Origin of the sequence: Microbacterium sp. oral taxon 186 str. F0373, assembly GCF_000411455.1 — a bacterium.
Taxonomy (GTDB): Bacteria; Actinomycetota; Actinomycetes; order Actinomycetales; family Microbacteriaceae; genus Microbacterium.
Genome location: NZ_KE150458.1, coordinates 836,938 through 948,071 on the forward strand (window position 1 = coordinate 836,938; position 111,134 = coordinate 948,071).

General features: G+C 68.4%; 111 protein-coding genes (2 of these 111 only partly in view). 35 read left to right on the forward strand and 76 right to left on the reverse strand.

What is annotated here, in order from left to right:
• The 3 genes in view from HMPREF1529_RS14145 to HMPREF1529_RS14155 are tightly spaced (each overlapping or abutting the next) and all read right to left on the reverse strand, a layout consistent with a single transcriptional unit that may run on beyond the window.
• Nucleotides 1–295, reverse strand: partial view of a dihydrolipoamide acetyltransferase family protein gene (locus HMPREF1529_RS14145; RefSeq protein WP_016465302.1) — the start only. 1,100 nt of this gene lie to the left of the window's left edge; the window shows 295 of its 1,395 coding nt (coding positions 1–295); it begins with the start codon at nt 293–295; the stop codon falls past the left edge of the window.
• A complete protein-coding gene (locus tag HMPREF1529_RS14150) occupies nt 292–1,311 on the reverse strand; it encodes an alpha-ketoacid dehydrogenase subunit beta (RefSeq protein ID WP_016465303.1) in 1,020 nt (339 codons plus the stop codon). The genes HMPREF1529_RS14145 and HMPREF1529_RS14150 overlap by 4 nt, the downstream gene beginning before the upstream one ends.
• Entirely contained in the window at nt 1,308–2,429 is a 1,122-nt protein-coding gene (locus HMPREF1529_RS14155) for a thiamine pyrophosphate-dependent dehydrogenase E1 component subunit alpha (protein ID WP_016465304.1), read from the reverse strand. Before HMPREF1529_RS14155 ends, HMPREF1529_RS14150 begins: the two co-directional genes overlap by 4 nt.
• A 177-nt stretch (nt 2,430–2,606) precedes the next feature.
• Between HMPREF1529_RS14155 and HMPREF1529_RS14160 the strand changes: the two genes are divergently transcribed.
• Nucleotides 2,607–3,086: an Lrp/AsnC family transcriptional regulator gene (locus tag HMPREF1529_RS14160; protein ID WP_036283806.1), complete on the forward strand. Its 480-nt coding sequence runs from the start codon at nt 2,607–2,609 to the stop codon at nt 3,084–3,086.
• On the opposite strand, the gene HMPREF1529_RS14165 is transcribed toward HMPREF1529_RS14160, so the two are convergent.
• Entirely contained in the window at nt 3,016–4,023 is a 1,008-nt protein-coding gene (locus HMPREF1529_RS14165) for a DMT family transporter (protein ID WP_016465306.1), read from the reverse strand. The genes HMPREF1529_RS14160 and HMPREF1529_RS14165 overlap by 71 nt on opposite strands.
• A gap of 130 nt (nt 4,024–4,153) precedes the next feature.
• Between HMPREF1529_RS14165 and HMPREF1529_RS14170 the strand changes: the two genes are divergently transcribed.
• On the forward strand, nt 4,154–4,714 hold the full coding sequence (locus HMPREF1529_RS14170; RefSeq protein ID WP_016465307.1) for a CGNR zinc finger domain-containing protein: 561 nt from the start codon (nt 4,154–4,156) through the stop codon (nt 4,712–4,714).
• On the opposite strand, the gene HMPREF1529_RS14175 is transcribed toward HMPREF1529_RS14170, so the two are convergent.
• Nucleotides 4,674–5,573 carry an alpha/beta fold hydrolase gene (locus HMPREF1529_RS14175; RefSeq protein ID WP_016465308.1) on the reverse strand — a complete coding sequence of 300 codons (900 nt, stop codon included), beginning with the start codon at nt 5,571–5,573 and terminating at the stop codon, nt 4,674–4,676. The genes HMPREF1529_RS14170 and HMPREF1529_RS14175 overlap by 41 nt on opposite strands.
• A gap of 63 nt (nt 5,574–5,636) precedes the next feature.
• On the opposite strand from HMPREF1529_RS14175, the gene HMPREF1529_RS14180 reads away from it, so the two are divergent.
• Nucleotides 5,637–6,425 carry an exonuclease domain-containing protein gene (locus HMPREF1529_RS14180; protein WP_016465309.1) on the forward strand — a complete coding sequence of 263 codons (789 nt, stop codon included), beginning with the start codon at nt 5,637–5,639 and terminating at the stop codon, nt 6,423–6,425.
• Nucleotides 6,426–6,506: 81 nt separating this feature from the next.
• Here the strand turns inward: HMPREF1529_RS14180 and HMPREF1529_RS14185 are convergent, their stop codons facing one another.
• From HMPREF1529_RS14185 to glgA, 3 genes are all read right to left on the reverse strand, one after another.
• Entirely contained in the window at nt 6,507–6,764 is a 258-nt protein-coding gene (locus HMPREF1529_RS14185) for a type B 50S ribosomal protein L31 (protein WP_005049315.1), read from the reverse strand.
• Between the two features lie 122 nt (nt 6,765–6,886).
• Nucleotides 6,887–7,678 carry an ABC transporter ATP-binding protein gene (locus HMPREF1529_RS14190; RefSeq protein ID WP_016465310.1) on the reverse strand — a complete coding sequence of 264 codons (792 nt, stop codon included), beginning with the start codon at nt 7,676–7,678 and terminating at the stop codon, nt 6,887–6,889.
• Nucleotides 7,679–7,735: 57 nt separating this feature from the next.
• The gene (gene glgA, locus HMPREF1529_RS14195) at nt 7,736–8,929 is read right to left on the reverse strand and encodes a glycogen synthase (protein ID WP_016465311.1); all 1,194 of its coding nucleotides are present in this window, start codon (nt 8,927–8,929) and stop codon (nt 7,736–7,738) included.
• Between the two features lie 46 nt (nt 8,930–8,975).
• Between glgA and glgC the strand changes: the two genes are divergently transcribed.
• From glgC to HMPREF1529_RS14210, 3 genes are all read left to right on the forward strand, one after another.
• Complete coding sequence (gene glgC / locus HMPREF1529_RS14200) at nt 8,976–10,220, forward strand: glucose-1-phosphate adenylyltransferase (protein WP_005049311.1); 1,245 nt, start codon at nt 8,976–8,978, stop codon at nt 10,218–10,220.
• A 19-nt stretch (nt 10,221–10,239) separates the two neighbouring features.
• Complete coding sequence (gene serB, locus HMPREF1529_RS14205; protein WP_016465312.1) at nt 10,240–10,875, forward strand: phosphoserine phosphatase SerB; 636 nt, start codon at nt 10,240–10,242, stop codon at nt 10,873–10,875.
• A 65-nt stretch (nt 10,876–10,940) separates the two neighbouring features.
• A complete protein-coding gene (locus HMPREF1529_RS14210) occupies nt 10,941–11,660 on the forward strand; it encodes an alpha/beta fold hydrolase (protein WP_036283582.1) in 720 nt (239 codons plus the stop codon).
• Between the two features lie 38 nt (nt 11,661–11,698).
• On the opposite strand, the gene HMPREF1529_RS14215 is transcribed toward HMPREF1529_RS14210, so the two are convergent.
• Nucleotides 11,699–12,409, reverse strand: a complete 711-nt coding sequence (locus HMPREF1529_RS14215; protein WP_005049307.1) for a beta-ketoacyl-ACP reductase — start codon at nt 12,407–12,409, stop codon at nt 11,699–11,701.
• A 110-nt stretch (nt 12,410–12,519) separates the two neighbouring features.
• Between HMPREF1529_RS14215 and HMPREF1529_RS14220 the strand changes: the two genes are divergently transcribed.
• Genes HMPREF1529_RS14220 through HMPREF1529_RS14235 form a run of 4 tightly spaced genes read left to right on the forward strand, consistent with a single transcriptional unit; the run spans nt 12,520 to nt 14,599 of the window.
• On the forward strand, nt 12,520–13,044 hold the full coding sequence (locus HMPREF1529_RS14220; protein ID WP_016465314.1) for a DUF4190 domain-containing protein: 525 nt from the start codon (nt 12,520–12,522) through the stop codon (nt 13,042–13,044).
• Nucleotides 13,045–13,095: 51 nt separating this feature from the next.
• Complete coding sequence (locus HMPREF1529_RS14225) at nt 13,096–13,485, forward strand: DUF3099 domain-containing protein (RefSeq protein ID WP_016465315.1); 390 nt, start codon at nt 13,096–13,098, stop codon at nt 13,483–13,485.
• Nucleotides 13,482–13,685 (forward strand): hypothetical protein, encoded by a 204-nt coding sequence (locus HMPREF1529_RS14230; RefSeq protein ID WP_005049304.1) that lies wholly within the window; start codon nt 13,482–13,484, stop codon nt 13,683–13,685. The genes HMPREF1529_RS14225 and HMPREF1529_RS14230 overlap by 4 nt, the downstream gene beginning before the upstream one ends.
• On the forward strand, nt 13,682–14,599 hold the full coding sequence (locus HMPREF1529_RS14235) for an SURF1 family cytochrome oxidase biogenesis protein (RefSeq protein WP_016465316.1): 918 nt from the start codon (nt 13,682–13,684) through the stop codon (nt 14,597–14,599). The genes HMPREF1529_RS14230 and HMPREF1529_RS14235 overlap by 4 nt, the downstream gene beginning before the upstream one ends.
• 24 nt (nt 14,600–14,623) lie before the next feature.
• On the opposite strand, the gene HMPREF1529_RS14240 is transcribed toward HMPREF1529_RS14235, so the two are convergent.
• Together HMPREF1529_RS14240 and HMPREF1529_RS14245 are read right to left on the reverse strand one after the other, a co-directional pair.
• Nucleotides 14,624–16,222: an ABC-F family ATP-binding cassette domain-containing protein gene (locus HMPREF1529_RS14240; protein ID WP_036283584.1), complete on the reverse strand. Its 1,599-nt coding sequence runs from the start codon at nt 16,220–16,222 to the stop codon at nt 14,624–14,626.
• A 141-nt stretch (nt 16,223–16,363) separates the two neighbouring features.
• On the reverse strand, nt 16,364–16,873 hold the full coding sequence (locus HMPREF1529_RS14245; protein ID WP_016465318.1) for a GNAT family N-acetyltransferase: 510 nt from the start codon (nt 16,871–16,873) through the stop codon (nt 16,364–16,366).
• A 273-nt stretch (nt 16,874–17,146) separates the two neighbouring features.
• On the opposite strand from HMPREF1529_RS14245, the gene HMPREF1529_RS14250 reads away from it, so the two are divergent.
• Nucleotides 17,147–17,779, forward strand: a complete 633-nt coding sequence (locus HMPREF1529_RS14250) for a biotin transporter BioY (RefSeq protein WP_016465319.1) — start codon at nt 17,147–17,149, stop codon at nt 17,777–17,779.
• A 67-nt stretch (nt 17,780–17,846) separates the two neighbouring features.
• Here the strand turns inward: HMPREF1529_RS14250 and HMPREF1529_RS14255 are convergent, their stop codons facing one another.
• The 11 genes from HMPREF1529_RS14255 to sufB form a co-directional block, all read right to left on the reverse strand.
• Nucleotides 17,847–18,872, reverse strand: coding sequence for an iron-siderophore ABC transporter substrate-binding protein (locus tag HMPREF1529_RS14255; protein ID WP_016465320.1), 1,026 nt, complete (start codon nt 18,870–18,872; stop codon nt 17,847–17,849).
• Between the two features lie 13 nt (nt 18,873–18,885).
• Nucleotides 18,886–19,728 (reverse strand): ABC transporter ATP-binding protein, encoded by an 843-nt coding sequence (locus HMPREF1529_RS14260; RefSeq protein WP_005049298.1) that lies wholly within the window; start codon nt 19,726–19,728, stop codon nt 18,886–18,888.
• Nucleotides 19,725–20,741, reverse strand: a complete 1,017-nt coding sequence (locus tag HMPREF1529_RS14265; protein WP_016465321.1) for a FecCD family ABC transporter permease — start codon at nt 20,739–20,741, stop codon at nt 19,725–19,727. The genes HMPREF1529_RS14260 and HMPREF1529_RS14265 overlap by 4 nt, the downstream gene beginning before the upstream one ends.
• Complete coding sequence (locus tag HMPREF1529_RS14270; protein ID WP_016465322.1) at nt 20,738–21,748, reverse strand: FecCD family ABC transporter permease; 1,011 nt, start codon at nt 21,746–21,748, stop codon at nt 20,738–20,740. The genes HMPREF1529_RS14265 and HMPREF1529_RS14270 overlap by 4 nt, the downstream gene beginning before the upstream one ends.
• Complete coding sequence (locus HMPREF1529_RS14275) at nt 21,745–22,686, reverse strand: siderophore-interacting protein (protein ID WP_005049294.1); 942 nt, start codon at nt 22,684–22,686, stop codon at nt 21,745–21,747. Before HMPREF1529_RS14275 ends, HMPREF1529_RS14270 begins: the two co-directional genes overlap by 4 nt.
• A gap of 48 nt (nt 22,687–22,734) precedes the next feature.
• A complete protein-coding gene (locus HMPREF1529_RS14280; RefSeq protein ID WP_005049293.1) occupies nt 22,735–23,895 on the reverse strand; it encodes a MalY/PatB family protein in 1,161 nt (386 codons plus the stop codon).
• A 65-nt stretch (nt 23,896–23,960) separates the two neighbouring features.
• Complete coding sequence (locus tag HMPREF1529_RS14285) at nt 23,961–24,290, reverse strand: metal-sulfur cluster assembly factor (protein WP_005049292.1); 330 nt, start codon at nt 24,288–24,290, stop codon at nt 23,961–23,963.
• 10 nt (nt 24,291–24,300) lie between these two features.
• Complete coding sequence (sufC, locus tag HMPREF1529_RS14290) at nt 24,301–25,071, reverse strand: Fe-S cluster assembly ATPase SufC (RefSeq protein WP_005049291.1); 771 nt, start codon at nt 25,069–25,071, stop codon at nt 24,301–24,303.
• Nucleotides 25,072–25,085: 14 nt separating this feature from the next.
• Nucleotides 25,086–25,415 (reverse strand): non-heme iron oxygenase ferredoxin subunit, encoded by a 330-nt coding sequence (locus HMPREF1529_RS14295; protein ID WP_005049289.1) that lies wholly within the window; start codon nt 25,413–25,415, stop codon nt 25,086–25,088.
• Nucleotides 25,412–26,632 carry a Fe-S cluster assembly protein SufD gene (gene sufD / locus HMPREF1529_RS14300; protein ID WP_016465323.1) on the reverse strand — a complete coding sequence of 407 codons (1,221 nt, stop codon included), beginning with the start codon at nt 26,630–26,632 and terminating at the stop codon, nt 25,412–25,414. The genes HMPREF1529_RS14295 and sufD overlap by 4 nt, the downstream gene beginning before the upstream one ends.
• Complete coding sequence (sufB, locus tag HMPREF1529_RS14305) at nt 26,632–28,050, reverse strand: Fe-S cluster assembly protein SufB (protein WP_005049286.1); 1,419 nt, start codon at nt 28,048–28,050, stop codon at nt 26,632–26,634. The genes sufD and sufB overlap by 1 nt, the downstream gene beginning before the upstream one ends.
• Before the next feature lie 292 nt (nt 28,051–28,342).
• Here sufB and HMPREF1529_RS14310 point away from each other — a divergent pair, with 292 nt between their 5' ends.
• Both HMPREF1529_RS14310 and HMPREF1529_RS14315 read left to right on the forward strand, forming a co-directional pair.
• On the forward strand, nt 28,343–29,338 hold the full coding sequence (locus tag HMPREF1529_RS14310; protein ID WP_016465324.1) for a COX15/CtaA family protein: 996 nt from the start codon (nt 28,343–28,345) through the stop codon (nt 29,336–29,338).
• A gap of 84 nt (nt 29,339–29,422) precedes the next feature.
• The gene (locus tag HMPREF1529_RS14315) at nt 29,423–29,836 is read left to right on the forward strand and encodes a hypothetical protein (protein WP_016465325.1); all 414 of its coding nucleotides are present in this window, start codon (nt 29,423–29,425) and stop codon (nt 29,834–29,836) included.
• Nucleotides 29,837–29,897: 61 nt separating this feature from the next.
• Here HMPREF1529_RS14315 and HMPREF1529_RS14320 read toward each other — a convergent pair whose 3' ends face one another.
• Nucleotides 29,898–30,824 (reverse strand): heme o synthase, encoded by a 927-nt coding sequence (locus HMPREF1529_RS14320; RefSeq protein ID WP_016465326.1) that lies wholly within the window; start codon nt 30,822–30,824, stop codon nt 29,898–29,900.
• A gap of 269 nt (nt 30,825–31,093) precedes the next feature.
• On the opposite strand from HMPREF1529_RS14320, the gene tkt reads away from it, so the two are divergent.
• Genes tkt through pgl form a run of 6 tightly spaced genes read left to right on the forward strand, consistent with a single transcriptional unit; the run spans nt 31,094 to nt 39,228 of the window.
• Complete coding sequence (gene tkt, locus HMPREF1529_RS14325) at nt 31,094–33,172, forward strand: transketolase (protein WP_005049277.1); 2,079 nt, start codon at nt 31,094–31,096, stop codon at nt 33,170–33,172.
• Nucleotides 33,169–34,311 carry a transaldolase gene (tal, locus tag HMPREF1529_RS14330; RefSeq protein WP_005049275.1) on the forward strand — a complete coding sequence of 381 codons (1,143 nt, stop codon included), beginning with the start codon at nt 33,169–33,171 and terminating at the stop codon, nt 34,309–34,311. Before tkt ends, tal begins: the two co-directional genes overlap by 4 nt.
• The gene (locus tag HMPREF1529_RS14335; protein WP_016465327.1) at nt 34,308–35,927 is read left to right on the forward strand and encodes a glucose-6-phosphate isomerase; all 1,620 of its coding nucleotides are present in this window, start codon (nt 34,308–34,310) and stop codon (nt 35,925–35,927) included. The genes tal and HMPREF1529_RS14335 overlap by 4 nt, the downstream gene beginning before the upstream one ends.
• A 24-nt stretch (nt 35,928–35,951) precedes the next feature.
• Entirely contained in the window at nt 35,952–37,502 is a 1,551-nt protein-coding gene (gene zwf / locus HMPREF1529_RS14340; protein ID WP_016465328.1) for a glucose-6-phosphate dehydrogenase, read from the forward strand.
• Nucleotides 37,499–38,440: a glucose-6-phosphate dehydrogenase assembly protein OpcA gene (locus tag HMPREF1529_RS14345; RefSeq protein WP_016465329.1), complete on the forward strand. Its 942-nt coding sequence runs from the start codon at nt 37,499–37,501 to the stop codon at nt 38,438–38,440. Before zwf ends, HMPREF1529_RS14345 begins: the two co-directional genes overlap by 4 nt.
• Nucleotides 38,441–38,448: 8 nt before the next feature.
• Entirely contained in the window at nt 38,449–39,228 is a 780-nt protein-coding gene (gene pgl / locus HMPREF1529_RS14350) for a 6-phosphogluconolactonase (RefSeq protein WP_016465330.1), read from the forward strand.
• An 88-nt stretch (nt 39,229–39,316) separates the two neighbouring features.
• Here the strand turns inward: pgl and HMPREF1529_RS14355 are convergent, their stop codons facing one another.
• The 11 genes from HMPREF1529_RS14355 to HMPREF1529_RS14405 all read right to left on the reverse strand — a co-directional run bounded on the left by HMPREF1529_RS14355 (nt 39,317) and on the right by HMPREF1529_RS14405 (nt 51,282).
• A complete protein-coding gene (locus HMPREF1529_RS14355) occupies nt 39,317–39,673 on the reverse strand; it encodes an RNA polymerase-binding protein RbpA (RefSeq protein ID WP_005049266.1) in 357 nt (118 codons plus the stop codon).
• The gene (gene secG, locus HMPREF1529_RS14360) at nt 39,673–39,921 is read right to left on the reverse strand and encodes a preprotein translocase subunit SecG (protein WP_036283588.1); all 249 of its coding nucleotides are present in this window, start codon (nt 39,919–39,921) and stop codon (nt 39,673–39,675) included. Before secG ends, HMPREF1529_RS14355 begins: the two co-directional genes overlap by 1 nt.
• A gap of 171 nt (nt 39,922–40,092) precedes the next feature.
• A complete protein-coding gene (tpiA, locus tag HMPREF1529_RS14365; RefSeq protein ID WP_016465331.1) occupies nt 40,093–40,875 on the reverse strand; it encodes a triose-phosphate isomerase in 783 nt (260 codons plus the stop codon).
• Nucleotides 40,875–42,092, reverse strand: a complete 1,218-nt coding sequence (locus HMPREF1529_RS14370) for a phosphoglycerate kinase (RefSeq protein ID WP_016465332.1) — start codon at nt 42,090–42,092, stop codon at nt 40,875–40,877. Before HMPREF1529_RS14370 ends, tpiA begins: the two co-directional genes overlap by 1 nt.
• Nucleotides 42,093–42,101: 9 nt before the next feature.
• Nucleotides 42,102–43,112 carry a type I glyceraldehyde-3-phosphate dehydrogenase gene (gene gap / locus HMPREF1529_RS14375; RefSeq protein ID WP_005049259.1) on the reverse strand — a complete coding sequence of 337 codons (1,011 nt, stop codon included), beginning with the start codon at nt 43,110–43,112 and terminating at the stop codon, nt 42,102–42,104.
• A 138-nt stretch (nt 43,113–43,250) separates the two neighbouring features.
• Nucleotides 43,251–43,880 carry a superoxide dismutase gene (locus HMPREF1529_RS14380; RefSeq protein WP_005049257.1) on the reverse strand — a complete coding sequence of 210 codons (630 nt, stop codon included), beginning with the start codon at nt 43,878–43,880 and terminating at the stop codon, nt 43,251–43,253.
• 130 nt (nt 43,881–44,010) lie between these two features.
• Nucleotides 44,011–44,988: a DNA-binding protein WhiA gene (gene whiA, locus HMPREF1529_RS14385; RefSeq protein WP_005049255.1), complete on the reverse strand. Its 978-nt coding sequence runs from the start codon at nt 44,986–44,988 to the stop codon at nt 44,011–44,013.
• A gap of 40 nt (nt 44,989–45,028) precedes the next feature.
• The gene (gene rapZ / locus HMPREF1529_RS14390) at nt 45,029–45,904 is read right to left on the reverse strand and encodes an RNase adapter RapZ (protein ID WP_005049253.1); all 876 of its coding nucleotides are present in this window, start codon (nt 45,902–45,904) and stop codon (nt 45,029–45,031) included.
• A 44-nt stretch (nt 45,905–45,948) separates the two neighbouring features.
• Nucleotides 45,949–47,871: an excinuclease ABC subunit UvrC gene (uvrC, locus tag HMPREF1529_RS14395; protein WP_016465333.1), complete on the reverse strand. Its 1,923-nt coding sequence runs from the start codon at nt 47,869–47,871 to the stop codon at nt 45,949–45,951.
• A gap of 2 nt (nt 47,872–47,873) precedes the next feature.
• On the reverse strand, nt 47,874–50,786 hold the full coding sequence (gene uvrA, locus HMPREF1529_RS14400) for an excinuclease ABC subunit UvrA (RefSeq protein ID WP_005049249.1): 2,913 nt from the start codon (nt 50,784–50,786) through the stop codon (nt 47,874–47,876).
• 58 nt (nt 50,787–50,844) lie between these two features.
• Nucleotides 50,845–51,282, reverse strand: coding sequence for a MarR family winged helix-turn-helix transcriptional regulator (locus HMPREF1529_RS14405; protein WP_005049246.1), 438 nt, complete (start codon nt 51,280–51,282; stop codon nt 50,845–50,847).
• Between the two features lie 32 nt (nt 51,283–51,314).
• Here HMPREF1529_RS14405 and HMPREF1529_RS14410 point away from each other — a divergent pair, with 32 nt between their 5' ends.
• Nucleotides 51,315–51,557 carry a hypothetical protein gene (locus HMPREF1529_RS14410; protein ID WP_005049243.1) on the forward strand — a complete coding sequence of 81 codons (243 nt, stop codon included), beginning with the start codon at nt 51,315–51,317 and terminating at the stop codon, nt 51,555–51,557.
• 29 nt (nt 51,558–51,586) lie between these two features.
• Here HMPREF1529_RS14410 and HMPREF1529_RS14415 read toward each other — a convergent pair whose 3' ends face one another.
• Together HMPREF1529_RS14415 and uvrB are read right to left on the reverse strand one after the other, a co-directional pair.
• Entirely contained in the window at nt 51,587–53,161 is a 1,575-nt protein-coding gene (locus tag HMPREF1529_RS14415) for a UDP-N-acetylmuramoyl-L-alanyl-D-glutamate--2,6-diaminopimelate ligase (RefSeq protein WP_232212136.1), read from the reverse strand.
• A gap of 123 nt (nt 53,162–53,284) precedes the next feature.
• Nucleotides 53,285–55,354, reverse strand: coding sequence for an excinuclease ABC subunit UvrB (uvrB, locus tag HMPREF1529_RS14420; protein WP_016465335.1), 2,070 nt, complete (start codon nt 55,352–55,354; stop codon nt 53,285–53,287).
• A gap of 113 nt (nt 55,355–55,467) precedes the next feature.
• Here uvrB and HMPREF1529_RS14425 point away from each other — a divergent pair, with 113 nt between their 5' ends.
• On the forward strand, nt 55,468–56,076 hold the full coding sequence (locus tag HMPREF1529_RS14425; protein WP_016465336.1) for a DUF4126 domain-containing protein: 609 nt from the start codon (nt 55,468–55,470) through the stop codon (nt 56,074–56,076).
• A gap of 9 nt (nt 56,077–56,085) precedes the next feature.
• On the opposite strand, the gene coaE is transcribed toward HMPREF1529_RS14425, so the two are convergent.
• The 6 genes from coaE to HMPREF1529_RS14455 all read right to left on the reverse strand — a co-directional run bounded on the left by coaE (nt 56,086) and on the right by HMPREF1529_RS14455 (nt 62,803).
• The gene (coaE, locus tag HMPREF1529_RS14430; protein WP_016465337.1) at nt 56,086–56,688 is read right to left on the reverse strand and encodes a dephospho-CoA kinase; all 603 of its coding nucleotides are present in this window, start codon (nt 56,686–56,688) and stop codon (nt 56,086–56,088) included.
• 2 nt (nt 56,689–56,690) lie between these two features.
• A complete protein-coding gene (locus HMPREF1529_RS14435) occupies nt 56,691–57,890 on the reverse strand; it encodes a hypothetical protein (protein WP_016465338.1) in 1,200 nt (399 codons plus the stop codon).
• Nucleotides 57,887–59,581, reverse strand: coding sequence for an ATP-binding protein (locus HMPREF1529_RS14440; RefSeq protein WP_016465339.1), 1,695 nt, complete (start codon nt 59,579–59,581; stop codon nt 57,887–57,889). Before HMPREF1529_RS14440 ends, HMPREF1529_RS14435 begins: the two co-directional genes overlap by 4 nt.
• A 104-nt stretch (nt 59,582–59,685) precedes the next feature.
• Nucleotides 59,686–61,137, reverse strand: a complete 1,452-nt coding sequence (gene rpsA, locus HMPREF1529_RS14445) for a 30S ribosomal protein S1 (RefSeq protein WP_005049227.1) — start codon at nt 61,135–61,137, stop codon at nt 59,686–59,688.
• A gap of 217 nt (nt 61,138–61,354) precedes the next feature.
• The gene (locus tag HMPREF1529_RS14450) at nt 61,355–62,365 is read right to left on the reverse strand and encodes a cation diffusion facilitator family transporter (RefSeq protein WP_016465340.1); all 1,011 of its coding nucleotides are present in this window, start codon (nt 62,363–62,365) and stop codon (nt 61,355–61,357) included.
• Nucleotides 62,366–62,374: 9 nt separating this feature from the next.
• The gene (locus HMPREF1529_RS14455; protein ID WP_232212137.1) at nt 62,375–62,803 is read right to left on the reverse strand and encodes a YchJ family protein; all 429 of its coding nucleotides are present in this window, start codon (nt 62,801–62,803) and stop codon (nt 62,375–62,377) included.
• 96 nt (nt 62,804–62,899) lie between these two features.
• On the opposite strand from HMPREF1529_RS14455, the gene HMPREF1529_RS14460 reads away from it, so the two are divergent.
• From HMPREF1529_RS14460 to HMPREF1529_RS14470, 3 genes are read left to right on the forward strand one after another with little or no spacing between them, the layout of a single operon-like run.
• Nucleotides 62,900–63,439, forward strand: a complete 540-nt coding sequence (locus HMPREF1529_RS14460; RefSeq protein ID WP_036283815.1) for a hypothetical protein — start codon at nt 62,900–62,902, stop codon at nt 63,437–63,439.
• Nucleotides 63,430–64,179, forward strand: a complete 750-nt coding sequence (locus HMPREF1529_RS14465) for a hypothetical protein (protein ID WP_016465343.1) — start codon at nt 63,430–63,432, stop codon at nt 64,177–64,179. The genes HMPREF1529_RS14460 and HMPREF1529_RS14465 overlap by 10 nt, the downstream gene beginning before the upstream one ends.
• Before the next feature lie 36 nt (nt 64,180–64,215).
• Complete coding sequence (locus HMPREF1529_RS14470; protein WP_016465344.1) at nt 64,216–65,130, forward strand: 5'-3' exonuclease; 915 nt, start codon at nt 64,216–64,218, stop codon at nt 65,128–65,130.
• Between the two features lie 3 nt (nt 65,131–65,133).
• Here the strand turns inward: HMPREF1529_RS14470 and HMPREF1529_RS14475 are convergent, their stop codons facing one another.
• The 3 genes from HMPREF1529_RS14475 to trpD form a co-directional block, all read right to left on the reverse strand.
• The gene (locus HMPREF1529_RS14475) at nt 65,134–66,120 is read right to left on the reverse strand and encodes a PHP domain-containing protein (protein ID WP_016465345.1); all 987 of its coding nucleotides are present in this window, start codon (nt 66,118–66,120) and stop codon (nt 65,134–65,136) included.
• A gap of 74 nt (nt 66,121–66,194) precedes the next feature.
• Nucleotides 66,195–66,686, reverse strand: coding sequence for a hypothetical protein (locus HMPREF1529_RS14480; RefSeq protein WP_005049210.1), 492 nt, complete (start codon nt 66,684–66,686; stop codon nt 66,195–66,197).
• A gap of 95 nt (nt 66,687–66,781) precedes the next feature.
• Complete coding sequence (gene trpD / locus HMPREF1529_RS14485) at nt 66,782–67,843, reverse strand: anthranilate phosphoribosyltransferase (RefSeq protein WP_005049207.1); 1,062 nt, start codon at nt 67,841–67,843, stop codon at nt 66,782–66,784.
• Nucleotides 67,844–67,964: 121 nt separating this feature from the next.
• Here trpD and ctaE point away from each other — a divergent pair, with 121 nt between their 5' ends.
• From ctaE to HMPREF1529_RS14510, 5 genes are all read left to right on the forward strand, one after another.
• Nucleotides 67,965–68,609 carry an aa3-type cytochrome oxidase subunit III gene (ctaE, locus tag HMPREF1529_RS14490; RefSeq protein WP_005049205.1) on the forward strand — a complete coding sequence of 215 codons (645 nt, stop codon included), beginning with the start codon at nt 67,965–67,967 and terminating at the stop codon, nt 68,607–68,609.
• A gap of 21 nt (nt 68,610–68,630) precedes the next feature.
• Nucleotides 68,631–69,434, forward strand: a complete 804-nt coding sequence (gene qcrC, locus HMPREF1529_RS14495) for a cytochrome bc1 complex diheme cytochrome c subunit (protein WP_005049203.1) — start codon at nt 68,631–68,633, stop codon at nt 69,432–69,434.
• Nucleotides 69,435–69,480: 46 nt separating this feature from the next.
• Entirely contained in the window at nt 69,481–70,560 is a 1,080-nt protein-coding gene (gene qcrA, locus HMPREF1529_RS14500; protein ID WP_005049200.1) for a cytochrome bc1 complex Rieske iron-sulfur subunit, read from the forward strand.
• On the forward strand, nt 70,557–72,383 hold the full coding sequence (gene qcrB, locus HMPREF1529_RS14505) for a cytochrome bc1 complex cytochrome b subunit (protein ID WP_005049198.1): 1,827 nt from the start codon (nt 70,557–70,559) through the stop codon (nt 72,381–72,383). Before qcrA ends, qcrB begins: the two co-directional genes overlap by 4 nt.
• 84 nt (nt 72,384–72,467) lie before the next feature.
• Nucleotides 72,468–72,875 (forward strand): rhodanese-like domain-containing protein, encoded by a 408-nt coding sequence (locus HMPREF1529_RS14510; protein WP_005049195.1) that lies wholly within the window; start codon nt 72,468–72,470, stop codon nt 72,873–72,875.
• Nucleotides 72,876–72,910: 35 nt separating this feature from the next.
• Here the strand turns inward: HMPREF1529_RS14510 and HMPREF1529_RS14515 are convergent, their stop codons facing one another.
• From HMPREF1529_RS14515 to HMPREF1529_RS14540, 6 genes are all read right to left on the reverse strand, one after another.
• Nucleotides 72,911–73,705 carry a PP2C family protein-serine/threonine phosphatase gene (locus HMPREF1529_RS14515; protein ID WP_005049194.1) on the reverse strand — a complete coding sequence of 265 codons (795 nt, stop codon included), beginning with the start codon at nt 73,703–73,705 and terminating at the stop codon, nt 72,911–72,913.
• A 20-nt stretch (nt 73,706–73,725) separates the two neighbouring features.
• Nucleotides 73,726–74,160: a cytochrome c oxidase subunit 4 gene (locus HMPREF1529_RS14520; RefSeq protein WP_005049192.1), complete on the reverse strand. Its 435-nt coding sequence runs from the start codon at nt 74,158–74,160 to the stop codon at nt 73,726–73,728.
• A complete protein-coding gene (ctaD, locus tag HMPREF1529_RS14525; RefSeq protein WP_005049190.1) occupies nt 74,161–75,924 on the reverse strand; it encodes an aa3-type cytochrome oxidase subunit I in 1,764 nt (587 codons plus the stop codon). It abuts the gene before it with no gap.
• A complete protein-coding gene (gene ctaC / locus HMPREF1529_RS14530; RefSeq protein WP_016465346.1) occupies nt 75,924–76,829 on the reverse strand; it encodes an aa3-type cytochrome oxidase subunit II in 906 nt (301 codons plus the stop codon). The genes ctaD and ctaC overlap by 1 nt, the downstream gene beginning before the upstream one ends.
• Nucleotides 76,830–76,961: 132 nt before the next feature.
• A complete protein-coding gene (gene erpA, locus HMPREF1529_RS14535; protein WP_005049185.1) occupies nt 76,962–77,333 on the reverse strand; it encodes an iron-sulfur cluster insertion protein ErpA in 372 nt (123 codons plus the stop codon).
• Nucleotides 77,334–77,456: 123 nt separating this feature from the next.
• Entirely contained in the window at nt 77,457–78,845 is a 1,389-nt protein-coding gene (locus HMPREF1529_RS14540) for a dipeptidase (RefSeq protein WP_005049183.1), read from the reverse strand.
• Between the two features lie 77 nt (nt 78,846–78,922).
• Between HMPREF1529_RS14540 and HMPREF1529_RS14545 the strand changes: the two genes are divergently transcribed.
• The gene (locus tag HMPREF1529_RS14545; protein WP_005049182.1) at nt 78,923–79,483 is read left to right on the forward strand and encodes a DUF3043 domain-containing protein; all 561 of its coding nucleotides are present in this window, start codon (nt 78,923–78,925) and stop codon (nt 79,481–79,483) included.
• Between the two features lie 52 nt (nt 79,484–79,535).
• Nucleotides 79,536–80,351 (forward strand): hypothetical protein, encoded by an 816-nt coding sequence (locus HMPREF1529_RS14550; RefSeq protein ID WP_232212138.1) that lies wholly within the window; start codon nt 79,536–79,538, stop codon nt 80,349–80,351.
• Nucleotides 80,352–80,413: 62 nt separating this feature from the next.
• On the opposite strand, the gene HMPREF1529_RS14555 is transcribed toward HMPREF1529_RS14550, so the two are convergent.
• The 5 genes from HMPREF1529_RS14555 to dnaE are packed head-to-tail and all read right to left on the reverse strand — an operon-like array spanning nt 80,414 to nt 87,918.
• Nucleotides 80,414–81,445, reverse strand: coding sequence for a quinone-dependent dihydroorotate dehydrogenase (locus HMPREF1529_RS14555; protein WP_016465348.1), 1,032 nt, complete (start codon nt 81,443–81,445; stop codon nt 80,414–80,416).
• Between the two features lie 52 nt (nt 81,446–81,497).
• Nucleotides 81,498–81,962 carry a transcriptional regulator NrdR gene (gene nrdR / locus HMPREF1529_RS14560; protein WP_005049174.1) on the reverse strand — a complete coding sequence of 155 codons (465 nt, stop codon included), beginning with the start codon at nt 81,960–81,962 and terminating at the stop codon, nt 81,498–81,500.
• 3 nt (nt 81,963–81,965) lie between these two features.
• Nucleotides 81,966–83,282, reverse strand: a complete 1,317-nt coding sequence (gene hisD, locus HMPREF1529_RS14565; protein WP_005049171.1) for a histidinol dehydrogenase — start codon at nt 83,280–83,282, stop codon at nt 81,966–81,968.
• 9 nt (nt 83,283–83,291) lie between these two features.
• The gene (locus HMPREF1529_RS14570) at nt 83,292–84,389 is read right to left on the reverse strand and encodes a hypothetical protein (protein ID WP_016465349.1); all 1,098 of its coding nucleotides are present in this window, start codon (nt 84,387–84,389) and stop codon (nt 83,292–83,294) included.
• A gap of 58 nt (nt 84,390–84,447) precedes the next feature.
• Nucleotides 84,448–87,918: a DNA polymerase III subunit alpha gene (gene dnaE, locus HMPREF1529_RS14575; protein WP_016465350.1), complete on the reverse strand. Its 3,471-nt coding sequence runs from the start codon at nt 87,916–87,918 to the stop codon at nt 84,448–84,450.
• A 153-nt stretch (nt 87,919–88,071) separates the two neighbouring features.
• Between dnaE and HMPREF1529_RS14580 the strand changes: the two genes are divergently transcribed.
• Entirely contained in the window at nt 88,072–88,545 is a 474-nt protein-coding gene (locus HMPREF1529_RS14580; RefSeq protein ID WP_016465351.1) for an NUDIX hydrolase, read from the forward strand.
• Between the two features lie 4 nt (nt 88,546–88,549).
• On the opposite strand, the gene HMPREF1529_RS14585 is transcribed toward HMPREF1529_RS14580, so the two are convergent.
• The 10 genes from HMPREF1529_RS14585 to murC form a co-directional block, all read right to left on the reverse strand.
• Nucleotides 88,550–90,247, reverse strand: a complete 1,698-nt coding sequence (locus HMPREF1529_RS14585; protein ID WP_016465352.1) for a long-chain-fatty-acid--CoA ligase — start codon at nt 90,245–90,247, stop codon at nt 88,550–88,552.
• Between the two features lie 49 nt (nt 90,248–90,296).
• Nucleotides 90,297–91,214, reverse strand: a complete 918-nt coding sequence (locus tag HMPREF1529_RS14590) for an RluA family pseudouridine synthase (protein ID WP_016465353.1) — start codon at nt 91,212–91,214, stop codon at nt 90,297–90,299.
• Nucleotides 91,214–91,843: a signal peptidase II gene (locus HMPREF1529_RS14595; protein ID WP_016465354.1), complete on the reverse strand. Its 630-nt coding sequence runs from the start codon at nt 91,841–91,843 to the stop codon at nt 91,214–91,216. The genes HMPREF1529_RS14590 and HMPREF1529_RS14595 overlap by 1 nt, the downstream gene beginning before the upstream one ends.
• Nucleotides 91,844–91,848: 5 nt before the next feature.
• A complete protein-coding gene (locus HMPREF1529_RS14600) occupies nt 91,849–92,451 on the reverse strand; it encodes a DivIVA domain-containing protein (RefSeq protein ID WP_005049155.1) in 603 nt (200 codons plus the stop codon).
• Between the two features lie 108 nt (nt 92,452–92,559).
• Nucleotides 92,560–92,862 (reverse strand): YggT family protein, encoded by a 303-nt coding sequence (locus tag HMPREF1529_RS14605; protein ID WP_005049152.1) that lies wholly within the window; start codon nt 92,860–92,862, stop codon nt 92,560–92,562.
• Nucleotides 92,863–92,864: 2 nt separating this feature from the next.
• The gene (locus HMPREF1529_RS14610) at nt 92,865–93,332 is read right to left on the reverse strand and encodes a cell division protein SepF (protein ID WP_005049149.1); all 468 of its coding nucleotides are present in this window, start codon (nt 93,330–93,332) and stop codon (nt 92,865–92,867) included.
• Nucleotides 93,333–93,364: 32 nt separating this feature from the next.
• Nucleotides 93,365–94,054, reverse strand: coding sequence for a YggS family pyridoxal phosphate-dependent enzyme (locus HMPREF1529_RS14615; RefSeq protein ID WP_016465355.1), 690 nt, complete (start codon nt 94,052–94,054; stop codon nt 93,365–93,367).
• Nucleotides 94,051–95,196, reverse strand: a complete 1,146-nt coding sequence (ftsZ, locus tag HMPREF1529_RS14620) for a cell division protein FtsZ (protein WP_016465356.1) — start codon at nt 95,194–95,196, stop codon at nt 94,051–94,053. Before ftsZ ends, HMPREF1529_RS14615 begins: the two co-directional genes overlap by 4 nt.
• A 162-nt stretch (nt 95,197–95,358) precedes the next feature.
• Entirely contained in the window at nt 95,359–96,360 is a 1,002-nt protein-coding gene (locus tag HMPREF1529_RS14625) for an FtsQ-type POTRA domain-containing protein (RefSeq protein ID WP_016465357.1), read from the reverse strand.
• Between the two features lie 3 nt (nt 96,361–96,363).
• Nucleotides 96,364–97,770: a UDP-N-acetylmuramate--L-alanine ligase gene (gene murC, locus HMPREF1529_RS14630; RefSeq protein WP_016465358.1), complete on the reverse strand. Its 1,407-nt coding sequence runs from the start codon at nt 97,768–97,770 to the stop codon at nt 96,364–96,366.
• Nucleotides 97,771–97,893: 123 nt separating this feature from the next.
• Here murC and HMPREF1529_RS14635 point away from each other — a divergent pair, with 123 nt between their 5' ends.
• On the forward strand, nt 97,894–98,799 hold the full coding sequence (locus HMPREF1529_RS14635; protein ID WP_016465359.1) for a hypothetical protein: 906 nt from the start codon (nt 97,894–97,896) through the stop codon (nt 98,797–98,799).
• Nucleotides 98,796–99,164 (forward strand): GntR family transcriptional regulator, encoded by a 369-nt coding sequence (locus HMPREF1529_RS14640; RefSeq protein WP_016465360.1) that lies wholly within the window; start codon nt 98,796–98,798, stop codon nt 99,162–99,164. The genes HMPREF1529_RS14635 and HMPREF1529_RS14640 overlap by 4 nt, the downstream gene beginning before the upstream one ends.
• A gap of 88 nt (nt 99,165–99,252) precedes the next feature.
• Here the strand turns inward: HMPREF1529_RS14640 and HMPREF1529_RS14645 are convergent, their stop codons facing one another.
• The 10 genes from HMPREF1529_RS14645 to HMPREF1529_RS14690 form a co-directional block, all read right to left on the reverse strand.
• Nucleotides 99,253–100,350 (reverse strand): UDP-N-acetylglucosamine--N-acetylmuramyl-(pentapeptide) pyrophosphoryl-undecaprenol N-acetylglucosamine transferase, encoded by a 1,098-nt coding sequence (locus HMPREF1529_RS14645; protein WP_016465361.1) that lies wholly within the window; start codon nt 100,348–100,350, stop codon nt 99,253–99,255.
• Between the two features lie 10 nt (nt 100,351–100,360).
• Entirely contained in the window at nt 100,361–101,623 is a 1,263-nt protein-coding gene (gene ftsW / locus HMPREF1529_RS14650) for a putative lipid II flippase FtsW (RefSeq protein ID WP_016465362.1), read from the reverse strand.
• Complete coding sequence (gene murD / locus HMPREF1529_RS14655) at nt 101,586–103,187, reverse strand: UDP-N-acetylmuramoyl-L-alanine--D-glutamate ligase (RefSeq protein WP_016465363.1); 1,602 nt, start codon at nt 103,185–103,187, stop codon at nt 101,586–101,588. The genes ftsW and murD overlap by 38 nt, the downstream gene beginning before the upstream one ends.
• Nucleotides 103,169–104,278, reverse strand: a complete 1,110-nt coding sequence (gene mraY / locus HMPREF1529_RS14660; protein WP_016465364.1) for a phospho-N-acetylmuramoyl-pentapeptide-transferase — start codon at nt 104,276–104,278, stop codon at nt 103,169–103,171. Before mraY ends, murD begins: the two co-directional genes overlap by 19 nt.
• On the reverse strand, nt 104,275–105,687 hold the full coding sequence (locus HMPREF1529_RS14665; RefSeq protein WP_016465365.1) for a UDP-N-acetylmuramoyl-tripeptide--D-alanyl-D-alanine ligase: 1,413 nt from the start codon (nt 105,685–105,687) through the stop codon (nt 104,275–104,277). The genes mraY and HMPREF1529_RS14665 overlap by 4 nt, the downstream gene beginning before the upstream one ends.
• Nucleotides 105,688–105,727: 40 nt before the next feature.
• The gene (locus HMPREF1529_RS14670; RefSeq protein WP_005049121.1) at nt 105,728–107,539 is read right to left on the reverse strand and encodes a peptidoglycan D,D-transpeptidase FtsI family protein; all 1,812 of its coding nucleotides are present in this window, start codon (nt 107,537–107,539) and stop codon (nt 105,728–105,730) included.
• Nucleotides 107,540–107,543: 4 nt separating this feature from the next.
• Nucleotides 107,544–108,149: a hypothetical protein gene (locus tag HMPREF1529_RS14675; RefSeq protein ID WP_016465366.1), complete on the reverse strand. Its 606-nt coding sequence runs from the start codon at nt 108,147–108,149 to the stop codon at nt 107,544–107,546.
• Nucleotides 108,146–109,105 carry a 16S rRNA (cytosine(1402)-N(4))-methyltransferase RsmH gene (gene rsmH / locus HMPREF1529_RS14680; RefSeq protein ID WP_198013074.1) on the reverse strand — a complete coding sequence of 320 codons (960 nt, stop codon included), beginning with the start codon at nt 109,103–109,105 and terminating at the stop codon, nt 108,146–108,148. Before rsmH ends, HMPREF1529_RS14675 begins: the two co-directional genes overlap by 4 nt.
• Nucleotides 109,106–109,202: 97 nt before the next feature.
• Complete coding sequence (gene mraZ / locus HMPREF1529_RS14685; protein ID WP_005049113.1) at nt 109,203–109,634, reverse strand: division/cell wall cluster transcriptional repressor MraZ; 432 nt, start codon at nt 109,632–109,634, stop codon at nt 109,203–109,205.
• A 211-nt stretch (nt 109,635–109,845) separates the two neighbouring features.
• Nucleotides 109,846–110,223: a DUF3040 domain-containing protein gene (locus tag HMPREF1529_RS14690; RefSeq protein WP_016465368.1), complete on the reverse strand. Its 378-nt coding sequence runs from the start codon at nt 110,221–110,223 to the stop codon at nt 109,846–109,848.
• 79 nt (nt 110,224–110,302) lie between these two features.
• Here HMPREF1529_RS14690 and HMPREF1529_RS14695 point away from each other — a divergent pair, with 79 nt between their 5' ends.
• On the forward strand, nt 110,303–111,134 hold the 5' portion of the coding sequence (locus HMPREF1529_RS14695; RefSeq protein WP_016465369.1) for a polyprenyl synthetase family protein. Its footprint extends 257 nt past the window's final position; 832 of the gene's 1,089 nt are visible here — the first part of the coding sequence; it begins with the start codon at nt 110,303–110,305; its stop codon lies beyond the right edge, outside the window.

Sequence of the window (111,134 nt, forward strand, 5' to 3'; positions counted from 1 at the left end):
CTCGCCCGGCGCCCGCGGGCCCCGGCTCGGGCGCGGCACCGGGTGTCGACGCGGGAGCCTCGACCTCGAACGCGATCAGAGGAGAGCCCACCTCCACGACGTCGCCGGCGGCGGCGTGGAGCGCGCTCACGGTGCCGGCGAAGGGCGAGGGCAGCTCGACGATCGCCTTGGCGGTCTCGACTTCGGCGATGGGCTGATTCAGACGCACGTCATCGCCCTGGGCGACGAGCCACTGCACGATCTCCGCTTCGGGCAGCCCCTCGCCGAGGTCGGGAAGGAGGAACTCCGCGATCATCGCTCCGCCCCTGCCGTCGGCGTGAGGCTGTTCGGCCGGTCGAGAACGCGATCGACGGCGTCGAGGATCCGGTCGAGATCGGGCAGGTGGTGCTTCTCGAGCTTGGCCGGCGGATACGGGATGTCGTGTCCCGTGACGCGCAGCGGAGGCGCTTCGAGATAGTGGAAGCACTGCTCGGTGATACTGGCGATGACCTCGGCGCCCACGCCGGCCTCGCCACCGGCCTCATGTGTGACCACCACGCGACCCGTCTTGCGGACGGATGCCGCGATGGTGCGGTAGTCGACGGGTGAGAGCGAGCGCAGGTCGATGACCTCGATGGAGATGCCGTCGTCTTCGGCGGCGATCGCGGCATCCAGCGCCGTCGCCACCTGCGCGCCGTAGGCGAGCAGTGTGACGTGGGAACCTTCTCGCTCGACGCGCGCGAGACCCATCGGAGCCGCATCGGCCACGTTGCCGTCGAGATCGACCTCGCCCTTGGTGTGGTAAAGCCGTTTGGGCTCGAAGAAGACCACGGGGTCATCGCTGGCGATCGCCTGCTGCAGCATGGTGTAGGCATCCTGCGGGTTCGACACGGCCGCCACGCGCAGCCCCGCCGTGTGCACGAAGTACGCCTCGGGCGACTCCGAGTGGTGCTCGACGGCGCCGACGCCTCCCGCCCAGGGGATGCGGATGGTCAGCGGCATGCGAACGCGCCCGCGCGTGCGGTAGTGCAGCTTGGCCACCTGACAGACGATCTGGTCGAAGGCCGGGTACACGAACCCGTCGAACTGGATCTCCACGACGGGGCGGAACCCGCGCATCGCGAGTCCGACCGCCGTGCCGACGATGCCGGACTCTGCGAGCGGGGTGTCGATGACGCGCGTGGGGCCGAACTCATCGAGGAGGCCGTCGGTGATGCGGAACACGCCGCCGAGGCGGCCGATGTCCTCGCCCATGACGATCACGCGCTCATCGGCCGCCATGGCCCGGTGCAGGCCCACCGTCAGCGCCGCGCCCATCGTCAGCGACGTCATCGCGCACTCCCCGCGTCGGCGGCGAACGAGTCCAGATACGCCGCAAAACGCGCGCGCTGATGCTCGACGCCGGTGTGCGGTTCGCAGTACACGTCATCGAACACCTCGATCGCTGGGCGCGTGCGCGCCGCGAGCACCGCCTCACGCATCTGGGCGGCGAGCCCGTCGGCCTCCCGACCGATCACGGCGATCGTGTCGTCGTCGAGGTCGCCGCCGGCGCGCAGGAACGCCTCCAGGCGCGTCAGCGGGTCACGCGCCCGCCACGCCTCGAGTTCGTCGCGGTCCCGGTAGCGTGTCGGGTCGTCCGAGGTGGTGTGGGGGCCCATGCGATACGTCACCGCTTCGAGGAACACGGGCCCCTCCCCGCGACGCGCGTGGTCCAGCGCCCACCGCATCGCCGCTGTGCACGCCAGCACGTCGTTGCCGTCCACCCGCATGCTGGGGATGCCGAACCCGGGGGCGCGACCGGCGATCGGGAAGCGCGACTGGACCGTGACCGGTTCGGAGATCGCCCACTGGTTGTTGGAGCAGACGAAGACGACAGGGGCGGTGAACGACGAGGCGAACACCATCGCCTCGTTGACATCGCCCTGGCTGGACGCCCCGTCGCCGAAGTAGGCCACCGCCACCTGATCCCCGCCGCCGCGCTGGATGCCCATCGCATATCCGACGGCATGGAGCGTCTGGGCACCGATGATGATCTGGGGAGGTGCGAGGCGGAGCTCGAAGGGGTCGTACGTGGAGTGCACCTCGCCGCGCCAGGCGAGAACGAGGTCGGCGGGCACTCCGCCGCGAAGGATCGCGATGCTCAGCTCGCGGTAGCTCGGAAAGAGGAAGTCGTCGGCGCGGCAGGCGCGCGCCGTCCCGACGGCGATCGCCTCCTGCCCCTGAGCAGGCGCCCACAGTCCGAGGTGACCCTGGCGCTGGAGCGCCACACCCTCGGCATCCATCCGGCGCGCGATCGCCATGTCGCGGTACAGACCGCGCACCGCGGCGCCGTCCAGGTCCTCGACCCAGGGGTCCAGCCGCGCGTCCGCGATGCGGCACCCGTCGGGGGTCAGCAGTCGCGCCGTGTCGTCGAGCGCGGTCATCGCTTCGTCTGTCGTCAGGGTGTACATCGTCGTCATCCCTCTCTGGCTCAGCCGCTGTCTTGTGGACCGCGGCGGCCGCCCGGGCCGGCCTCGTCGCCGGTTGCGTGGAAGATTACGTCGAACTGGCACCTAGCTCAAGCATCTTTGCTCGCGCTGATCATGTTGCCCATGCGGCACCGGCTGCTGCTGGTACAGTTGGGCAGTATGGGATCTCTTGACCGCGTCGACCTCGACTTGTTGAACGCGCTCGCCGACGATCACCGCGCCACGGTCGTGGCGCTCGCCGAACGGCTCGGGCTGTCCCGCAACACCGTCCAGGCGCGGCTGGCGCGCCTGGAGCGCGGCGGCGTCTTCCAGTCGTTCGAACGGGCCATCCCCCCGCTCGCACTGGGCCTGCCGATCGAAGCGATGGTGAGCGTCACCGTGCGCCAGGCGGAGTTGCCCCGCATCACGCAGGCGATCGCGACGCTCCCCGAGGTGGTGCAGGCCTACGGCATGAGCGGGCAGGTCGACCTGCTGGTGCGCGTCGCTGCGCGCGACACCCAGCACCTGTTCGACGTCGACGCGCGGATCCTCGCGATCGACGGGGTCGAACGCACCGAAACGTCGTTGGTCATGGGCGAAGTGATCGGATATCGGATCCGCCCACTCCTGGAGTCGGCACGGGAGGACGCGATCCGCTGACCTCGCCGGGCGAGAACTCGGGCGTCGGCGGCAGCACGGCATCCGCCGCAAGCGGGGCGAGAGGTGCGGCGCCGGCATCCATTCGCACGAGCACGACCCCCGCCAACAGCACCGCACCGCCGATGATCTGGACCGGCGATGGGGCCTCGCCGAGGAGGAGCCAGGCGAAGCCGAGCGCGAAGAGCACTTCGCTGAGGCCGATGAACGACGCCAATCGAGCGCCTACGCGAGGCACGGCCATGACCCCGAAGGCATAGCCGAGGGTCGTTCCGACGGCTCCGACCCACCCGAGGGCGAGGATGCCGGGAACATCGATCCCTCGGAACGTGAGCGTGACGGCCGGCGCGGACAGGGGCATCGCACCGACGACCGCCAGCAGGAGCATGAGACCGGCCCCGACCATCAGCCCGCCGGCGGCCAGCGCGAGCGGAGGCAGGTCGTCGCCGGTGCGCTCGCTCATCACGAAATAGACACAGACGCAGAGTGCCGCGCCCAGGGCCAGCAGCGTGCCCAGCAGGTCGAATCGGGCGCCGGTGACGTCGACGACGAGCACGAGTCCCACGATCGCGACGACAGATCCGATGATCACGAGTCGCGACGGGGCGCGTCGCGTACGGATCCAGACGAATCCGACGAGCATCACCGGCGCGAGGTACTGGATGAGAAGCGCGACGGCGACGGGCATGCGCTGCATCGCGGAGAAGAACAGCAGCTGACACCCCAGCACCGGGATGAGCCCGAACGCGACGAGCGAGAGGGCGTGCCGGCGGAGGAATCCGCGCTCACGCCGCGCCGCACGCACGAGAGCGGGCGACAGGATCAGCGCGGCGAGTCCCATGCGCACGACCAGCGCCGCCGAGAGCGACCACCCGGCCTCGAGCAGCGGCTTGACCAGCGGTCCGCTCGAAGAGAAGGCGAGGGCCGAGACGACGGCCATGACGATCCCCGTCGTGCGGGCGGATGAAGCGGTGCGAGACACCGGCGGTCCTCGGGTTCGAGTGCGGGCTGTCATGACTGAACAGCGAATACACTGGTGACACTATCGCCCGGCGAGGTCAGGATTCAACGTGGTCTTCATCCATGACACCGAAGTGTCTCTGCGTGCCGCCGCAGCCCTGGTCAACACCCTGCCGGACACCGACACATCCGGCGTCGACCGCCTCCAGACGCAGGCGGATCTGGCAGCCTACCTCGCCGAGTTCTCCTACACCGGAGCCTTCCGCCGAGATGCCGCCGAGCTCACCGCCGTCCGCGCGAACCGCTCGCGCCTTCGGGCGCTGTGGGACGTCGATCGCGACCGCGCCGTGCCGCTCGTCAACGCGATGCTGCGCGATGGTCGGGCACTGCCCCAACTCGTCATCCACGATCAGTTCGATTGGCACATCCATGCCACGGCGCCCGACGCCCCCCTGGCGATGCGGATGCTCGTGGAATCGGCGATGGCGTTCGTCGACGTCATCCGCTCCGATGCGTGGGATCGCGTCCGCGTCTGCGCGGCGGACGACTGCGAGTCGGTCTATGTCGACTTCTCGAAGAACGGTTCGAAGCGCTACTGCGACACCGGAAACTGCGGCAACCGCATGAACGTCAACGCGTACCGTCGCCGGAAGGCGCGAGAAAGCGCCTGATGGCATCCGCGGCCACCTGCGGGGTCTCGTAGTGGATGAGGTGACCGACGGAGGGGATCTCGACCAGCTCGGCGTCGGGGAACATCCCGCGCAGCCGCCGCTCGGCCTCGATCGGCGTGATGTCGTCCTTCTCCGCGGCGATCAGCAGCGTGGGCTGCGCGATCGCGGGTGCGAAGCGGCGGATGTCGTTCGAGACGGAGGTGACGAATCCTTCGTACAGCACGTCGCGATCGTGGAAGAGGGAGAAGTAGGTGTCGTGCTGGTCGTGGATGAAGCGGCGCAGTAGCGGGTCACGGGTCTTGGCCATCGACACGCTCATGACGCGGACGATCATGCGGTTTCGCAGCAGCGCGTCGCCGAGACGCTGCGGCAGCCTCGCGCCGAGGCGGTAGTAGAGCACCGCGAGTCGCGCGAGGACGCCGCGCGGGCCCTCCAGCGCCGGCGCGCCGATCGGGTTGACGAGGATCACGCGCGGCGTGTGCAGTCCGGCGGCCGTAGCCGCGGCGACGACGATCGACCCGAAGGAGTGCCCCAGCACGACGGCTCCCGGCGCCACGGCATCCACGAAGGAGCGCAGCCACTGAGCGTACGCCTCGAGCGTGTGCTCGACCCCCGGAAGGGGCGGTGTCTGACCGAAGCCCGGCAGATCGGGAGAGATGACCCGGATGCCGTCGAGGAAAGCGACGACCGGTTCCAGTCCGTGATGGTCGCCGCGATACCCGTGCACCGCGATCAGCGTGATCGGCGCACCCGCATCTCCATACACCCAGTAGGCCGTGCGCGTCCCGGAGATCTCGACCTCCTCGCGCCGCACGGCGATGGCGGCCAGGCGGTCGGCGTAGGGAGAGGCGACGGTCACTCCAGAAGTCTAAAAGGCCGCTCCGACCGTCATCGACGCGCGAGCCCGCGCGCCTTCGCGGCGATGTCGGAACCCACGCATAGCGTCGGGGGCATGGATACGTGGCAGACGCTCCCCCTCTGGAAGGAGGAACCGGCTACGACGATGCCCGGCACGCCACCGCCCGCGCACGGGTGGACGGATGCCGTGGGGGTCTTCGACCTGGAGACGACCGGCGTCGACGTCACCTCCGACCGTATCGTCACCGCTCACGTCGGCCTCCTCGATGCGAGCGGAACGGCCGTGCGGGCGCAGTCCTGGCTCGCCGATCCCGGTGTCGCGATCCCGGAGGGGGCCACCGCCGTCCACGGCATCACGACGGCGCACGCCCGCGCGCACGGCTCCCCCGCGTCCGTCGTGATCGCGGCGGTCGTCGCCGCACTGCGCGATCTGCTGGACGCCGGCATCCCGGTCGTGGCGTACAACGCGCCGTTCGACTTCTCACTGCTCAAGTACGAGGCGCTGCGGCACGGCATCCCACCCATCCTGGAGCCGTCGCCGGTGATCGATCCGCTCGTGCTCGACAAAGCGCACGACCGCTTCCGCCGGGGAAAGCGCACCCTCGAGGCCGTCGCGGCGCACTACGCCGTGCCGCTCGTCGACGCCCACGATGCGGCCGCCGACGCCATTGCGGCAGGCCGCGTCGCGCAGGCACTGGCACGACGATTCGACATCGACGCCCCGCTCCACGAGCTGCACACCCGTCAGGTCGGCTGGGCGCGCGCGCAGGCCGACAGCCTCACGGAGTACTTCATCCGCATCGGTCGACTCGACCCGGACGATCGCCTCGACGGCAGCTGGCCCATCCGCTGACACTCGACCGGCGACGCCCGGTGCGTTCGACCGCCCACACGACGAAAGCCCCGCCGAAGCGGGGCTTTCGCGGGGTTCGGGTTACTTGCTCGAACCGCCGAAGTTCTTGAAGCGCTGGTTGAACTTCTCGACGCGACCGGCCGAGTCCATGATGCGCTGCTTGCCCGTGTAGAACGGGTGCGAGGCGGAGGAGATTTCGACGTCGATGACCGGGTAGGTCTCGCCGTCGAGCTCGATCGTCTTGTCGCTCGTGACCGTCGAACGGGTCAGGAAGGTCTCGCCGGAGCCGAGGTCGCGGAACACGACCGCCTTGTACTCGGGGTGGATGTCAGTCTTCATGGGGTTCCTAACGTGGTGCCCTGGATTTTGCCAGGGCGAGGGAAGTCTGTGATGCGGGCGCGGGCGCGCATGCACCAAGGATCGATCATACCAGCCCGGGATCGCCCCGATGAACCGGATCCTCAGTCGCCGTGCGTGGCCCGCGCGGCGTAGCGCCCGGCGTCGGCGGTCAGGGCGATCGGCATGCCGAACGTCGCCGAGAGGTTCTCCGCGGTGAGCGTCTGCTCGAGCGGTCCCGCGGCCACGACAGCGCCGTCGCGAAGGAGCAGGACGTGGGTGAATCCGACGGGGATCTCCTCGACGTGATGGGTCACCATCACCATGGCCGGCGTTGTCGGCGCCTGCGCGTAGCCGCTGAGCAGCTCGAGAAGCTCTTCGCGCGCGCCGAGGTCGAGGCTCGCCGTCGGCTCATCGAGCAGCAACAGCTCCGGATCGGTCATCACGGCGCGGGCGATCTGCACCCGCTTCTGCTCGCCGTCGGACAGAGTCCCGAAGGTGCGTTCGGCGAGGTGGTCCAGCTTCCACTCGGCCAGCACGCGGCGTGCGCGACGCTCGTCGATCGTCTCGTAGGTCTCGTTCCAGCGCCCCAGCACGGAGAACGCAGCGGTCAGGACGACGTCGAGCACCGTCTCCTCCGGCGGCACCCGGCGTGCCATCGCCGACGACGCGAACCCGATGCGCGGCCGCAGATCGAACACGTCGGTGCGACCGAGGCGCTCGTCGAGGATCGTGACCTCACCCGATGTCGGATGGATCAGCGTCGCCGCCAGCTGCAGGATGGTCGTCTTGCCGGCGCCATTGGGTCCGAGGACCACCCAGCGCTCATCGTCGGCGACGTGCCAGTCGATGCGATCGATGATGTTGCGAGCATTGCGGCGGACGACGACATCGACGAACTCGAGCACCTGAGGCATGCCCCCAGCCTATCGGGGGCGTTCGAGCCGTCCCGGCGGCACGCGCCGGATCTTCGCTCAGTCCGCGCGCTCGGCGACCTCGCGATAGAGCGCCTCCGTGGCGTCCGCGATCGCCTGCCAGCTGAAGGCCGTGGCGGCGCGCTCGCGGCCGGCTTCACCGTACGCGCGCGCACGCTCGGGATCGGACACCACGTCGGTGAGCACAGCCGCAAGATCAGCCACGAAGCGGTCGGGATCGACGGGCGTTCCCGTGCCGTCCTGTACCTGTTCGATCGGCACGAGGCGCCCGGTGACGCCGTCGACGACGACCTCGGGGATGCCGCCGGTCGCGGTGCCCACCACGGCGGCGCCGCACGCCATGGCCTCGAGGTTCACGATGCCGAGCGGCTCGTACACGCTCGGGCACACGAACGTGGTGGCCGACGTCAGGATCGCGCAGAGCTGGTCGCGCTGCAGGAACTCGTCGATCCACACGACGCCGTCCCGGCGCGCCTGGAGGTCACGCACGAGACCTTCGACCTCGGCCATGATCTGCGGCGTGTCGGGGGCGCCGGCACAGAGGACGATCTGCACCTCGACAGGAAGCTCGGCGGCGGCTCGGAGGAAGTAGGGAAGCCCCTTCTGCCGCGTGATGCGGCCGACGAACACGACGGATGGGCGGTTCGGGTCGATGCCGTACCGCTCGAGAAGCGCGTGATCCTCTCGCGGATGCCACGCCTCGACGTCGATGCCGTTGTAGATCACACGCACCTTCGCGGGATCGAGGGAGGGATAGCTGCGCAGGATGTCGCGGCGCATCCCGTCGCTGACCGCGATCACGGCCGCGGCGTTCTCGTATGCCGTCTTCTCGATGTAGCTCGACACGGCGTAGCCACCGCCGAGCTGCTCGGCCTTCCACGGGCGCAGCGGCTCGAGCGAGTGCGCCGTCACGACGTGTGGGATTCCGTGCAGCAGAGAGGCGAGGTGTCCCGCGAAGTTCGCGTACCACGTGTGGGAGTGCACCACATCCGCGCCCGCGACACCGCCGACGATCTCCAGATCCGTGCCGAGCGTCTGGACCGCGGGGTTGGCAGCGACCAGCTCCGCCGGTACACCGTAGGACGTCGTGTCGGTCTCGTCGCGGTCGCCGCCGAACGCGCGCACCTGCACCTCGATGCTCCGCCGCAGCGCCGAGACGAGTTCGGTGACGTGGACACCCGCACCGCCGTAGATCTCGGGCGGGTACTCCTTGGTGACGATGTCGACGCGCATGTCACGAACGCTAGTACACGGTCGAACGGGGGCCTAGTGTGGTGACATGCCTGCAGCGCCGAAGGTCTTCGGAATCATCCTCGCCGGCGGCGAGGGAAAGCGCCTCATGCCTCTGACGGAGGACAGAGCCAAACCCGCGGTGCCCTTCGGCGGCCAGTACCGGCTGATCGACTTCGCGATCTCGAACCTCATCAACTCCGGGCTCCGCCAGATCGTCGTGCTGACGCAGTACAAGTCGCACAGCCTCGACCGGCACGTGTCCCAGACCTGGCGGATGTCCGCTCTACTGAACTCCTACGTGGCGTCGGTGCCCGCGCAGCAGCGTCTCGGCAAGCGCTGGTTCTCGGGCTCGGCAGACGCCATCCTGCAGTCGCTGAATCTCATCCACGACGAGAAGCCCGACATCGTGGTGGTGATCGGCGCCGACCACGTGTACCGCATGGACTTCGAGCAGATGCTGGCCGCGCACATCGAGTCGGGCGCCAAGGCGACGGTCGCCGGCATCCGCCAGCCCATCGGGCTCGCCAATCAGTTCGGGGTCATCGACCTCGACCCCAGCGACAACGTGACGATCCGCGAGTTCCTCGAAAAGCCCCAGAACCCGACCGGGCTGGCCGATGCGCCGCACGAGGTCCTGGCATCGATGGGCAACTACATCTTCGACGCCGACGCCCTCATCGCGGCCGTGGAGGCGGACGGCGAGCTGCCGGGCTCGAACCACGACATGGGCGGCGACATCATCCCCTACTTCGTGGGGCGCGGCGAGGCGGCGGTCTACGACTTCAAGCGCAATGACGTACCGGGCTCGACCGATCGCGACCGCGATTACTGGCGGGATGTGGGCACGATCGACTCGTTCTTCGACGCCCACATGGATCTCATCTCGACGCTGCCGATCTTCAACCTGTACAACGTCGACTGGCCGATCCACTCTCAGTCGGTGAACTCGCCACCCGCGAAGTTCGTCCGCGACGGCGTCGGACGCATGGGCAACGCGATCGACTCCATCGTGTCACTGGGCTCGGTGCTGTCGGGAACCCACCTGGAGCGCTCGGTGGTCGGGCCGTGGACGTTGTCGGGCGGGGGGTCGACGATCACCGACTCCGTGCTCTTCGACCACGTCCAGGTCGGCGCCGGCGCGCGGGTGCATCGCGCGATCCTCGACAAGAACGTCGTCCTGGAGCCCGGGGCGACGGTCGGCGTGGACCGCGCCTTCGATCTCGCGCGCGGGTTCACCGTGACCGACAGCGGCATCACGGTGGTCGGAAAGAACGCCTACGTCGCGCGCTGACGGCCGATAGGTTGGACGGGTGCCTGACGCCCGCTTCCTCGTCGTGTTCGACGCCGATTCCACCCTGTTGCGCAACGAAGTCATCGAGCTCATCGCCGATGAGGCGGGCCGCGGTGCCGAAGTCGCGGCGGCCACCGAGGCGGCGATGCGCGGTGAGGTGGATTTCGCGACGAGTCTGCGCTCTCGGGTGGCGGCGCTGCGCGGCGTTGCACTGAGTGCCTTCGACCGGGTGCGGGCGCGCGTGGAGCCGACCCCGGGAGCGGCAGAGCTGGTCGCGGCGATCCACGACCGCGGCGGGCGGGCCGCCGTCGTGTCCGGCGGATTCCACGAGGTCCTCGACGTCGTCGCTCCCGCGCTCAGGATCGATCAGTGGCGCGCGAATCGACTTGCGGTCCAGAGCGGTGTGCTGTCCGGTCTCGTCGAGGGCGAGATCGTGGATGCCGCCGGCAAAGCGGCAGCACTGCGCGAGTGGGCCGCGGCATCCGGTGTTCCCCTCGACCGCACGATCGCGGTGGGCGACGGGGCAAACGACCTGCAGATGATGGCCGTCGCCGGGCTCGGTGTCGCGTTCAACGCCAAGCCGGCGGTGCGACGGCAGGCCGACCTCGTCGTCGGACCGGTCGACCTGCGCGAGCTCATACCGCTGCTTCCCTGACCCGACGCGAGCGCGTCCGCCGGTGCCCCTGCCGCGATGTCGGTGGCACGGCGTACCGTCAGCGCATGGACGTCATCATGATCCCCGGCCTCTGGCTCGATGCATCGTCGTGGGACGATGTGCTTCCCCCATTGCGAGCGGCAGGATTGCGCCCACGCCCCTTGACGATGCCGGGCCTGGGTGCGCCCGGCGACGAGAGCGCCGATATCGGCATCGCCGACTGGGTTGCTGCGGCTGTCGCCGCGATCGACGAGTCCGTCGGCCCGGTTGCGGTCGTCGGGCACAGCGGGGGCGGCAACGTCGCCTGGGGCGCAGCGGATGCCCGCCCCGAACGCGTCGCCCGCGTCGTCCTGGTCGATACCGCGGTGCCATTCGATGGGGGCATGATCTCGGAGTTCGACGTCGTCGACGGTGTCGTACCGTTCCCCGGGTGGGACTTCTTCGACGCCGACGACGTAGCCGATCTCGACGCGCAGACGCGGGCCCGGACGGCTCCGCTGACGCATGCCGTGCCGGCACGAGTGCCCACCGACGCCATCTCGCTCACAGACGAGCGTCGCTATCGGATTCCCGTGACAGTGCTCTCGGGCTCACTGGGCGACGAGGAGTTCCGTGGCTTCTTGGCGCAGTGGGGACGGTATGCCGACGAGTTCGCCGCCATCGATGACAGCGAGATCATCCGGCTCGGCAGCGGTCATTGGCCGCAGTTCTCGCAGCCGCAGCGGCTCGGTGAAGCCATCGCCGCCGCCATCACGCGAACCCCCTCCGCGTCCTCGCCGCGGTGAGCGGGCAGCGCAGCCACGCGTCGAAGCACTGACGCCGCTCAGTGCCCCATGCCGAGGCCGCCGTCGACGGGGATGACAGCACCCGAGATGTAGGCGGCATCCTCCGACGCCAGCCACGTGACGACACCCGCGACCTCGTCGGGCGTCGCGAAACGGCCGGCGGGGATGTTCCGCTTGTACTCGTTCTGCGTGTCTTCGGGCAGTTCGGCAGTCATGTCGGTCTCGATGAACCCGGGGGCGACGACGTTGGCGGTGATGCCACGACCTCCGAGCTCGCGGGTCAGCGAGCGCGCGAAGCCGACGAGCGCAGCCTTCGACGACGAGTAGTTGATCTGGCCCGGCGAGCCGTACAGGCCCACGACGCTGGAGATGAGGATGACACGCCCCCACTTGGCCCGCAGCATGCCTTTGGACGCGCGCTTGACGACGCGGAAGGTGCCGCCCAGGTTCGTCGCCACGACGGAGTCGAAGTCGTCCTCCGTCATCCGCAGCAGCAGCGTGTCCTTCGTGATCCCCGCGTTCGCGACCACGATCTCCACGGGACCGAGCTGCTTCTCGACGTCGGTGAACGCGGCATCCAGCGACGCGGCATCCGTCACGTCCGCGCGTACGGTGAACGTGCCCTCAGGACCCTCGCCGGAGCGGGCGGTGACCGCCGTGCGGTACCCCTCGGCGACGAAGCGCTCGGCGATCGCGCGGCCGATGCCGCGGTTTCCGCCGGTGACGAGGACGACGCGATCGTGCGACATGGGGGCTCCGTTTCGCTGGGGAGTAACCGCCCCAGCCTACTCGGCGCACACGGCGGCTCCCCTCTCGGGCGCTGTGCCCGATAGGCTGGCACGGCGAGACAGGAGAGATCATGACCGACGCGACGAACCCTCAGTCCCCGGATGCCGCGGCCACCCCGCCGGTGACGCCCCCGACTCCGGCTCCTGCGGCGGATGCCCCCTACACGCCTCCGGCTCCGCCCGCCTACCAGCCACCGCCCTACCCGCAGGCGTCCTACCCTTCCGCGCCTCCGGCGTACGGCGCGGGCGCCGGAGCGCCGGTGCAGCCTGCGCCCGGCGCACCCCCCGTCTACGGATCCGCCCCCTCCTACGGGGCGACCGCGCCGAAGACGAACGTCCTCGCCATCATCTCGATGATCGCCTCGATTCTTGGCTTCGTCTGGATCCTGCCTCTGATCGGATCGGTCGGCGGCGCCGTCATGGGTCACCTCTCGCTGAACCAGATCAAGCGCACGGGCGAGGGCGGTCGCGGCATGGCCCTCGCGGGCGTGATCGTGGGATGGGTCGGCGTGGCGATCTCGCTCTTGATCATCGGCTTCTTCGTCTTCTTCATCATCCTCGGGGCCGCCGCCAGCTCGCGTTACGGCTCGTACTGATCCCTGCGCCGCCACGCTGGCGCCGCACACGCGGCGTAGGCTGAGGGGACCGTGAAAAGCTCCCGTCCTCAGTCCGCCACCTCGTTGCCGCGCGCACCGCGTGACGACGCCAGCGCGCGCATGACGAAGTACTTCACGATGATGGTCATTCGCGTGATCTGCTTCGTCCTGATGGTGGCCGTCACCCCCTACAGCTGGTACACCTGGCTGTTCGGAGCGGGAGCGATGTTCCTGCCCTATTTCGCCGTCGTCATCGCCAACGTCGCCTCCGGCTCGGCGGAGCGTGCCGTCGCGCCCGAGCGAGCCATCGAGGCCACGCCGACGGTGCGTGCGCCGTCGCCCGACCCCACCGCGGCGGTCGACGAGGCGCCCCGCGTGATCAGGCTGAGCGAGTCGTCCCACCAGCCGCCCGCGCCCCGGACACCGTCGGACGACACATGACCGCGGCCATCTGCTCGAGGACAGGCTGCCGCGCGCCCGCGTCGTGGCAAGTGCAGTGGCGCAATCCGCGCATCCACTCCCCCGAACGACGCAAGATCTGGACCGCCTGCGACGACCACGTCGCCTACCTACGCGACTATCTCGCCGCCCGCGACTTTCCGGTTGACGTCGTCGCTATCGATGCGGAGGCGACGAGATGAGCGGGCGCACGGCCCGACAGCAGACCGCGCTGCGCTGGGCGGGGTACGTCGCGATCGCGATCGTCTTCGCCATCGTCTGCGCCTTTCTGTCGAACTGGCAGTTCACGCGCAACGCGGACCGCAGCAGCCAGCTCGCGCTGATCGCCGCGAACTACGACGCCGCTCCCGTGCCACTGGACCAGGTGATCGGCACCGACGGGACGTTCCCGCCCGCAGACCAGTGGCGCCCCGTCACCCTCACCGGCGAGTACCTGAAAGACCGTACGCTGTTGGCCCGCAATCGCGCGCACGGCGGGACCAGCGCCTTCGAGGTGCTCGTCCCGTTCCGAACCGTGGAGGGAGCGGTCTTCCTCATCGACCGCGGGTGGCTGCCGCCGGGCTCAGCCCAGCCGGAGCCCGACACGATCCCCGCTCCCCCCTCGGGCCAGGTGCAGGTCATCGCCCGCCTGAAGCCGGGCGAGCCACTGCCGAACTCCGGACGCTCCGCTCCGGACGGTCAGGTGCCCACGATCAATCTCCCCCTGGTCGCGGAGACCACCGCTCAGCCCACGCTGATCACCAGCGCGTACGGACTGCTGGTATCGGAGCAGCCCAGCCCCTCGCAAGCGCCGAACGCCCTCGAGTCGCCGTCGGACGACCCAGGCCCGTATCTTTCGTACGCCATCCAGTGGATCCTCTTCGCACTGATGGGGTTCGTCTTCATCTGGTACATGATCCGCACCGAGATCCGTCACCGGCGAGAGGATGCGGAAGACGCGGCGGCGGCGTCCGCGGCTGAGGTGACCGAGACCGCGGCGGCGGACGGGGCGGAGCCGTCCGCGACAGCCCGTCGACGTCGACAGCGCGAGACCCGGCGACGCGACCGCGACATGCAGGAAGAGGACGCCCTGCTCGACGAGCTTACGCCCCGCTGAGCGCCCCTGTTCTCACATCGGCGCTCAGGCGAGCGTGATGAGGTCGACGTAGTCGCGGCCCCAGATGTCCTCGACACCGTCCGGCAGGATCAGCACCCGCTCGGGGTTGAGTGCCTGAACGGCGCCCTCGTCGTGGGAGACGAGAACGACGGCGCCTTCGTAGTGCGCGAGCGCGCCGAGGATCTCCTCGCGCGAGGCGGGGTCGAGGTTGTTGGTCGGTTCGTCGAGCAGCAGCATGTTCGCCGAGGAGACGACCAACGTCGCCAGCGACAGGCGGGTCTTCTCACCGCCGGAGAGCACACCGGCAGGCTTGAGAACGTCGTCGCCGGTGAACAGGAACGAACCGAGCACCTTGCGCGCCTCGGTGGCGTTGATGTCCGGCGCCGCCGACATCATGTTGTCGAGGACCGAGCGGTTGACGTCGAGGTTCTCGTGCTCCTGGGCGTAGTAGCCGATCTTCAGGCCGTGGCCGGGCTCGATGACGCCGGTGTCGGCCTTGTCCACGCCGGCGAGGATCCTGAGCAGTGTGGTCTTGCCGGCGCCGTTGAGGCCGAGCACGACCACCTTCGACCCGCGATCGATGGCCAGGTCGACGTCGGTGAAGATCTCCAGCGATCCGTACGACTTGGAGAGGTTCTTCGCCATGAGCGGCGTCTTGCCGCAGGGCGCCGGCTTCGGGAAGCGCAGCTTCGCGACACGGTCCTCCTGGCGGACCTCTTCGAGGCCGGAGAGCATCTTCTCGGCGCGCGCGACCATCTGGTGCGCCGCGGCGGCCTTGGACGCCTTGGCACCGAAACGCGCGGCCTGCAGCTGCAGCGCCGTCGCCTTCTTCTCGATGTTGACGCGTTCCTTCTTGCGGCGTTCCTCGTCGGCGACCCGCTGACGCAGGTAGTTCTTCCAGTTCATGTTGTAGACGTCGATGACCTGGCGCATCGCGTCGAGGTAGAAGACACGGTTGACCGTCTCGCCGACGAGTTCGACGTCGTGGCTGATGACGATGAGCCCGCCCTTGTAGTTCTTGAGGAACTCCCGCAGCCACACGACGCTGTCGGCGTCGAGGTGGTTGGTGGGCTCGTCGAGGATCATCGTCTGCGCATCGGAGAAGAGGATCCGCGCAAGCTCGATGCGGCGACGCTGGCCGCCGGACAGCGTCTTCAGCGGCTGGTCGAGGATGCGATCCGGCAGCGAGAGGTTGTGGGCGATGGATGCCGCTTCGGACTCGGCCGTGTAGCCGCCGAGCGCCTCGAAGCGCTCCATGAGGTTGCCGTAGCGGCGCATCGCCTTCGCAGCCGCCTTTTCGTCGGCATCCCCCATCTGCATCGACGCCTCCTGCATCTGCAGGGCGAGGGTGCCGAGTCCGCGCGCATCGAGGATGCGGGTGCGCGCGAGCATCTCGGGGTCGCCGGACCGCGGGTCCTGCGGAAGGTAGCCCAGCTCGCCCGAGCGCTCGACCTTGCCGTCGGCCGGCAGCAGGTCGCCGGCCAGCACCTTCGTCAGCGTGGTCTTTCCGGCACCGTTTCGGCCGACGAGACCGATCTTGTCGCCGTCAGAGACGCGGAACGACACCTCCGACATGAGCGTGCGAGCGCCCACGCGGATCTCAAGATCGTGCACGGCGAGCACAGCGGACGTCCGTTCGTCGGGGATGGGAAGGGACCCGGAGACGGGCCAGCCTCCCAGTCTACCGTCCGCGTCCGCCACCCGCAGCCGTCGAGGTGCGGGGCATGGGGGGCCCGCTCGTGCGCGGCGACTCGGCGCCCCGGCTCAGCGCGCCGAACGGGTCATCCGCACCTCGCGCACGCCGTCGTCGACGCGTGCGGTACCGTCGGGCGCGAAGCCGTGCTTGGCGTAGAAGGCCTGCGCGCGGGGATTGGGGTCAGCCACCCACAGCATGTGCGCCACGGATGGCGGAGCCACCTCGTCCAAGAGCGCAGCGCCGGCGCCGGTGCCGTGATGATCGGCGAGGACATAGAGCACGTGGAGCGCGCGATCGGGGGTGCCATCCGACCGGTCGGCTTCGGGTGTGGGACCGGTCATCGCGATCCCCACGACCTCGTCGTCGACGAGGGCGACGGCTGCAGCGACCTGCGCGAAGCGGGGGTCGTCGCCCAGCGCCGCGGCCCAGAAGCGCTCGCGGCGGTCCACGAAGTTGGGCGCGTCGAGGACCTCGTCCGACATGAGGCCGCGGTAGGTCTGCCGCCATCCCTCGACGTGCACGCGCGCCATGCCGGCGGCATCCGCGGGACGGGCGACGCGAACGGTGAAGGTCGTCATGTCGCGAGTGTAGTCAGCGTCGCATGCGACGCCGCCGGATCGGGGTCGCAAACGGCGTCTGCATGACGGTGGATGCCGCGTGTCGCGACCCCGAACCCGCCGGATCGCAGGCGCCGCCACACCGACGGCGAGCGCGCGGGACGGGATGCATGGCCGTCCGATTGTCTTCATGCGACAACGAATCCGGCGGTGTTCCATCGATGTCGGCCAGGTGGCCCGCGCGGCGAGACTCTAGGCTGAGCCGTGACCCGTCCGCCTCTCGAAGGAGACCGCATGTCCCTCGCCGTCGCCGGCCGCCGCCCCGTGCTCGCCGACCTCATCGCCCGCCCGACCGACCGTGCGCGTGCCGCCGCACTGGATGCCGCTCTCGTCGTCGCGGGCGCCGCGGTGGTCGCCGTGCTCGCGCAGGTCGAGGTGCCGCTCTGGCCTGTCCCTGTCACCGGACAGACTCTCGCCGTCGTCGTCGTGGGCGCCGCGCTCGGTGCCCGCCGGGGCGCTGCCGCTCTCGTCACCTATCTCGTGGCCGGCCTGGCGGGCCTGCCGGTCTTCGCCGGGTTCACGGGAACGATCGCGGCGATCACCAAGCCGAGCTTCGGGTTCATCATCGGCTTCGTCTTCGCCGCCTTCGTCGCGGGATGGTTCGCGGAGCGCGCCTGGGATCGACGCCCCGTCCTCGCGTTCGTCGGCTTCGCGGCGGCGAGCGTGATCCCGTTCCTGTTCGGCGTACCGTACATGGCCTTCATTCTGAACACCGTCCTGGGCAAGGGCCTCGGTATCGAGGCGATCCTCGCCGCCGGTGTCACCCCGTTCATCCTTGGCGGCATCGTCAAAGCCGCGCTCGCTGCGCTGCTGATCCCCGCTGCCTGGGCGGGCGTCCGCGCCCTGGAGCGCCGGTCCGGTCGCTGACCCTCACCGCGCAACGACGACGGCCCCGACCACTGCGGTCGGGGCCGTCGTCGTGTCTCTCGCCGCGTCAGCCCTTCGCGACGGCCACCGCGGCGGCCAGCTTCTGCGTGATCGTCGGCAGTGCCCAGGGCAGGGTCAATGCGGTCGGCGAGACCGCCGCCACGTTCTCCGCGCCCACCATCGCTGCGACGGCACCCTTCTTGACGGCGGGGATCAGCTGACCCCGCGCAGATGCGAGGAAGTCGTCGAGCGTCTTCTGATCCTCAGCCTGCGTGAAGATGACCTGAGCATCGATCTTGTCGAGGTTCTCCTGACTGACCGTGGTGTAGAAGGTCCCCTCGCCCTTGTCGAGCGAGGTCACACTCGACGGCGAGACGAAGCCGAGATCCTGCAGAACCTCCACGCGGGGGTCGGCCGGAAGATACATGTAGAACGTGTCCACGTCGTCGTCCACGTAGGCGATCGTGACGCCGGCGAACTCCGGATGCGCCGACGCCGCGTCCTTCACCTGCGCGTCGAGGCTCGTCAGCAGATCGGCGGCCTGCGTGCTCATCCCGAGAGCCTTGCCGGTGATCGTGATGACATCGCGCCAGGGGGTCGCCCACGGCGCGCTCGGGTAGGCGACGACGGGGATACCCGCCGCCGTGATGGCGTCGTAGTCCTTCTGCGTGAGCCCCGAATAGGGGGCGAGCAGCAGGTCAGGGTTCGTCCTCAGCAGCTCCTCGAGCGGGACGTCGTTCGAGCTGACGTCGAGAATGGTGGGCTTGGTGCCTCCGAGCTTGTCGACGGCATCCGCGACCCACGGCGGCATCTTGTCGTCACCGCCCGAGTAGTTGTCGGCGGGGATCGCGACGGGCTGGATGCCGAGAGCGAGAACGGCGTCCGTCGCACCCCACCCCCACGTCGCGATGCGCTCGGGCTTCTTCTCGATCGTGGCGTCTCCGAGCGCCGAGGTGATGGTGACGGGGAAGCCGTCACCCGAAACGCTCTCGGAGGTGATGGGCGCCGCGGATCCGGCGGCGCAGCCGGACAGCAGGAGTGCGGTCACTCCGGCGATCGCGGCGAGTCCGAGTGCTGTGCGGAGTCGTCTCATGGGTCTTCCTTTCTCAGGGACGTGCAGGGATGGCGCCGTCGACGCGTGCGGAGGCGCTCGCCGACGGGACGGGGATGATGATCGGCGTCCCGGTGAGAGGATCGGGCATCACCAGCGACGACAGCCCGAACGCCCGACGGATCGTCTCGGCGGTCATAACCTCGGCGGGGGCGCCGTGGGCGATGATGCTCCCGGCGTGCATGACGACGAGCTCGTCGGCGTACCGGGCGGCCAGGTTGAGATCGTGGAGCACCGCGACGACCGTGGTTCCCCGTTCGCGGTTGAGGTCGCTCAGAAGGTCGAGCACCTCCAGCTGGTGACTGAGATCGAGGAACGTGGTCGGCTCATCGAGCAGCAGGATGCGCGGATCCTGCGCGAGTGCCATCGCGATCCACACGCGCTGACGCTGCCCGCCCGACAGATCGCCTACGGGCCGCTCGGCGAGGTCTGTGATCCCCGTCCACGCCATCGCCTCGTCCACCCGCGCCGTGTCGTGCGCGCTCCAGCGCTGCAGCAGTCCGCGGTGGGGATGACGGCCGCGACCGACCAGCTCGGCCACCGTGACGCCGTCGGGTGCGGTCGGATGCTGCGGGAGAAGTCCGACGGTCTGGGCCAGCTGACGGCGCGGGATGCCGCGGACATCCGCGTCGTCGATCTCCACACGACCCGCGAGCGGCGCGTGGAGCCGGGCGAGTGTTCCCAGCAAGGTGGACTTGCCCGACGCGTTGGCGCCGATGATCATCGTGACGCGCCCGGGAGCGAGCTCGAGGTCGAGGTCGTCGATGACGCGTCGGGAGGGGTAGCCGGCGGCGAGGGCACGCGCGGCGAGGCGCGGTGCATCCGGAGACGACGTCATAGCTGGCGTCCTTTCGATGTGGCGAGCAGCCAGAGTAGGAAAAGGGCGCCGACCGCACCGGTCACGATGCCGACGGGCATGCTGACGCCCGGGATGGCGTACTGGGCCACGAGATCGGCGGCCGACAGCAGAACAGCGCCCACGGCAGCACTGGTGCCGACCCCGACGGCGCCGTGGCGCAGGAGCGCGCGGGCGATGGCGGGAGCGCACAGCGCGATGAAGGAGATCGGTCCGACGAAGGCGCAGGTCACGGCGGTGAGGAGCACCGCGCTGGTCACGACGACCAGACGAACGGGGGCGCTGGCGACGCCGAGCCCGTGAGCGGTCTCCCGCCCCAGCTGCACGAGCGGCAACCACCGCGATGCGACGATGAGCGCCGGAAGCAGCGCGATGATGACGACCACGACTACGACGACCTGCCACCACGGCGTCGAGGACAGGCTTCCCGTGAGCCACAGCAGTGCGAGTCGAGCCTCCTCGACCTTCGCACGCACCATCAACAGGTTGATGAGAGCGGCGGTGAGGAACGAGACGCCGATGCCGGCCAGGATGAGGCGGAACCCGCCGTCGCGCAGTGAGCGTCCGGCAAGGGCGAGCAGGACGGCGACGGCGGCTCCGCCGGCGAAGGCGAACACCGCCAGGAGCGGTCCGGTCGTCCCCAGGACGAGGATCGCGGTCACGGCGGCGAGACCGCTTCCGCCGGAGATGCCGAGCAGGTCGGGACTGGCCAGAGGGTTGCTCAAGAACGACTGCAGGAGCGCTCCGGCGGCGCCCAGCGCGGCCCCGACCACCAGCGCCATGGCGGCGCGCGGCGCCCGCACCTGGAAGACGACGTACTGCTCGATGCGCGTCCCGGACCCGGTCAACGTCGCCCAGAGACGGTCGGGGGCGATCGGGTAGTCGCCCACCGAGACAGCGACGACGACGGCAACGACGGCGAAGACGATGACCGTGCTCACCACCATGCGGTGGCGGCGGGCGGCGGCGCGGCGGACGGCCAGGGTGGCACTCACAGCATGCTCCGACGCGGCTGCAGCACGAGTGCGATCAGAACGGGGGCGCCGATGATCGCGACGACGATGCCGGCCTGCACTTCGCCGGGTGGCGCGACGACGCGTCCCACCACATCGGCCAACAGCAGGAAGACCCCCCCGTAGAGCATCCCGAGAGGCAGGAGGCGCCCGTAGCTGCCCCCGACGACGCCACGCAGCGCGTGCGGGACGAGCAGCCCGAGGAAGACGATCGGGCCGGCGATCGCGGTCGCCCCGCCGCACAGGAGCACGGTCGCGACGATGCCGAGCACGCGGCTGCGACCGACGTCGTGCCCGAGGCCGGCGGCGGTGTCCGCACCGAGAGCGAAGAGGTCGAGGCCGCGGGCGGATGCCAGGGCGAGAACGACACCGACGACGAGTGCGGGCAGCACGAGTGCGACGGCATCCAAACCTCGAGTCGACAGACCTCCGGCCGCCCAGTACCGATAGACGTCGAGCGCGTAGGAGTTGGTGTTGAGGATCAGGAAGGTCACCGCGCTGAGCCCGGCAGTCACGGCCGCGCCGGTGAGTGCGAGTCGCGCGGGCCCGGCCTCGTTTCCCCGGCCTCCGATCAGCGCGACCGCGACCGCCGCCACGGCGGCGCCGCCGAACGCGAACCAGACGAAGCCGTCTGGCGTCGACATCCCGAACAGCGTGATCGCGGCGAGCACAGCCACGGAGGCCCCCGCGTTCAGACCGAGCAGTCCGGGGTCGGCGAAGGGGTTGCGCGTGAGGCCCTGCATGACCGTTCCCGCCAGGGCGAGCGCGGCGCCGGCGCAGACGCCGATGACGGTGCGGGGCACGCGCTGGGTGACGATCACGATGTGATCGGGATTGGCGGCGTCGAACGCCACCAACGCGCGCCACACCTCGCCCGGGGCGATCTGGCGCGCTCCGACTCCCAGCGAGAGCAGGACGAAAACGGCCAGGAGGGCGACTCCGGCCACCGCGACGACAAGGGTTCGGCGCGGTCGTACCGGCGCGCTCATTCGACGCGCTCAGACTGACCGCGTCGCCAGTACCCCATGAAGGCGACACGCTTACGGTCGACGCCGCACTCCGACACGAGAAGCCGCCGGAGAACCTTGACCGTCGCCGACTCCCCCGCCATCCACGCATAGAACTCGCCGTCGCCGTCCTCGGGGCTGTCCCAGAGCAGGTCGCGGTCGACATCGATGTCGTCGAGCATCTGCGGTCGCGGCGCCGCGGCGCGCGCCAGAAGGGGTCCCTGATGCCGGGTCCACTCCCTCACCGCCTCGATGAGGACCTCGCCGTGGACGCGGTCGCCGCGCGGCAGGCAGACGACTCGACGGTCGGACCTCGCCGTCGGCAGGGGAAGAGCGGTGTCCGCAAGAGTGGGCACCTCGATGAAGGCATCGACCTCGCATCGAGGGTCGAGTGAGTCGAGGATGCCGCCGATCGCCGGCGCGGCGGTCTCATCACCGGCCAAGAGCAGACGCCGTGCCGTTCCCGGATGCCAGTCGATGCCGGTGCGTGAGAGCGGACTGCGCTCGTCGGGGCCGACGATGATCAGCGCGTCTCCGACGCTCGCTGCGTCCGCCCAGGTTCCCGCGGGACCCGCATCGTGGTGGACGACGAAGTCCACGTCGAGTTCTCGGGCGGCCGGGTCGATGCGCCGCACGGTATACGTGCGGAAGGGATTGCGCTCGGCGGGGGGAAGTGCACGCCAGCGGTCGTACCAGTCACCGGCGGCCTCACTTTGCCCGAAGTCGGCGAAGCCACCGGCGATGCCCTCCAAAGGCAGCACCACCTTGATGCGCTGGTCGAGACCGGCGGTGCCGAACCACTCCAGCTCTTCGCCCGTGAAGGTGAGGCGAACGTAGTGCGGCGCCAGACGACGTACCGCTGCCACACGGACGGCGTACGGGCGGTACGCAGGGCGAAGGACGGTCGAAGCGTGGGACACGCTTTAAGGTTAGCCTTACCTATGCAAAATCGCCACGCCGAAGCGGGATCAGTCGACGGCGAGGCGCCCGATCCGCTCGACCGCGTCCACCAGAAGGTCCGGGGAGCAGCCGAAGTTGAGTCGAACGTAGCCGGTCCCCTGAGGCCCGAACTCGGGACCATGCTGCAGCGCCACCTTCGCCTCCTCGAGGATGCGCGCAGCAGGATCGTCACCCCAGGCATAGGCGGTGAGATCTATCCACGCGAGGTAACCCGCCTGCGGTATCCGATAGAGCGCCCGTGGCAGGTGCACGGCGATCAGGTCGGCGAGAAGACGACGATTCGTGTCCAGACGCGCGTGGAGCGCGTTCAGCCACTCATCCGACGCCCCGTCGAAAGCAGCGACGGCGGCGATGGCGCCGAACAACCCCGTGCGCCACTCGACCTCCGGGGGCAGCGCCGCCACGACGGCACTCGTGCGGTCGTGAGCGGTGACGATGAGGGCACACTTGAGCCCCGCCAAGTTGAACGCCTTCGACGCACTGGTGACGGCGTACCCGACCGCTGCGGCCGTCGACGACGCCGCGAGGAAGGGGGTATACGGCACGTCGTCGGAGGCGAGCGGGGCATGGATCTCGTCGCTGATGACCACGGCGCCGTGCCGCGCGACGATCTCCGCGAGCGCGGCCAGGGTTGCCGCGTCATGGACGGTGCCGGTGGGATTGTGGGGGTTGCAGAGCAAGACGGCGCGGGCGCCGTCGGCCAGCGCCGCATCGATGCCGTCGAGATCGAGTGCCCATCCCCCACCGCTATCCAACAGCGGCACCGGCTCCACGCGGCATCCGGCCTCGACGATGCACATCGCGAACGGCGGGTACACGGGAGGCGTGGTGACGACCCGATCTCCCGGAGTCGTCGTGGCGCGCAAGAGCTCGACGACGCCCATCATCACGTCCCCGGTCGTGCGCACCCGCGCGGGTTCGACCGTCCATCCGTAGCGGCGCGCTGCGAATCCGGCGAAGGCGTCACGCACACCGAGGTCCGGTGGGGTGTACCCCGTGTCGCCGAGAGCGACCGCCGTGTTCAGAGCCTCCGTGATGGCGGGCGCCAGGGCGAAGTCGGTCTCCGCGACGAAAAGCGGGAGGACATCGTCGGGATAGGTCCGCCACTTCGTGCTGGACCGGCGTCGCAACGTCTCCAGGGGCAGGGCATCGAGAGGATGAGTGCGCACTCGTCGAGCCTAGCGAGCCGATCGCGCGCGTCGCGCATCGAGCGTCACGCGACGTCGGTCGTCGATCAGATCGCGAACCCGAGAGCGCGCATCATGTCGCGCCCGTCGTCGGTGATGCGCTCCGGACCCCACGGCGGCATCCACACCCAGTTGATGCGGAAGCGATCGACCACGTCGTCCAGGGCCTGCGCGGTCTGCTCTTCGAGCACGTCCGTGAGCGGGCATCCCGCCGAGGTCAGCGTCATGTGGATGACGAGGGCGTCGTTCTCCTCGTCCCAGCTGAGGTCGTAGATGAGACCGAGATCGACGACATTGATCCCGAGCTCGGGATCCATCACGTCCTTGAGAGCCTCGGTGACGTCGTCGTACTTCTCCGGACTGAGCGTCGCAGTCATGGGTTCGATCCTATGCCTCGACGATGTCGGACGGCTCGAGATACCGGTCGTAGCCCTCGTCCTCCAGCCGCTCCGCCAGCTCCGGTCCGCCCTCCTCGGCGACGCGGCCCTTCACGAGCACGTGCACGAAATCGGGCTTGATGTAGCGGAGGATGCGCGTGTAGTGCGTGATGAGCAGCACGCCGAGGTCCGTCGCCTCCTTGGCACGGTTCACCCCTTCGGAGACGATCTTCAGCGCGTCGACGTCGAGGCCGGAGTCGGTCTCGTCCAGCACCGCGATCGCCGGCTTGAGCAGCTCGAGCTGCAGGATCTCGTGGCGCTTCTTCTCGCCGCCGGAGAAGCCCTCGTTGACGTTGCGGGCAGCGAACTTCGGATCCATGCGGAGGTTCTTCATCGCCTCCTTGACGTCCTTCGTCCACGTACGGATCGCGGGCGCCTCGCCCTCGATCGCGGTCTTCGCCGTACGGAGGAAGTTCGTGACGGTCACACCGGGGATCTCCACCGGATACTGCATCGCGAGGAACAGCCCGGCACGAGCGCGCTCGTCGACCGACATCGCCAGCACGTCCTCGCCGTCCAGAGTGATCGTGCCCTGGGTCACCGTGTACTTGGGGTGACCGGCGATCGTGTAGGCGAGCGTCGACTTTCCGGAGCCGTTGGGGCCCATGATCGCGTGCGTCTCCCCGGTGCGCACCGTCAGGTCGACGCCGTTGAGGATGGGGGTCTCCCCCGCGTCGGTCTCGACCGTCACGTGGAGGTCGCGGATCTCGAGAACAGCCATGTCAGTTACCTTCTTCAGTTCACATCTTTGAGGACAGCGGGATCGATCAGGACGTCGTCCCCGTCGATCGTGACCGCGTACACGGGCACCGGCTCGTAGGCCGGAAGGTTCAGGGGGCGACCGGTGCGCAGCGAGAAAGCCGAGCCGTGGGCCCAGCACTCGAGGGTCTCGCCTTCCACGAACCCGTCCGACAGCGAGATGTCGCCGTGCGTGCACGTGTCGCCGATCGCGTGGACCTCACCGTTCGAGTCCAGGACGACGGCCATGGGGACGCCGTCGATCTCGACGCGCACCGCGGTGTCCTGGGTGAGTTCGCTGAGGCTGAGCGCCTTCTGCGCGGTCATGCGTGTTCTCCTTCGGTCGCAGACGCCAGAGCCAGTTCGTCCTCGATCGCGGCGATGAGCTCGTCCTGCAGGGCCGGAACATCGATCTTCTGGACGATCTCGGCGAGGAAGCCCAACACGACGAGGCGGCGAGCCTCGCCCTCCGCGATCCCCCGCGCCTGCAGGTAGAACAGCTGCTCGTCGTCGAAGCGTCCGGTCGCACTCGCGTGGCCGGCTCCGCGGATGTCCCCCGTCTCGATCTCGAGGTTCGGGATCGAGTCGGCACGCGCACCGTCGGTGAGCACGAGGTTGCGGTTGGCCTCGTAGGAGTCGGTGCCCACGGCATCCGGTCCGATGAGGACGTCGCCGACCCAGACGCTGCGGGCGGACTCGCCCTGCAGCGCCCCCTTGTAGAGCACGTCTCCGACGGTCTGCGCGCCCTTGTGGTGCAAATAGACCTGGCTCTCCAGGTGCTGTCCGGCGTCCGCGAACGACAGGCCGTAGAGCTTGCCCTGGGCGCCTGCCCCGGCGAGCTCGACGGACGGGTTCACGCGGACGACGCGTCCTCCGAGGCTGACCACGACGTGAGTCAGCGTCGCATCGCGGTCGACCCGCGCCTGGTGCGAAGCCAGGTGGATGGCGTCATCCTCCCAGCGCTGCACCGAGACGACCGTCAGAGCGGCGCCGTCACGAACGATGATCTCGACGTTCTGCGCCTGCTGCGCGGTGCCGGCGTGGCGCAGCACGACGGTCGCGCGCGAGTGCGCTTGCGCCTCGATGACGACGTGCGCGTGCGCGACGCCGCCGCGACCGGTGAGATGAACGACGACGGGCTCATCGAGTTCGATGCCCGCGGGGATGCGGATGAGCGGCGCCTCGTCTTCCTGCGCCCACGCGATCGCGCTGACGCGATCCTCGGGACGGAAGACCTCGCCGCGCGGTGCCTCCCCGACGCGCAGACGGACCTGCTCGACGGAAGAGGGAGCACTCACCTCGACGCCGATGACGTCGTGCGGGGCGGGCTCGTCGCGCAGCAGGGCGCCCAGGAGAGTCAGCGGCGTGTGCTTCCAGTTGACTTCGCGGCCGGTCGGCACGGCGAAATCGGAGGGGTCGAACGAGGTCGGCCGCTCCGATCGCGTCTGCACCGGCACGAAGCCGGAGACCAGCGTGGCCGCAGGGTCGATGTGACCCTCCGCCTGGACGCTCTCGCCGGCGGGGGTCTGAGTCGCTGTCGTCATCAGCCGACGGATCCTTCCATGCCCATCTCGATGAGCTTGTTGAGCTCGAGGGCGTACTCCATGGGCAGTTCGCGTGCGATGGGCTCGATGAAGCCGCGCACGATCATCGCCATCGCCTCGTCCTCCGGCATGCCGCGGCTCATCAGGTAGAAGAGCTGCTCTTCGCTCACCTTGGAGACCGTGGCCTCGTGACCGAGCTGCACGTCGTCGACACGGATATCGATCGCCGGATACGTGTCCGAACGCGAGATCGTGTCGACCAGGAGCGCGTCGCAGCGCACGGTGTTCGCCGAGTGGTGGGCGTTGGCGTCCACGCGCACCTCGCCGCGGTACCCGGCCCGGCCGCCACCGCGGGCGATCGACTTGGAGACGATCGAGGACTGCGTGTAGGGAGCCATGTGGATCATCTTCGCGCCGGCATCCTGGTGCTGTCCGGGACCGGCGAAGGCGACCGAGAGGGTCTCCCCCTTCGCGTGCTCGCCCATGAGGTAGATGGACGGGTACTTCATCGTGACCTTCGAGCCGATGTTGCCGTCGATCCACTCCATCGTCGCGCCTTCGTGGGCGATGGCGCGCTTGGTCACCAAGTTGTACACGTTGTTGGACCAGTTCTGGATCGTCGTGTACCGCACGCGCGCGTTCTTCTTCACGATGATCTCGACGACGGCCGAGTGCAGCGAGTCGCTCTTGTAGATCGGCGCCGTGCAGCCCTCGATGTAGTGGACGTAGCTGTCCTCGTCGGCGATGATCAGCGTCCGCTCGAACTGGCCCATGTTCTCGGTGTTGATGCGGAAGTACGCCTGCAGCGGGATCTCGACGTGCACGCCCTTCGGGACGTAGACGAACGATCCACCTGACCAGACGGCCGTGTTGAGGGCGGCGAACTTGTTGTCCCCGGCCGGGATCACGGTGCCGAAGTACTCTTCGAAGAACTCGGGGTGCTCGCGCAGCGCCGTATCGGTGTCCATGAAGATGACGCCCTGCTGCTCCAGGTCCTCGCGGATCTGGTGGTAGACGACCTCGGACTCGTACTGCGCGGCGACGCCGGCGACGAGGCGCTGACGCTCCGCCTCCGGGATGCCCAGCTTCTCGTACGTGTTGCGGATCTCCTCCGGGAGATCCTCCCACGACTGCGCCTGCTTCTCAGTGGAGCGCACGAAGTACTTGATGTTGTCGAAGTCGATGTCCGAGAGGTCGGCACCCCACGTGGGCATCGGTTTGCGCCCGAACAGCTGGAAGCCCTTCAGCCGGGTCTTCAGCATCCACTCGGGTTCGTTCTTCAGCGCCGAGATCCCGCGGACGACGTCCTCGTTGATCCCGCGCTGGGCGACGGCGCCGGCGGCGTCTTCGTCGTGCCAGCCGAATTCATAGACGCCCAGTCCCTCGAGTTCGGGACGGTCGATGAGCACATCCGACATGGGGTTTGCCTCCTTCGTGCCCGGCGGTGTCATCCGCTCCGGCATTCCTGCGCCTGCGCCTGTCTCACGATCGGAGTGTCGTGGGCGAAGGTCGGATGCCGCTTCCAGGGCCGTTTTCGTGTCGTTTTCTCCGACGTGGTCTTCGTCGGGGCGTGCACCGCGCGCGCCTAGACTGTAGGTGGCGTGACGCGCTTCGCGCGCCGCTGTTCCCACCCCTTCAGTCTATAGGCAACACCCCGACACGGGGGTGGCCGGCGCCCGTCCGGGCGCGCATCCGGGAGGCGACCCCACCTTGTCCGCACCACAGACCTCCAGCGCCGACACCACCGCCGCGGCGCCCGCACCCGCGGATGGGCGCGGACTGCTGTCGCGACTTCCCGCGCGTGTCGGGCGCCCGACACGCGTCCTCGCGTGGCTCGTGCTGATCAGCAACATCGTCATCGTCGGCACGGGCGGTCTCGTCCGGCTCACCGGCTCGGGCATGGGCTGCGAGACCTGGCCGTACTGCACCCCGGATTCGCTCGTCCCGACGCAGGAGCTCGGCATCCACGGCCTCATCGAGTTCGGCAACCGCACGCTGACCGGCGTCCTGGTGATCGTGGCCCTCCTCGCCTTCCTGTCCGTCGTGCGCCTGTGGCGCACGCGTCCGGAACTGCCGCGGCTCGTGCTCGCGATCGGCATCGGCATCATCCTGCAGGCCGTCATCGGCGGTGTCACCGTGTGGCTGCACCTGCACCCCAGCATCGTCGGGCTGCATTATCTGCTGTCGGCCGCGCTCGTCGCGATCGCCGCCGCCTACGTCGTCCGCGTGTACGCGAAGCCCGGCCGGCGAGAGCTCGTCGTCCCGCGCGGCTACGCCGTCGTGGCGCACGTGACGAGCGTCGTCGTTCTCATCACGGTGGTCATCGGCATCCTGCTGACCGGCTCCGGCCCGCACGCCGGAGACACCGCCGCCGCCCGCAACGGCCTCGACCCGATTTTCTGGCAGCACGTGCACAGCTGGCCCGCCTACGTCCTTTTCGCGCTCACGCTGGTGCTGTTCGGGTGGTCCTACCGGCTGGGTGCGACGACGGGCATGCGGCGATGGACGGGTCTGCTGCTCGGCGTGGAGCTGGTGCAGATCGCGATCGGGCTGTGGCAGGCGCGCACGGGCCTTCCGATCGCTCTCGTGAACGTCCACATGATGCTCGCCGTGACACTCGTGGCGGCGATGACCGCCGTGATCCTGCACATGAAGCAGCCGCATGACATGCTGGGTGCCGGCGAGCGCTCCACAGCGATCTCATAGCCGGCGCATCACCGCTCCTCTGGTGGTTCGCAGATAGTCGATGTGTCGCCGCGCGTGCGGCGACGTGACAGAAGGAGCTTTCCCATGCCCAACACCGCCCGTGTGATCCGCAGCATCCCGTTCTGGGTGCTCGTGGGCGGCTCGCTCGTCGCCGTCGGCGGCGGCGTCTACCTGCTCGTCGACAAGCTGACCGTCATGGCCAGCACGCTCGCCGACGGCACCGCCACCGGTGTCGAGGTCTACGCCGGTCAGATCTGGGCCGTTCTCGGCGCGATCCTCATCGGCGTCGGCCTCATCGGTCTGGCTCTGGCGCTGACCCTCGGCACCATCGGCTCGCTCGCGCGCGCCGTCACGCCGAGCGTCGTCCCCCAGGAGATCGACGTGGTCGAGGTCGTGGAGCCCGCGACGGTCGCCGCCCCGGTGGCCGAGACGATCGCCGCCCCGACTGCGGACGCCGACGAGTCCGCTGCTGCGACGACGGACCGCCCCACGGTCTGATCGCGCACCGAACGACACGAAGGCGCCGGCTCCTCGAGGAGTCGGCGCCTTCGTCGTCCGTTCAGAACGGGAGCAGCGGATCGATCGCGATGGCGACGAACAGGAGCGTCAGGTACGTGATCGACGCGTGGAAGACGCGCATGGGGCGGATCTGCTCTCCGCGGACGGCACGGTTGTAGAGCACGTGGGACTCGACGATGAACCAGCCGCCGAACACGAGAGCGGATGCCGTGTAGACGAGACCCATGCCCGCGACGGGAATGAGCAGAAGCGAGGAGGCGACGGTGGCCCAGGCGTACAGGATGACCTGCAGCCCGACCTGCTGGCCGTTGCGCGTCGCACCGAGCATCGGCACGTCCGCTTCCTGGTAGTCGCCCTTGTACTTCATCGACAGCGGCCAGTAGTGCGGCGGGGTCCAGAGGAAGACGAGGAGGAAGAGGACGAAGGGGGTCCAGGTCAGCGATCCGGTGACGGCCGACCATCCGATGAGCACCGGGAAGCACCCGGCGATGCCGCCCCAGACGATGTTCTGCTCGGTGCGGCGCTTCAGCAGCATCGTGTAGATGACCACGTAGAAGAAGATGGCCACGGCGCTCAGCGTTGCGGCCAGCCAGTTGGTGGCCAGCAGCAGCCAGAGCGTGGAGCCCACCGCCAGGCTCCAGGCGAACACGAGAGCGCCTCGCGGAGTCACCTCGCCCGTGACGAGCGGACGATTCTCGGTCCGACGCATGTGCGCGTCGATGTCGCGATCGAGGTACATGTTGAAGGTGGCGGCCGATCCGGCGCTCATGGCGCCGCCGATCACCGTCGCCAGCACGAGCCACAGGTTCGGCATCCCGCCCTGCGCCAGGATCATCACCGGCACCGTCGTCACCAGGAGCAGCTCGAGCACGCGGGGCTTGGTCAGCGCAACGTAGGCGCGGATCTTCTGGCCGAGGGGCAGGCCGATCGCGACATCGTTCCCGGCGGACACGCTCGACTGCACCATGCCCGCAGACCCCTTCCCCGGCTCACTCCAGACCTTCCCCCAGTCTAGGTCACGAGGCCATCGGGTGATCGCCCGAGCCGCAGCCGCCCACCGCCGATCGGTCGAGGTTCGACGGCGAATTGTCACGGACGACACATGCGGCCTGCGACCCGCGGCACTTCGCTAAGCTGAAAACACAGGCGTCGCCGAGCGCCGGCAGGCAGCGCTTCGACGCCGCCGAGGCCGGCTGGAGAGTCGGACGCACTCCCCTCTTTTCGAAAGGGCACCACGTGTCGGAACTGGTTTGGGATGAGATCGATCGGCGCGCGGTGGACACCGCTCGCGTGCTGGCCGCGGATGCCGTGGAGAAGGTGGGCAACGGACACCCCGGCACGGCGATGAGCCTCGCGCCGGCCGCATACCTGCTGTATCAGCGTGTGCTGCGTCACGATCCCTCCGACACGCACTGGCTCGGCCGTGACCGCTTCATCCTCTCCGCCGGACACTCCTCGCTGACGCAGTACGTGCAGCTCTATCTCGGCGGTTTCGGGCTCGAGCTGTCCGATCTCGAGTCGCTGCGCACCTGGGGCTCCCTGACGCCGGGCCACCCGGAGTACGGCCACACGAAGGGTGTCGAGATCACGACGGGCCCGCTCGGCCAGGGCCTGTCCTCGGCTGTGGGCTTCGCGTACGCGGCCCGCTACGAGCGCGGCTTGTTCGACCCCGAGGCGGCGGCCGGCACGAGCCCGTTCGACCACTTCGTGTACGTGATCGCGGGCGACGGCGACCTCCAGGAAGGAGTCACCAGCGAGGCCTCGAGCCTGGCCGGTCACCAGAACCTCGGAAACCTCATCGCCATCTACGACTCGAACCAGATCTCGATCGAGGACGACACCAACGTCGCCTTCACCGAGGACGTCGCCGCCCGATACGAGGCCTACGGGTGGCAGGTCCAGACGGTCGACTGGAAGAAGACCGGGGAGTACGTCGAAGACGTCGCCGAGCTGTACGCCGCGATCGAGGCCGCCAAGGGCGAGACCGACAAGCCGTCGCTGATCATCCTGAAGACGATCATCGGATGGCCCTCGCCCGGCAAGCAGAACAGCGGAAAGATCCACGGCTCCGCCTTGGGCGCCGACGAGCTGGCGGCGACGAAGAAGGTCCTCGGGTTCGACCCGGAGAAGTCCTTCGTCGTCGACGACGACGTGATCGCGCACACGCGCGCTCTCCAGGAGCGGGCCACCGAGGCGCGCGCGGCCTGGCAGGTCGACTTCGACGCGTGGGCTGCGGCCAACCCCGAGCGCAAGGCCCTGCTGGAGCGTCTGGAAGCCGGCGAGCTGCCCGCCGATGTCTCCGTCCCGGAGTTCACCTCCGGTAAGGATGTGTCCACGCGCGCCGCTTCGGGTCAGGTCATCAACGCGCTCGCCGCGCAGCTTCCGGAGCTCTGGGGCGGTTCCGCCGACCTGGCCGAGTCGAACCTCACGACGATCAAGGACGCCAAGTCGTTCATTCCCGCCGAGTGGTCGACCCACGAGTGGTCGGGCGACCCGTACGGGCGTGTGCTGCACTTCGGCATCCGCGAGCACGCGATGGGTGCGATCGTCAACGGCATCAAGCTGCACGGCCCGACACGCCCGTTCGGCGGCACGTTCCTGATCTTCAGCGACTACATGCGCCCGCCGGTGCGTTTGGCCGCTCTGATGGACATCCCCTCGATCTTCGTGTGGACGCACGACTCGGTCGCCCTCGGCGAGGACGGACCGACGCACCAGCCGATCGAGCAGCTGTCGACGCTGCGGCTCATTCCGAACTTCACCGTGGTGCGCCCGGCGGATGCGAACGAGACGTCCGCGGCCTGGCTGGAGATCGTCCGTCGCACCAGCGGCGGGCCGGTCGGCATCGCGTTGACGCGTCAGAACATCCCCGTGTTCCCTCGCGGCGAGGCGGGCTTCGCGACGACCGACGGCGTGGCGAAGGGTGCGTATGTGCTCATCGACGCCGAGGGCGGACAGCCCGACGTGATCATCATCGCGACCGGCTCCGAGGTGCAGCTGGCCGTCGCGGCCCGCGAGACCTTGGCCGCCGAGGGCATCCAGGCGCGCGTCGTCTCGGCCCCGTCGCTGGAGTGGTTCGCCGAGCAGGATGCCGCCTACCGCGAGAGCGTGCTGCCGGCCGCCGTCACGGCGCGCGTGTCCGTCGAGGCCGGGTCGACCCCGCTCTGGCGCGGCATCGTGGGCGACACCGGCCGTACGGTCGGCATCGACCACTTCGGCGCCTCCGCCGATTACAAGACCCTGTTCGAGAAGTTCGGTATCACCACCGATGCGGTCGTGGAAGCGGCCCGCGCAACCGTCAAGGAGAACGCATGAGCACCCCCACCCCGGGCTCGACCCCGACCCAGCAGCTCGTCGACGCCGGCGTCAGCATCTGGCTCGACGACCTCTCCCGCGCGCGCATCGCGTCGGGCAACCTCGCCGACCTGATCTCGTCGCGCAATGTCTCAGGCGTCACGACGAACCCGTCGATCTTCCAGGCCGCCATCGGCAACCAGAACGACGACTCGTACGACGCACCGCTGGCCGCGCTGGCCGAAGGCGGCGCGGATGTCGACGCCGCGATCTTCGAGCTGACGACCACCGACGTGCGTGACGCCGCCGACATCTTCCGCGGCGTGTTCGACGCGACGGGCGGCGTAGACGGCCGCGTGTCGATCGAGGTCTCCCCCGATCTCGCTCACGACACCGACGCCACCGTCGCCGAGGCGGAGAAGCTGTGGGCCAAGGTCGACCGGCCCAACGCCCTCATCAAGATCCCCGCGACCAAGGCCGGCCTGCCCGCGATCACCGCGGTCATCGGCGCGGGCATCTCGGTCAACGTGACGCTGATCTTCTCGCTCGAGCGGTACGCCGAGGTCATCGACGCCTACCTGGCGGGCCTGGAGCAGGCGAAGGCGGCCGGGCATGACCTGTCCGGCATCCACTCCGTCGCCTCGTTCTTCGTGTCGCGCGTGGACACCGAGGTCGACAAGCGTCTGTCGGCTTTCGAGAGCGAGGATGCCGAGGCACTGAAGAGCCGCGCGGGCCTGGCGAACGCGCGTCTGGCCTACGAGCTGTTCGAGCAGCAGTTCGCGACCGCGCGCGCTCAGGAGCTCATCGCCGGCGGCGCGAACGTGCAGCGTCCGCTGTGGGCCTCGACCGGTGTGAAGGATCCCGCGCTGCCCGACACGCTCTACGTCACCGAGCTCGTCGCACCCGGCACCGTCAACACGATGCCGGAGAAGACGCTCGAGGCCACCTTCGACCACGGTGTCGTCACCGGCGACACCGTCACCGGTGCCTACGAAGACGCTCACCTGGTCTTCTCGCAGCTCGCCGAACTCGGCGTCGACATCAACGATGTCACCCAGACGCTCGAGGACGAGGGCGTCGCGAAGTTCATCGCCTCGTGGCAGGACCTCAAGAAGACCGTCGCCGAGGCTCTGGCGACGGCCCCGGAGACCAGCCGGTGAGTTTCGAGATCCACGTCTCGGGTCACGTCAAGCAGGTCGTCGACCAGACCGTTCCGGGTCTGGTCGACAGCCTGATCGCCAGCGGTATCACCGCCGGCGACCCCGACCTGTGGGGACCCGAGGCGGCATCCGAGGCGGCTGTCCGCCTCGGATGGGTGAACGCGGTCAGCGTGTCACGCCCCCTCGTCGCCGAGATCCTCGCGCTGCGCGAGAATCTCGTCGCGCGCGGTCTCACCCGCGTCGTGCTCGCGGGGATGGGGGGCTCTTCGCTCGCGCCCGAGGTCATCGCGCGCACGGCGGGCGTGCCGCTCGTGATCCTCGACTCGACCGACCCGGCACAGGTCCTGTCCGCGATCGACGGGGATGCCGAGTCCGGCAGCCTCGCGCAGACGGTGCTCGTCGTCGCATCGAAGTCGGGGTCGACCATCGAGACCGACTCCGCGCAGCGCGCCTTCGCGGCTGCCTGGTCCGATCTCGGCATCGATCCCGCCGAGCGCATCGTCGTGGTCACCGACCCGGGATCCCCGCTCGAGCAGTCCGCCCACGATGCCGGGTACCGCGTGTTCACCGCCGACCCGAACGTGGGAGGACGCTATTCGGCGCTCACCGCTTTCGGGCTGGTGCCCTCGGGGCTGGCGGGCGCGGACATCGCGGAGCTGCTGGACGAGGCGGAAGCCACGCTTCTGGAGGTCGCCATCGACGACCCCCGCAACCCCGCGCTCACACTCGCCGCGGCCATCGCCGGCGGGGACCCGCGCCGCGACAAGCTGGGCCTGATCAGTGACGGCACGCACATCGCCGGCCTGCCCGACTGGATCGAGCAGCTCGTCGCGGAATCCACCGGCAAGAACGGCACCGGCATCCTTCCCGTGGTGCTGCTGCCGCTCTCCCCGGAGGTCGACCAGACCCCGGCAGACCTGCAGCTCGTGCGTCTCGTGGATGATGCCGTGCATTTCCGGCTGATCGAGCAGCACCCCGACGAGGTGCTCGTGAGCGGATCGCTGGGCGCCCAGTTCGTCGTCTGGGAGTATGCGACGGCCATCGCGGGACGCATGCTGGGCATCAACCCGTTCGACCAGCCGGACGTCGAGTCCGCCAAGGCCGCGGCTCGCGCGCTGCTCGAAGCGCGTCCCGACGTCGGCGCACCCGCCTTCACGGTGAACGGCGTCGAGGTCCGCGTATCCGATCCCGTGCTCGCGGCGTCCGGCACGCTCGCCGGGGTGCTCGACGCCCTCTGGGCTCGTCTCGGCCCCGACGGCTACGTCGCGGTGCAGGCCTACGCCGACCGTACCTCGGTGCCCCAGCTCGCCGGCATCCGCGAGCTCATCGCCGCCGATACGGGTCGACCCGTCACGTTCGGCTGGGGGCCCCGCTTCTTGCACTCCACGGGCCAGTATCACAAGGGCGGGCCCGCCACCGGGGTGTTCCTGCAGATCATCGGCGCCGGTGAGGTCGATCTGGAAATACCCGGTCGCCCCTTCACGTTCCGTCAGTTGATCACCGCGCAGGCAGCCGGCGACGCGGATGTGCTCGTCGCGCACGGACGGCCGGTGGTCACCCTCACCCTGACCGACCCTCAGGTCGAGGTGCTTTCCCTGTTCGAGGCCGCGCAGTAGCGCGACCAGGAGGAGTCTTTCTCGATGACTGCCGAGATCTCGCGCGACCACAATCCGTTGCGCGATCCCGATGACCGCCGCCTCAACCGCATCGCCGGTCCCAGCGCGCTGGTGATCTTCGGCGTGACAGGCGATCTGTCGCGCAAGAAGCTCATGCCGGCCGTGTACGACCTCGCCAACCGGGGACTTCTGCCTCCCGGTTTCGCGCTGGTGGGCTTCGCGCGGCGCGACTGGGAGGACCAGGACTTCGCCAACGTCGTCCACGATGCGGTCCGTCAATACGCGCGCACGCCGTTTCGCGAGGAGACGTGGAAGCAGCTGCTGCAGGGCATCCGCTTCGTGTCGGGCGAGTTCGGCGACGACGACGCGTTCCGCCGGCTGCGCGAGACGGTGGAGAAGCTCGATGTCGAACGCGGGACGATGGGAAACCACGCGTTCTACCTGTCGATCCCGCCGCGCGACTTCCCCATCGTCGCCAAGCAGCTGAAGGCGTCCGGCCTCGTCGACGACAAGTCGAACAACCCGGATGCCTGGCGCCGTGTCGTCATCGAGAAGCCCTTCGGCAGCGACCTGCAGACGGCCCGCGAGCTCAACGCCACGCTCGAGGTCGCCTTTCCGGCCGACTCGATCTTCCGCATCGACCACTACCTCGGTAAGGAGACGGTGCAGAACATCCTCGCGCTGCGCTTCGCGAACGAGCTGTACGAGCCGCTGTGGAATGCGAACTACGTCGACCACGTGCAGATCACGATGGCCGAGGACATCGGCGTCGGAGGCCGCGCGGGCTATTACGACGGTATCGGCGCGGCACGCGACGTCATCCAGAACCACCTTCTCCAGCTGCTCGCGCTGACCGCGATGGAGGAGCCCATCTCGATGGACGCGAAGGATCTGCGCGCGGAGAAGGAGAAGGTGCTCGCGGCGGTGCGCCTGCCCGATGATCTGTCCACGGCCACGGCACGAGGTCAGTACGGTGGCGGCTGGCAGGGTGGCGAGAAGGTCACCGGCTTCCTCGAAGAGGACGGGATGAACCCGGACTCGACGACCGAGACGTACGCGGCCGTGAAGCTCGAGATCGCGACCCGCCGCTGGGCGGGGGTGCCCTTCTACTTGCGCACGGGCAAGCGCTTGGGGCGGCGGGTGACGGAGATCGCCGTCGTCTTCAAGCGTGCGCCGCAGCTGCTGTTCCAGCGCAATCAGACGCTCGAGCTCGGACAGAACGCGCTCGTGATCCGCGTGCAGCCGGACGAAGGAGTGACGATCCGGTTCGGCTCGAAGGTACCCGGTGCAGGCAACGAAGTCCGCGACGTCACGATGGACTTCGGCTACGGCCACGCATTCACCGAGTCCAGCCCCGAGGCGTACGAACGCCTCATCCTCGACGTGCTGCTGGGCGACCCGCCGCTGTTCCCCCGTCACGAAGAGGTCGAGCTCTCGTGGAAGATCCTCGACCCCGTCGAGGAGTTCTGGAGCTCCGAGGGCGGACCGCTCGAACAATACTCTCCCGGCTCGTGGGGCCCTCCCTCAGCCGATGAACTCCTGGCCCGCGACGGCCGCGTCTGGAGGCGTCCATGATCGTCGACCTGCCCGACACCACGGTGTCGAAGATCGCGCGTTCGCTCGTGAGCGTGCGCGAGGAGGGTGGCGCCGTCGCCCTCGGACGCGTGCTCACCCTGGTGATCGTTACGACCCACGGCCTGCACGAAGAGGCGATCGAGGCCGCCAACGACGCCTCGCGCGAGCACCCGATGCGCGTCATCGTGCTGATCGCAAACCCCGACGGCGACGCCAAGCTCGACGCCCAGATCCGCGTCGGTGGCGACGCCGGCGCCAGCGAAGTCGTGGTGCTGCGCGCGCAGGGGGATGTCGCGAGCAACCAGGAGGGCCTCGTGACGGGGCTCCTGCTGCCGGATGCGCCCGTCATCGCGTGGTGGCCGGACTTCCCGCCCGTCGAGCCCGCGGCATCCGACATCGGACGCATGGCCCAGCGCCGCATCACCGATGCGTCGACGAAGCCGTATGCCAAGGACCGCCTGTCCCGACTGGCACCGTCCTACGAGCCCGGCGACACCGATCTCGCGTGGACGCGCCTGACGCACTGGCGTGAGCAGCTGGCTGCGGTGCTCGACCAGCCGCCCTACGAGCCTGTGACGGGCGTCGAAGTGATCGGCGCCGGCAGTTCGCCTTCGACCGGTCTGCTCGCGGCGTGGCTGCGACTCAAGCTCGACGTCCCGGTCACCTGGCGTTACTCGGCCCCCGACGAGTGGGAGCACGGCATTCAGAAGGTGCGCCTGACGCGTGCGAACGGCGACATCGTCCTCGAGCGGACGAACGACATCGACGCGACGCTCACGCAGCCCGGTCAGCCGTCGCACGACATCGTTCTCCCCCGCCGGACACTGCGCGAATGCCTCGCGGAGGAGCTGCGCAGGCTCGATCCGGACCTCCTGTATGGTCGAGTGATCACGGAGGGCTGGGAGCTTCTCGGCCCGGCGACCACGAGCGAGTCCTAGGAGTTCCGATGGCGCAGATGTGGACCGAGAAGCGCGTCGTGATCAGCCCCGACGCGCCGACGCTGGCGGCGGCGGTCGCCGAGCGTCTGCTCTCCCGTCTCGCCCGTCGATCGGCCGCAGGCAAGACGACCCACATCGCTCTGGCGGGCGGCCAGATCGGCACTGCCGTGCTGCGCGCCGCCGGCGAGAGCCCTCGGCGCGCCGACATCGACTGGTCGCTCGTGCACATCTGGTGGGGTGACGAGGTGTTCGCGGCACCCGACGACCCCGACCGGCACGACCGCGCCGCGCGTGGCGCGCTTCTGGACCGCGTCGAACTCCCCTCGAGCAACGTCCACACGATCTCCGCCAGTGACGACGCGCCCGATGCGGATGCCGCGGCGGCCGCATACGCGGACGAGCTGGCACGTTTCGGCACGCCCGAGCAGGCATGGCCCGAATTCTACGTGTGCTTCTTGGGCGTCGGATCCGACGGACACATCGCCTCGCTGTTCCCCGACCGTGGCGAGATCCAGCTCACGGATCGCACGGTCGTCGCCGTCCGCGATGCCCCGAAGCCGCCGGCGGTGCGTGTCACCATGACCCGGCCGGTGATCAACTCCGCACGCTGCGTATGGCTGGTCGTCTCCGGCACCGACAAGGCGGCCGCCCTCGGGCTGGCCCTCGCCGGCGCCAGCTATGAGACCGTGCCGGCGGCCGGCGCCAAGGGGCGCAAGAAGACCATGTTCTTCGTCGACGAGGCCGCCGCCGCGAACGTGCCCGCCGAGCTCATCGACCAAGACTTCTGATCGACCCTCAGCTCACAGCAGAAGCCCTCGTGCGCGACGATCGTTCGTCTCACACGAGGGCTTCTGCGCGGGCCTCGGGCCGGAAAGGTCAGGCTTGGCCGCGGCGTTCCCGCAGCTGCTGCAGGGCGTCGTCGAGAAGGGCATCGGCCTCTTCGTCGGTGCGACGCTCCTTCACATAAGCCAGATGCGTCTTGTAGGGCTCGGTCTTCGCGAGAGCCGGGGGGTTGTCCTTGTCACGTCCCGCCGGCAGTCCCGAGTGCGGAGAATCGATGACTTCGGGGATCTCCTCCTCCGCGATTCCCGCGGCGAAGTAGCGGACGGTCTCGTTTCCCAGAGCGTCCCAGTACGACACGGCGATGCGGTCGGCGTGATGGCCGTGGTCCTGCTCGCCCATGGGTCCGGCACCCACTCGGGTGCCGCGAATCGCGTTTCCGCCGGTTGCCATCAGAGCCCCTGGAACTTGGTGATGAGTCCGAGCGCGACGATCGCGACGAACCAGACGAGTGCGAGGACGACAGTGAACCGGTTGAGGTTGCGCTCCGCGAGACCCGACGATCCGAGGGCGGAACTCATGCCGCCACCGAACATGTCGGACAGGCCGCCACCGCGCCCCTTGTGCAGGAGGATCAGGAGGGTCAGCAGGAGGCTGGTGATGCCCAGCACCACCTGCAGTACGAACTCGAGGATGTCCACAGTCGAAAAAGCCTTTCGCGGCGCCCGCGTCATCGAGCGCACAAAGGTCGAGTATACCGAGGTTTGCACTCGCGCCCTGCGGTGCTCGCTCAACGACCGGAGGCTCTCCTCCGGTCGTTGAGCGAGCGAAGCGGGTCGAAACGCGGAGCGCAGCGCGTCGAATGACCCGTGTCAGACGCCGACGTGCTTCTGGTAGCGGATGATGGCGGCGAACTCGTCGGCCACCAGGCTCGCCCCTCCGACGAGCGCGCCGTCGACATCGGACTCCCGCATGAAGCTGGCGATGTTGCCGGACTTCACCGAACCGCCGTAGAGCACACGGGTACGCGCCGCGGCATCCGCACCGAGAGTCTCGGAGAGCACCTGGCGTAGCGCCGTGCACACCTCCTGAGCCTGTTCGGGCGACGCCACCTGACCGGTGCCGATGGCCCAGACGGGCTCGTAGGCGACGACGATGTCCGCGTCGGCCGCAACCCCGGCCAGAGCCGCCTGCAGCTGCGCGACCGAGACCGCCGTGGGCCCCGACTGCTCACGCTGCTCGAGCGTCTCACCCACGCAGATCACCGGGACCAGGCCGTGCCGCAGCGCCGCCTGAACCTTCTCGGCGACGATCGCGTCGGACTCGTGGTGGTACTCGCGACGCTCGGAGTGACCGATGATCACGTACCGGCAGGCGAGCTTGCTCAGGAAGGCTCCCGAGACCTCGCCCGTGTAGGCGCCGGAGTCGTGCGTCGACAGGTCCTGCGCGCCGAGCGCGAAGGGGATCTTGTCGGCATCCAGCAGCGTCTGGACCGTACGCAGATCGGTGAACGGCGGGAAGACCGCCACCTCGACCGATCCGTCGTCGTGCCCGGCATCCTTCAGTGTCCAGTGCAGCTTCTGCACGAACGCGAGCGCCTGAAGGTGGTCGAGGTTCATCTTCCAGTTGCCGGCGATGAGCGGTGTGCGCGACATCAGGCCTCCCATCCCAGGATCTCCAGCCCGGGGAGCTTCTTGCCCTCCAGGAACTCCAGGCTTGCGCCGCCACCGGTCGAGATGTGACCGAACTGGTCGTCCGCGAAGCCGAGCTGACGAACGGCTGCTGCGGAGTCGCCGCCACCTACGACGGACAGACCATCGACCTCGGTCAGCGCCTGCGCGACCGTCCTCGTTCCGGCTGCGAACGCCGGCATCTCGAACACGCCCATCGGCCCGTTCCAGAACACCGTCTTCGCGCCGCGGATCGCGTCGGCGAAGATCTCCGCCGTACGCGGACCGATGTCCAGGCCCATGCCGTCGGCGCCGAAGGGAGTGTCCTCGAGCGCGTCGGCGGAGGCGACGACGTGATCGGCGTCGGCGGCGAAGCCGGATGCCATGACCGCATCGACCGGGAGGATCAGCTCGACGCCGCGCGCCGCGGCATCCGCGATGTAGCCCTTGACGGTCTCGATCTGATCGGTCTCGAGCAGGCTCTTGCCGACCGGGTGGCCCTGAGCCGCCAGGAAGGTGAAGAGCATGCCGCCACCGACGAGGATCTTGTCTGCGCGAGGCAACAGATGGGCGATGACACCCAGCTTGTCGCTGACCTTCGACCCGCCGAGGACGACGGCGTATGGGCGCGCGGGGTTCTCCGTGAGGCGGTCGAGCACGTCGACCTCCTTTTCGATCAGATACCCCGCGGCCGACGGCACCAGCTCGGCGAGATCGTAGACCGACGCCTGCTTGCGGTGCACGACACCGAAACCATCGGAGACGAGGACGTCGCCGAGGGCGGCGAGCTGCTCCGCGAAGGCGCGACGCTCGGCGTCGTCCTTCGCGGTCTCACCGGGGTTGAAGCGCAGGTTCTCGATGACGGTGACATCGCCGTCCTCGAGAGCTGCCACGGCCTCCTGGGCGGACTCCCCCACCGTGTCGCGGGCGAACACGACCGGCTTGCCGAGCAGCTCCGAGAGACGCTGAGCAACCGGCTCGAGGCTGTACTTGGGGTCGGGCGCGCCATCCGGGCGACCGAGGTGGGAGCACGCGATGACGCGCGCGCCCTGGTTGATGAGCTCGTTGAGGGTCGGAAGAGCCGCCCGGATACGGCCATCGTCCGTGATGACGCCGTCCTTCAGAGGGACGTTGAAGTCAACACGGACGATGACACGCTTACCGGCCAGCGACCCGAGGGATGCAAGGGTGCGCAAAGCCATGGTGAAGCCTCAGAGCTTGTCGGCGACGAGCTCGGTGAGGTCGACGAGGCGGTTCGAGTAGCCCCACTCGTTGTCGTACCAGGACGAGACCTTCACGAGGTTGCCGGAGACGTTCGTCAGGCCCGCGTCGAAGACCGACGAGTGCGGGTCGAGCTGGATGTCGCTGGAGACGATGGCGTCCTCGTTGTACTTGAGGTAGCCGACGAGCTCGCCCTCGGCCGCAGCCTTCTTGTAGGCCGCGTTGATGACCTCGGCCGTGAGGCCCTCGGTCGGGGTGATGATCGTGAGGTCGACGATCGAACCGGTGGGAACCGGCACACGGTACGACGAGCCGCTCAGCTTGCCGTTGAGCTCGGGCAGCACGAGGCCGATGGCCTTGGCCGCACCGGTCGAAGCCGGGACGATGTTGATCGCGGCGGCGCGGGCGCGGTGCAGGTCACTGTGCGGGCCGTCCTGGAGGTTCTGGTCGGCCGTGTAGGCGTGCGCCGTCATCATGAAACCACGCTCGATGCCGAAGTTGTCGTTGAAGACCTTGGCCAGCGGCGCGAGGCAGTTCGTGGTGCAGGAGGCGTTGGAGATGATGTTCATCGTCGCCGAGTCGTAGTCGCCGTCGTTGACACCCATGACGAACGTGCCGTCGACGTCGGTGCCGGGGGCCGAGATGATGACCTTCTTGGCGCCACCCTCGATGTGCTTCTTGGCGTCCACGGCCTTGGTGAAGCGACCGGTCGACTCGATGACGATGTCGACGCCGAGCTCGCCCCACGGGAGGTTCGCCGGGTCGCGCTCTTCGAAGACCTTGATGGCCTTGCCGTTGACGGTGATGGAGTCGGCGTCGTACGAGACCTCGGCGTCGAGGCGGCCGCCGACGGAGTCGTACTTCAGCAGGTGGGCGAGGGTCTTGTTGTCGGTGAGGTCGTTCACCGCCACGATGTCGAGGTCAGCTCCCTGCTCGAGCGCGGCACGGAGGAAGTTGCGGCCGATACGGCCGAAGCCGTTGATTCCGATCTTGACAGACACGTTGTCTCCCGGTTCATGTCGCGACGGCGACGGCGTTTCGACGCGCCACTCGCGAACTTGGTGTGTGAAGGAAAAAGGATGCCGGGTCACCGCCCGTCGCCGGGAGGGACCCGGCATCCTCACCTGGTCATGAGACTACTACTTGAGCAGTCCGGCCGTCTTCTCGCGCGCCGTCGAAAAGCGCTCGGCGACGTTGCCCCAGTTGGCGATGTTCCAGACCGCCTTGACGTAGTCCGCCTTGACGTTGAGGTAGTCCAGGTAGAAGGCGTGCTCCCACATGTCCAGCTGGAAGACCGGGATGGTTCCCTGCGCCGTGTTGGACTGCTGGTCGAAGAGCTGCTGGATGATCAGCTGCTCGCCGATCGTGTCCCAGCTGAGCACCGCCCAGCCGGAGCCCTGGATGCCGGTGGCCGCCGCCGTGAAGTGCGCCTGGAACTTGTCGAAGCCGCCGAAGAACTCGTCGATGGCCGCCTTGAGTTCGCCTTCGGGCTGTCCACCGCCCCCGTCTGTGGCCGGAGCGAGGTTGGTCCAGAAGATCGAGTGGTTGACGTGTCCGCCGAGGTTGAAGGCGAGGTCCTTCTCCAGCTTGTTGACGTTCGCGAGGTTGCCGCTCTCACGGGCCTCGGCGAGCTGCTCGAGCGCGGTGTTCGCACCCGTCACGTACGCCTGGTGGTGCTTGTCGTGGTGAAGCTCCATGATCTTGCCACTGATGTGCGGCTCGAGAGCTGCGAAATCGTAGGGGAGGTCGGGCAGCGTGTAGATCGCCATGTTCTCTTCTTCCTGTCGTCGGCGCCGCAACTGCGCTGCGGCGATGGGACATTGCCATCCTATTGAGGTGCAACGCGGGAGCGAGGGGGTTGTTCCCGCCGAGCACGACGTGTAACGAACTCGGGCGGCGTCAGTCCTCGAGGCCTTCAGGAACCGCCGAGTCTGTGCCGGGGATGCCGTCGGCGACGGCCTTCTTGTCGGCCATGGCGAGAAGACGCCGGATGCGGCCAGCCACGGCATCCTTGGTCAACGGCGGATCGGCGTGGTGCCCCAGTTCGTCCAGGCTCGCGTCGCGGTGGGACAGACGCAGCTCTCCCGCTTCGCGGAGGTGGTCGGGGACCTCGTCGCCGAGGATCTCCAGGGCGCGCTCGACGCGCGCGCACGCGGCGACGGCGGCCTGCGCCGAGCGACGCAGGTTGGCGTCATCGAAGTTGACGAGTCTGTTCACGCCGGCGCGCACTTCGCGGCGCTGGCGCATCTCCTCCCAGGCCTGCGCCGTGCGCACCGCGCCCATCTCCGCGAGGGCGACGCGGATCGCCTCTCCGTCGCGCACGACCACGCGAGGCACGCCGCGCACCTCGCGGGCCTTGGCTGCGATGCCGATGCGATGCCCCGCCCCGACGAGCGCCATGGCCGCTTCGCCCGACGGGCACGCGATCTCCAAGGCGGCCGATCGGCCGGGGTCGGAGAGCGTGCCGCTCGCAAGGAACGCGCCACGCCAGACGGCGGCCAGATCGTGGCGAGCGCCCGTGGTCAGCTTGTTCGGGAGGCCGCGCACCGGACGACGACGCGCGTCGAGCAGACCCGTCTGACGTGCGAGCGTCTCGCCACCCTCGATGACGCGGACGGCGAAGTGGCCGCCGGCGCGACCGCCCGACGCCTGGACGCGGTGCAGTTCGGGACGGACCCCGTAGATCTCCATGATGTCGCGGGCGACACGACGCGCGAGCGGGTCGGTCTCCAGTTCGGCCTCCACGGCGACGCGGCCCGCGATCGAGTGCAATCCCCCGGAGAAGCGGAGGATGGCGGTGAGTTCGGCCACCCGCGCCGTGGGACGAGGGTCGCGGACCGCGGCCAGCTCTGACTTCACGTCAACGGTTGGCGACACAGCGATCCTTCGTTCGGGGAGTGCGGGACAAAGGACTAGCCTACTCGCGACCGAGGTCGCGGTGCTTCACACGAACGGCGACCCCGGGCACCTGTGCCAGCTTGTCGGCGAGCTCCAAGGCGGTCACGACCGAACGATGCTTGCCCCCGGTGCAGCCCACCGCGAGCACCGAGTGCCGCTTGTTCTCGCGCTGATAGCCCTCGAGCACGGGGTGCAGTGCGCGGGCGTACGCGTCGATGAACTCGCGCGCACCCTCTTGGGCCAGGACGAAGTCGCGCACAGGTTCTTCTTCACCCGTGTGTCCCTTCAGCTCGGGGATCCAATAGGGGTTCGGCAGGAAGCGCATATCGGTGACGAGGTCGACGTCGGTCGGTAGACCGTACTTGAAGCCGAAGCTCATCACCGTGATGGTGTGGCGCGCCTCTCCGGCCTCGCTGAAGAGGTCGACGACGCGCGAGGCGAGCTGATGGATGTTCATCTCGCTCGTGTCGACGATGACGTCAGCACTCTCACGGATGACCCGGAGGCGATCGCGCTCACGCAGGATGCCGTCGAGGATCGTCCCGTCGCCCTGCAACGGATGCGGTCGCCGCACCGACTCGAAACGACGCACGAGCACATCGTCTGCGGCGTCGAGGAACAGCACCCGCAGCTGTCGTCCGGCCCGCAGCGCGTTGGTGACCGCCGGCAGCGCCTGGAAGAGATCGCGTCCGCGGACGTCGACGACAGCGGCGAGCTTCGGTAGCGCTCCGCCGGCCATCTCGGTCAGTTCGAGGAGATGCCCGAGCATCTGCGGCGGCAGATTGTCGACGACGTACCAGCCCAGGTCCTCGAGGGCGTTGGCCGCCGTCGTGCGCCCCGCTCCCGACATGCCCGTGACGATGAGCACCTCACCGGCGCGCTGCTCGTCAGTCACGTGCTCTCCCTGGGTGTTCGAGGGCCGGTGCGGATGAGCACAGCCTAGCGATTCGCAAGGCGTTGCTCGATCGCGGCGGCCAGCTTGGGGCCGATTCCGGGCAGCGCCGTCATCTCGTCCGCGGAGGCGTTGCTGAGAGCGGTGACGGATCCGAAGTGTCTCAGCAGCGCCTTGATACGTGCGTCGCCGAGGCCGGGCACCTCACCCAGCACGGTGGAGATGTCGCGCTTGCGGCGCTTGCGCTGATGAGTGATGGCGAAGCGGTGAGCCTCATCACGCAGCCGCTGGATCAGGTAGAGCGCCTCGGAGGTACGCGGAAGGATCACCGGGAAGTCCTCCCCCGGCAGCCAGATCTCCTCCAAGCGCTTGGCGATGCCGCAGAGCGTGATCTCGGTGTGCCCGGCATCCTCGAGGGCACGCGCGGCCGCGGCGACCTGAGGCGCGCCGCCGTCGACCACCAGCAGCTGCGGACGATACGCGAACCGCGGCCGCTTGCGCTCGGCGACCACCGGCGACTCCGGATCAGCCGGATCGGTCGCCGTGGCCGGCAGCTCCGACTCCGCGGCGGCCGCGGCCTCGTCGCGGTCGACGTGGGCCAGGCGCCGCGTCAGCACCTGATAGAGCGAGTCGGTGTCGTCGGTCGTCTCTGCGATGCTGAACGAACGGTACTGATCCTTGCGTGGCAGACCGTCTTCGAAGACCACCATCGAGGCGACCACGTTGGTACCCGACAGATGAGACACGTCATAGCACTCGATCCGCAGCGGTGCCTCGTCCATGCCCAGAGCGAGCTGCAGGTCGGTGAGAGCCTTCGTACGGGACGTGTAGTCGGAGGTACGGCGCGTCTTGTGCAGCAGCAGCGCCTGCTGCGCGTTGAGGGTGGCCGTGCGCATCAGGTCGGCCTTGCGACCGCGTTGCGCGACCTGCACACTCACGCGCTTGCCGCGCCGCTCCTGCAGCCACTGCTCCAGCTCGGCCGCATCATCCGGCAGGCGCGGCACGAGAACCTGGCGCGGGATGTCGGATGCCGCAGCGTCACCGTAGGTGCGCTGGATCACCTGATCCACCAGGTCAGCTGAAGAGATGTCGAGCTCCTTGTCGATGGTTGTGGCACGGACACCGCGGACGCGACCGCCGCGGACGACGAAGTGCTGCACCGCCGCCGAGAGCTCGTCTTCCGCGATGCCGAACAGATCGGCATCCGTGTCTTCGGCCAAGACGAGAGAGCTGCGACTCAGTACCGCGTCGATCGCCTGCAGCCTGTCGCGGTACACCGCGGCCGATTCGTAGTCCATCGCCGCCGCCGCTTCGCGCATGCGTGCGGTGAGATCACGCGCGAAGCGCTGGTCTCCGCCCGCCATGAAAGCGACGAAGTCGTCGACGATCGCGCGATGCTCCTCGATTGTGACCTTCATCGAGCACGGCCCGCCGCACCGACCGATCTGCCCCGGAAAGCACGGCCGTCCCGTCGCCATCGCCTTCTTGTACGACGCATCGGAGCAGGTGCGGATCGGGAACACCTTGATCATCAGGTCGATCGTGTCGTGCACGGCCCACACCTTGGGATACGGTCCGAAGTAACGTGCTCCGGGAATGCGCCGATTGCGGGTCACGATGACGCGCGGAGCCTCGTCGGCCAGGGTGATCGCCATGTACGGGTAGGACTTGTCGTCCTTGTACCGCACGTTGAACGGCGGCGAGAACTCCTGGATCCACATGTATTCCAGTTGCAGCGACTCGACGTCGCTGCCGACCACCGTCCACTCCACGGACGCCGCCGTCAGCACCATCCGGCGGGTGCGCTCGTGCAGGGTATGCAGCGGCGCGAAGTAGTTCGACAGACGGGCGCGCAGATTCTTGGCCTTGCCGACGTAGAGAACGCGACCGTCCGCATCGCGGAAGCGGTAGACCCCCGGCTGGGTCGGGATCTCCCCCGGCTTTGGCTTGTAGGCAAGCGCGTCGGCCATCGTCAGCCGGCCTTCCGCACCGGCCCCCGCGCCGTCGCACCCGCGTCAGACGGCTTCGCGGCGAGGATCTCGGCGAGGAAAGCGCCCGTGTGGCTCTCTTCGACCCGCGCCACCTGCTCGGGTGTACCCGCCGCGACGATGCGGCCGCCGCCCGAACCGCCCTCGGGTCCGAGGTCGATGATCCAATCGGCCGACTTGATCACGTCGAGATTGTGCTCGATGACGACGACCGTGTTGCCCTTGTCGACGAGACCGCCCAGCACCTTCAGCAACAGGGACACGTCCTCGAAATGCAGACCGGTCGTGGGCTCGTCGAGGACGTAGATGCTGCGCCCGTTCGAGCGGCGCTGCAACTCGGTCGCGAGCTTGACCCGCTGCGCCTCGCCGCCCGAGAGGGTCGTCGCCGACTGCCCGAGTCGGACATAGCCGAGACCGACGTCGACGAGCGTCTTGAGGAAACGATGGATCGCCTGGATCGGCTCGAAGAAGTCGGCCGCCTCCGAGATGGGCATCTCGAGCACCTCGGCGATGTTCTTACCCTTGTAGTGCACCGCGAGCGTGTCACGGTTGTAGCGCTTTCCGTGGCAGACCTCGCAGTCGACGTAGACGTCGGGGAGGAAGTTCATCTCGATCTTGATGGTGCCGTCGCCCGAGCATGCCTCGCAGCGGCCACCCTTGACGTTGAAGCTGAATCGGCCCGGCTGATAACCGCGCACCTTCGCCTCGGGCGTCTCGCTGAACAGTGTGCGGATGCGATCGAACACCCCCGTGTACGTCGCCGGGTTGGAGCGCGGCGTCCGCCCGATGGGAGCCTGATCGACGTGCACGACCTTGTCGAGGTTGTCGAGCCCGGTGATGCGGGTGTGCTTGCCCGCCACACGCCGCGCGCCGTTGAGCTTGGTCGCGAGGACTTCGTAGAGGATGCCGTTGACCAACGTCGACTTGCCCGAGCCGCTGACGCCCGTCACTGCGGTGAGGACACCGAGCGGGAACTCGGCGGTGACGTTCTGCAGATTGTTCTCGCGTGCGCCGACGACGGTCAGCATTCTCTTCTTGTCGATCTTGCGACGCTTCTTGGGCGTCGCGATCGCCCGCCGCCCGCTGAGGTACGCGCCCGTCAGAGAACGCTCCTCCTCGAGCAGCGAGGACAGCGGGCCCGAGTGCACGACTTCGCCGCCGTCGACGCCGGCACGCGGGCCGATGTCGACGATCCAGTCCGAGGCCTGCACGGTCTCTTCGTCGTGCTCGACGACGATGAGGGTATTGCCCAGATCTTTCAGCCGAACGAGAGTCTCGATCAGCCGGCGGTTGTCGCGTTGGTGAAGTCCGATGGAAGGCTCGTCGAGCACGTACAGCACACCCGTCAGACCCGATCCGATCTGCGTCGCAAGTCGGATGCGCTGGGCCTCACCGCCGGAGAGAGAGCCCGCCGAGCGGCCGAGGCTCAGATAGTTCAGTCCGACCTGCACGAGGAAGTCCAGGCGCGCGCGGATCTCTCTCAGCACGGCTGCGGCGATCTTCGCTTCTCGGTCGGTCAGCTCGAGCTGCGCGAAGTACTGCTGCGCGTCGGCCAGACTCATGCGCGATGCGTCGGCGATGGAGTGATCGTGCACCAGCACCGCAAGCACCTCTGGCTTCAGACGGTCGCCGTGGCACACGGGACACGGGACCTCACGAAGGTACTCCGCCCATCGCTGGCGCTGCGCGTCGGTCTCGGCCTGGGTGTACTGACGCTCGATGTAGGGCACCACACCCTCGAAGCCGGACGAGTAGCGCATCTCGCGGCCATAGCGGTTGCGCCACTTCACCGTGACCTTGTAGTTCTCACCGCGCAGGATCGCGTCCTGGACATCCGCGGACAGATCTCGCCACGGTGTGTCGAGAGAGAAGTCGAGGTCGTCGGCCAGACCCACAAGGAGACGCTCGTAATACTGGTAGAGCCCCTTGCCTTGTGTCGTCCACGGAATGATGACGCCGTCGTTGATCGACAGCTCTTCATCGCCCAGCATCAGCTCGACGTCGACCGACATCCGCGTGCCCAGACCCGAACACGTGGGGCAGGCTCCGAACGGAGCGTTGAACGAGAAGGTGCGCGGCTCGATCTCGGTGAGCTGTAGCGGATGACCGTTCGGGCAGGCCAGCTTCTCGCTGAAACTCACCCACGCGTCGTCGCCCTCTTCGTCGACGAAGTTGATCTGCACGATGCCGTCGGCAAGGCGCAGCGCCGTCTCCACCGAGTCCGTGACGCGGCCGAGGATGTCGCCACTGGCCACCAGGCGGTCGACCACGACGGCGATGTCATGCTTGTAGCTCTTCTTCAGCGTCGGGGGCTCCGCGAGCTGGATCAGCTCGCCGTCCACCACGGCGCGGGCGTATCCCTTGGCCGACAGCTCCTTGAAGAGGTCGACGAACTCGCCCTTCTTCTGCGTCACGACCGGCGCCACGATCTGATAGCGCGTGCGCTCGGGCAGCTCCATGAGCTGGTCGGCGATCTGCTGCACGGTCTGTCGCTGGATCTGTGCGCCGCACTCGGGACAATGCGGAACACCGATGCGGGCCCACAGCAGACGCATGTAGTCGTGGATCTCGGTGATCGTCCCGACCGTCGAACGCGGGTTGCGGTTCGTCGATTTCTGATCGATCGAGACGGCGGGACTCAGTCCTTCGATGAAGTCGACGTCCGGACGGTCGACCTGACCGAGGAACTGTCGCGCATAGGCGCTGAGCGACTCCACATAACGACGCTGGCCTTCGGCGAAGATCGTGTCGAAAGCGAGGCTGGACTTGCCCGAACCGGACAGCCCGGTGAAGACGACGAGGGAGTCGCGCGGGATGTCGAGATCCACATTCTTGAGGTTGTGGACGCGGGCTCCGCGGACGCTGAGTTTCGACGAGGCAACGGGGACGATGGGCACCGGACAAGTCTAGGTGTGGCCTCCGACACGGGATCCGAGGTGCGCTCTCGGCGTAGCCTCAGTCCGGCCGACGGCCGGCAAAGGGGGCGAGACCGTCACGCAGCGCCGCCAGCTGTGCGGCATCCATCCCGACTCTCGCCATGATCTGTCCGGGAACCTCCAGCGCCCGTGCACGCAGAGACATCCCGTCCGCAGTGAGCGCGATATCCAGCACGCGCTCGTCGTCGGCGCGTCGCGTCCGACTGACCCGCCCCTGCGCCTCGAGGCGTTTGACGAGCGGCGACAGGGTGGCCGGCTCCATCGCGAGCTCATCCGCGAGCTCACCCAGCGAGCGCGGTGACTGCTCCCAGAGGGCGAGCATCACCAAGTACTGCGGGTGCGTCAGGCCGAGCGGATCGAGGACGGGACGGTAGATGGATACCACGTTGCGCGCGGCCGTCACGAGCGCGAAGCACAGCTGGTTCTCGAGTTTCAGCAGATCGTCACGCGATTCCATGCATCTAGTGTAGCCATTTCGTTAGTACACTAATGTTCATGACGCGAAATGATCCCGACCGACCGCCACTGCGTCAGCGGGTACGCGACGCCGGCGGGTGGTACACGTACCTCAACACGCGGCTCATCCGCCTGGCCGGTCCAGCCTCGGTCGGGCCGTACGAGAGTGAGCCCGAGCCCGCACGCGCCGACCGGGCGTGCCCCCTCTGCGGCCACGCGATGTCACAGCACACGTTCGACCGCAGCGGCCCGAAGCCGCTCATGCACTGCCCCTGATCGACTCGCCTCTCAGCCGCGCTCGATCGTCATGACCCCGCGCGCTGCCGCAGCGCCCACTCCACTTCGTCGGGGTCGCTGTGTGGAACGATCACGCCGTCGCGCATGATCTGGTGACGCTCGTCGCCCTTGCCCACGATGGCGATGAGGTCACCCTCCCGGGCGAGTTCGACGGCCTTGTGGATCGCCTCCGCGCGTCCCCCGACGTCGAAGACCTCCGCGCGTGAACCGCGCGTGCCGGCGACGACGGCTCGTCTGATGGTCTCGGGATCCTCATCGGCGGGGTTGTCGTCGGTGACGATCACGATATCCGACGCCATCGCCGAGAAGCGCCCCATGAGCGGACGCTTGTGGGCGTCGCGGTTGCCGTTGGATCCGATCACCGTGATGATGCGCCCCGGCGTCAGCGGCCTCATGGCCCGCAGCAGCGCGTTGATCGCCTCGGGCTTGTGGCCAGCGTCGATGACGACCTGGAACTCGGCATCCACGGGCACGAACTGGACCCGGCCCTCGACGCCCGCAAAGCTCGAGATCCCCGCCACCGATGCTGCGAGCGGGTGGCCGACGATGTCGAGGGCGGCGACCGCGGCCAGGATGTTGCTGACGTTGAACTCACCCACCAGCGGCGTGGTGAACCGTGCTGTCTGCCCGTCCGGTCCGATCACGCGGAAGGAGGAGCCATCCAGCCGCAGGTCGATGTCGACGGCACGCCAGTCGGCGTCGCGCCCCGTGACCGAGAACGACTGCGTGTTCAACTCGGCATCGGCATGCAGACGCCGCCCGGCCCCATCGTCGACGTTCACGAGCGCGACAGCGGACATCGCCGGCGTGAGCAGCTGGCGCTTCGCCAGCAGATAGGCCTGCTGCGTGCCGTGGAAATCGCGATGGTCGTGGCCGAGGTTGAGAAAGATGCCGACGTCGAAGCGGAGGCCCTCGACGCGTCCCATCGTGATGGCATGACTCGACACCTCGGAGGTGACGACCTCGACACCACGCTCACGCATGAGTGCCATCAGCGCGTGCATCTGCGGGGCTTCCGGAGTGGTGAGGGTGGAGGGAACGGCGACGCCGTCGATGCGCGTTCCCATCGAACCGATGACCCCGGTGTGCCGAGACTGGCGCGCCGCGTCGACGAGATAGGTCGTGGACGTCTTGCCCTGCGTTCCGGTGATGCCGATCGTCTTCAGGGCGCGCGCAGGCTGATCGTAGAACCACGCCGCGAGGCCGCCCAACACGCGACGGGGATGCCCGTCGACCACGATCCGAGGCAGGGCGGAGACGCCGGGCGTGACATCGATGATGTCGGCGCCCGCGGCGTCGGTGAGCACCGCGACCGCCCCGGCGCGGACCGCATCGGCGAGATAGTGGGCGCCGTGGGCTCGAGCGCCCGGTTGCGCGAAGAACAGATCACCCGGCTGCGTCGACGCCGTGCTCAGGGCGATACCCGTGACGAACGCGTCTCCGAGGACACTCGTGGCGCCGACCTGGTCGGCGATGTCGGCGAGTGAGCGAGAGATGACCTTCTGCGGCCGGTTCGCGGCGCGTTGCGCCGCCCCCGTTTCGAGCTCCGAAGGATCCGACGGGGAGGACTGCTCGATGCTCACCCGGCGACGATAGCAAACCCCTGAGAACACGACTGTCAGCATCGCCGCGCAGAGTCCGACTTCACGCGCCATCAACGGCGTCCGCCTTCGTTCAGGTGGGGGGATGAGCCTCGACGGGCACGCTCACGCGTGACCCGCATTGACCATCGCGCGCAGCTCCTTCTTCAGATCCTGAACTTCGTCGCGAAGCCGCGCGGCGAGCTCGAACTTGAGCTCAGCGGCTGCCGCGAGCATCTGCTGCGAGAGATCGTCGATGGTCGCCTCGAGCTGCATGGCTCCCTCTGCGGCGATGCCCTCTCGGCGCAAGCGCGGTGTCGGCGAGCCGGCTCGACCCGACCCACCCCCGCGCGCGAGAAGCGCCTTCGTGTCGGAGGCCTCGCGTGCCAGAACGTCGGTGATGTCGGCGATCTTCTTGCGCAGGGGCTGAGGATCGATGCCGTGAGCCGTGTTGTACGCGATCTGCTTCTCACGACGACGCTCGGTCTCCTCGATCGCCGAGCGCATCGAGTCGGTCATGTTGTCGGCGTACATATGCACTTCGCCGGACACGTTCCGTGCCGCGCGACCGATCGTCTGAATGAGGGACGTACCGCTGCGCAGGAACCCCTCCTTGTCGGCATCCAGAATGGCGACAAGCGAGACTTCGGGCAGGTCGAGGCCCTCACGCAGCAAGTTGATTCCCACCAGCACGTCGTAGACGCCCTGGCGCAGCTCGGTGAGCAGTTCGACGCGGCGCAGCGTGTCGACATCGGAGTGGAGGTAACGCACGCGAACGCCGTGCTCGCCGAGGAAGTCCGTCAGCTCCTCGGCCATCTTCTTCGTCAGCGTGGTGACCAGAACGCGTTCGTCGCGCTCGACACGCACGCGGATCTCCTCCAGCAGATCGTCGATCTGCCCCTTCGAGGGCTTGATCACGATCTGCGGATCGACCAGACCGGTCGGGCGGATGATCTGCTCGACCACGCCGTCGGCGATGCCCATCTCGTAGCGCCCCGGCGTGGCCGACAGATAGACCGTCTGTCCGATGCGGTTCTTGAACTCGTCGAAACGCAGCGGCCTGTTATCGAGCGCGCTCGGAAGCCGGAAGCCGTGGTCCACGAGCGTGCGCTTGCGCGAGGCGTCGCCTTCGTACATGGCGCCGATCTGCGGCACGGTGACGTGCGACTCATCGATCACGAGCAGGAAGTCGTCGGGGAAGAAGTCGAGCAGCGTGTGCGGCGGCTCGCCGGGCTGCCGGCCGTCCATGTGTCGGGAGTAGTTCTCGATGCCCGAACAGAAGCCGAGCTGCTGCAGCATCTCCAGGTCGAACGTGGTGCGCATCCGCAGGCGCTGCGCCTCCAGCAGCTTGCCCTGGCCCTCGAGCTCCGCCAGCCTCTCGGCCAGCTCTGCCTCGATCGTACCGATGGCGCGATGGACCGTATCGGTGCCCGCCACGTAGTGCGAAGCGGGGAAGATCGGCACGCTGTCGAGCTTCTGCACGACGTCTCCGGTGAGAGGATGGAGCATATACAGCGCCTCGATCTCGTCGCCGAACAGCTCGATGCGAACGGCGTACTCCTCGTAGACGGGAATGATCTCGATCGTGTCTCCGCGCACGCGGAAGTTGCCGCGCGAGAAGTCGACATCGTTGCGGTTGTACTGCATCGCGATGAACTTGCGGATGAGCGCGTCCCGGTCGTACCGCTCGCCCACCTGGAGGGCGACCATCGCGCGGAGGTACTCTTCGGGCGCGCCGAGGCCGTAGATGCAGGACACCGTGCTGACCACGACGACATCGCGGCGACTGAGCAGCGAGTTCGTGGTCGAGTGGCGCAAGCGCTCGACCTCCGCGTTGACCGACGAGTCCTTCTCGATGAAGGTGTCCGTCTGTGGAACGTAGGCCTCGGGCTGGTAGTAGTCGTAGTAGCTGACGAAGTACTCGACGGCGTTGTGCGGCATCAGCTCGCGGAACTCATTGGCCAGCTGCGCGGCCAGCGTCTTGTTGTGCGCCAGGACGAGCGTGGGCCGCTGCACCTGCTCGACCAGCCAGGCCGTCGTCGCCGACTTGCCGGTACCGGTCGCGCCGAGCAGGACGACGTCGGTCTCCCCCGCGTTGATACGAGCCGCGAGCTCGGAGATCGCCTTCGGTTGGTCACCGCTGGGCGCATACTCGCTGACGACCTCGAACGGTCGGACGGATCGCGTGGTCTGCATGCCTCCAGCGTAGGCTCGGCTTCCGACATCGGCCGCGTCGTTCGCCCTCGGCGTCGCCGTTCCGCCACGCTGCCCGGAGGCGACACGCGCGCTCGGCCCCCTACGCTGGAGCCATGCTGGAGTTCCTCGTCGGGTCCGGCCTCGCCGCGGCCGCCGGGCTGAATGCATGGATGCCGCTGTTCGCGCTGGGGCTGTTGGACCGCGTCGTGCCGGTGATCGATCTGCCGGCATCCTGGTCGTGGCTTTCCAGCGACGTCGCCCTCTGGATCACCGGAGTCCTGCTCATCGTGGAGATCGTGGCCGACAAGGTTCCCGCGGTGGACTCCGTGAACGACATCCTTCAGACGGTGGTGCGCCCGGCATCCGGGGGCATCGCCTTCGGCGCCGGATCGAGCGCGCAGACGGTGCGCGTCGACGACCCGACCCTCTTCGCCGGCGCCACGTGGGTGCCCATCGTCATCGGTGTCGTGATCGCGCTGGCACTGCACGCCCTCAAGGCGTCGGTGCGCCCCCTCGCCAATGTGGCCACGGCAGGCGTCGCCGCCCCCGTCCTCTCCGCGGCAGAGGACGTGTCGGCGGGCGCGCTCATCGTGGCAGCGATCTTCGCGCCTGTGCTGGCCGGCGCACTCATCGTGGCTCTGGTGGTGTCGGCCGTGCTCCTGCTGCGCCGTCGACGCCGTCGTCGTGCACGGCCGTCCGTCGCCTCCGCACCGCTCCCGTGATGCCGCGCCTCAGCGCTGCGCGTGCAGGCGCGCCCACAGGGCTTGCACCTGTGCGGACGTCTCGGCCAGCGACCCGGCGGTGTCGATGACGACGTCGGCGATGGCCAGCCGTGCGCCATCGTCGGCCTGCGACGCCAACCGTGCGCGGGCCTCGTCGGTGGTGAGTCCGCGGAGGGAGATGAGGCGCTCTTCCCGCAGGGATGCCGGGGCCTGCGCAACGACGATCAGATCCCACGGGTCGTCGGCGCGAGCCTCGACGAGCAGCGGGACGTCGTAGACCACGACCGCACGGGGATCGGCGGCGAAGGCCGCAGCGAACCGTCGAGCGGATTCCGCCGCGACCGCCGGATGGACGATGGCGTTGAGGCGGCGGCGGGCGTCGTCGTCGGAGAAGACGATCGCTCCCAACGCCGCACGGTCGAGGCTGCCGTCGGCGGCGATCACCGCAGGACCGAACGCGGCGGCGATCTGCTCGAGCACCGGGGAACCGGGCGTCTGCAGCTCTCGGACGATGGCGTCGGCGTCGACGATGACCGCGCCGTGCTGGGCGAGCAGGCGTGCGACGGTCGACTTGCCGGAGGCGATGCCGCCGGTCAACGCGAGAAGGGGCATGCCTATGAGGATGCCACGTCGGCATCGGCGGCACCGATTGACGGCGCGGCCACGAAGACGGAGGCCTCCGCGATGCGCGCCGCGCGCAGCGCCGCCGTGCGCGCGGCGCTCATGAGGATGCCCGGGTCGTACCCGAGGGACGAGGTGAGTCCCACGCCGACGCCCACCGACGCGAGACGGCCGTGATCGACCCCGGTGAGCTCGTCGATGGCGCCTCGGAAGAGCGCACTGCCCACGCGCCGGGCGTCAGCGGTCGATTCGGCCAGTGTGCAGATGACGAGCTGCCCGTCGCCGTCCTCACCGACCAGCGCCGCCGCGGGTGCATAGGACCGGGCCGCGTGACGGCATGCAGCCGAGATCGTGTCGACCACATCGCCGCCGAAAGCGTCACCGATCTCGTCGAGCCCGTCGGCGCGCAGCACGATGACGGCGATACCCTCCTGCCGCCACGACGCCCTCTCCACGATGTCGGCAAGGGCTCCGGAGAAGGTCCGCGGGAGCATGACGCCGTCGGCAGCGACGCCGTTGGACGTCAGCCACTCGTAGCGCTGCCGCGTCGTGCGCTGCGAGCGCAGGACCGACATGACGATCGCCGCGACCATCGTCAGCATCACCGTGACGATGTTCGCGCTGATGGAGCCGAGCCAGCGCGAGAACAGCTCGCTCTGCGGACCGAGCACCGCGAAGACGACGAGGCGCACCGCGTAGAACACTCCCGCTGCCGCGAGCACGGTTGACAAGGCCCACGCACTGCGCAGGCCGCGCATGGGGCTGCGCAGCGACTCGACTGCTCCGCCGCCGAAAAGCAGCACGAGCGATGCCGCCATCGCCCACCAACCACCCCAACTCCCCCGCGTCGGATACTCGATCAGCGCGGCGACGAACGTCACCACGGCGAGCAGCCCGACCACCACCGCAGTCATCTTCGCGGAGCGGTCGTTGAACCGTCGGCATCCGAGCAGCATGAATCCCGGTACCGACACGAACAGCGCGTTGCCGACCGCGACCGAGACAGCGCCGCCGACGCCCGCGGACCACGCCATGTAGGCGAGCGTCGTCGCCAGTCCGCAGAAGAACGCCACCGCCCAGAGCCGTCCGGGGCCGGTGTCGCGCCGCAGCAGCGTGTCGAGGATGAATGTCAGACTGGCGACCGCGGCGACGATGGCCGTCATGACGGTCACGCTGAACAGATCGAGATTCATGCCTCATCCTTGTCGGTGAGCGCGGCGGGTCCGGGCGGGTGTCCAGCGGACACCTCCTGCTCGAAGACCTCGCGCGTGGCCGGCAGTACCACCGTGAAGACGCTCCCCTCTCCCGCGGTCGATTCGACCGCGATGGTCCCGCCATGAGCGGCGACCAGATCGCGGGTGATCGTCAGCCCCAAGCCGTTGCCCGGCACGGAGGGGGTCGCTCGGAAGAACCGCTCGAACACTCTCGCGGCCGCGTCGGGGGCCATGCCGATACCCGTATCGGCGACGCGTACCGTCGTGTGCACGCCGTCCGTCGAAGTGGATGCCGTCACTCGACCACCGTCGCGATTGAACTTCACGGCATTCGCGATGAGGTTGTCGACCACCTGTCGAATGCGGGCGGGGTCGGCGTACGCCTGCGCCACACCGGACTGCTCTACGCGGAGAACGACGAAGCGATCCTCTGCGACCGGCGCCAGACCCGCCGCCGCGGCCCGCACGATCTCGGTCATGTCGACGGAACGGAGGTGCAGACGCGTGTCGATCGATGATCCCGACCGCGACGACGCCGACAGGATGTCGGTGACGATGCCGAGCAGCCGCTCGCTATTGCGGTGCGCGGTCTCGACGTGCCTGCGCGCGGCATCCGAGAGTCCGCCGCCGTCGAGGACCAGCTCGAGATACCCGAGAATGGACGTCAGCGGGGTGCGAAGCTCGTGGGAGACCGATGCAACCAAGTCGTCACGCACCCGCTGGGCGTCCCGCTCCGCGGTGACGTCGCGCGCGATCAGCACCGCTCCGGCCGGGGCGCCCTTGTGATCCGTGAGGGGGCGCCCGGCGAAGGCGAACGCGCGTCGGCGACCGTCGGGCAGTGCAAACCACAGGACGGCATCGTCGAACGACTCCTGACGCTGCAGACGCACGAGAGGGTGCTGCTGAGGGTCGAGAGGCACCAGCTTCTCGTCGGTGACGGCGGAGTCGCCGGCGCCGCCAGGAAGGAATCCGGGTATGCGGCCGAAGCGGAGGAGCGCATCGTTCTCGAGCACGACCTCGCCCGCCGCGGAAAGGCGGATGACTCCGAAGTCGACCGTGTCGAGGACTTCGCTGACCAGCTGCTCCTGACGCAGCGCCTCGCGGTGCGCCGCCGACACGCGCACCGCTTGACGGTCCAACAGCGTTCGCTGCGCACGGAAGCGGCGCGAAGACGAGTAGCAGGCGACACTGACCGCGACGATGACGACCGGAAGCAGGACCACCGCGTACGTGCCCGCCGGCGATGCCCCGGTCCACAGGATGCACCAATACACGACGGGGATGCCGACCACCGAGATCGCGAAGCCGGCGCGGCCGATCACCGACAGCCACATCGCCGGAAACACCCACAGCAACCCGAAAGCAGCGTTCGGTTCGGCGATGCGCATGAGCGCGATGGCGACGATATCGACGACCGGAAGGACGATCACGGCGTACGGCGGCAAGCGCGACCAGGGTACGGCAAGGCCGGCCACTCCTCCGAGGACGACGAGCAGCACCGCGATCCCGAAGAGACCGCCATCGGTGAGGGACGCCGTGGCGATGCCGATGAAGAACAGCACGCCGACGACGGCGCACAGCACGAGCTGATTGCTCGCCGCGGCGCGGTCGCGCAGTTGGCCGCGAATGCGGCCGTCTGCGGGGCCGGTGGGGCTCGGGGTGCTCGCCATGGGATGACGTTACAGCCGGGGAGCGCGCGACGGCAGGATGCGACGGCACAGGGCCGCCGCCCGGACGGATCCGGGGCGACGGCCCTGTGCGAATGCGGTGCGGCTCAGCGGCCCGACAGCTTCTCGCGCAGAGCCGCGAGAGCCTCGTCGTCGGCCAGCGTTCCGCCGCCGTTCGAGGAGTCGGACGAGAACGACGATCCGCCGGTCTCGATCGGAGCGGCAGCCTCGGCCTCGAGCGTCTTGGCGACGGCGAGCTTGTGCGCCTCCCAGCGAGCCTGGGCAGCGGCGTACTCCTGCTCCCACTTCTCGCGCTGGGCGTCGAAGCCCTCGAGCCAGGCACCCGACTCGGGGTCGAAGCCCTCGGGGTACTTGTACTCGCCGTTCTCGTCGTACTCGGTCGCCATGCCGTACAGCGCCGGGTCGAACTCGGTGCCGTTGGGGTCGACCGACTCGTTCGCCTGCTTGAGCGAGAGCGAGATGCGACGACGCTCGAGGTCGATGTCGATGATCTTGACGAAGACCTCTTCGCCGACCGACACGACCTGCTCGGCGAGCTCGACGTGCTTGCCCGAGAGCTCCGAGATGTGCACGAGGCCCTCGATGCCGTCCGCGACGCGAACGAACGCACCGAAGGGGACGAGCTTGGTGACCTTGCCCGGTGCGACCTGACCGATCGCGTGCGTGCGGGCGAAGACCTGCCACGGGTCCTCCTGCGTCGCCTTCAGCGACAGGGAGACGCGCTCGCGGTCGAGGTCGACCTCGAGGATCTCGACGGTGACCTCCTGGCCCACCTCGACGACCTCGGAGGCGTGCTCGATGTGCTTCCAGGACAGCTCCGACACGTGGACGAGACCGTCGACGCCGCCGAGGTCGACGAACGCACCGAAGTTGACGATCGACGAGACGACACCCTTGCGGACCTGACCCTTGTGCAGGTTGTTGAGGAACGTGGTGCGGGACTCGGACTGCGTCTGCTCGAGCAGGGCGCGGCGCGAGAGAACGACGTTGTTGCGGTTCTTGTCGAGCTCGAGGATCTTCGCCTCGATCTCCTGGCCGAGGTACGGCGTGAGGTCGCGGACGCGACGCAGCTCGATGAGCGACGCGGGCAGGAAGCCGCGCAGGCCGATGTCGACGATGAGACCACCCTTGACGACCTCGATCACGGAACCGGTGACGACACCGTCGTTCTCCTTGATCTTCTCGACGTCACCCCAGGCACGCTCGTACTGCGCGCGCTTCTTGGAGAGGATGAGGCGGCCTTCCTTGTCCTCCTTCTGGAGAACGAGGGCTTCGACCTCGTCGCCGACCTTGACGACCTCGTTGGGGTCGACGTCGTGCTTGATGGAAAGCTCGCGCGAGGGGATGACCCCCTCGGTCTTGTACCCGACGTCGAGGAGGACCTCGTCGCGGTCGATCTTCACGACGGTGCCTTCGATGAGGTCGCCGTCGTTGAAGAACTTGAGGGTCTTCTCGACCGCGGCCAGGAAGTCCTCAGCAGATCCGATGTCGTTGATGGCGACCTGCTTGGTGGCCGGGGCGGTCGTTGCGGTAGTCATGTAGTGGGTTGTCCTTGTTGGGTTGGATGTCGGGCTCCGGCGCGAGATGATCGCGGGACGGCACACGGACGAAGACGAACGAATGCCCCGCCGGAGCGGTCGGTCAGGGATTGCGTGTCATGAGCGCGCAGCACAGCGCCACACGAATGACACTCCAGGGTATCAGAATCACCGTGTCATCGCGGGTGTTCTCGCTCGCCGGCGCCGCGGCGTCACCTCAACCCCGCAGCGGGTCGGCGGGGTCCGTCGGATCCAACGCCGGAGCGCCCGGTCGAGACAGCGTGAGCACCGCCCAGGCGACGCGCGGGCTCTCGGCCAGACGATCCTCGACGGCGTTCAGCTGGGCGGCGACCGCATGCTCGGGGACGTCGCCCACGAGGTCGACCGCGGCGACGACGAACACCCGTCCGGGGCCGACGTATTCGATGTGCAGGTAGGTGATCTGCGCGATCTCCGCCTGTTCCAGCAGACGCTGCAGCGCGGCGGCCCGCACTCGCGGCTCGACCGCGACGCCGACGAGGAAGCGACGGTTCTGCCGGATCAGCACGATGGCGACCACGGCCAGCAGTACGCCGACGAGGATCGATCCGATCGCATCGGGAGCGGCCGAGCCGGTGAGCTGATGCAACAGGATGCCGAGGAAGGCGATCACCAGTCCGATCAGCGCCGCGGCATCCTCGAAGAAGACCGCACGCAGCGTGGGATCAGACGTGTCCATGACGTACTCGAGCACGTCCTTCGCGCTCTCCCGTGCGCGACGACGCGACTGGCGCAGCGCCTGGAGGAACGAGACGCCCTCCAGGACGAACGCGATACCCAGGACGGCGTAGGAGACGCCGAACAGACCGGCCGGCTCAGGCGCGAACAGCTCCTGCACCCCGTGCATGATCGAGACGCCGGCGCCGACGGCGAACAGACCGAACGCCGCGAAGAGCGACCACACGTACGCTTCCCGTCCGTACCCGGTGGGATGCCGCGCATCGCGCGGACGCGCCGACCGGCGGGTCGCGACGAAGAGGAAGATCTCGTTGCCGGTGTCCGCCCACGAGTGCGCGGCCTCGGCGAGCATGCTCGCCGCACCGGTGAGCACCGCCGCGACGGTCTTCGCGACGGCGATGAGGAGGTTCGCTCCGAGCGCGACGAGAACCGTCAGCAGCGACTCCGCATCGCCGGCTGCGCCGTCCGGCGCAGGGAGCGCCGCGCGGCGGGACGATCGGGAGGGCGCCATGCTCACACGCTACGCGGGGTCGACGACGCCGTCGACGTACAGCCAGCGACCGTCGAGACGACGGAAGCGGCTCCGTTCGGCGAGGACGCCGCGTGCGCCGGTGCCGCGCTCCCGCCACGCGGCCCGGAACGCGACGGTGGCGCGGACGTCGTCCGCCCCTCCGTGGGTCTCATCGATATCGAGGCGCTCCCAGCACAGGTCGTCGTCGAGCTCCAGTCGATCGGGGCGGGTGCCGGGGTGCCAGGACGCCAGCAGATGACCGGCGTCGCCCAGCGCGAACGCCGTGAACCGTGAGCGCATGAGCTTCTCCGCCGTCGCGGCCGCGAGACCGTCGAGAACAGGACCGCAGCATGCGGCGAACGCGCCGCCGCCGCACGGGCACGGCGATGCTGCGGAGGGCCGACGGCCGCGTGGCGGGGAGACGGCGCCGAAGGACATTCCCCGACTCTACGTCGCGCCCACGCTCGCGCGCGCCGAGTGTGCGGCTGTGGAAAACCGCGGTGAGCGCACGGCGCGGTGGCTACCGTGAGAGACATGACCAGGCGAAGACACGTGCTGTCGGCAGTGGTGGCGGTCGCGCTGGCCGAGAGCATCGTCGGATGCACACCGCAGAGCACGCCGTCGCCCGCGCCGCGCTCCAGCGCCTCGACGTTCTCCTCGGATGCCGAGGCCTTCGCCGCCGCCGAGGCGACCTACCGCGCCTACGTCGACGCCCTAAACAAGGTGGATTTGGCTCGCACAGAGACGTTCAACGGCGTGTATGACTGGCTTACTGGGACTGCGCTCGAGCAGGAGCGGACGTCGCTGACGGATATGCACGATAAAGGCTGGACTGTATCTGGGGATAGTCGAGTTGTGTTCTTTGAAGGGCGCGCCGTCAGCCCCTCGCTTGTAACGGCTGTTGCTTGCCTCGACGTGAGCAATATCAGGTTGGATAACGCAGACGGTGTGTCTCAGGTGCAGACCAGTCGGCCGCCAGCGTATGCGCTGCAGCTCAGTTTCACCCGCGAGGAGGAAGCGGGCAGAACCCAGATCCTGGAGATGACCGCTGTCGAGGAGCCCAGATGCTCCTGAGTTCGATAGCACTGGCGACTGTGCTGTGGGCAGCAGTCCCGGGCGACACAAAGAGCTGTGCAGGCTCCGCCGCATGGGGCGGCAACTGCTCCATCTCCAACACCGGGTCGTCGGTCGAGATCGGCGCGACGCGTCCGGGCGGATCTGGCGGTTCCGGGGGTTCCCGCGGCGATGGCGGCGATGCCGAGGCCGCGCCGGCGCCACCGCCGCCGGCATGCACCGACAGCCTGTGCCGCGGCAATTACTCGGTCGTGGTGCTGCAGCCGACCCTCAGCGACGTGGCGTCGTTCGCTCCGGCATCCGCCCCCTTCGTCGATGAACCCGATGGGGTCGGCATCGTCGGCATGCCGATGAACTTCGTCGCGACGGCCGGAGTCCATGAACAGGCGGGGACGCTCTTCGATCTTCCGGTCACGGTCCGGTTCACGCCGACGTCGTACCGCTTCATCTACGGTGACGGCACGTCGCGCGACAGTCCCACGGGCGGCCGGACCTGGGCCGCGCTCGGACGCGCGCAGTTCAGCGCCACCGACACCAGCCACGCCTATGCCGCACGCGGCACCTACACGGCGTCGGCGACCGTGCGCTATGCGGCGCAGGCCAACTTCGGCAACGGATGGATCGATGTGCCCGGCCTCCTCGACATCCCCGCCGGCACGACGACGCTGCAGATCGTCGACGTCAAGACCGCCCTGGTCGACAAGACCTGTCTCGAGAATCCACGCGGCCCCGGCTGCTGACCCCGCGCCGTCGCACCGTCGTGACAGGATGAGCGCGTGGCCGATCGCCTGATGCTCCTCGACACCGCGTCCCTCTACTTCCGTGCGTTCTACGGCGTGCCAGACACGGTCACAGCCCCCGACGGCACCTCGGTCAACGCCGCACGCGGGCTGCTCGACATGATCGCGAAGCTCGTGTCGACCTACGAGCCGACCCACGTGATCGCCTGTTGGGATGACGACTGGCGTCCGCAGTGGCGGGTCGACCTCATCCCCACGTACAAGACCCACCGCGTCGCCGAGGTCGTCGCCGACGACACCGACATCGAAGAGGTCCCCGATCCGCTTACGGCCCAGATCCCTGTCATCCGTGACGAGTTGGCAGTTCTCGGCATCCCCGTGATCGGTAGGGCCGATCACGAAGCCGACGATGTCATCGCCAGCTACGCGACTCAGCACGCCGGTGCCGTCGATGTCGTGACGGGCGACCGCGACCTGTTCCAACTCGTCGACGACGCCCGGTCGGTGCGCGTGATCTACACCGGACGCGGCATGAGCAAGCTCGAAGTCCTCGACGAAGCTGCCGTCGTCGAGAAGTACGGAGTGCGGGCCAGCCAGTACTCCGACTTCGCCGTCCTGCGCGGTGACGCCTCGGACGGGCTGCCCGGCGTCGCCGGGATCGGCGAGAAGACGGCTGCGGCCCTGCTCGCCAGTCACGGCGACCTCGCCGGCATCATCGCGGAGGCAGCCCGCGGAGGCCTCGCGGCGGGCGTTCGGGCGAAGATCGTCGCCGCGACCGACTACCTCGCCGTCGCCCCGCGGGTCGTCGAGGTCGTCCGCACGCTCGACCTTCCCGCCGTCGACGCACCGCTGCGTTCCCCCGACCCCGACGCGGCCGCCCGGCTGGATGCCGAGTGGAACCTCGGGGCACCGCTCGCCCGCGCGATCGCCGCCATCACCGCCCGCGCCTGACGATCAGCGCGCGAGCCAATCGCGCAAGCGGTCCAGCGGCCACGTGGTGATGATCCGCTCCGGCGGGACGCCGGTTCGCTCCGCACGCGCCGCCCCCTCATCGATCAGACCGAGTTGACCGGGAGCGTGCGCATCGGAGTCGAGGGAGAAGAGGCACCCCTCCGCCAGCGCGAGAGCGATGAGCCCCGACGGCGGATCCTCACGCTCGGGTCGTGCGTTGATCTCGACGGCCACGTCATGAGCCGCGCAGGCCGCGAACACGGCGCGCGCATCGAAGGTGGAAGCCGGCCGGGTGCCCCGCTCGCCCCGCACGAGCCGGCCCGTCACGTGGCCGAGCACGTGCGCCTGACCCGAAGAGACCGCCGCCACCAGACGGCGGGTCATCGCCGAGGATTCCATTCGCAGCTTGGAGTGCACCGAGGCGACGACCACGTCCAGCCGCGCCAGCAGCATCCGCTCCTGATCGAGACGCCCGTCGTCGAGGATGTCCACCTCGATACCGCTGAGCAGTGTGAAGCGATCGTCGCTGAACGACGGTACTTCGTCGAGCTGCGCACGCAGTCGTTGCGCGCTCAGACCGTTGGCCACGCGCAGACGCGGCGAGTGATCCGTCAGCGCGAGGTATTCGTGACCGAGGGCGCGCCCCGCGTCGACCATCTCGCCGATCGAGGTCGTGCCGTCCGACCAGTTCGAGTGACAGTGCAGGTCGCCGCGCAGCTTCGCTCGCAGCGTCGAACGTGCAGGGGCGAATCGGTCACGCAGCTCCGCGAGATAGGCGGGCACCTCGCCGGCCAGCGCCTCGTGGATCACTCGGAACGACGAGTCCCCGATGCCCGCGCGCCTGCGGAGGCTCGCGTCATCCCGCAGCTCGTCGTCCGAGAGATCCTCGATCGCTGCCGCCGCCCTGCGGAAGGCCGCAGAGCGGTATCGCGACGCCCGCTCGCGTTCGAGCAGCGTCGCGATCTCCCGCAGCGCATCGATCGGCTTCATCTGCACGCCATCATGACAGCGGAACGGGCCCGCGCGGTGCGCGAGCCCGTTCCGCTGGGACGATCGGTCAGGCGTCAGGACCGAATCACGGCAGACCGACGCACGACGACGGGCACCGAGGCCAGCCGGGTGAGGGCCGCACCGAAGAGGATGGACAGGATCCCCACCCCCATCGCGAAGGCGGCGACGCCGAACGAGACGACGGAGGTGAACAGCGAGGCGCGCAGGAACGACGCGTTCATCATGGTCGCGCGTACCGGATCCTCCCTGTCGAGTTCGGCATAGGTCTTGCCGCCCGACGCCTTCAGCGCGTGGTGCTGGATGATGTCGGCCTGCACGTAGGCGGTGAACGGGCCCTGGACGGTCTGTCCCTGGAAAGCCATCGCGTCGTCGGGCACGGTGATGTTCTCTGCGCGCAGCTGGCTGGACACCGTGAGCCAGACGACCAGACCCACCACGATCAGCGCAATGCCGCCGAGGATGCCGAGAATGCCGGCGATCTTGACGAAGCCGACCTTCTTCTGCGGGGGTTCAAGGGTGTCTGCGGTGGCGATGTTCTCTGACATGGCGGGGGTCCTCTCTTCGGTGCCGTGCTGTTGACTCAAGGTATCGCTCTGATGAGAACCGAAACCAGGAGGACGGGCCGGAGAAAACCCTGTGGTCAGTCCACAGCGCGTGTCGTTGCCTCGACCCAGCGGGCGAGCACACCGCGAGCCAAGCCGTCGTCGATCGCCGCCGCTGCCCGGTCACGGGCACCGGCGAGGCGCTCGACGATCGGGAACTGCACCTGCGTGGAATCGCGGAACAGGTCGTACGAGACGATGCCCGCGGCCGCGTTGAGCAGGACGATGTCGCGTACGGCGCCCTTTTCGCCGTCGAGCACCCGTCGCACGATCTCGGCGTTGTGCTGCGCATCGCCGCCGAGCAGGTCGTCGATCTCCGCCAGAGGGATGCCGAGGTCTCGCGGATCGAGGTCGTGCTCGTGGATGTCGCCTCGGCTGATCTCCCAGACACGGCTGTGGCCGGTGGTCGTGAGCTCGTCCAGGCCGTCATCGCCGCGGAACACCAACGCCGTGGCTCCGCGTGTCTGGAAGACGCCGGTGATCAGAGGAACGCGATCGAGAGCGGCGACCCCCACGGCGTTGGCCTCGGCGCGAGCAGGATTGCAGAGCGGCCCGAGGAAGTTGAAGACGGTGGGCACACCCAGTTCCGCTCGCGTCGGCCCCGCGTGACGGAAGCCCGGATGGAACGCGGACGCGAAGGCGAAGGTGATGCCGGCCTCGGCGAGCACCTCGGCGACCCGCTCCGGCGACAGCGCGAGATCGATGCCGAGCGCGCCGAGCACATCGGAGGAGCCCGAGGCGGAACTGGCAGCGCGGTTGCCGTGCTTGACCACCGGGATACCGGTCGCAGCGGCCACGATGGCCGACATCGTGGAAATGTTGACGGTACCGAATCGGTCTCCCCCGGTGCCGACGATATCGAGCACGTCGGCCGACACGGGCAGGGGCAACGCCGCCTCGAGGATCGCGTCACGGAAGCCCACGATCTCGTCGACCGTCTCCCCCTTCGCACGCAGGGCGAGAAGAAATCCGCCGAGCTGCGACGGCGTCGCCGTGCCCTGCATCACCTGCCGCATGGCCCACGTCGACTCCGACACGCTGAGGTCGCGCCGCTCGAGCACGGCAGTGAGGATTTCGGGCCAGGAATAGAGCTCCGCCATGAGCCCCGATCCTATCGGCACTCTGCCAGCCAACTCCCGGCGCGCCCGAAGGGCCCTCCAATCCCCCCGAAAGTCGAACGCACCTTCAGTGATGCGAAAACCGGCTGTGAAATCAGCCATAATGGGGAGCGTGACGACCACTCCAGCGACCTATTCCCAAGCCTTGCGTTCCGTCAAGCGGCCGGATCCGGTCGCTGTCGGCACCATCGTGTGGCTCGGCAGCGAGGTCATGTTCTTCGCGGGTCTCTTCGCGATCTACTTCACGCTGCGCAACGCCTCCCCTGACCTGTGGGCTGCCAGCACGGGCGACCTGAACGTGCCGTTCGCGGCCGTGAACACCGGCATCCTGGTGCTCTCCTCGTTCACCGCCCAGGCCGGTGTGTTCGCCGCCGAGCGCTTCCAGCCGTATCGTCGCGGCTCCATCTGGCAGTTCCGCCAGTGGGGAATGGTGGAGTGGTTCTTCCTCACGTTCGTGATGGGCGCCGTCTTCGTCTCCGGCCAGGTGTGGGAGTACGCGACGCTCGTCGCAGAGGGCATGCCGATCAGCGCGAGCTCGTACGCGTCGGCCTTCTACATCACCACCGGTTTCCACGCGCTGCACGTGACGGGCGGCCTCCTGGCCTTCCTTCTCGTGATCGGCCGCGCCTACGCCGTCAAGAACTTCGGACGCAAGGAGATGACGTCCGCGATCGTCGTCTCGTACTACTGGCACTTCGTCGACGTGGTGTGGATCGTCCTGTTCTTCGTCATCTACGTCGTCAAGTAAGAAGCGGAGCTGAGTTCCTCCATGGCAACCAAGACCACCCGGCAGAAGACCGGTCGTCGCAGCAAGTGGGCTGCCGCCGCGCTCATCGGCATCGGCCTTCTCGTCACCGGCGGCGTCTACGCCGGCGCGTCGGCGGCAATGGCCGCGACGGAGCCCGCGTCCGCGTCGTCCACCACGCTCACCGTCGAAGACGGCAAGAAGCTCTTCCAGGCCAACTGCGCCACGTGCCACGGCCTCAACATGGAGGGCACCGCTGACGGGCCCTCGCTCTACGGGGTCGGAGAGCTGGCCGTCGAGTTCCAGATGTCGACGGGACGCATGCCACTGCAGATGCAGGGGCCGCAGGCACCTCAGAAGCCGGTGCAGTTCACCGAGGACCAGATCCGTGCGATCGCGGCCTGGGCACAGTCGGTCGCGCCCGGCCCGACCTACCCGGATGCGCGCATCCTCGACGGCAAGGGCGATGTCGCCAACGGCGCCGAGCTCTTCCGCGTCAACTGCGCCATGTGCCACAACGTCGCCGCCGCCGGTGGTGCACTCACCGAGGGCAAGTACGCTCCGGCACTGACCAAGACCAGCCCGCTGCACATCTACGCGGCGATGGTCACCGGCCCGCAGAACATGCCGGTCTTCAACAACATGACCATCACTCCGGACGAGAAGCGCGACATCATCTCGTCGCTGATGTACCTGCAGGAGAACGAGTCCGCCGGCGGTTTCAACCTCGGCTCGCTCGGCCCGGTCTCGGAGGGTCTGTTCATCTGGATCTTCGGCATCGGCGCGCTCATCGGCATCACCGTGTGGATCACGGCGAAGTCGAACTGATCGGGCACACGTGGACAACGGCACTGACGTAGGGAACGGACGAGACATGGCACACGGGGAAGACGCACTCGAGCACGAGAGGGCTTCATGGAAGCCCTCCCCCGGGCTCGCCGTCGCCGTCCCCGACCCCGTGCAGAACCCGGGCCTCCCGCCCCACCGGGAGCGCATCACCGACAAGGACCCGGCGGCCATGCAGCGCGCCGTTCGCACGGTCTACACGCTGTTCTACCTCTCCCTCGCGGGTAGCATCTGGGCCGTCGCCGCCTACATGCTCTTCCCGATCGAGAGCGGTCAGATCGTCGACATCCGCCACAACAACCTGTTCATCGGGTTGGGCATCGCGCTCGCGCTCCTCGCAATCGGCATCGGTGCGATCCACTGGTCCAAGGCCGTGATGAGCGACAAGGAGCACATCGAGCCGCGTCACGCCACGCGCGGACGCGACGTGACGCGAGAGGGCGCCGTCGCCGTCTTCCGCGAGGCGAACGAGGAGTCCGGGTTCGGACGCCGCACCGCCATCCGCGGATCGCTGATCGCCGCTCTTGTCGCCTCGGTGCTTCCCGGCATCACCCTGTTCCGCGGTCTGGCTCCCGAGTCCAGCCCCGAGAACCCGATCGCCGGCGACCCGGTCGCCCTCCTCAGCCACACGATGTGGAAGAAGGGTGAGCGTCTCGCGCACGACCCCACCGGCGAGCCGATCCGTGCCGCCGACCTCACTCTGGGTTCCGCGGTGCACGTGATCCCCCAGTCTCTCGCCGAGCTCAGCCACAGCGATGGCTACCTCGAGGAGAAGGCGAAGGCGATCGTCCTGCTGATGAGGATGCTGCCCGAGCAGATCGTCGAAGCCGAAGACCGCAAGAGCTGGTCCTACAACGGCATCGTGGCGTACTCGAAGGTCTGCACGCACGTCGGCTGCCCGGTCGCGCTGTACGAGCAGCAGACCCACCACCTGCTCTGCCCCTGCCACCAGTCGCAGTTCGACGTGACCCACGGCGCCGCGGTGATCTTCGGACCGGCCGCTCGTCCGCTGCCGCAGCTGCCGATCACCGTTGACTCCGAGGGGTACCTGATCGCGCAGAGCGACTTCACCGAACCCGTCGGCCCGAGCTTCTGGGAGCGCCATTGAGCACCGCGACTGTCACCGAGACAGGCCCTGACACCACGCCTCAGACCTCCCGCGACGAGAAGCCGCTGGGCGGCCGCTTCGTCGCCGGCGCGGCGAACTACCTCGACGAGCGCACCAGCATCTCCGGTCTGGTCAAGGAGCTCGGTCGCAAGATCTTCCCGGACCACTGGTCCTTCATGCTCGGCGAGATCGCGCTGTGGAGTTTCGTCGTCGTCCTGCTGTCGGGTACGTTCCTGACGTTCTTCTTCCAGGCATCCATGGTCGAAACGCACTACGACGGGGCGTTCGTCCCGCTGCGCGGCGTCGAGATGTCTGCCGCTCTCGACTCGGCGCTGCGCCTGTCGTTCGACATCCGCGGCGGCCTGCTGGTGCGTCAGATCCACCACTGGGCTGCGCTGGTCTTCGTTGCCGGCATCGGCGTGCACATGCTCCGCGTGTTCTTCACGGGTGCGTTCCGCAAGCCGCGCGAGCTGAACTGGGTGATCGGCTTCATCCTCTTCATCCTCGCCATGGCCGAAGGCTTCACCGGCTACTCGCTGCCGGACGACCTGCTCTCGGGCAACGGCCTGCGCATCATCGACGGCATGGTCAAGGGCATTCCGGTGATCGGAACGTGGACCTCCTTCCTGCTGTTCGGCGGCGAGTTCCCCGGGACTCAGATCGTCGGACGCCTCTACACGCTGCACATCCTGCTGCTGCCGGCCATCCTGGTGGCGCTGCTCGCCGTGCACCTCATGCTCATGATCGTGAACAAGCACACTCAGTTCGCCGGTCCCGGCCGCACGAACAGCAATGTCGTGGGCTTCCCCATGGTCCCGGTCTACATGTCGAAGATGGGCGGCTTCTTCTTCATCACGTTCGGCGTGATCGTCCTGATCGCCTCCCTGTTCACGATCAACCCGATCTGGAACTACGGTCCGTACGACCCGTCGCCGGTCTCGGCCGGCACGCAGCCCGACTGGTACATCGGGTTCGCCGACGGCGCGCTGCGTCTGGTGCCGCCGCACCTCGAGTTCGTCCTCTGGGACCGCACGTGGTCGTTCAACATCCTCATCCCGCTGACGGCTCTGGGCCTGTTCATCGTGATCGTGATGCTGTACCCGTTCATCGAGGCCTGGATCACGGGCGACAAGCGCGAGCACCACATCGCCCAGCGTCCGCGCAACGCCGCGACGCGCACCGCGATCGGTGCCGCCGGTGTGACGTTCTACGCGGTGCTGTGGGCCGCGGCATCCTCGGACATCATCGCCACCCACTTCTGGCTCACGATGGAAGGCGTCATCCACACGTTGCAGGCGCTGTTGTTCGTCGGACCGGTGCTCGCGTACTTCATCACGAAGCGTCTGTGCATCGCGCTCCAGAAGAAGGACCGCGAGATCGCCCTGCACGGCTACGAGTCCGGCCGCATCGTCCGTCTTCCGGGCGGCGAGTACATCGAGGTCCATCAGCCGGTCGACCAGTACGAGATCGTCAAGCTCGTCGACTTCGAGACCAACCAGCCGCTCGTGGTGCGTCCGAACGATCAGGGTCGCATCCCCTGGCACGAGAACTTCCGCGCCTCGCTGTCGCGCTGGTTCTTCGAGGACCGCCTCGCTCCGGTCACTCAGGCGGAGCTCGAGGAAGCGCGTGCCCACCAGCATCACACGCTGGATCACATCGCCGCTGAGGAGGATGCCGAGATCCAGGGCATGCACGAGCGGGCGGGAGTCGGCGACGCACCGCACCACCCGATCGACGATGGTCGCCAGAGCGAGACCGCCGTCCGCCCGTCGAATGTGATCGTCCCGGATGGCGACACGAAGGACGCGAAAGACGAGGACTGACACCCGCTCAGGCTGACAGTCAAGCGGCGAGGAGTGACCGTCCCGGTCCTCCTCGCCGCTTCGTCGTTCGCGTAGCGTCGAGCCATGACTGACGCCCTCTCCTACTTCACCGGCAAACTCGCACACGAGACCGACGCCTCGGACGTCTACGCGGCTCAGCGCGACGGACAAGCCTTCGTACTCGTCGACGTGCGCGGCGCCGACGCCTGGGCCCAGGGCCACCCGGTGGGCGCCGTCCACATTCCCTACCGCGAGATCGCTGAGCGGGCTCCGACGGAGATCCCCCTGACGACGCCGGTGGTCGTGTACTGCTGGAGCCCCGGCTGCAATGCCGGCGCGAAGGGCGCCGTCGAGTTCGCTCGCCTGGGCTACTCCGTGAAGGAGATGATCGGAGGATACGAGTACTGGGTGCGCGAAGGGCTGCCCACCGAGAACGCTCAGGGTGCGCTCCCCCGCGTGTTCGACCCCCAGGTCATGTATGTGCGCCCGTGATCACTCCGCCTGCGCGGCAGCGTGACACCGGGGCTTCAGCCGGCGATCGGTTGCACGTCTTCGCTGAAGCGCTCGGTGGCCGCTCCCGCGAAGACAACCCCACCGGCCGACGGAACCCCCGCGGCGACGTCTGCCACGACGGCGGTCACATTGTCGCGTGAGCCGGCCTGCAGGGCCGCCGCGACGATGATCTCCGCGGCATCCTGTTGCCCGTCGACGTCTCGCAGGATCTCACCGATCGCGTCGTCCGGCAGGTAGTCGCTGACACCGTCGCTGCACAGCAGCCAGCGATCCCCGGCCACCGGCGTGTGCGCGGTCACGCTGACCGTATCGGACGGCTCGCCGCGAAGCGAGGCGGTGATGATGTTGCGGCGCGGATGCGTCATCGCGTCGGATTCCGTCACCAGCCCCTGATCGACGAGCACCTGGACGAACGAGTCGTCACGGGTCTGACGCAGCAGTCGTCCCGAACGAAGAAGATAGCCTCGAGAGTCTCCGGTGTGCGCAAGAAGCACGGTCCCGTCATCACCGAACCAGATCCCCGTGAACGTGGTCGCCATACCCGCCAGCGAGGGATCCCGCCGTACGTGCGCGCCCAGATCCCAGTTGGCCACCCGCAGCCGAGTGGTCAGCTCTGCGGCATCACCCGCTCGCCAGCCTCCTGCGACCAGCCGATGGACGAGAGCCGCCGATGCGAGATCGCCGGCCGGGCCGCCGCCGACACCGTCCGCCACGCCCGCGCCCCACGATGCGATGAACGCCGCATCCTGATTGACATCGCGAAACGGGCCGATGTCGCTGGAGACGCCGGCCCGAATCGAATGAGCCATCACCGCAGAACCGGCACCGCTCAGCGTGCGAAGTACCCGCGGTAGTACTCGAAGACCCACCCGACGATGGCGACGACGAACACGCCGAGGCCGATCGGCAGCAGGAAGGTGCCGACCGCGAGACCCAGGATGCCGAGAGCCGCGGAGAACGCGAGCACCAGCGGCCACCACGACCACGGGCTGAACTCGCCCATCTCGGGATCGCCGTCATCGATGTCGGCCGTCAGGGAGTCCTCCGGCAGCTCGCCGCCCTGGGCGCGGTGCACGCGGTCGACGTAGAAGCCGATCATCGCGGCCATGAACACCGTGAACAGCAGCGCGACGCTGCCGACCCACTCGATCGCGTGGAACCACTGACGGTCGGAGTGCTCGATGATGTTCCACCCCGTGTACAGGGCGAAGCAGAGGAAGAAGAACCCGGACAGGATCCACCAGAGGTTGACGTTGGTCTTCACTTACTTGACCTTCCCCTCGGCCGTGTCCATGACGGGAGCATCGGGAGCGTCCTTCGCCGGACCGACACCGACCGGGAGCGCTGCTTCGGGGTGGTTGAGGTCGAAGGCAGGGCGCTCACTGCGAATGCGCGGAATCGAGGTGAAGTTGTGACGCGGGGGCGGGCAGCTGGTGGCCCACTCGAGCGATCCGCCGTAGCCCCAGGGGTCGTTGACCGTGACCCGCGGCGCCTTGCGCGAGGTGATCCAGACGTTCAGGAAGAACGGGATCATCGAGGCGCCCAGGATCATCGCTCCGATCGTGGACACCTGGTTCTGCCAGGTCCAGCCGTCAGCGGCCGAGTAGTCGGCGTAGCGGCGCACCATGCCGTCGACGCCCAGCCAGTGCTGGATGAGGAAGGTCATGTGGAAACCGATGAACAGCATCCAGAAATGGACCATGCCGAGTCGCTCGTTCAGCATGCGCCCCGTCCACTTGGGCCACCAGAAATAGAACCCGGCGAACATCGCGAACACGACCGTGCCGAACACCACGTAGTGGAAGTGGGCGACGACGAAGTACGAGTCGGAGAGGTGGAAGTCCAGCGGCGGGGAGGCGAGGATGACACCGGTCAGACCACCGAAGACGAACGAGACGAGGAAGCCGAGCGAGAACACCATCGGCGTCTCGAAGGTCACTGAGCCGCGCCAGAGGGTTCCGATCCAGTTGAAGATCTTCACGCCCGTCGGCACCGCGATGAGCATGGTCATGAGCGAGAAGAACGGCAGCAGCACCGAGCCGGTGACGTACATGTGGTGAGCCCACACCGACACCGACAGCGCGGCGATGGCGATCGTGGCGTAGACCAGGGTCTTGTACCCGAAGATCGGCTTACGGCTGAACACCGGGAAGATCTCCGAGACGATGCCGAAGAACGGCAGCGCGATGATGTAGACCTCGGGGTGGCCGAAGAACCAGAACAGGTGCTGCCACAGCAGCACGCCGCCGTTCGCCGGGTCGTAGATGTGGGCACCGAGCACGCGGTCGGCTGCCGCCGCGAGGATCGCCGCGGCGAGCACGGGGAACGCCATCAGAATGAGGATGCTCGTGACGAGGGTGTTCCACGAGAAGATCGGCAGACGCCACATCGTCATACCGGGCGCGCGCATCGTGATGATCGTGGTGATGAAGTTCACCGCGCCGAGGATGGTGCCGAAGCCGGACATGCCGAGTCCCAGCATCCAGAGATTGCCACCGGCGCCGGGTGAGAACGACGCTCCCGCCAGGGGCTGATAGGCGAACCAACCGAACGCGGCCGCACCCTGGGGAGTCAGGAAGCCGGCGACCGCGATCACCGATCCGAAGATGAACAGCCACAGCGCGAACGCGTTCAGACGCGGGAACGCGACGTCCGGCGCGCCGATCTGCAACGGCAGGATCGCGTTGGCGAAGCCGGCGAACAGCGGCGTCGCGAACATCAGCAGCATGATCGTGCCGTGCATCGTGAAGAGCTGGTTGTACTGCTCCTTCGTCGGAAGGATCTGCATTCCCGGCTCGAACAGCTCGGCTCGGATGATCAGCGCCATGACGCCGCCGAGCAGGAAGAAGATCACCGACGCGATGAGGTACATGTACCCGATCGTCTTGTGGTCCGTGGAGGTGATCCACTTGACGATGATATTGCCCTTCTGTCCCACGCGCGTGGAGCTCATCAGAGCCGCCTGACGCGGGGGCAGCGTGGTCGGGCGCGCGGAGGTTTCGCCCTGGAGAGGAAGCGTGGTCGCCATCAGTGTTGTCCCTCAGATTCGACGGGGGCTCCCGTGCCCGGGAAGTTCTGCAGCCGGTCGTAGGCCTTGTTGATGTCGCCGGTCTGACCGGCGGCGCGCAAGCCTGCGAGGTACTGCTGGTACTCGGCCGGCTCGACGACCTTGACCTTGAAAAGCATCATCGAGTGGTACTGGCCGCAGAGCTCGGCGCACTTGCCGTCGTATTCACCCACGCGCGTCGGGATGAAGGACCAGTAGTTGTCCTTCCCGATGTACATGTCCTTCTTGTAGAGGAAGTCGACGATCCAGAAGGAGTGGATGACGTCGCGGGAGGTCAGCTTGATCTTGATCTTCTCATTGACCGGCAGGACCAGGGTCGGCAGGTCGCTGGTGATGTTGCCCTGGGCGTCGGTCTGGGCCTGAACGCCCATGGTCCAGACGGCGTTGTCGCCGGCCTGGCAGTCGGCCTGGTCGTCGTTGTACTGGAAGTCCCAGGCCCACTGCTTGCCGATCGCCGTCACGCAGACGTCGGGGTTGTCGTACTGGGTCTCGAGCACCGCCTGATCGCGCGCCGTGAAGGCGAAGAAACCGAGCACGAGGATCAACGGGACAACCGTGTAGAAGATCTCGACGGGCATGTTGTAACGAAGCTGCACCGGCAGGCCGCGCTGGCCGCGACGGCGACGATAGGCGATCGCCGCCCACCCCATGAGCGTCCACGTGATGATGCCGACCACCAGGAGGACGATCCAGGAGTTGACCCACAGACCCGACACCATCTCGGTGTGGTTGGTAGCCTGCGTGCCGTCGTCGGTGAAGCCCGGCAAGAAGCCGTTCAGCTCGGTGGGAGTGCATCCCGCGAGGGTGATCGCCGAGGCGATCCCGATCGGGATGACGGCGAGCCGGAGTCGGCGTTTGACGCGCACGGTGCACCTTTCGGGGTCATGAAGGTCGAACACCGCTCAGTCTAAGGCAAGCTCCCACCCGATTCAGGCCATCCGCCCAGGATGTCTGCCACTATCGGAGGGGTTTTTCCCGCCTGATCAGCGACGCCCGTCTCAGTGGAAGCTGTCGCCGCACGCGCAGCTGCCCGCGGCGTTCGGGTTGTCGATCGTGAAGCCCTGCTCGGAGATCGTGTCCTTGAAGTCGATCGTCGCGCCATCCAGGTACGGCACCGACATGTCGTCGACGATGACCTCGACGCCGTCGAAGTCCACGGCCTGATCGCCGTCGAGGAAGCGCTCGTCGAAATACAGCTGGTAGATCAGGCCCGAGCACCCGCCGGGCTGCACCGCGACACGGAGGCGTAGGTCGTCGCGCCCCTCCTGCTGGAGGAGATTCTTCACCTTCTCGGCCGCAGCGTCCGTGAGGAGAACGCCGTGCGCAGCCGGGGCGGCCTCGACGGGGGTGTTGGTGGCGATGTCGGTCATGGCACTCTCCGGAACCTCGTGATGATCGAAGCCGCTATCAGACGGCGGGTCGTTCTCGATTCTACGCGGCAGCGGGCACCCCGGGCCGATGACGCCCGCGCGCCGGCACGGCGGCGAGCCGTGTCACCCGCGATCGAGCTCCTCGAGCAGCAGAGCCTCGGACACGAGTGCGCGGCGGAACGTGTCCAGGTGGAGCGACTCGTTCGGGCTGTGGGCCCGTGCATGTGGATCCTCCACGCCGGTCACCAGGATCTGCGCGCCCGGGAACTCGCGCACGAGGTCGGCGATGAACGGGATCGATCCTCCGACGCCGATGTCGACCGGTTCGACGCCGTATCCCTCCCGCAGCGCGTCGCGCGCCGACGTCACCGCGGCCCCGGTGGTGTCGACCAGGAACGCGTCGCCGCAGTCGTCATCGCGGAAAGTCAGCTCCGCGCCGAACGGGGCGTGTGCGCGAAGGTGGGCCTCGAGCGCGGCGTAGGCCTCGCGGGCGGGCTGGCCGGGGGCCACCCGCATGCTGATGACGACCGAGACTTCAGGAGAGAGCGTGTTCGACGCGTTCTTCACACTGGGAGCATCGATGCCGGTGACGGTGATCGACGGCTTGTTCCAGATGCGGCTGAGGATCGAGCCGCGTCCGATCGGGCTCACACCCTCGGGAAGCCCGGCCTCATCGCGCAGGGTCTCCTCGGAGTAGTCGGGAGTCGCTGCCTCGCGCGCGGTGAGCCCGGCGACGCAGACCGCACCGTCGTCGTCCCACATCGTGGCGAGCAGCTTCACCGTCGCCAGCATCGCATCGGGCACGGCACCGCCGAACATGCCGGAGTGGGAGGCGTGCTCCAGTGTGCGCACGGTCATCGTGAAGCGTGCGTTGCCGCGCAACGACACCGTGAGGGCCGGAGTCGTCGCATCCCAGTTGCCGGAATCGGCGACGACGATGACGTCCGCGCGCAGCGCGTCGGCGTTGTCGCGGAGGAACTGCGCGAACGACGCAGAGCCGGCCTCCTCCTCCCCCTCGATGAAGAGGTTCACACCGAGGTCGATGTCGCCACCGCGTGCGTCGATGAGCGCGCGCAGCGCACCGACATGCGCCATGATCCCGGCCTTGTCGTCGGCGGCTCCACGTCCGTAGAGGCGTCCACCGCGCACGGTCGGCTCGAAGGGCGGTGTCTCCCACAGCGACTCGTCACCGACGGGCTGAACGTCGTGGTGGGCGTACAGCAGAATCGTCGGACGCCCGTTTCGCGCTGCACGCGTGGCGAGGACCGCGGGCATCCCCTCCGCTCCTGTCTCGGGAACGATCGCGGTCTTCACCTCGACGCGTTCGAAGATGCCGAGCTGCTCGAGCAGCCCGGCAACCGTCTCGGCGCTGCGCGTCACCTCGGCCCGATCGAAGCCGGGGAAAGCCACCGACGGAATGCGCACCAGTCGCCCCAGATCGGCGAGGGCTGCGGGAACGGCCGCCTCGGCGGCATCGCGGACGGCGGTACGACGGGACAGGTCCGAGCTCATGCGGGTAATCTTAGAGCGCAGTTGCCGCGCGTCCCCGCGCGTGCGCACCACCCGTGATGACAACGAGGATCCACACCGTGGCCAAGAACCCCGCCGCTCCCGACGCCGCCGCCGACGTGCCCACCGGCCCCGGCAAGCACCGTCCGACGCCCTCGCGCGCCGAGCAGGAGGCGGCCCGCAAGCGCCCTCTCGTCGCCGACACCAAGGAGGCCCGCGCCCGCGCGAAGGCCGAACTGGCGTCGCAGCGCGAGCGTGCCCGCATCGGCATGGCCAACGGCGAGGAGAAGTACCTGCCCGTTCGCGACCGCGGCCCGCAGCGCCGATTCGTCCGCGACCTCGTCGACGGCGGATGGCACCCGGGCGAGCTGCTCATGCCGCTCATGCTGATCGTGATCCTGCTCAGCCTCGTTCCGAACACCGCCATCGTCTACTACGGGTTCGCCGCGCTCTGGCTGTACATCCTCGTGGTCGTCGTCGACATGATCATCACGAGCGTGCGGGTGAAGAAGGCGGCCCGCGAGAAGTTCGGCGACCGCACCGAGAAGGGCCTCGGCTGGTACGGCGCCATGCGCACCATTCAGATGCGCTTCATGCGCCTGCCGAAACCGCAGGTCAAGCGCGGCGGTCGCCCGATCTGAGGCCCTCGGTCCGATGAGCGGGTCCGGCGCCGCAGCGACCGTCTCTGCCGGCGTGACTCATCGCTCCGCGATACGGCGGTGGTTCGTCCTGGCCCCGGCCCTGGCAGGGATCCTTCTCTGCGCGATCGGCGGTGCGCTCGTGACGCCGACAAGCGATGGCGGGCTCCCGGCGTACCTGTGCGTTCTCATCGGCGGCTGGGCGGTGGCGTTCTCCGCCGTCAACGCGCTGAGCGGATGGGAGGAACGGTGGCAGTGGGCCGGGCACATCGCGCTGACCGCAGGAGCGTTCGCCCTGGCCGTCTCGATCACTCCCCTCATCCAGGAGGCCGCCACCCTACCCGAACCATGGGGACGCGCACTGGCGGTCGTGGCCCTCGGCATCCCCCCTGCGGCCGGTTGGATAGTGATCACCCTGGTGGGTCGGATCTCGGCACGTATCGATCGCGCTGCCTCACATCGCGCCGCGGCCGTGGTTTCGCCGCAGTGGAGCGGCCTGGACGGGCGACCGGAAGTCACGGTCAGCGCCTCGCTCTTCACGATGCGAGCCCTGACGGCTCTCGTCGTGGGGACGATCATCGCCGGCGGGGTGCTGGCCGTTGCCCTGCTCATCGTTGCCGAACGCTGGGTGCTCCGCCTGCCTCCGCTGATGCTCGTCGTCGTGCTGGGTGCCCTGGTCGCGATGCCGCTCTCTGCGGCGCTCCACGTCGTCGTCAATCGGCGACGGCGACCGGTCACGATCCGCTGGCGCACCGGCGCGGTCGAGATCGACACCGGTGAGCGGTGGACCGTTCCGTTTAGCAGCGGAACTGCCGGCGCTGCAGCGTCGCGTGCAGGCCGCCCTGGAGGACTCCGGGCTGCGGACGAGTGAGCGGAGGGGCGTCCTGCGCTTCGATCGCGCGAAATCCCCGACCGCCGAGGCGGTCAGCGGCGTCAGCGCGCCCGTCCCGCTACCAGCCCACGATTGATCTGGCGCGCCCAGAGCGGGCCACGATAGATGAAGCCGGTGTACCCCTGTACGAGGGTGGCCCCGGCATCCAGCCGTTCCTGGACGTCGGCCGCACTCTCGACGCCGCCGGCGGCGATGACGCAGAACTCGTCGGGCACGACCGCGCGGACGACCCTCAGCACGTCTAGCGCCCGGCCGCGCAGAGGAGCCCCGGACAGACCGCCCGCACCCATCGCCGCGACGGCGGAGGCGTCCGCAGTGAGGCCTTCGCGCGAGATCGTCGTGTTGGTGGCCACGAGTCCGGCGAGGCCGAGGTCGACCGCCAGACGCGCCACCGCTTCGACCTCCTCGTCGGGAAGGTCGGGAGCGATCTTCACGAGCAGAGGCGTGGTGCCCGCGGCATCCCGGACCGCCTCCAGCAGGGGGCGCAACGTTTCCACGGCCTGCAGCCCACGCAGACCGGGGGTGTTGGGTGAGGAGACGTTGACGACGAGGTAGTCCGCGACGGGAGCGACCAGCTTCGTGCTGGTGACATAGTCGGCCGTCGCATGCTCGACATCGACAATCCGACTCTTGCCGATGTTCGCGCCGAGCACGGCGCGACGGGGTCGACGTCGCGAGCGGCCGAGCCTGCGGGCGGCGGCGGCGGCACCGGCGTTGTTGAAGCCCATCCGGTTGATGAGGCCCCGGTCGGCAATGAGGCGGAACAGCCGCGGACGCGGGTTTCCGTCCTGCGGCACTGCCGTCACGGTACCCACTTCGACATGACCAAAGCCGAGCGCGTACAGCCCCTCGCTCATGACGGCGTTCTTGTCGAAGCCGGCGGCGACGCCGAACGGTGAGTCGAACTCGAGCCCGAGTGCGCGGGTGCGCAGCGACGGGTCGGGCGCCGTCAGCGCGCGCACGATCGGACGCAGCGGCCAGACCCCGAATGCGCGGATCACGGGGATGACGAGGTGATGGGCCCGCTCGGGGTCCATGTGCGCGAAGACGGTGCGGAAGATGAAGGCGTACATCGGATCTCAGCCTAGGGCGCGCCCGGGGCCGTCCCGCGCGCGAGCGCCGTGACTACTCCGCGGCCTCCGCGGCGTGGTCGGCACGCAGCTGGGCGATCGACGCCTCGAAGTCCTCCAGCGAGTCGAACGCCTGGTATACGCTCGCGAAGCGCAGATAGGCCACCTCGTCGAGTTCACGCAGCGGACCGAGGATGGTCAAACCGATCTCGTTCGTGTCGATCTGCGACGCGCCGGTCTGGCGCACCGCCTCCTCCACCGCCTGAGCGAGCATCGCAAGATCGCCTTCGGTCACCGGACGCCCCTGGCAGGCCTTGCGTACGCCCGACATCACCTTCTCGCGGCTGAAGGGCTCGATGACACCGGATCGCTTGATGACGTTGAGGCTCGCGGTCTCGACGGTTGTGAACCGGCCGCCGCATTGCGGGCACTGGCGGCGACGGCGGATGCTGAGACCGTCATCGCTGGTTCGGGAATCGATCACGCGCGAATCGGCGTGACGGCAGAACGGGCAATGCACGCGTCACTCCCCCGTCGAGAGGTCGGCGAAACGCGCGGTGACGGCTTCGCCGTGCGCCGGCAGCGCCTCGGCGACCGCCAGCGCGACGATATCGTCGTGGGCTGCGCGCAGCGCATCCCGGTCGTAGACGATGACTTGCTGCGGCCGCAGGAACGTCGCCGCCGACAGACCCGCCGCATACCGCGGCTGTCCGCCCGTGGGGAGCACGTGGTTGCTGCCGGCCAGGTAGTCCCCAAGACTCACGGGTGAATATGCGCCGACGAACACCGCACCGGCATTGACGAAGTCCTCCGGACGCGGGTCCCGGAGGTGCAGTTCGAGATGCTCCGGTGCGTACGCGTTGCTGAACGCCGTGGCCGCCGCAAGGTCGTCGACCAAGACGATCGCGGACTGCGGGCCGGTCAGCGCTGCCGTCGCGCGCGCCGCGTTGCGGGTGCGTATGACACGCTCCACCACCTCGGTTCGCACGCGGTCCGCCAGCTCCTGCGACCAGGTCACGAGCACCGCCGATGCCTGCTCGTCGTGCTCGGCCTGACTGATCAGATCCACGGCGACCAGCGCAGCGTCGGCGTGCTCATCGGCGACGATCAAGATCTCCGTCGCGCCGGCTTCGGAGTCCGTTCCGACGAGTCCGCCCACGGCGCGTTTGGCGGCCGCGACGAAGTTGTTGCCGGGACCGGTGACGACGTCGACGGGTTCCAGGCCGAGACTGTCCACGCCGTAGGCATAGGCGCCGATCGCGCCTGCCCCACCCATCGCGTACACCTCGGTCACTCCGAGGAGTCGCGCGGCGGCGAGGATGTCCGGGTGCACCCGGCCGCCCGCGTCGGCTTGGGGCGGCGACGCGAGTGCGATCTCTCCGACGCCGGCGACCTGAGCGGGAACGACGTTCATGACGACGCTCGACGGGTACACCGCCTTCCCGCCGGGCACATAGACACCGGCGCGGCGGACAGGCTGCCAACGCTGTTCGACGCGCCCGCCGGGAACGATCTCGGTCGCGGCCGGCGCAGGGACCTGGGCGGCCGAGGCTAGCCGCACCCGGCGGATCATCTCCTCGATCGCGCGCCGCACCTGCGGGTCGAGACTCTCCAGCGCCTCGTCGAGGTGCGCGGCGGGAACACGGACGGCGTAGTCCTCGACGCGGTCGAAGCGCGCCGCCTGCTCTCGCAGCGCCGTCTCTCCCCGCAGCCGGACGTCGTCGACGATTTCGAAAGCGGCCTGCAGGGCCTCGGCGCGGGCGGCTTGCGCACGAGGCACAGCGGCGAGCCACTGCGCAGTCGTCAACTGACGACCGCGCACATCAATGGTGCGGAGCATCGTTCCAGGCTACCCGCGCGTGACGCCGGAGACGTCCGTGAGGTAGCCGATGCGGCCGTCTTCGTGACGGACGACGAACCGGTCACCACGGTCCTCGATGACCAACGCCCAGGCAGTGGGTCCGATGCGGAACAGCGGTGTGCCGTGCTCGTCGACGACGTCGCGCTCGACAGGAACGAGCGCCCAGAACGCCTGCGACGCGACAGGGGCGAGAGCCGTCTCGTCCAGGACGGTGGTCTCCGAGGTCGGCTCCGCCACGGGCGTGGGATCTGCGCCCGTGGACGCGACAGCGTGGGCGTTGGCGTCGGCCTGCGACGTCGCGGCAGGTACGGTGTACGACGTCCGCTCTGTCACGGGACGTGCCACAACGGGGCGTGCCGGGCTCGCATACCGGTGTGCGGGGACCTCGGTGCGGTGCTGGAAGTCCTCGCCGATGGTGGGCAGGAGCGGCGCGAAGACGGTGAGCACGACGCCGGCCAGCATGAGGATGAACTCGACCCAGACGACCCAGGTCGCAAGGAAGACGCTTCCTCCCCCCACGGACACGAACGAGCTCCAGAGGATGCCGAGCCAGATGATCGACGAGACCGAGAAGGCGACCGAGGCGAACTGATCGATGCCGAGCGAGCCGACGCGGCGGATGCCCTGGGGCGACAGCCGTCGCAGGCCGATGAGGAACACCGCGACGGTCGGCACGCCGATCGTGAGCAGCCAGTCGATACCCGTCCACACCGACGTTCCCCACCCGCGGTTGCCGTAGCTGTAGATGGGGAAGAAGGAGACGACGAACGCGACGAGCCAGACCGCGCCGAGAGACACCTCGCGGATCGAGAACGGCCCCACTCCGTACTGCGCAGGAGCAGCCTCGTCGACGCCGTCGGGCCCGTCGGTCATCGCCTCGAACGCCTCGGCGAAGGTGACGGTCGAGACGTCCGGTGTGTGGGTCGCGGCGGGCTCATCGGACTCGGGGCTGGCGGCGGCGTGCGGGACCGGGGTCTCATCTTCGGTATGCGCCTTCGCGCCCGCGGACTCCGCGGTGGCGGGGGCGTCGTACTCGTCCGGTGTGCTTTCACCGGTGGTCTCGGGGGTGTGCTTCTCGTCGGTCACGTTACGCAATCCTTCCGGAACAGAGCTCGACTGGGATCCTACTCGGCCGAACCCTGGCTCACCCCAGACACTGCGGTCCGAGAAGCCCCTTCAGCTCGCCGTAGAGGTCGACGGTGACACGCACCTGGGCCGGCACCTCGAACACCTTCGCGACACCGCTCTTGTGCAGCTTGAGGGTGACCTCGGTGTCTCCGGGGTGCCGTGAGAACACCTGAGCCAGTTGCGTCACCGTCGTCTCCGTCGCGCGGTGCTCGGGTATGAGCAGTACGAGGGAGCCCGTGGCGTCGACGGAGCCGAGGTCGGGCGAGAACGCCGACTGGCCGTGCAGGTTCAGCCCATCATCGCGTCGGGAGACTCGACCGCGTACCACCAGGATGCTGTCGGCGATGAGCATGGACTGGAACTCGGTATAGGTCTTGCCCATGAACATCACGGTCACTTCGCCGTCGAAGTCCTCGACCGTGATCATGCCGTACGGGTTGCCGCTCTGCTTCGCGACGCGGTGCTGGACGCTCGTCACGAGGCCCGCCACCGTGACGATATCGCCGTCGTTGACATCGTCCGAGGCCAGAAGGTCGTGGATGGACGTGGAGGCGTGCTTGGCCAGCGGGATCTCGAGCCCGGCGAGCGGATGGTCGGACACATACAGCCCGAGCATCTCGCGCTCGAACGCGAGCTTGTCCTTCTTGGTCCACTCCGGTCGCGGCGGAACCTTCGGGGGCACCGCTTCCTCGGCGGCGTCGTAGAGCGAGTCGAAGTCGAAACCGATCGCCCCCTGAGCCTCGTTGCGCTTGCGGTCCACGGCCGCTTCGACCGCGTCTTCGTGCACCTCGAGGAGAGCCCGCCGCGTGTCGCCCATCGAGTCGAACGCGCCGGCCTTGATCAGGGACTCGACGGTGCGCTTGTTCGCGACGTGCATGGGCACGGTGTCGAGGAAGTGGTGGAAGCTGGTGAAGCCATCGTCGCCGCGCGCCTCGACGATGCCGTCGACCACGTTCGCCCCGACGTTGCGGACAGCGCCGAGCCCGAAACGGATGTCTTCGCCGACAGCCGCGAAGTAGCGGATCGACTCGCTGACATCCGGGGGAAGCACACGGATGCCCATCCGCCGACACTCGTTGAGGTACACGGCCATCTTGTCCTTGGAGTCTCCGACGCTCGTGAGCAGCGCCGCCATGTACTCGGCGGGATAGTGGGCCTTGAGGTACGCCGTCCAGTAAGAGACCAGACCGTAGGCGGCGGAGTGGGCCTTGTTGAACGCGTAGTCCGAGAAGGGCAGCAGGATGTCCCAAAGCGCCTGGACGGCGCCTTCGCCGTAGCCGCGTTCCTTCATGCCGCCCGAGAAACCCTCGTACTGCTTGTCGAGCTCGGACTTCTTCTTCTTTCCCATCGCGCGGCGAAGGATATCGGCCTGTCCGAGGGAGAACCCGGCGACCTTCTGCGCGATCGCCATGACCTGCTCCTGATAGATGATCAGGCCGTAGGTGGTGTCGAGGATGTCGCGCAGCGGCTCTTCGAGCTCGGGATGGATGGGGGTGATCGGCTGCTGACCGTTCTTACGCAGCGCGTAGTTGGTGTGGGAGTTGGCGCCCATGGGTCCGGGACGGTACAGCGCGATGACGGCGGAGATGTCCTCGAAGTTGTCGGGCTTCATCAATCGCAGCAACGCACGCATGGGGCCACCGTCGAGCTGGAAGACGCCGAGGGTGTCTCCCCGCGTGAGCAGGTCGTACGCGGGGCGATCGTCGAGCGTCAGGTGTTCGAGGTCGAGTTCCTCGCCACGGTTCATCCGGATGTTGTCGAGCGCGTCGGAGATGATCGTGAGGTTGCGAAGCCCCAGGAAGTCCATCTTGATGAGACCGAGCGCCTCACACGAGGGATAGTCGAACTGGGTGACGATCTGGCCGTCCTGCTCGCGGCGCATGATCGGGATGATGTCCAGCAGCGGCTCGCTGGACATGATCACGCCGGCAGCATGCACACCCCACTGCCGCTTCAGGCCTTCCAGGCCCAGCGCGCGGTCGAAGACGGTCTTCGCGTCGGGATCCGTGTCGATGAGCGAGCGGAACTCGCTCGCCTCCTTGAAGCGCGGATGAGCGGTGTCGAACATGCCGGACAGCGGCATGTCCTTGCCCATGACGGCGGGCGGCATCGCCTTGGTCAGCCGCTCCCCCATGCTGAACGGGAAGCCGAGCACGCGACCGGCATCCTTGAGCGCCTGCTTCGATTTGATCGTGCCGTAGGTGACGATCTGGGCGACGCGTTCGGAGCCGTACTTGGCGGTGACATAGTCGATCACCTCGCCGCGGCGACGATCGTCGAAGTCGACGTCGAAGTCGGGCATGGACACACGGTCGGGGTTGAGGAAGCGCTCGAAGATCAGCCCGTGCTCGAGCGGGTCGAGGTCGGTGATGCGCATGGCGTACGCCACCATGGAGCCCGCTCCCGATCCGCGACCGGGCCCGACACGGATGCCGTTGTCCTTCGCCCAGTTGATGAAGTCGGCGACGACGAGGAAGTACCCCGGGAAGCCCATCTGCAAGATGATGCCGGTCTCGTACTCGGCCTGCTTGCGAACCTTGTCGGGGATGCCGTCCGGATATCGGTAGTGCAGGCCCGCCTCGACCTCTTTGATCAGCCAGCTGTCCTCGGTCTCCCCCTGCGGAACCGGGAACCGAGGCATGTAGTTCGCCGAGGTGTTGAACTCCACCTCGCATCGCTCCGCGATGAGCAGCGTGTTGTCGCAGGCCTCGGGGTGATCGCGGAAGAGCTGGCGCATCTCGGCGGCAGTCTTGATGTAGTAGCCGTCGCCGTCGAACTTGAATCGGTTGGGATCGTCGAGCGTGGATCCGGACTGCACGCACAGGAGGGCCTCGTGAGCGTCGGCCTCGTGCTGGTGCGTGTAGTGCGAGTCATTGGTCGCGACGAGCGGGATGTCGAGGTCCTTCGCGAGGCGGATGAGGTCGGTCATCACGCGCCGCTCGATCGACAGGCCGTGGTCCATGATCTCGGCGAAGTAGTTCTCCTTGCCGAAGATGTCCTGGAACTCCGCAGCGGCCGCACGAGCGGCGTCGTACTGCCCCAAGCGCAGACGTGTCTGCACCTCTCCCGACGGGCAGCCGGTCGTCGCGATGAGTCCCTTGCCGTACGTCTGCAGCAGCTCCCGATCCATGCGCGGCTTGAAGTAGTACCCCTCCATGCTCGACAGCGAGCTCAGCCGGAAGAGGTTGTGCATCCCCTCCGTGCTCTGGCTCCACATCGTCATATGGGTGTACGCGCCCGATCCCGAGACGTCATCGCTCTTCTGATCGGGCGAGCCCCACGCCACTCTCGACTTGTCGCTGCGGTGCGTGCCCGGCGTCACGTACGCTTCCAGCCCGATGATGGGCTTCACACCGGCCGCCTTGGCCGCGTTGTAGAACTCGAACGCCGCGAATGTGTTGCCGTGGTCGGTGACGGCGATCGCCGGCATCCCATACTCGGCCGCGGCCTGCGTCATGGCCCCGATCTTGGCCGCTCCGTCGAGCATCGAGTACTCGCTGTGCACGTGCAGATGAACGAAGGAGTCGGTTGCCACACATCGAGTCTACGAAGGCCTCGGACATCCTCGGGCGGACGCCCCGGCGCCTGTGCCGAGCTCACCTCACCCTCAACTTGAAGGTGAGGCGCTTAGGCTGAGGCCATGGCCACTCCCGAGTTCGTCCTGTCACTGCGCGAGAAGATCGGCACGGCGCCGCTGCCGCTGGTCGGCGTGACAGCCGTGGTGTTCAAGGACGAGAAGGTGCTCCTCGGGAAGCGGGCGGACAACGGGGCATGGCAGTGCGTGTCGGGCATCGTCGATCCCGGCGAGGAGCCCGCCGACGCGGCCGTGCGCGAGTGCCGGGAAGAGGCGGGTATCGGCGTGCGCGCCGTGCGTCTCGCTCTCGTCCACCAGCTGCCCCGCACGACCTACGCCAACGGGGACCAGGTCGACTACCTCGACCTCGTCTTCCGCTGCGACTGGGTGTCGGGCGAGCCGTTCCCCGCCGACGGGGAACTGACCGAGGTGGGCTGGTACGGACTCGGCGAGCTGACCGAGGTGGATCCGGCCGACGTCCGCAAGATCGCGTTGGCGATCGCCGAGGACGATCCGGCTTCGTTCTCCGGCGGGCGCTGACGCGTCAACGCCCTCGGGCGGCGAGGATGTCTGCGCGCACCTGACGGCGGATGACCTTGCCGACCAGAGAACGCGGCAGCACCGGCACCTGGACGACTGAGCGTGGAACCTTGTACGCCGCCAGGTGGGCGCGTGCGAACGAGCGCAGCTCTTCGGCGTCGAACACCGTCCCTTCGCGCATCACCACAGCCGCCGTCACCGTCTCCGACCCGTCCGAGCGCGGGATGCCGACGACAGCCGCGTCCGCGACGTCGGGATGCAGCAGCAGCGCGTTCTCGACCTCGCTCGGGCTGATGTTGAACCCGCCGCTGATGATCAGCTCTTTGAGGCGATCCACGACGGTCACGAATCCCTCGGCATCCACCGTCACGATGTCGCCGGTGCGCAGCCATCCGCCCGCCAGCAGCGTGCTGGCCGTATCTTCCGGTCGGTTCCAGTACCCCTGGAAGACCTGGGGTCCGCGCACGAGAAGCTCGCCCTCGGCGCCGTCGGCGACGTCACGCGTCGGATCCGCGGGGTCCACGACGCGGATCTCGGTGCTCGGGAATGGCACGCCGACCGTGCCCGGCCGGCGCAGCGGCCCCATCGGATTGCCGACGCTGATCGGCGACGACTCGGTCATGCCGTAGCCCTCCACGATGATGCCGTGGGTCGCCTCCTCCCACCGCAGCACGGTCGACGGCGGCAGGGCCATGGCACCGGAGATCGCGTTGCGCAGGCTCGAGAGGTCGATGCCGGCGCGCACGGCAGCCCGCGCCAGGGCGTCGTAGATGGGCGGTACCGCGGCGAGGAAGGTCGGTGGCGTGCGACGCATCGCGTCGAGGGTGAGGGTGACGTCGAACGTCGGAAACAGCACGATGCGCGCTCCGAGCGAGAGCGCCGTGGTCAAGCACAACGTCAGACCGTACGCGTGGAAGAGCGGGAGCACGGCGTAGAAGACCTCACGCCCCGGCACCAGATCCGGCACCCAGGCGGCCGACTGGGCCGCGTTCGAGCGCAGGTTGCGGTGGGTGAGCATGGCGGCTTTCGGGACCCCCGTGGTGCCGCTCGTCAGCTGCAGAGCGGCGAGGTCGTCGAGCTGCGGACGCGGCGTGCGCCGGCGCACCGGGCGATGCGACGCCACCCGTGTCCAGGTGAGCACGTCCTTCGCGCGGGGAGTCGTGGTCAGCGCTGCCCTCGAGGCACGCGCCTTCGCGACGGGAAGACGCAGGGCAGCCCGCGTGCGGATCGGCATCGCGTCGGTCATCCGCACCGCGACGACCTGGCTTGGGCGGATGTCGGAGGGGAACTCGGCGATCGTGTCGGCCACGGCATCCCACACGATCGCAACCCGCGCGTGATGCACTTCGAACTGATGGCGCAGCTCCGGCGCGGTGTATCGCGGGTTGTGTTCCACGACGATCGCGCCGAGCCGCAGCACGGCGTAGAACGCGACCACATGCTGCGGGCAGTTCGGGAGGATCAGCGCGACGCGATCGCCGGGTCCGACGCCCAGACGCCGCAAGCCCTCGGCTGCTCTCGCGACCTGGTCTCCGAGTTCGCGATACGTGGTGACCGCTCCGAAGAACTCCAATGCGGGCCGACGCGGGTAGCGGCGGACGGAGTCATCGAGCATGTCGACGAGGGTCTGCGCGACCGGTTCGATCTCGGCGGGCACCCCCGGCGCGTAGGAGGAGAGCCAAGGACGGTCGGACAGCGACATCCCTCCAGGCTAGGCACCCTTACGTACGTCCGCCGGCATGAGTCGAAGCTCAGCCCCGGAGGACGTCCAGCGCGTGCGCGAGATCGGCCGGATAATCGCTCCTGAACGTGACCCATTCGGTCGTGGCCGGGTGCGCGAAGGAGAGCTCGTGCGCGTGCAGCCACTGCCGGGTGAGCCCGAGGCGCGCCGACAACGTCGGGTCGGCGCCGTAGAGCGGGTCTCCCACGCACGGGTGGCGATGGGCCGCCATGTGCACGCGGATCTGGTGGGTGCGTCCCGTCTCCAGATGGATCTCCAGGAGGGATGCCGAGGGGAACGCCTCGAGCGTCTCGTAGTGGGTGATCGAGTCCTTGCCGTCGGGAGTGACGGCGAACTTCCACGAATGCGACGGGTGGCGACCGATGGGCGCATCGATCGTTCCGGAGAGCGGATCGGGGTGCCCCTGCACGACGGCATGGTAGATCTTCTCGACCTCGCGCTCTTTGAACGCGCGCTTGAGCGCGGTGTACGCGCGCTCCGATTTGGCGACGACCATGAGGCCGCTCGTACCGACATCGAGGCGGTGTACGACGCCCTGACGCTCGGCTGCACCCGTGGTGGCGATGCGGAAGCCGGCAGCCGCCAGCGCACCGAGGACCGTCGGGCCTTCCCAACCGAGGGAGGGATGCGCAGCGACGCCGGAGGGTTTGTCGACGACCACGATCTCATCGTCGTCGTAGACGATGCCGAGGTCCGGGACGGCCACCGGGACGATCTCCGGTTCGCGCCGCTCCTCCCACTCCACCTCGAGCCAGCCCGCTGCGCGCAGGCGGTCGGATTTGCCCAGCGCGCGGCCGTCCATCCGCACCCCGCCAGCCTCGGCGACCTCAGCGGCGAAGGAGCGGGAGAACCCCAGCATCTTGGCCAGCGCGGCATCCACACGGGAGCCGTCGAGGCCGTCGGGCACGGGCAGGACGCGAGACGGCATCAGGCCTCGCGCGGAGCGGTCGTCGTGTCGTCCGCACCTGTGGCGGTGGGCTCCGTCGCGGCGGACTGGTCGGCTGCGCGTCGCTCGCGAGTGCCGTCGAGGCGAACGCCGATCAGTACCAACAGCGCGACGCCGATCATCATCGTCACGATGAACATGTCGGCTACGTTGTAGATGGCGGGATTCATGCCCAGCCACATCCACGGCGTGTTGATGAAATCGACGACGTGCCCGACGAGGAAGCCGGGGTCACGGAAAAGACGGTCGCTGAGGTTGCCCAGGATTCCGCCGAGCAGCAGACCCAGCACGATCGCCCACACACGCGAACGCACCCGCGTCACCGTCAGGGAGACGATGACGACGGCGGTGACCGTCATGACGATCGTGAAGATCCACGTCTGACCTTCGAGGAGGGAGAAGGCGGCGCCGGGGTTGCGTGTCAGATAGAACTGGAGCGCGTCACCCCAGACCTGCACGGGCTGCTGGAACGGCAGAGTGGTGAGGGCCAGATACTTGGCGAACTGGTCAGCGGCCAGCACCAGCGCCGCGAGAATCGCGACGATGGCACCGGCCGCTGCCCTGTTCAGGCTCCGACGCGGAGCACTGCGCTCTGTGGCGTGGTCCGTCACCGGGCTCAGGAGGCCGAGACGGAGGACGCGCCCGAGGTGGCGCCGGCGACGTCGAGGTCGCGGAGCTTCTCCTCGATGAACCCGCGCAGCTGCGAGCGGTAGTCACGCTCGAACTGACGGAGCTCGCTGATGCGGCCTTCGAGCGTCACGCGCTCGCTTTCGAGACGTGCCATCTCGTCACGGCCCTTGGCCTCAGCCTCGGCGAGGATCGAGGCGGCCTTGGCCTGCGCCTCGGAGATGAGCTTGTCGCGCTGGGCCTGGCCTTCGGCGACGTGCTCGTCGTGCAGGCGCTGGGCCAGTTCGATGATGCCGGCAGAAGCGGCCACGCCGCCGGCTGCGGGAGCCTCGACCGCGGGAGCGGGAACGGACTCGACGACGGCGGGAGCTGACTCCTCGACGACAGTCGCCTCGACGACCTCCGCAGGAGCGGACTCACCGGACTCATACGCAGCGAGCTTTGCCTTCAGTTCTTCGTTCTCGGCGATCGTCTTGCGCCACTCGACGACGATCTCGTCCAGGAAGTCGTCGACCTCATCCGGGTCGAAACCCTCCTTGAACCGCACGTGCTGGAACTGCTTCGTGACGACGTCTTCCGGGGTCAAAGCCATGGTGTTTCCTCTTTCGGGGCTCACGACGCGGGCCGATTCGGTCGGCCCGCCACCGGCGAGCCGTACTGATCAAGTGTAGTCGGCGGTGGTGGGGCGTGCGACGGGGGGCTAGAGACGCTCGATGACACGGACGATCGTCAGCAGCACGAAGCAGGCCAACATCGTCACCGGAAAACCGAGGTCGAGGGCGATAGGGCCGATCCGCAACGGAGGAATCAGCCGGCGGAAGAACCGCAGCGGCGGATCGGTGAGGGTGAAGACGGCCTCGGCGAAGACGAGACCGAATCCCCGCGGACGCCACTGGCGGTTGAACATCGGAATGTACTCGAGAACGAGTCTCGCCAGCAGCACGAGGATGTAGAGCAGGAGAAGGACGTCGACGGCGAATGCCGCCAGGCGCACGAACTCCACGACTACTGGGTGAAGGGCGCGGACTCAGGGTCGGCCTGAGCCACCGTGCCGTCACCGGAGATCGCGACGTTCTCGGGCGAGAGGAGGAAGACCTTGCTCGTCACGCGCTCGATGCGACCGTACAGACCGAGCGACAGACCACTCGCGAAGTCGATGAGGCGCCGCGCGTCGGCATCGCTCATCTGCGAGAGGTTGATGATGACCGGGATGCCGTCGCGGAAGTTCTCCGCGATGATCTGCGCATCGCGGTACTGCTTGGGGTGCACCGTGAGAATCTCGCTGACGGTGCCTGCAGTCGGCTGACGCACGACGGCGGGACGGTGAAGCGGGGTCACAGGGGCCGCCTTCTCGATCGGGCGCTCGCTCGAGCGCTCACGGCGAGCGGGCGTCTCGGCGGCGGGCTCTTCGTAGACCTCTTCCTCATCGGCGAGGCCCAGGTACACCATGGTCTTCTTGAGCGGGTTCGACATCGCATTCCTCCGTTTGCTCGTCTGTTCTGAGGCTAGCCGCGGTCAGGCCGCGGTCCCGTGATTGCGGTGCCGATCCGCAGGTGTGTCGCGCCGGCGGCGATCGCTTCGGCGAAATCGCCCGACATCCCCGCCGACATCCACGCGGCATCCGGAACGACGCGACGTACCGTCGCCGCCGCGCCGGCGAGACGCTCGAACGCCTCCGCGGGCGCCGCCGCGAGCGGAGCGACGGCCATGACGCCGCGAAGGCGCAGCGACGCGCACCGCGCGGCGATGTGCGTCGCCAGGGCCTCGACCTCGCTCGGGGCCGCTCCCCCACGGGCGGGATCGTCCGTGAGATTGACCTGGAGGAACACGTCGAGAGGACTGCCCTCGGGATCGGCGGCATGCAGGGCGTCGGCGACGCGATCGCGGTCGACGGAGTGCACGCAGTCGGATGCCGCGCGCACCGCCTTGGCCTTCTTGGTCTGCAGCTGCCCGATGAAGTGCCACCGCACACCGCTCACAGCGTCGGTCGTCTCGCCGCGTTTGGCGGTCAGCTCCTGCTGTCGGCTCTCGCCGACATCGTGCACGCCGAGCGCGGCGAGGTCGACGACCAGGCGCGCGGGATGGAACTTGGTGACGACGATGCGCGTCAGCTCTCCCGGGTCGCGACCGACCGCCCTGGCCGCGTCCGCGATGCGGGCGTCCAGGGCGGTGAGGCGTTCGGCCAGCGTGGTCACTTCAGGAAGTCGGGAATGTCCAGGTCGTCGTCGCCGTAGACGGAGTCGTACGACTCCGCGACGGGCGCCGACACGGTGACCGACTGCTTCTCCTCGACCGCCGCACCCTCGCGAGCCGCCTCTTCTGCGGGCACCGCCGGCACCAGGGGCGTGGCCGGGCGCGCCGCGGTGATCGGCTCGATCCGCGTCTGGGGCTCACCACCGTCGAATCCCGCCGCGATCACGGTGACACGCACCTCGTCGCCGAGCGTGTCGTCGATGACGGTACCGAAGATGATGTTGGCCTCGGGGTGCGCGGCCTCCTTGACGAGCTGTGCGGCGTCGTTGATCTCGAAGATGCCCAGATTGGACCCACCCTGGATCGACAGCAGAACGCCGTGCGCCCCTTCGATGGACGCTTCCAGCAGGGGGGACTCGACCGCGAGCTCCGCGGCCTTGATGGCCCGGTCGGCACCGCGCGCCGACCCGATGCCCATGAGGGCGGAGCCGGCGCCCTGCATGACGCTCTTGACGTCGGCGAAGTCAAGGTTGATCAGACCCGGCGTGGTGATCAGGTCGGTGATGCCCTGAACACCCGCGAGCAGCACCTGGTCGGCGGTGGCGAAGGCCTCGATCATGGAGATGCCGCGGTCGCTGATCTCCAGCAGTCGGTCGTTGGGCACGACGATGAGGGTGTCGACCTCTTCCTTGAGCTTCGCGACGCCCGCCTCGGCCTGGCTCTGCCGGCGGCGTCCTTCGAAGCTGAAGGGCTTGGTGACGACACCGATGGTCAGCGCGCCGATCGACTTCGCGATGCGTGCGACGACGGGTGCCCCACCGGTTCCCGTCCCGCCACCCTCGCCCGCGGTGACGAAGACCATGTCGGCGCCCGCGAGGGCTTCCTCGATCTCCTCCGCGTGATCCTCAGCGGCGCGACGGCCCACCTCGGGATCGGCGCCGGCGCCGAGCCCGCGAGTGAGCTCACGACCCACGTCGAGCTTGACGTCCGCGTCGCTCATCAGCAGAGCCTGAGCGTCGGTGTTCACCGCGATGAACTCGACACCCCGCAGTCCGAGCTCGATCATCCGATTGACGGCGTTCACGCCGCCGCCACCCACACCCACGACTTTGATCACCGCGAGGTAGTTCTGGTTCTGGCTCATGCCGGCCTCCATTGTGTCCCGAACCCTGACTGCTAAACCTTGAACCTCTAGTTGAGGTTTAAAGAATTGCTCAGTATGCAATTCCTTGATTGAAGGTATGCGGCAGCCCTCCTGCCGACCGAGAGGCTGGGGGCGTGTCGCGCAGAAAAGCCGTGTCGAGTGCTACCGAACGACGATCGTGCTCGGCGACGACACGTCGTAGCTGCGCGCCCCGGGGCGCGCCGTCATGATCGCGGCGAGATTCTTCGCCTTCAGCGGCGAGGCATCGGCGTTGCCCCAGACCACCGTGGTTCCGCCGGAGCCGAGGGTGAGGGTGACGTCGTTGGGAGACGTCGCCGCGATCGCGGTCACCTGAGCGCGGATATCGTCCGGGAGTGCTCGGAAGACCGTTCCGACGGCGCTGAAGGCGGGTGAGGACAGCCCGCCGGTCACGGTGAGCACGGGATGCCCTGCGGCCGGCTGAGGCGCGGTCGACAGGGCGACACCCGCGGCATCCACCAGAGTGAAGCCGGCGGGAGTCTGAATGGACCCGATCGGAGTGCGCTCCACGATGCGCACCACCAGCTCGTGGGGCGGGCGGGCCTCCAGCGAGTACGACTCCACAAGCGGGAACTTGACAAGAGCGGCCTTGACGGCGGAGGAGTCGACCAGCGGCAGCGGAGTGCCCAGCTGCCCGTCCAGCGCGGTCTCGACGGACGCGGAATCCAGCGTGGAGGTGCCGACGACGGTGATCTGCTGCACCGCGAAGAGCGGGCTGTAGGCGACGCCGAGCGTGCCCAGCACGAGCAGAAGGAGCGCGGAGCCCGCGACGATCCACGTCATTCGCCGCCGACGCTGACGCGCGGTGAACCGCCGCACCTCGGCGCGCAACGCGCGGCGCCTCGCCCGTGCGGCCGCCCACACTTCGCGCACGCCGACAGGCGCTTCCTCCTCACCGACCGGGATATCCGCCGGCTCATCGATTCGGGGCGGCGACGACACCCAGAGGGGCATCAGCGGGGCGGTGAGATGATCGTCGCGGTCCGCGGCGTTCTCCTCGACGGGAGCGTCCGCCCGACGGGGCGGACCGACCTGACGCACGGGCGCCTCGACGCCGCGATCCGGCGTCGGGTCGCGATCGGGCGAACCCTGATCCGGCGCCGGGAGCGGCGTCGGCCGACGCATGGACTATGCCTCCGCCGTCGGCGTCGACAGCGCCTCGAGCACCTGCGGGATGATCTGGTAGACGTTGCCACACCCGAGGGTGATGACGTAATCGCCCTCCCGCGCGACGGTCGCGGTGTACTCGGCCGCCTCCTGCCAGTCCGCCACGTAGTGCACCTTGGAGGGATCGCGGAAGGCTCCGCTCACGAGCTCCCCCGTGACGCCCGGCACCGGGTCCTCGCGCGCACCGTAGACGTCGAGCATGACGGTGTGGTCAGCATAGGATTCGAGCACATCGGCGAACTCGCGGAACATCTCCTGTGTGCGCGAGTACGTGTGGGGCTGCTGGATGGCGATGAGGCGACCGTCGCCGACGACAGTGCGCGCCGCAGCCAGCGCGGCGGCCACCTCGGTCGGGTGGTGCGCGTAGTCGTCGTAGACGCTCACGCCGCGCTGGACACCGTGGAGCTCGAAGCGTCGCACCGTGCCGCCGAACCCCTCCACGGCACGCAGGGCGGGCTCGAGCGCGTATCCGAGCGTGAGCAGCACCGCCACGGCGCCCGCCGCGTTGACCGCATTGTGGGCCCCCGGTACGGCGAGGCGCCCGGTCACCGTCTCGCCGTCGTGCGTGAGCGCGAAGGAGACAGGGCCCTCGGTCACGACATCGCTCAGACAGACATCGGCCGCGGCATCCTCCCCGAACGTCACGATCCGCTCATGGCGAAGCGCCCGCGCGACCCGGCGAGCGCCGGAGTCGTCGGCGGAGATGACGACGGCCTCTCGCGCCGCGTCGCCGAAGCGGACGAAGCCGTCGTAGAAGGCGTCGCGCGACTCCCAGTGGTCGAGGTGGTCCGGATCGACGTTGGTGATCAGCGCGACAGACGTGTCGTACAGCAGGAATGTGCCGTCGGACTCATCGGCTTCGATGACGAACAGCTCGTCGCCGCCCGTGCCGCTGGAGACGCCGAGATCGGCGATGACTCCCCCGTTCACGAACGTCGGCGCCGTGCCGAGTGCACGCAGAGCCGTCACGAGCATGCCGGTGGACGTCGTCTTACCGTGCGCACCGGCGACGCTCACGAGTCGGCGCCCTCCGATCAGCCAGTACAGCGCCTGGGAGCGATGGATGACGTGCAGGCCTCGCTCCTTCGCGAGAAGGAACTCCGGGTTCTCCGGCCAGATGGCGCCCGTATGGATCACGGCGTCGACATCGTCGGGAAGGTTCGCCGCGTCGTGCCCGACATGCACGGTGGCGCCCCGTGCCGCGAGAGCCCGGAGGGCGGTGCTGTCGGCGCGGTCGGAGCCGGAGACCCGGATGCCGCGATCGAGGAACATGCCGGCAAGTCCCGACATGCCCGATCCACCGATCCCGATGAAGTGGGCGGCGGTGATGTCCTCGGGGATGGGCAGGCTCAGGTCGGGTCGAATCATGGCTCGTCAAGTCTAGGTCGAGGCCGCCTGAGCGGATGCTGCGGCGCGCGGCGCACGAACGGGCTTTGGTGCGACCACCACCATGCCTGGACACATTGATACGAATGGTGATACAAAAGCGTCATGACGGACATGAATCAGCTCCGCCTCGTCTTCGGGGTGGGCCTCGGCACCATCGCTGCGGGCGGCCTCCTCGCCGCTCTGCACACCTGGCGCGCGGACTCCGCGGGACAGCGCGCCCTCGCACGCTTCGCTGAGCGCTCCGGGCTGCCCGTGCCGGTGGAGTCCGCTGCCGCACTGGAGGCGTACATCCGCCGCAGCAAGCTGGTCGATTACATCGCGCTCAGCGCCGCCGGCGCTGCCGCCGGACTCCTCCTTATGACTCCCTTAGGCCTCACCACGATCTACCTTCTCGCTGTCCTCGTCCCGGTCGTGATCGTGATCATGATCATCGCCGCGTGGTGTTCGCCACTGCACGAGCGCCCCTTCTCACCGGCGCAGCGCGCACCACGCATCGCACGATCGCGCGTCACGACCGTCGGGGACTACCTCAACCGGTTCCCGCGCTCCCTCACGTGGGTTCTGATGGGACTCGCGATCGCGAGCGGCGTGTGTGGCGGGTGGGCGCTGGCCACCGGCGGCGTCGCACGTGCTGATATGGCCGCCATCGGGATCGTCGTCTCTGCGGTCGCCATCGTGACTGGTGTCGTCCTGCCTCACTTCGAGGCGGCGATTCTTCGTCGCCCCCAACCTGCCAGTTCCGAACTCGAGCTGGCATGGGATGACGCCCTCCGCGTCACCGCGCTCAACGCGGGCCGACAGAGCGCGGCTGCGCTCTGCATCGCGGCGGCACTGATCACCAGCGTCACCGTCTTCACCGGCGTCGACGACGATGCGGGGTGGGCTGCAAGCGTCTTCGTGCTGATTCATATGGGTCTCACATACGTCTACCCCACTCAAGGCGCGCCCATTCCACGACGCCTCTACCCCGACGGCATCCACGTGCCCGCAGGAAGCTCCCTCGCATGATCGTCATCGACCCGGCATCCGCGGTGCCCCCGTTCGAGCAGCTGCGGCGCCAGCTGATCGACGACGTGTCGAGCGGCGCACTGTCCGCCGGCACCCGTCTGCCGACCGTGCGCCGGCTGGCCGAGGACCTGGGGCTTGCTCCCGGCACCGTCGCGCGCGCCTACCGCGAACTCGAGGCTGCCGGCATCATCGAGACACGCGGGCGCAACGGCACCTTCGTCGCCCCACAGGGTGACGCGGCCCTCCGAGAAGCGCAGCGCGCTGCCGCGAGCTTCGTCGACCAGGTTCGCACGCTGCGCATCGATCCCGAGCAGGCCCTCGCGCTCGTTCAGGCCGCGTTGCGCAGCGCGCCCACCGCTCCCTGAGCCTCATCCGTCCCCGCTTGTCGCAGCGAGGCACGCGCAGCGACCGAACAGGACGGACGAAGCCGATCGTCGGCCCCGCCGGGCCCGCTCAGCCCGCGAGCGCGCGATCCAGCATCGCGATCACGGATGCCGTGCCGGCACGCGCGGCGGCGGTTCGCGCCTGCGCCGCGGCACGCATCGCCGACAGCGCCGTGTCGTCGCGCAGCAGCGGCACGATCTGCTCACGCACACGGTCGGGGCTGAACGCGGCATCCTCGATCAGCTGTGCGGCGCCGACGGCCACGGCTCCGCGCGCGTTGAGCGCCTGCTCGCCGTTGCCGACGGCATACGGCACATACACCGCGGGGATGCCGAGAGCTGACGCCTCGCTCACGGTGGCCGCGCCCGAGCGCGAGACCACGAGATCCGCCAGCGCCAGCGCGAGGTCCATCCGATCTAAGTAGGGAACGATCCGGTAGTCGGGGTGTCCCGGGTCGACGATCGGGTCGCGCTCCCCCGCGGCATGCAGCAGCTGCCAGCCGGCGTCGATGACCGCGGGCCATGCCGCGGCGAAGGCCTCATTGAGCCGGCGCGCGCCCAGCGATCCGCCGAACACGAGAAGCACGGGCCGCGACGGGTCGAGGCCGAAGAAGCGCGCCGCCTCGTCCCGCATCGTCGCGCGATCGAGGTCGACGATCTCGGCGCGCAACGGCATGCCGACCGTCTGGGCGCCGCGCAGCGGGGTGTCGGGGAACGCCGCTCCCACGCCGGCCGCGCGGCGGGCGCCCAAGATGTTCGCCAACCCCGGGCGCGCATTCGCCTCGTGCACGACGTACGGCACCCCCTCGCGGCGGGCGGCCACGTACGCGGGAGCCGACGCGTAGCCGCCGAACCCGGCGACCACATCGACGTGATGATCGCGGATGTGCCGTCGCACCTGCCCGACGGCACGACGCCACGCCAGCGGGAACCGCAGCGCGGAGAGGTTCGGCCGTCGCGGAAAGGGGACCTTGTCGACGATCAACAGCTCGTACCCGCGTTCGGGCACCAGACGTGCTTCGAGACCCTCGCGAGTGCCGAGGACGAGCACGGATGCCGCGGCGTCCCGCGCCCGCAACCCGTCGGCGACCGCCAGGAGCGGGTTCACATGTCCGGCGGTGCCGCCGCCGGCGAGGAGATACGTCGTCGAGGAAGCCGGGGTCGTCACCCGAGAGAGCCTACCGGCGGCGGGGAAGCGGCTCGGCGGCGATCGCCGTGGACGCAGGGCCTACGGGAATCGTCCGCGCGAAGGACAGGAGCACACCGCACGCGAACAGGACCGATAGCAGTGAGGTGCCGCCCTGCGACATGAACGGCAGCGGCACGCCCAGCACCGGCAGCAGGCGCAGGACGACCCCGATGTTGACGAGAGCCTGCCCGACGATCCAGACGATGATGCCGCCCGTGACGATGCGGACGAAGGGGTCGCGGGTCTTGCGGATGATCTGGAAGGCGGCGATCGCGAACACCGTGAACAGCAGGAGCACGACGGCGCAGCCGACGAGTCCCAGCTCCTCACCGAGGATCGCGAAGATGTAGTCGTTGGACCGCGCCGGCAGCCAGCCGTACTTCTCGCGCGAGTTTCCCAGCCCCAGTCCGAAGAGCCCCCCGTTGGCGAGGGCCCACACTCCGTGCACCGCCTGATAACAGTCACCGACAGCCGCGTTGTAGCAGTCCATCGAGTCGAAGTTGACGAAGCTGCTCATGATGCGCGCCATGCGGTTCGAGTTGGTCACCGCGAAGAACACGGCGGAGACCACCACGACGATGAGCGGAATGATGAAGATCCGCAGCTTGACGCCCGAGAAGAACAGGCAGCCCAGCAGGATCGCCATGAGGATCATTCCGGTGCCCAGATCCTCACTGCCCACCGCGACCAGTCCGATCACGAGACCGCCGACGGGCACGACGGGGATGAACACGTGCGCCCAGGACCCGAGCAGCGTCTGCTTGCGAAACAGCACGTAGCCGAGCCAGAGCGCGAGGGCCAGCTTGAGGAACTCGGAGGGCTGAGCCTGGATCCCGCCGATCTGGATCCAGTTCTGGTTGCCGTCGTTCGCAACCCCGAGGCCGGGAACGAAGACGAGCATCTGGAAGCAGGTGGCCACGATCAGAGCGGGCCAGGCGATCCGCTTCCAGAATGCGACGGGCAGCCTGCTCGCGATGAACATCAACGGGATGCCGATCACGGCGAAGATGGCCTGCTTGATGACCACCTCGAAGGGGCTCTGGCCGGCGGCCATGGCGGAGGCCATCGTCGCGGAGAGGACCATCATGAGCCCGAAGCCGGTCAACAGCAGCGCGGTGGAGGCGACGAGGAGGAACTCGCTCGAGACGGGGGCGAACACGCGGCCCAAGGAGACGCGCGCCGCGAAGCCCGACGTCGCGGCGTCGTCGGGACCGTCAGCGGCGGGACGGGTCGGCGGGGTCGTCGTGGTCATCGGCTCCCCCTGTGTCTGTCGCGCCGTTCTCGTTCGGTGTCTGCGAGGCGGACGAGGACGTCCATTCCCGCACGGCCATCGCGAATCGCCGGCCGCGGTCGGCATACGAGTCGAACTGGTCGAAGGATGCCGCAGCGGGGGCGAGGAGGACCACGTCACCGTCACGGGCGATCCGTGCCGCCGCAGCGACCACGTCTGCCATGACGTCTTCAGTCTGAGCGTGGTCCACTTCGAACACGGGAATGGCCGGCGCGTGTCGCGCGAACGCGTCGGTGATCGGTGTGCGTTCGACCCCGATGACGATGACGGCCTTCACGCTCGGGCCGCGCGCGGCGACCAGTTCGCCGATGTCCACGCCCTTCATGTCGCCGCCCACGACCCAGACCGCTCCCGGGAACGCCGCCAGCGACGACGCGGCCGCGTGCGGGTTGGTCGCCTTGGAGTCGTCGATCCAGGTGATGCCGTTTGCGGTGGCGATGACCTCGATGCGGTGGGCGTCGAGCCGGAAGCTGCCGAGAGCCTCCGCAATGCGCGCGGGGGCCACATCGAGCGAGCGAGCCAGCGCGGATGCGGCGAGGATGTTGGCGACGATGTGCGGCGCGATCAGCCCCTGCGCGGCGAGATCGTCCAGCGTCGTGATCTCCAGCGCACTGGTGCGCCGATCCTCCAGGAAGGCGCGATCGACGACGATGCCGTCGACGATCCCGAGATCGCTCGGCCCCGGCACCCCGAGATCGAAACCGATCGCGCGGCATCCGTCAACGACATCGGCTTCTTCGACCATGACGCGGGTTGCGATGTCGGACTTGTTGTAGACGCACGCGACGCGCGTGTGCTGGTAGACGATCGCCTTCGCATCGCGGTACGCGGCGAACGATCCATGCCACTGCAGGTGGTCGTCGGCGAGGTTCAGACATACGCTCGCGAACGGCGACACCGGCTCCGATCCCTGCTGGAGCGAGAGATACCAGAGCTGATGACTGGAGACCTCGACGACGAGCACGTCGAACCCGCTCGGGTCACGCACGGCGTCCAAGATCGGCACGCCGATGTTGCCGCACGGTGCGGCACGCAGCCCGCCGGCCACCAGCATCGTCGCGGTGAGCTGGGTCGTCGTCGTCTTGCCGTTGGTGCCGGTGATCAGCACCCAATCCGCGGGCGTACCATCGGCGCGCAGCACCTTGTCGCGGACGCGCCAGGCGAGCTCGATATCCCCCCAGAGGGCCGTCCCCCGCTCGCGGATCCAGGCGATGACCGGATGGTGGGGCGCGAAGCCGGGCGAGGCCACGACCACCTCGGGGTCGAAGTCGACGAGCTCGTCCGGAACGGCGCTCAGCGCTCCCAGGTGCAAACGCGCGCCGATCACGGGCAGAAGTCGCGCGTACTCCTCGCTCGCCGTCTCGCTGAGCACGAGGACGTCCGCGCCGAGCTCCGCGAGGGTGTCGGCGACGGAGAATCCGGTCATCGACAGACCGAGCACGGCGACGCGCAGTCCACGCCAGTCGGCATGCCAGCTGCGGAGGGCATCGAGGTCGCGCACACCCGTCACAGTGCCGACAGCCATTCGACGTAGAAGAGGGCGACGCCGGTCACCGCGAGCATGCCGGCGATGATCCACATGCGCACGACGATCGTGATCTCTGGCCAGCCGCGCATCTCGAGGTGATGGTGGAACGGGCTCATGAGGAAGAGGCGCTTGCCGCCGGTGGCCTTGAAGTAGATGCGCTGCAGGATCACCGACCCCGGGCCGATGATGAAGACGCCGGCGATGATGACGGAGAGCAACTCGGCACGCGAGAGGATCGCCATCGCGGCGATCACGCCGCCGATGGCCATCGAGCCGACGTCCCCCATGAAGATCTTCGCCTTCGGCGCGTTCCACCAGAGGAAGCCCACGAGGGCGCCGACGAAGGATGCCGCGATGATCGTGAGGTCCATCGGGTCGGGCGTCGCGTAGCAGCCGCCCACGTACGCGGTCACGAGCGCCTCGCTCGCGCAACGCTGCTGGAACTGCCAGAAGGTCACCAGGCTCAGCGCGGAGACGGTGAAGATGCCGGACCCGGTTGCGAGCCCGTCGAGGCCGTCGGTGAGGTTGGTCGAGTTCGACCACGCCACCGAGATGAACGTGATCCAGATGAGGTAGACGATCCAGCCGACCACCGCGCCCAGCGCGAAGAACGACAGCATCGGGATGTCCCGGAAGAAGGAGACGTAGGGCGAGGCCGGCGTCTCCCCGCGCGCGTCGGGGAAGTTCAGCGCCATGATGCCGAAGGGAACCGCCACGATCACCTGGCCGACGATCTTGCGCCACCCCGACAGACCGAGGCTGCGCTGCTGGCGCACCTTCATGAAGTCGTCGATGAAACCGACGACGCCGAACCCGACCATCATCCAGATGACGAGCAGACCCGAGATCGACGGCGGCGCTCCCCCGGTGAGCGTTCCGACGAAGTACCCGACGATCGAGCCCACGATGAAGACGATGCCGCCCATGGTGGGTGTTCCGCGCTTCGTCTGATGGCTGGGATTGTGCGCGTTCTCGGGGGTGCGGATGACCTGACCCCAGCCGAGCTTCTCGAACAGCCGGATGAACAGCGGCGTGAGAAAGAGGGTGAACGCGAGCGAGATCGTCGCAGCCGCCAGCAGTGATCTCACGAGAACGATTCTCCCAGACGATCGCCGAGGTGCCGCAGGCCCGCGGAGTTGGACGATTTCACGAGCACTCGGTCGCCGTCGCGGAGCTCACCGCGAAGATACTCGAACGCGTCGTCGGACGTCTCGAAGAAGACGGCTTCGCCGTCCCACGAGCCCTCGCCGACGGCGGCGAGGTACAGGCGACGGGCGTCGCGGCCGACGACGACGATGCGTTCGATGCGCAGGCGCACAGCGAGCAATCCGACGCGGTCGTGCTCCTCGCCGGCGAGCCCGCCGAGCTCGCTCATCGCTCCCAGCACGGCGACTTTGCGCTCGCCCGGGCCGGCGATCTGTGCGAGCGTACGCAGGGCCGCGGCCATCGAGTCGGGGCTCGCGTTGTACGCGTCGTTGATGATGCGGACCCGCTCCGAGCCCATCGGCTGCATCCGCCAGCGTTCGGCGATCTCGAGCGTCTCCAACCGGGCGATCGCCGCGTCGAGAGCGACCCCGAGCTCGCGCGCGGCGGTCAACGCGGCCAGCGCGTTCATGACGTGATGCTCTCCGAGGACACGCAGCCGCAGCGGCCACCGCCCATCCGCAGTCACGACGATGCACGTCGTTCCGGCGGCCGTGACCTCGACATCCTCAGCGCGCACCTCGGCTGCGGCTCCTCGTCCGAACCACCGCACATCGACGCCTCGGGATACCGCGACATCGGCCATCGTGGCGACACGCGCGTCATCGCGGTTGAGCACGGCGACCCCACCGGGGCGTACCGCCTGAACGAGTTCGGTCTTCGCCTTCAGCGTCTCCTCGACGCCGCCGAAGCCTCCCGCATGAGCCAGCCCCACCATGAGGACGACGCCGACGTCGGGGGTGACCAGTCCGGCGAGCCTCGCGATCTCACCGGGGCCGGATGCGCCGAACTCGCTGACCAGGAAGCGCGTGTCCTCCCGGACCCGCAGCATCGTCAGGGGTGCGCCGACCTCGTTGTTGAACGAGCCGCGCGGGGCGACGGTCTCGCCCTCCGCCTCCAGGATGCGGGCGAGCATGTTCTTCGTGGTCGTCTTGCCATTGGACCCCGTGATGCCGACGATCTGGAGCCGTCCACGGTCGCGCGCGGCGGCGACCACGGTGCGGGCGAGGTCGGACAGGGCCGCGACGGCGTCCGCAACGACGATCTGACTGACCGGCGCCTCCACGCGTCGCTCGACGATCGCGAGGACGGCGCCCGAGGCGACGGCTCCGGCCACGAAGTTGTGGCCGTCGGTGACCTCTCCGGGCTTGGCGACGAAGATGTCGCCGGCGCTGATCTCGCGCGAGTCGGTGTCGACGTTGCCGTCGACGACGGTGTCAGGGGTGTCGTGGGGGGCCGGGTGCAGGGTGCCCGCCACAGCGGCGGCGACCTCGGCGAGCGTCATCCGGATCATAGGGTTCGTTCCTCACGCGCGGTGGCGCGTCACGGTGTCGTCATTGTGTCACGGGCAGCAGCGGGGTGTCCGAGCCCGAGGGCATCACCCGGTAGTGCGTCAGCACCTGGGTCATCGCCTTCTTGAAGACCGAGCGGTTGGCCGACGACATGGTGTTGGTCTTCGGCTCGTTGAAAAGGGTCAACACAACGTACTGCGGATCATCAGCCGGCGCGTAACCGGCCAGCGAGGTCATGAAGAGGTTGTCCTTGTAACCGCCGTGTCCGTCCGGAACCTGAGCGGTACCCGTCTTGACGGCCACGCGGTACCCGGGGATCTTGATGTCGTCGGCGAGTGTGCCCTGGGCGTAGACGTTCTCGAGCATCTGGGAGACTTCGGCCGCGGTCTGCGGCTTGATGACCTGGACGGGGGCGGGCAAGGTCGGCGTGACGACGGTGCCGTCGGGCTTCGTGCAGGATTCCACGAGCTGTGCCGGCATCCGCACTCCGCCGTTGGCGATCGTCTGGAACAGGCTCGTCACCTGCGTCGGGGTCACCGTGAAGGCCTGCCCGAAGGTTGTCGTGTAGAAGGTCTGGTTGTCCCAGGTGGAGGCGTCGCGGATCTCTCCGGTGGGCTCGCCCGACCAGTTCAGCGCCGTGCCGTCGCCCACGCCGAAGCGCTTCAGGTAGTCGTAGCGCGTCTCGGCGGGAACCTGCGCGCCGAACTGCGACATGGCGACGTTGGAGGACTCCACGAGCCCGCCGGTGAGCGTCAGGTTCTGCGTGGGGTGACTCTCGGAGTCGTTGATCACCGCACCGTTGGGGAACTGGATGCGGTCTGGCGTCTCGACCGTCGATGTCGGGGTGAGACCGCCCTGCTCGATGACCGTGGCGGCCGTCACGGGCTTGAACGTCGATCCCGGCTCGTACGAGACGCGAAGCAGCCGCGAACCGCGATTGTCGGGGTCGGAGGCGCCCGGGTCGTTGGGGTCGACCGTCTTCGTCTCGGCGAGGGCCCGGATCTTGCCGGTCTTCGCCTCCATGACGATGATGCCGCCCCAGTCGGCCTGGTAGCGCGCGGTCTCTTCGGCGATCAGCTGCTGCATGAACCACTGCAGATCGCTGTCGATCGTGAGTTTCAGTGTGCCGCCGTTGACGGCCGGCTTCTCAATTTCGGTGCCGGGGATGATGACACCGTCCGCCCCGCGCTGGTAGGTCAACGAGCCGTCCGTTGCCTGGAGGCAGGAGTTCTGTAGAGACTCCAGGCCCTCCAGGGGGTCGCCGTCGGACCCGACGAAACCGATCAGGTTGCCCGCGACCGCACCGTCGGGGTAGGTGCGAGAGGGGTGGAGGGGGAAGGTCAGGAACGGGAGCTTGAGCGCCGCGAGTGCGCGGTACTCCTCCGTGGAGACGTACCGCTTCACATACGCGAATCGCGACGCCGAGTTCTCGGCCAGCGCGTCGGACACGATCTTCTCGACGTCCGCGGCCGACTGACCTGTGATCGCGGCGATCTTGGGCGCCACGTCGGTCCACGGCGTCATGATGTTCTTGCCGTCGGCATCCGTCATCGCGTTGCCGCTGGCATCGGTCTGCACCGCACCCTGCGCCGCGAGCATGGGGTCGATCTGCACGTCGTAGAGCGTCGTGCTGCTCGCGAGCACGACGCCGTTGTCGTCGACGATGTCGCCGCGCGCGCCGTAGAGAGTGCTCTTGGCCCCGGTCGCGAACTGCTCCGAGTCGTCGACGTGCTCGCGCGCGTTGACCACCTGGATGTCCACCAGACGCACGACGAAGGCGGACAGCACCACCAGGACGACGGCGAGGGCGACGACGGTGCGGCGCCGCGGGCTGCGTGTTGCTCGTGTCGTCATGGACTCAGTGTGTGGCGGGGACGGGCAGACCGTCGGCGATGGCAGGGGGTGTCGGGTTATCGGGGATGGCCTTGTCGACGACCGAGCTGCCGCCGGTCGCGCCGAGGCTCGCCGCCGGATCGCCGACGAGCGGGCGTCCGCTGACGAGGGCGTTGCCGACGGCGGCCTTGCTCAACGCGTTGACCGCGCTCGCACCGGTCAGTCCCGCGGCGGTGCCGATGACGGCGTTGTCGCTCAGACGGAGGTAGGTCGGCGCCTGGCCGGTCACCATGCCCATCGCCTCCGCATTGGCGGCGAGGTACTGCGGCGAACTCAGGCCGGCGATGCTGTCCTGCAGCATCTGCTTCTGCCAGTCGAGACTGCGCTGCTGATCACCGAGAGTCGACAACTCGTACGAGGATTGCGTCGTCAGGATCGACAGCCCCATCTGCGCGCCGCCGATCAGCAGCGCGCCGCTGACTGCGACGATGCCGTAGACGAGGCGCGGACGGCGTCGCGGCGCGGGCTGCTCGACCGCATGAAGCCGACGCTCCGGCACCCCCGGGGTGCGCAGCGGAAGGGGAGCCGCCCCCACGAACGGATCGAGGTTGCTCTCTGCCGGCACACTCATGCCGCCTCCCGGATGCGTTCGGCCGCGCGCAGGCGCACGGGTGCGGCCCGCGGATTGCGTGCCTTCTCTTCTTCGGAGGCCAGCTCGGCGCCCTTGACCACGAGCCGGAATCGCGGAGCGTGCTCGGGAAGCTCGACGGGTAGTCCCGCCGGCGCGGTGGATGCCGCGGCATCCGCGAACACGCGCTTGACGAGACGGTCCTCGAGGGACTGGTAGCTCATCACGACGATGCGTCCGCCCACGTTCAACAGGTCCATGCTCGGCGGCAGGGCACGCTCCAGCACCGACAGCTCGGCGTTCACCTCGATGCGAAGGGCCTGGAAGACGCGCTTGGCGGGGTGGCCGCGTCCCTCGCGCTGCACCGCGACCGGCGTCGCCGCCACGAGGATGTCGACCAGCTGCCCGGAGCGCTCGATCGCAGCGTCGGCGCGCGCGGAGATGATGGCCCGGGCGTAGCGTGCGGCGAGCTTCTCTTCGCCGTAGCGTTCGAAAATGCGGCGCAGATCGCCTTCACCGTAGGTCGCGACGATCTCCGCTGCCGTCGTGCCGGCGGTCTGGTCCATGCGCATGTCCAGCGGCGCGTCCCGCGAATAGGCGAACCCGCGATCGGCGTCGTCGAGCTGCAGCGACGAGACACCGAGGTCGAAGAGGATGCCGTCGACCCGGTCGACGCCGGCGGAGCGCACGGCCGCGGCGATCCCGTCGTAGACGGTGTGCACGAGCGTGACACGGTCGCCGAAGCGCGCCAGCCGCTCCCCCGCGATCCGCAGGGCGTCGGTGTCGCGATCGAGCCCGATGAGGCGGATGTCACCGAAGCGCTCCAGCAGGGCCTCGGAGTGCCCGCCCATTCCCTCGGTCGCGTCGACCAGAACGGCGCCCGGGTGGGCGAGGGCCGGCGAGAGCAGCTCGACGCAGCGCTCGAGGAGGACCGGGGTGTGGATGTCGGAGGTGCTCATGATGAGGCGGGCGTGAGCCGGAGTCGTGATCCCCATCCGCCTGACCTGACACCGGGGAAGTGTGTCAGGGCGTGCGGCTGGGAGTCACGGCCACGGCTCAGAAGAGGCCCGGGATCACCTCCTGCTCCATGTCCGAGTAGCTGTCTTCGTTGCTGTCTGCGTAGGCGTTCCATGCCTGCGCATCCCAGATCTCCGCGTGAGCGCCGACGCCCGTGACCACGAGCTCGCGGCCGAGGTTGGCGTAGGCGCGCAGGTGCGGGGGGATGGTGATGCGGCTCTGGCTATCGGGCTTCTCGTCGCTGGCACCCGACAGGAACATGCGCTGGAAGTCGCGCGCCTGCTTGTTGGTCAGGGGCGCTTCGCGGATCTTCTCGTAAACCCGCTCGAATTCCTTCGTGCTGAACACGTAGAGGCAGCGCTCCTGGCCTCGAGTCACGACGACCCCGTCGCCCAGGTCGGTACGGAACTTCGCCGGAAGGATGACGCGGCCCTTGTCGTCGAGCTTGGGGGTGTAGGTGCCCAACAGCATCGGCGACTCCCCCTTCCTCCGGCCCGATCAAGGTGCGCACCACTTTACTCCACTTTCCTCCACCTGACTATGACTTCCTGGGCGCCGCGCTCCCCGGAGCTCCCTCACGGGGCGACGACGGGGCCGAGTGTCGGAGCGCGTCACCGCCGGCGGGCACAAAAAAGCACCGACCTCTCGGTCGGTGCTCTTCGTGTCGTGCGGTGTGCTGCGGTCAGGATCCGTCTTGGCGGCGGTCCCAGCGGTCGTTCATGCGGTCCATGAAGGACGACGATCCGGCACGGGAGGGCTTGCGCTGCCCCTTGTGCTCCGGCGACGTCTTGAGCGCGGCAAGTCCCTTCGCGGGAGTGGCGGCCAGAACGACGCCACCCACCATCACCAGGAAGGCGATCACGCCGATGGCGATGATGCCGGTGGAGACACCTGCGATGAGTCCGCCCAGACCCACCAGCACGAGGATGGTTCCGTACACGATGTTGCGATAGCTGAGGGTGCGGCCGTCTCGGGACGCGCTCACGACGTCTGCGTCCTTGTTCATGAGATGACGTTCCATCTCATCGAGCAGACGCTGCTCCTGCTCTGACAGCGGCATGCTGCCCCCTCCTCGCCGTTTCGGACCGGCATCTCGTGCGGTCGATTCTACGCGTGCGGTCGAGAACTAGGCTAGGCCCGTGCACGCTTCCGCCGACCCAATCGAGGCCATTTCCCAGCGACTGGCAAGCTTCGTGGCGGCCCAGCGGCTCGCGTGGGCCGCCGCCGGCCCGGAGGCGCAGGTGTTCCTGGATGCCGCGACCCACACCCTGTCCGGCGGAAAACGACTGCGGGCACGCTTCTGCGTCACAGGCTGGCGCGCGGTCGCGAACGCCGGCGGGGACGCGAAGGAGATCCCGGACGCCGTGCTCGATGCCGCCGCCGCGCTCGAGGTGTTCCACGCCGCCGCGCTCGTGCACGACGACATCATCGACAACTCAGACACCCGGCGCGGACAACCCGCCGCGCACCGTGCGCTGGAGGCGGCGCACGCGGAGTCCGGTTGGGCGGGCGACGGCTCGGCGTTCGGGCGGTCCGCCGCGATCCTGCTCGGCGACCTCCTCGTCGCCTGGAGCGACGATCTGCTCGAGCAGGGACTCGCGCACGCGTCACACGCGGCATCCGCGCGGGAGGTCTACGCGCTCATGCGCCGTGAGGTCACCGTCGGGCAGTTCTTGGACATCGCCGAGGAGGCGGCGTTCACGACGGCTCCCGACGAGGAACATGCCGAGCGCGCCCTCCGCGTCGCCTCGCTGAAGTCCGCGCGCTACAGCATCCAGCATCCCCTCCTCCTGGGCGCGGCGCTCGCCGGCGCCGACGCCGCCCAGTCGGCGGCTCTGGCCGCCTTCGGACACCCGCTGGGACTCGCGTTCCAGCTACGCGACGATGTGCTCGGCGTGTTCGGCGACAGTGCTGTCACCGGGAAGCCGTCGGGTGACGATCTGCGTGAGGGCAAGCGCACGCTCCTCGTCG

Excerpts from the sequence above, each read along its gene's own strand:
- HMPREF1529_RS14150 (WP_016465303.1), bottom strand. The coding sequence starts at position 1,311 with ATGACGTCGCTGACGATGGGCGCGGCGCTGACGGTGGGCCTGCACCGG.
- HMPREF1529_RS14155 (WP_016465304.1), bottom strand. The coding sequence starts at position 2,429 with ATGTACACCCTGACGACAGACGAAGCGATGACCGCGCTCGACGACACG.
- HMPREF1529_RS14160 (WP_036283806.1), top strand. The coding sequence starts at position 2,607 with ATGGGATCTCTTGACCGCGTCGACCTCGACTTGTTGAACGCGCTCGCC.
- HMPREF1529_RS14165 (WP_016465306.1), bottom strand. The coding sequence starts at position 4,023 with ATGGCCGTCGTCTCGGCCCTCGCCTTCTCTTCGAGCGGACCGCTGGTC.
- HMPREF1529_RS14180 (WP_016465309.1), top strand. The coding sequence starts at position 5,637 with ATGTCGGAACCCACGCATAGCGTCGGGGGCATGGATACGTGGCAGACG.
- HMPREF1529_RS14185 (WP_005049315.1), bottom strand. The coding sequence starts at position 6,764 with ATGAAGACTGACATCCACCCCGAGTACAAGGCGGTCGTGTTCCGCGAC.
- HMPREF1529_RS14190 (WP_016465310.1), bottom strand. The coding sequence starts at position 7,678 with ATGCCTCAGGTGCTCGAGTTCGTCGATGTCGTCGTCCGCCGCAATGCT.
- glgA (WP_016465311.1), bottom strand. The coding sequence starts at position 8,929 with ATGCGCGTCGACATCGTCACCAAGGAGTACCCGCCCGAGATCTACGGC.
- glgC (WP_005049311.1), top strand. The coding sequence starts at position 8,976 with ATGCCTGCAGCGCCGAAGGTCTTCGGAATCATCCTCGCCGGCGGCGAG.
- HMPREF1529_RS14210 (WP_036283582.1), top strand. The coding sequence starts at position 10,941 with ATGGACGTCATCATGATCCCCGGCCTCTGGCTCGATGCATCGTCGTGG.
- HMPREF1529_RS14215 (WP_005049307.1), bottom strand. The coding sequence starts at position 12,409 with ATGTCGCACGATCGCGTCGTCCTCGTCACCGGCGGAAACCGCGGCATC.
- HMPREF1529_RS14220 (WP_016465314.1), top strand. The coding sequence starts at position 12,520 with ATGACCGACGCGACGAACCCTCAGTCCCCGGATGCCGCGGCCACCCCG.
- HMPREF1529_RS14230 (WP_005049304.1), top strand. The coding sequence starts at position 13,482 with ATGACCGCGGCCATCTGCTCGAGGACAGGCTGCCGCGCGCCCGCGTCG.
- HMPREF1529_RS14235 (WP_016465316.1), top strand. The coding sequence starts at position 13,682 with ATGAGCGGGCGCACGGCCCGACAGCAGACCGCGCTGCGCTGGGCGGGG.
- HMPREF1529_RS14245 (WP_016465318.1), bottom strand. The coding sequence starts at position 16,873 with ATGACGACCTTCACCGTTCGCGTCGCCCGTCCCGCGGATGCCGCCGGC.
- HMPREF1529_RS14250 (WP_016465319.1), top strand. The coding sequence starts at position 17,147 with ATGTCCCTCGCCGTCGCCGGCCGCCGCCCCGTGCTCGCCGACCTCATC.
- HMPREF1529_RS14255 (WP_016465320.1), bottom strand. The coding sequence starts at position 18,872 with ATGAGACGACTCCGCACAGCACTCGGACTCGCCGCGATCGCCGGAGTG.
- HMPREF1529_RS14260 (WP_005049298.1), bottom strand. The coding sequence starts at position 19,728 with ATGACGTCGTCTCCGGATGCACCGCGCCTCGCCGCGCGTGCCCTCGCC.
- HMPREF1529_RS14270 (WP_016465322.1), bottom strand. The coding sequence starts at position 21,748 with ATGAGCGCGCCGGTACGACCGCGCCGAACCCTTGTCGTCGCGGTGGCC.
- HMPREF1529_RS14285 (WP_005049292.1), bottom strand. The coding sequence starts at position 24,290 with ATGACTGCGACGCTCAGTCCGGAGAAGTACGACGACGTCACCGAGGCT.
- sufC (WP_005049291.1), bottom strand. The coding sequence starts at position 25,071 with ATGGCTGTTCTCGAGATCCGCGACCTCCACGTGACGGTCGAGACCGAC.
- HMPREF1529_RS14295 (WP_005049289.1), bottom strand. The coding sequence starts at position 25,415 with ATGACCGCGCAGAAGGCGCTCAGCCTCAGCGAACTCACCCAGGACACC.
- sufD (WP_016465323.1), bottom strand. The coding sequence starts at position 26,632 with ATGACGACAGCGACTCAGACCCCCGCCGGCGAGAGCGTCCAGGCGGAG.
- sufB (WP_005049286.1), bottom strand. The coding sequence starts at position 28,050 with ATGTCGGATGTGCTCATCGACCGTCCCGAACTCGAGGGACTGGGCGTC.
- HMPREF1529_RS14315 (WP_016465325.1), top strand. The coding sequence starts at position 29,423 with ATGCCCAACACCGCCCGTGTGATCCGCAGCATCCCGTTCTGGGTGCTC.
- HMPREF1529_RS14320 (WP_016465326.1), bottom strand. The coding sequence starts at position 30,824 with ATGGTGCAGTCGAGCGTGTCCGCCGGGAACGATGTCGCGATCGGCCTG.
- tal (WP_005049275.1), top strand. The coding sequence starts at position 33,169 with ATGAGCACCCCCACCCCGGGCTCGACCCCGACCCAGCAGCTCGTCGAC.
- zwf (WP_016465328.1), top strand. The coding sequence starts at position 35,952 with ATGACTGCCGAGATCTCGCGCGACCACAATCCGTTGCGCGATCCCGAT.
- HMPREF1529_RS14345 (WP_016465329.1), top strand. The coding sequence starts at position 37,499 with ATGATCGTCGACCTGCCCGACACCACGGTGTCGAAGATCGCGCGTTCG.
- pgl (WP_016465330.1), top strand. The coding sequence starts at position 38,449 with ATGGCGCAGATGTGGACCGAGAAGCGCGTCGTGATCAGCCCCGACGCG.
- HMPREF1529_RS14355 (WP_005049266.1), bottom strand. The coding sequence starts at position 39,673 with ATGGCAACCGGCGGAAACGCGATTCGCGGCACCCGAGTGGGTGCCGGA.
- tpiA (WP_016465331.1), bottom strand. The coding sequence starts at position 40,875 with ATGTCGCGCACACCGCTCATCGCCGGCAACTGGAAGATGAACCTCGAC.
- HMPREF1529_RS14370 (WP_016465332.1), bottom strand. The coding sequence starts at position 42,092 with ATGGCTTTGCGCACCCTTGCATCCCTCGGGTCGCTGGCCGGTAAGCGT.
- HMPREF1529_RS14380 (WP_005049257.1), bottom strand. The coding sequence starts at position 43,880 with ATGGCGATCTACACGCTGCCCGACCTCCCCTACGATTTCGCAGCTCTC.
- uvrC (WP_016465333.1), bottom strand. The coding sequence starts at position 47,871 with ATGGCCGACGCGCTTGCCTACAAGCCAAAGCCGGGGGAGATCCCGACC.
- HMPREF1529_RS14405 (WP_005049246.1), bottom strand. The coding sequence starts at position 51,282 with ATGGAATCGCGTGACGATCTGCTGAAACTCGAGAACCAGCTGTGCTTC.
- HMPREF1529_RS14410 (WP_005049243.1), top strand. The coding sequence starts at position 51,315 with ATGTTCATGACGCGAAATGATCCCGACCGACCGCCACTGCGTCAGCGG.
- uvrB (WP_016465335.1), bottom strand. The coding sequence starts at position 55,354 with ATGCAGACCACGCGATCCGTCCGACCGTTCGAGGTCGTCAGCGAGTAT.
- HMPREF1529_RS14425 (WP_016465336.1), top strand. The coding sequence starts at position 55,468 with ATGCTGGAGTTCCTCGTCGGGTCCGGCCTCGCCGCGGCCGCCGGGCTG.
- coaE (WP_016465337.1), bottom strand. The coding sequence starts at position 56,688 with ATGCCCCTTCTCGCGTTGACCGGCGGCATCGCCTCCGGCAAGTCGACC.
- HMPREF1529_RS14435 (WP_016465338.1), bottom strand. The coding sequence starts at position 57,890 with ATGAATCTCGATCTGTTCAGCGTGACCGTCATGACGGCCATCGTCGCC.
- HMPREF1529_RS14440 (WP_016465339.1), bottom strand. The coding sequence starts at position 59,581 with ATGGCGAGCACCCCGAGCCCCACCGGCCCCGCAGACGGCCGCATTCGC.
- rpsA (WP_005049227.1), bottom strand. The coding sequence starts at position 61,137 with ATGACTACCGCAACGACCGCCCCGGCCACCAAGCAGGTCGCCATCAAC.
- HMPREF1529_RS14450 (WP_016465340.1), bottom strand. The coding sequence starts at position 62,365 with ATGGCGCCCTCCCGATCGTCCCGCCGCGCGGCGCTCCCTGCGCCGGAC.
- HMPREF1529_RS14455 (WP_232212137.1), bottom strand. The coding sequence starts at position 62,803 with ATGTCCTTCGGCGCCGTCTCCCCGCCACGCGGCCGTCGGCCCTCCGCA.
- HMPREF1529_RS14460 (WP_036283815.1), top strand. The coding sequence starts at position 62,900 with ATGACCAGGCGAAGACACGTGCTGTCGGCAGTGGTGGCGGTCGCGCTG.
- HMPREF1529_RS14465 (WP_016465343.1), top strand. The coding sequence starts at position 63,430 with ATGCTCCTGAGTTCGATAGCACTGGCGACTGTGCTGTGGGCAGCAGTC.
- HMPREF1529_RS14475 (WP_016465345.1), bottom strand. The coding sequence starts at position 66,120 with ATGAAGCCGATCGATGCGCTGCGGGAGATCGCGACGCTGCTCGAACGC.
- HMPREF1529_RS14480 (WP_005049210.1), bottom strand. The coding sequence starts at position 66,686 with ATGTCAGAGAACATCGCCACCGCAGACACCCTTGAACCCCCGCAGAAG.
- trpD (WP_005049207.1), bottom strand. The coding sequence starts at position 67,843 with ATGGCGGAGCTCTATTCCTGGCCCGAAATCCTCACTGCCGTGCTCGAG.
- ctaE (WP_005049205.1), top strand. The coding sequence starts at position 67,965 with ATGGGGAGCGTGACGACCACTCCAGCGACCTATTCCCAAGCCTTGCGT.
- qcrC (WP_005049203.1), top strand. The coding sequence starts at position 68,631 with ATGGCAACCAAGACCACCCGGCAGAAGACCGGTCGTCGCAGCAAGTGG.
- qcrA (WP_005049200.1), top strand. The coding sequence starts at position 69,481 with ATGGCACACGGGGAAGACGCACTCGAGCACGAGAGGGCTTCATGGAAG.
- HMPREF1529_RS14510 (WP_005049195.1), top strand. The coding sequence starts at position 72,468 with ATGACTGACGCCCTCTCCTACTTCACCGGCAAACTCGCACACGAGACC.
- HMPREF1529_RS14515 (WP_005049194.1), bottom strand. The coding sequence starts at position 73,705 with ATGGCTCATTCGATTCGGGCCGGCGTCTCCAGCGACATCGGCCCGTTT.
- ctaD (WP_005049190.1), bottom strand. The coding sequence starts at position 75,924 with ATGGCGACCACGCTTCCTCTCCAGGGCGAAACCTCCGCGCGCCCGACC.
- erpA (WP_005049185.1), bottom strand. The coding sequence starts at position 77,333 with ATGACCGACATCGCCACCAACACCCCCGTCGAGGCCGCCCCGGCTGCG.
- HMPREF1529_RS14540 (WP_005049183.1), bottom strand. The coding sequence starts at position 78,845 with ATGAGCTCGGACCTGTCCCGTCGTACCGCCGTCCGCGATGCCGCCGAG.
- HMPREF1529_RS14555 (WP_016465348.1), bottom strand. The coding sequence starts at position 81,445 with ATGTACGCCTTCATCTTCCGCACCGTCTTCGCGCACATGGACCCCGAG.
- hisD (WP_005049171.1), bottom strand. The coding sequence starts at position 83,282 with ATGCTCCGCACCATTGATGTGCGCGGTCGTCAGTTGACGACTGCGCAG.
- dnaE (WP_016465350.1), bottom strand. The coding sequence starts at position 87,918 with ATGCTCGACGGAGCGGCCAAGATCGGGGCCATGACGCAGGCCGCGGCC.
- HMPREF1529_RS14580 (WP_016465351.1), top strand. The coding sequence starts at position 88,072 with ATGGCCACTCCCGAGTTCGTCCTGTCACTGCGCGAGAAGATCGGCACG.
- HMPREF1529_RS14585 (WP_016465352.1), bottom strand. The coding sequence starts at position 90,247 with ATGTCGCTGTCCGACCGTCCTTGGCTCTCCTCCTACGCGCCGGGGGTG.
- HMPREF1529_RS14590 (WP_016465353.1), bottom strand. The coding sequence starts at position 91,214 with ATGCCGTCTCGCGTCCTGCCCGTGCCCGACGGCCTCGACGGCTCCCGT.
- HMPREF1529_RS14600 (WP_005049155.1), bottom strand. The coding sequence starts at position 92,451 with ATGGCTTTGACCCCGGAAGACGTCGTCACGAAGCAGTTCCAGCACGTG.
- HMPREF1529_RS14610 (WP_005049149.1), bottom strand. The coding sequence starts at position 93,332 with ATGTCGAACCCGCTCAAGAAGACCATGGTGTACCTGGGCCTCGCCGAT.
- ftsZ (WP_016465356.1), bottom strand. The coding sequence starts at position 95,196 with ATGAGCCAGAACCAGAACTACCTCGCGGTGATCAAAGTCGTGGGTGTG.
- HMPREF1529_RS14625 (WP_016465357.1), bottom strand. The coding sequence starts at position 96,360 with ATGCGTCGGCCGACGCCGCTCCCGGCGCCGGATCAGGGTTCGCCCGAT.
- murC (WP_016465358.1), bottom strand. The coding sequence starts at position 97,770 with ATGATTCGACCCGACCTGAGCCTGCCCATCCCCGAGGACATCACCGCC.
- HMPREF1529_RS14635 (WP_016465359.1), top strand. The coding sequence starts at position 97,894 with ATGACGGACATGAATCAGCTCCGCCTCGTCTTCGGGGTGGGCCTCGGC.
- HMPREF1529_RS14640 (WP_016465360.1), top strand. The coding sequence starts at position 98,796 with ATGATCGTCATCGACCCGGCATCCGCGGTGCCCCCGTTCGAGCAGCTG.
- ftsW (WP_016465362.1), bottom strand. The coding sequence starts at position 101,623 with ATGACCACGACGACCCCGCCGACCCGTCCCGCCGCTGACGGTCCCGAC.
- murD (WP_016465363.1), bottom strand. The coding sequence starts at position 103,187 with ATGGCTGTCGGCACTGTGACGGGTGTGCGCGACCTCGATGCCCTCCGC.
- HMPREF1529_RS14665 (WP_016465365.1), bottom strand. The coding sequence starts at position 105,687 with ATGATCCGGATGACGCTCGCCGAGGTCGCCGCCGCTGTGGCGGGCACC.
- HMPREF1529_RS14670 (WP_005049121.1), bottom strand. The coding sequence starts at position 107,539 with ATGACGACACGAGCAACACGCAGCCCGCGGCGCCGCACCGTCGTCGCC.
- HMPREF1529_RS14675 (WP_016465366.1), bottom strand. The coding sequence starts at position 108,149 with ATGAGTGTGCCGGCAGAGAGCAACCTCGATCCGTTCGTGGGGGCGGCT.
- rsmH (WP_198013074.1), bottom strand. The coding sequence starts at position 109,105 with ATGAGCACCTCCGACATCCACACCCCGGTCCTCCTCGAGCGCTGCGTC.
- mraZ (WP_005049113.1), bottom strand. The coding sequence starts at position 109,634 with ATGCTGTTGGGCACCTACACCCCCAAGCTCGACGACAAGGGCCGCGTC.
- HMPREF1529_RS14690 (WP_016465368.1), bottom strand. The coding sequence starts at position 110,223 with ATGCCGCTGTCAGAGCAGGAGCAGCGTCTGCTCGATGAGATGGAACGT.